This is a genomic window from Rhodoferax saidenbachensis (genome assembly GCF_001955715.1).
Classification (GTDB): Bacteria; Pseudomonadota; Gammaproteobacteria; order Burkholderiales; family Burkholderiaceae_C; genus Allorhodoferax; species Allorhodoferax saidenbachensis.
The window spans coordinates 2663202-2778544 of the sequence record NZ_CP019239.1; the positions used below are offsets into that span (position 1 = coordinate 2663202).

The following is a 115343-nucleotide window of genomic DNA, read 5'->3' on the forward strand; positions in this document are numbered from 1 at the left end:
GCCCCACCACACGTGACACACAGATGCAAATGCGCTGGTTCTGCTGCTTCTCGTGGGTGCTCAAAAACACGTCGCGGTGGTCAATCTCACCCTCCACCGCCAACACGTCCATCGCGCAAAGGCCGCACTCGCCGCGCCGGCAATTGGACAGGGCCTGCACACCGGCCATCTCAATCGCATCCAGCAGGCTGCAATCGGCGGCCACGGTAATGTCTATCTGCTGGCGCGGTATCTGCACCTGAAACGCCTGTGGCGCGAGCCGTCCGCTGCTGCCAAAGGTCTCAAAACGCAGGTCGGCCACGGGTCGGTTGGCCTGTGCCCAGGCTTGGCGCGCGGCATCCAGCATGGAGACCGGGCCGCAACACATCAGTTGCGCACCAGCGGGCAAGGCGGCAATCTCGCTGGCAAAGTCAATACGCTCCCCATGCGCGGACACGTGGGTCTGCAGGCGCTCGCCCAGAGCCTCGCGAAGCGCCTCAACATAGGCCAGCTCTTCGTCCGAGCGCGCGGCCAGCAGCATGCGCACCTGGGCACCCCGCTGCGCCAGGGTCTGCGCCATGCGCACCAGAGCCGTCACGCCCACACCACCGGCCACCAACAGGTAGGCGGGCGCTTGCAGGCTCAGCGGAAAATCGTTGCGCGGCTCACCCACACGCAGGCGGTCGCCCACGGCCAGCTGCCACATCGCCATCGATCCTCCTCGGCCCTGCTCCAGGCGTTTGACGGCAATGCAGCAGGTCTGGCCTTCAGGTGCGCTCACCAGCGAATAGGTGCGGGTTTGCGGCCGGCCGTTCACCAGCAGCTGCACCGGCAGGTGGGCGCCGGGACCGTGGGCAGGTGAAGACACCGGGGCTGGCGCCTCCAGCGCCAGGGTGAACTCGCGCACCGTGGGTGTGATGTCGCGGTACGACTGAACGCGGGCGTCTGCCCAATACAGATTGGTCGCCATGGCCTTATCGCCCTCCCACGTCGCTGCGCTTGCGGATCAGGCGCACACCGGGCATCTGGTCCAGGCGCTGGCTTTGCACCGCCTCACGCAGATTGCGCTGGGCGATGCGCGAGTGTTCGCGCATCAGGCTTTCGGCCCGCGTACCCTCGCGCCGCTCAATCGCGTCCAGCACCTGCCAGTGCTGGTCCTGCGCCACGATCAGCATGTCGCGCGCTTTGGGGCTGTTGGCCTGCACCACGACAAAACCCGAGGGCGAGGCGAAAGGCAGGCTGCACACACGCTCCAGTTCCCGCGCAATGACCGAGCTGTCGGCCATTTCACTGAGCAGGGTATGGAAGCGTGCATTCAGGTCCACATACTGCGAAAACGACTCGTCGTCGAGCGCACTCTGGCCCAGCACCGCATCGATGGCACGCAGGCACTCGCGGGCCTCGCTCACGACCACCGGCGCCGCGCCGCGCTCGGCCGCCATGCGCGCGGACAGACCCTCCAGCGTGCCGCGCAATTCAATCGCCTCGGACACATCCCGCTCCGAAAACGTCTTGACGGCATAACCGCCGTTGGGCAGCGCGTCCAGCAAACCTTCCTGCTCCAGCCGCATCAGTGCGGCGCGGATGGGGGTACGGGAGAAGCCCAGCTTTTCCACAATCGACAGCTCGGCAATGCGCGTTCCGCCGGGCAAGTCACCCGCCAGAATCATCTCGCGCAGACGCAACAGGGCCTGCACCTGTACGCTGGATTGGCCTGTAGCCCCCGCCTCTATTGCGGGAGCAGCTATAAGTTTGGTAGCAATTGCCATTGATCTTCTTTCTGACTCAGGCCACGGAACGGATGGGAATCACGCCCGATGCAGCGGCTTTCCCGCTCTGCTCACGCGCCACCAGCCCGTCGATCAGGCGGCGCGCCCACATGGAACCCGCGTCGATGCCGAGGTTGTAGAAGGCGTAGTCGGGCCGTTCGTCAATGGCCTTTTGTTGCGCTTCGAGCACCAGCTCATCCTCGCGGAAGATGTTGGCCACGCCTTCGCGCAGCTTGTGCGTCAGGGCCTGTTCTCCCAGACAGTAGTTGCGCGCAAAGGCCCAGAAGTACAGGCAGGTGCCATCCGTCTCGGGCGTGATGGTGTTGAGCACAAAGCCGTTCACGCCACGCTGGCGCTGGCTCAAGGAGGCATCACCCTGGTTGCCGCCGGGCGGGATGGCGCCGGTGCCGGCCTCCGCCACCCCCACGTCAATGGTCACGGTGCACGGCGCTTCAAACCGGATGATCTGCCAGCGGTCCACCGGGCCTTCGTAACCCAGCGCATGTTTGATCTGGCCCGCCCAGAACGGTGGCGCGTCGATGTTGTCCATCCAGCGTGTCACGGTGGCGGTGCGGTCACCATGGGTGGCCACAAACGGCGCTTCGGCCACGGCGCGCTGGCCGATGCTGGAGCCGTGCACAAAGGTTTCGTGGGTCAGGTCCATCAGGTTGTCCACCACCAGGCGGTAGTCGCACTGCACACGGATCATCTTGCCGTCCCCCGCCCAGGCGGGGTCGTCGTTCCAGTGCAGGTCCGGCACCAGTGCGGGGTCTGCCTTGGCCGGGTCGCCCGGCCAGATCCAGACGAAGCGGTGCTTTTCAATGACCGGGTAGCTGCGCACACAGGCGCTGGGGTTGATGGTTTCCTGGCTCGGCATATGCGTACAGCGCCCCTGAGCGTTGTAGACCAGCCCGTGGTAACCGCAGGTGACTTCGTCCCCATCGAGATGCCCCAGCGAGAGCGGCATCAGGCGGTGCCAGCAGGCGTCTTCGAGCGCCGCCACTGTGCCGTTGAGCTGGCGGTACAGCACCAGCTTCTGGTTGCAGATGGTGCGCGGCATCAGGCTGCGGGCCACTTCCACATCGTAGGCAGCGGCATACCACGCGTTCAAGGGGAAAGAAGAGTTTTGGGTTTTCATGGATACACAATGTATACATAAATGCCAAATTTCTCAACAAAAATAGCCTTTCAGACTTTCTATCTGGTATTCCTGTATTCAATAACCCGACTTAAACCTGCCTTAACATCACACCAAGAACAACCCTACAGGAGACCTTCATGACCCGGTTACCCGCCCATTACGACCACGTCGGCAGCTTTTTGCGTCCCAAGTACCTGCTGGACGCGCGTGAACAAAAGGCCCAGGGCACCATCAGCGCCGAGCAACTGCGTCTGGTGGAAGACAAGGCGATTGCCGAGATCGTGAAATTCCAGGAAGACGTGGGCCTCAAGAGCATCACCGACGGCGAGTTCCGCCGCACTTACTTCCACATCGACTTTCTGGAGCAGATCGGCGGCGTCAAGACGGACATCCCCGTCACCATCATCCGCCCCGATGGCACACAAGAACTCGCGCCACCCGTGATGCGCGTGATCGACAAGGTGCGCCACGTCAAGGACATCCAGCTCGCCGACTTCCAGTACCTCAAGTCGCAGGTCAGCGCGGGCAACACGCCCAAAGTCACCATCCCCTCCCCCACCATGCTGCACTTCCGCGGTGGCCGTGCCGGCATCAGCCGTGAGGCTTACCCCGAGCTGGACCCGGCGTTCTACGACGACGTGGCCAAGGCTTATGGCGACGAATTGCGCAGCCTGGCCGCTGCCGGCTGCACCTACGTGCAAATGGACGACACCAACCTGGCCTACTTGTGCGACGAGAAGATGCGCGAAGCCGCCCGCCAGCGCGGTGATGATCCCAACGAGCTGCCCCACCGTTATGCGGCGTTCATCAACAAGGTGGTCGCCCAGAAGCCCGCAGGCATGTTGCTGGGCATGCACCTGTGCCGCGGCAACTTCAAGAGCACCCACGCCGCCAGCGGCAACTACGAACCCGTGGCCGAAGCCCTGCTCAAGGAAATGAACCTCGACGCCTACTTCATGGAATACGACGATGACCGCAGCGGCGACTTCAAACCTTTGCGTTTCCTGCCCAAGGGCAAAACCGTGGTGCTGGGCCTGGTGACCACCAAGTTTGGCGCCATGGAAAGCAAGGACGACCTGAAGCGCCGTATCGACGAAGCCGCCCGTTACGCGCCCATGGACCAACTGGCCCTGTCACCCCAGTGCGGTTTTTCCAGCACGGTGCATGGCAATGACATCGCCGTGGAAGCCCAGCGCGACAAACTGCGCCTGGTGGTGGAAACAGCACGGGAAGTCTGGGGCGACTGAACCCCACGCTGACCAACAAAAAAGGGGCCTCGGCCCCTTTTTTGTTGTGGCTGCTGCCGCAAGCGGCAATCAGCGTGGCTCTTGTGGCGCCTGAGGTGCAGCCGGAGCGGCCTTGGTGCTCATGCGTCCGGTACCGTTGTTCACAGTCCATGGGATGCTGGCAGTCTTGTTCAGGGTCTGGTCGGCCTTGGTGAACAGCGCGTGCCAGAAGAAGCCCGCCTGAATGGAAATCACCGAGAACAGCAGGTAACTCTGAGAACTCGACGCCAGCCACAGGTTGTAGGTAGGCAAAAAGACAAACGGAGAAACCATCAGCGGGATCAGGATGCGTGGCACCTGCATCGCATCCAGCCCCTTGCCCTGGTTGAACAGGTCCCAGTAGTAATTGGTGAACATGCCCAGCACCATCCAGCAGGCCAGATGCCATGCAAACACGATGCCGTGGTTGCGCACCAGCAGCGTGATCCAAGGGGCAGAAGCGTCATCTGCGTTCACGATCAACACCATGAACACGCCGGTGGCGATAAACACCACGAGGTAAATGAACATCAGGAATTTGAGAGCTCTGGACATGGTTTCCCCGGGTGAAGTGGCGGTGCGAATGGATTGCGCGCTATCTTACCGGTGAAAAGGGGCGCTCGGAGCGTTCCTTTTCGGGTGGATCGGGCTGTTTCACGCCGGGTTGGGCTTGCCTACGATGAGGGGTTGGATGTTTTGGGATGTCGGGGTGTGCGCCCGACAGCGCACTCACTTTCTTTGCTTCGCCAAAGAAAGTAAGCAAAGAAAGGCGAGCCGGATTCGTCGGCCCTTCGCTTCGCTACGGGCACGCTGCGTTGCTCGGTTTGTGCGGGGTCTGGCTCGAACTCGCTTCGCTCAAACAATCGCCAGCCCTAGTCCGCCCAAACCTGCGCTACTCGCCTCCTCATTACGGCGCAAACCAAGTAGCCGAAGACCAAACACCCGGGTACCAAATACCGAACTTCGTCCGCGCTACGCGCGGACGGGTATTCATCTCGCTTGGCCGAGCGCAGCGATGGCACGTGAATCGCCCCAGTCCCTTCTGTATGCGCCGAGGAGCGCAGTGGTCAGTGGATCTGGGCTGGCGATTGTTTGAGCCCAAAGGGCGAGTTCGAGCCAGACCCCACTGAACCCGAGCACCGCAGGTTGCCCGCAGTGCAGCGGAGGGTCGCAGACAGTAGGTCGCCTTTCTTTTGGTGACTTTTCTTTGGCGAAGCAAAGAAAAGTTACTGCGCTGTCGGGCGCATATCCCGACACGCCAAGCAAGAAAAAACGCCCCTCAAACACCAACCATCAAATCAACGGAACACCAGTCTTAGCCTGCAACTCATCCCGAGTCACTCCAGGCGCCAACTCCACCAATTTCAACCCCTCAGCCGTCACATCCATCACAGCCAGGTCCGTGATGATGCGGTCCACCACACCCACGCCAGTCAGCGGCAAGGTGCAAGTCGGCAATATCTTCAGATCTTCGGTGCCGTCCTTCTTCTTGGCCACGTGTTCCATCAGCACGATCACGCGTTTGACGCCGGCCACCAGGTCCATCGCCCCGCCCATGCCCTTGACCATCTTGCCGGGGATCATCCAGTTCGCCAGATCGCCCTTGGCACTGACTTGCATGGCGCCCAGGATGGACAGGTTGATCTTGCCGCCGCGGATCATCGCAAAGCTTTCGTGGCTGCCAAAAATACTGGAGCCCTTGATCGTGGTCACGGTTTGCTTGCCGGCGTTGATGAGGTCGGCGTCCACTTCGTCTTCGGTGGGAAACGGGCCAATGCCCAGCATGCCGTTCTCGCTCTGCAGCCAGACTTCCTTGGTCGTTGGCACGTGGTTGGCCACCAGCGTGGGGATGCCAATGCCCAGATTCACGTAAAAACCGTCTTCGAGTTCTTGTGCAGCGCGCGCTGCCATTTGGTCTTGTGTCCAGGCCATGATCAGACTCCCGCTTTCTCAGAAATAGTACGTTTCTCAATGCGCTTTTCGGGCTTGGCATTGAGCACGATGCGGTGCACATAAATGCCGGGCAGGTGCACCTGGTCCGGCGGAATGTCACCGGTCTCGACGATCTCTTCGACTTCCACCACGGTGATCTTGCCCGCCATCGCCACCGCCGGATTGAAATTCCGCGCGGTGAAGCGAAACTGCAGGTTGCCAGACTTGTCAGCACGGTGCGCCTTGACCAGCGCCACATCGGGCACCAGCGCGCGTTCCATCACATAAGTCTCGCCGTCAAACTCGCGCAGTTCCTTGCCCTCGGCCACCATGGTGCCCACACCGGTCTTGGTGAAAAAGGCCGGAATGCCAGCGCCGCCAGCACGCAGCTTCTCGGCGAGCGTGCCCTGCGGGGTGAATTCCAGCTGCAGTTCGCCTGCCAGGTACTGGCGCTCAAATTCCTTGTTCTCCCCTACGTAGGAAGAAATCATCTTCTTGATCTGGCGGGTTTCCAGCAACTTGCCCAGGCCGAAACCGTCGACACCGGCGTTGTTGGAGATGGCCGTCAGGTCCTTGACGCCACTTTCTTTCAGCGCGTCGATCAACGCTTCGGGAATGCCGCACAGGCCGAAGCCGCCCACGGCCAGCAACTGGCCGTCTTTCACGATGCCTTCAAGCGCCTTTGCGGCGCTGGGATAGATTTTGTTCACTGCCGTGTCTCCAATAATGAAATCAGTGACCGTACGATACTACGTAACCATATACGTAGTTCTTCGTAAAGCCCAACCCTAGTACTCCGTTGCCCCCATGGACATCGATTACCGCCTCGCTTTCGATATGGCCCCCGTGGGCCTGGCCCTGTCGCGCAACCGCGCCATCATCGACTGCAACCAGCGCCTGTGCGACATGTTTGGCGTGGAGCGCGAGCAGCTGATTGGCGAATCCTTCCAGGTGCTTTACCCCAGTGCCGACGAATACGAACGCACCGGCGCGCGTATCAGCCCCATCCTGAACCGCGACGGAACCTACGCCGACGACCGCATCATGAAGCGGGTGGACGGCCAATACAAGGGCGAAACTTTCTGGTGCCACGTGACCGGCCGCGCCCTGAACCGCGACGCGCCGCACGAGGCTGGCATCTGGAGCTTTGAGGACCTCAGCGCGCGCCGCCCGGTGCAAGCCGAGCTGACCGCGCGCGAGCGCGAGGTCGCAGCCCACCTGATGCAGGGTCTCACCTCCAAACAGATTGGCAAAACCCTGACCATCAGCCACCGCACCGTAGAGATTTATCGGGCCCGGTTGATGCGCAAGTACAAAGCCAGCACCACCGCCGATCTGGTGCACCGGCTGACTGCGGGTTGAGTCGGGCCTGAGCACGCTATCAGGGTTCACCCTGCGCTGGCATACACGATTGTTCAAAGGAAGGAAGTCCTTTAGACTGCAAAAACACAAATGCAGGGGGAGCTTCGTTCATGTCAGCAGTCTGGACGCCTCCAACGTCTGCTGTTACCCCATCGGTAGAGCCCGAGGTGGTAGCGGCACATGTTGCTGTGCGATATCAATTGTTATGGCTTGCGGCAGGGGTCACGCTGGTGTCTGGCTGCCTGCTGGCATTGACACTGGCTCACCTGCGGACCGAGGCCATCACATCCGGCAGCCGACTGACTGAATCGCTGGCCAAGGTGATTGAAGAGCAAACCACCCGCACCTTCCAGTCCACCGAACAAACCCTGCAGCTCACTGCCCTGCGCCTGGCCCAACTGGAGCTCTCGGGCAGACTGAACGAAGACTCGGCACGCCAGCTTCTGCGCCAGGAACTCCAATCCCTTCCCTTCGCGCGGATTGTCTGGGTGACCGATGCCAAAGGGCGGCTGATCTATGACACCAATGTGGGCAACATCGGTGCCGACCTTTCCGCCACCGAGTATTTCAGGGAGCTGCAAGCCCGGCCGCAAACGCCTTTCCTGATCGGTACACCGGCCAAAAGCCGCCTGGATGGCAAATGGCTGATACCCGTGGCACTGCCGCTGAAAACTGCAGACGGTCGCTTCAAGGGCACGCTGGCCACGGCGGTCGATCCCCTCTATTTCGACGCCTTGTGGAAAACCATTGACTTGCGCACTGATGGTGCGGTGACCCTGTTTCGCCGCGACGGTGTGCTGATGATGCGCAGCCCGTTTGATGACTCCACCATGGGCAAGCGTTACCCCAATGCCGTGTTATTCAAGGACATGCTGCCCCGCAGTCCCGCGGGCAGCTTTCAGAGTGTCAGCTCGATCGATGGCATCGCCCGCATGTTTGCCTACCGGAGCCTGTCCGCACAGCCCGAGTTTGTGGCCGTGGTCGGTTTGTCCTACGACGTACTGCTGAAACCATGGCGCGATCTCGCCGCGCTGGCAGCCGCCATCTGGCTGGTGGCTGCGGCATGCGGCACCTTGATGTGCCTGTTTCTAGCACGGGCCTGGCGGCGGCAAGTCGCGGCACAAACTGAAGCCGGGCGGCTGGCACACCGCCTGCGGCTGGCCACCGATGCGGCCTCCGTGGGCATCTGGGATTGGGACATTGCCCGCACCGACCAGTGGTACGCCAGCCCCACCTACTTCACCATGCTGGGCTACGACCCGGAAGAGGGTTTTGCCGACCGCCAGCAGTGGATCGAACGCCTGCACCCGGAGGACCGCGAAGCCGTGAATGCCCGCATCCAGGCCGTCCTGGCCGGTGCCGACCTGCCCTATGAATACGAAGCCCGCCTGCGCCACGCAGATGGCCGCTACCGCTGGGTCAGAGTGGTCGGGCGGGTACTGGCGCGTGATGCAGAGGGCAAAGCCATACGCCTGATGGGTGTGCGGCTGGACATCACCGCGCAAAAGCAGTCCGAGGAGAAACTGCGCCAGAGCGAGCAGAGCCTGTCCATCACCCTGAACTCCATCGGCGACGCCGTCATTGCCACCGATACGGCAGGCCACATAGTGCGCATGAACCCGACCGCGGAACGCCTGACGGGATGGCCCCTATCGGAGGCCACAGGCAAACCGCTGACCGAAGTGTTTCGCATCATCAACGCGCAGACACGCGCGCCTTCGCTCAACCCGGTGCAGTTGGTCATTGAAAAAGGCGAAGTCGTCGGGCTGGCCAACCACACGGCGCTGCTGGCGCGCGATGGCCCGGAGTACCAGATCTTCGACAGCGCAGCGCCCATCCGTGATGCGGGCGGCCAAATCGTGGGCGTGGTGCTGGTCTTCAGCGATGTCACCGAACAATACCGGGTGCGCGAAGCCCTCGCCACCAATGTGGAGCTGCTGGAGCGCATCGGCGAACTGGCCAAGGTCGGCGGCTGGGACCGTGATCTGCGCACCATGCAATCGTTCTGGTCTGCAGAGACCTGCCGGATCCACGACCTGGACCCGTCGACCACCCCCAGCCAGGACGAGGCCATCTCCTTTTATGCGCCCGAAGCCCGCCCCACCATCGCCGCGGCCGTACAGGCAGCCATTGACGACGGCACCGCCTGGGACCTGGAGCTGCCCGTGATCACCGCCAAGGGCCGGCACATCTGGGTCCGAACCCAGGGCTTCCCGGTGATGGAAGACGGACGTGCCGTCAAGCTGGTGGGTGCATTCCACGACATCACCGAACACCGGATGGCGCAGATCGCCGTGCGGCAAAGCGATAGCCGTTACCGCACGCTGTTTGAATACGCCCCCGACGGCATCGTGATTGCCGATAGCCAAAGCTACTACCTGGATGCCAATGACAGCATCTGCCGCATGCTGGGTTACACCCGCGAAGAGCTGATCGGACTGCACGCTTCTGACATTGTGATGCCCACGGAAGTCCCGTATATCGGGGCGGCGCTGCAGGCTATACAGACCGCGCCTGACTACCACCGTGAGTGGCAGTTCCGACGCAAGGACGGCAGCACCTTCCCTGCTGAAGTGATCGCCACCGGCATGCCCGACGGCAACCTGATGGCGATGATCCGCGACGTCACCGACCGCAAGCAGGCAGAAAACGCCCTGCGCGAATCGGCCCTGCACACGCAGTCCATCCTGGACAACATGGTGGATGGCGTCATCACCCTCAATGCGCAGGGAGAAGTCGCATCCTTCAACCAGGCCGCCTGCAGCATCTTTGGCTATACGCCGGAAGAAGTCATCGGCCGCTCCGCCACCCTGTTCCTGAGCGGCCCGGACCAGGACAACGCCCCCAACCAGCTCGCCGACCAGTTTGCCGACATCGCACAGGGCCGGTCCATCGTGGCGCGCGAGCTGGAAGTCTGGCGCAAGGACGGCAGCCTGTTCCCGATCCACCTGTCCATGTCGCGCGTGTCCCGCGACGGGCAGGCCACGCTGATTGCCATCGTGCGCGACATCACGCAGCAGCGCCAGGACGAGGAGGAAATCCGCCGTCTGGCCTTTTACGACTCGCTCACCGGTCTGCCCAACCGCCGCCTGCTGATGGAGCGGCTCAAGCAGGCCATAGTCACCTCGCACCGCACCGGCAAACACGGCGCGCTGATGTTCCTGGACCTGGACCACTTCAAGCTGCTCAACGACACCCAGGGCCATGACGTGGGCGACCTGCTGCTGCGCCAGGTGGCGCTGCGGCTGCAGGCCTGCGTGCGTGACGGTGACAGTGTGGCCCGCCTGGGCGGTGATGAATTTGTGATCCTGCTGGAAGCGCTGAGCACGCAGCCCCATGAGGCGGCCACCCAGGCCGAGGTCATCGCCACCAAACTGCTGGACATTTTTCATGTGACGTTCAATCTCAACGGCTACCGTTACGACAGCACCCCCAGCATTGGCATCGTAGTGTTCTCGGGCAACGCGGAAACCATGGACGACCTGCTCAAGAAGGCAGACCTCGCCATGTACCAAGGCAAGTCGGCTGGCCGCAACACGGCGCGCTTTTTTGACCCCGCCATGCAGGCCGCAGTCGCCGCGCATGAGGCGCTGGAGAAAGACCTGCGACGCGGCCTCCTGAACCAGGAGTTTGTGCTGCACTACCAGATCCAGGTCAACCGGCAGGGGGAGCCCATCGGCGCCGAAGCCCTGGTACGCTGGAACCACGCCGAAAAAGGCCTGATCACGCCCTACCACTTCATCGCGCTGGCCGAACAGACCGGACTGATCCTGCCGCTGGGGCAGTGGGTTCTGGTGACTGCCTGCAGCCAACTGGTGATATGGGCGGCCGACCCGCGCACCGCAGCGTGGACGCTGGCCGTGAACGTCAGTGCCTCGCAGTTTGCACAGGCCGACTTCGTTGCCAACGTGGCGTATGCGCTGCAGGCCACCGGCGCCAACCCGCAGCGGCTCAAGCTGGAGCTGACCGAGAGCCTGTTGGTGCACGACGTGGAAGACGTCATCGTGAAAATGACAGCGATCAAGGCCTTTGGTGTGGGCTTCTCGCTGGACGACTTTGGCACCGGTTATTCATCCCTCTCCTACCTCAAGCGCCTGCCGCTGGACCAGCTCAAGATCGACCAGTCCTTTGTGCGCGACCTGATGACCGACGCCAGCGATGCCGTCATCGCCCGTACCATCCTGGCGCTGGGGCACAGCCTGGGCCTGACCGTGATCGCCGAAGGGGTGGAAACTGCGGGCCAGCGCGATTTTCTGGCCGACATGGGCTGCGATGCGTTCCAGGGCTATTTCTTTGGGCGCCCCGCTGCGGCCGACACGCTGGGCTAAGCCGCGACACAGGGTTCCCGCAGGCGCATCGGCTGCAAGATCTCTGCAACCGTACTTAAATCAAACGATTGATTTAAATCGTACAATCCGCGCTTCATGCCAAAAACGCCAAGCACTTCTCCAACAGCCAAGCCCCTGCGGAGTGACGGGCAGGAGGCACGCAACCGCCTGCTGGATGCGGCGCTGACACTGTTCGCAGACAAGGGCTTCGCCAAGACCTCCACCCGCGAAATCGCGCAGGCGGCGCAGGCCAACATCGCCTCCATCAGTTATTACTTCGGTGACAAGGACGGCCTGTACCGTGCGGTGTTCGCGGACCCGCGCTATAACCCGCCGTTTGCACCGCCTGACGACAATGCGGCGCCGCTGGACATCCGCAGCACCCTGACCCTCATGTTGCGCACCTTCGTAGAACCCCTCAAGACCGGGCAGCAAATTCGCCAGTGCATGAAGCTGCACTTTCGCGAAATGATCGAACCCACCGGTATGTGGCAGGCCGAGATCGACGACAACATCAAGCCCGCCCACGAGGCGTTGGTGCTCGCGCTATGCCGCCATCTGGGCGTCAAGAAGCCTGACGACGACATGCACCACCTGGCCTTCGACATTGCAGGCCTGGGCGTGATGCTGCATGTGGGCATCGATGTGATTCAGGCCATCCGCCCGGCGCTGCTCGGCTCCGCCACCGCACTGGACCGGTACCACGCGCGCATGGTGGACAGCGCCATGGCGCTGGTCGAAGCGGAAGCCCGCCGCCGCGCCCCCCAACCCACGCCCGCCCCCTCTTCTTCCCCTTCCAAACGCAAGACCCAAAAATGAAGACTCCCCTCCGAACTGCCTCAGCCCTGGCCGCCGCGCTGGCGCTCTCGGCTTGCTCTTCCTTGCTTCCGCCCACCAAAGTGGACGCCCCGGCCGCAGCCCAGTGGTACGCGCCGCTGCCGCACGATGGCACCGTGGTGTCGCTGGCGCAGTGGTGGCAGCAACAAGGGGATCCTTTGCTGGTCGAGCTGATTACCGCGGCGGAAGCGGTGAGCCCTTCGGTCTCGCAGTCGCTCTCACGGATTGCGCAGGCGCGCGCCAACCAGGCCACCGCCCGCTCGGCCCTGCTGCCCCAGGTCAATGCGCAACTGGGCGCGAGCCGCGGTGTGAGCCAGCCCGACTACCCCGTCATCACCACCCAGACCCTGGGCCTGCAAGCGGGCTGGGAGCTGGACCTGGTGGGTGCCAACCGCGCCGTGAGCAAGGCCGCGCAGGCGCAGGTCGAGAGCAACCAGGCCCAGTGGCATGACGCGCGGGTACTGGTGGCGGCAGAAGTGGCCAACCTGTACTACAGCCTGTCCACCTGCCAGCAACTACTGGACGTGGCCAAAGCCGACAGCAGCTCGCGCCAGGAAACCGCACGTTTGAGCGAGATCAACGCCAAAGTCGGCTTTGTGGCGCCCTCGGTGGCTGCGCTGGCACGTGCCAGTGCCGCAGACGCCAACAGCCGCGTCACCCAGCAGTCCGCCCAGTGCGACATCAACACCAAGGGCCTGGTCGCGCTGACCGCTATCCCCGAGCCACAATTGAAAGAAAAACTGGCTGCAACCCGCATGCAGCCTGCGCAAGCAGCTTCTTTTTCTGTAGCAAGTGTGCCTGCCCAGGTGATTTCCCAGCGCCCCGATGTGTTCAGTGCCGAGCGCGATGTGATGGTGGCCAGCGCCCAGGTCGGCAGCGCCATTGCCCAGCGGCTGCCGCGCCTCTCCCTGTCGGGTTCTATTGGTGCCATGCGCATCAACACCGCGGGCGTGGAGCAAAGCGGCTCCACCTGGTCCTTCGGCCCGCTGGCGCTGAGTCTGCCCATCTTTGACGCCGGCCAGCGCGCCGCCGCAGTGGAATCGGCACGTGCCGCCTACCAGACCGCCGTCGTGGCGTACCAGGGCAAGGTGCGCCAGGCCGTGCGCGAAGTGGAAGAAGCGCTGGTCACCCTGCAAAGCACCGAGGCCCGCCGCGCAGATGCCACCGTGGCCACCCAAGGCTACGCCGAATCGCTGGCCGCCACCCAGACCCGCTATGGCCAAGGACTGGCCAACCTGGTGGAGCTGGAAGACGCCCGCCGCAGCGCGCTGGCGGCCCAAACAGCCCAGCTCAACCTGCAACTGGAACGCAACCGCGCCTGGGTGGCGCTGTACCGCGCCCTGGGCGGAGGCTGGACAGCACCCGACGCCACGTCTACTGGTGGCCAGACGGCGCCGCAATCCTGAATTCCAACTCCATTCGTCGAATCTCATTTCTTAAAGAGCACGCACCATGAACCCTCTCACCAATGGCCTGACGCAGCGTCTGAAGCAACTCCGCCCCCTCACCCTGTCGCTCATTGCTGCCGGCGTACTGGCCGTGGGCGGCCTGGGGCTGATCGCCACCCAATCGCGCGCTGCGGACGGCGGCAAACCCGCGGCCACCGCCAAGCCCGCGCTTACCGTGTCGGTGGCGCAGGCCAAGCCCCGCTCGCTGCCTATCGCCATCTCTGCCAACGGCAGCGTCACGGCCTGGCAGGAAGCCAGCGTGGGCGCAGAAGCCAATGGCTTGCGCGTTGCAGAATTGCACGCCGCCATTGGTGACCGGGTGCAGCGCGGCCAACTGCTGGCCAGCTTTGCGGCCGAGAGTGTGCAAGCCGACGTCGCACTCGCGCGCGCCAGCGTCGCTGAGGCCACAGCCAACGCGGCAGAAGCCACCGCCAATGCCGACCGCGCCCGCGCCGTGCAAGGCACCGGTGCTTTAAGTGCACAACAAATCAACCAGTACCTGACCACCGAGCTGGCGGCCAAGGCGCGGGTCGACTCCGCAAAGGCGCAGCTCGATACCCAACTGCTGCGGCTCAAACACACCCGACTGGAAGCGCCTGACAACGGCATCATCTCTGCGCGCACTGCCACCGTGGGTTCGGTCATCGGTGCAGGCACCGAGATGTTCAAGCTGATCCGCAATGGCCGTCTGGAGTGGCGCGCAGAAGTCACCTCGACCGAACTGGGGCGCATCACCAACGGCACACCCGTTGTGGTGACCGCACCGGGCGGCGCACAAATGAAAGGCAAGGTACGCATGGTTGCGCCCACGGTGGATGCGGCGACCCGCAACGGCCTGGTCTATGTCGATCTGAGCGGGCCCGTGACCGGCGCCAACGCCGCCACCGGTGCCTTCAAGCCGGGCATGTTTGCGCGTGGCGAGTTTGAACTGGGCAGCTCCGGGGCCTTGACGGTGGCAAATACCGCTGTGGTGGTGCGTGACGGTTTCAGCTACGTCTACCGCATCGCGGCCGACAACCGTGTCTCGCAGATCAAGGTGCAAACCGGCCGCACGCTGGGCGACCAGATCGAGCTGCTGGGCGGTGTGAAACCTGAGGACAGGCTGGTCGCCAGCGGTGCCAGCTTCCTCAGTGAAGGCGATCTGGTGAAAGTCGTGGATTCCAAGCCAAATGTGCCTTCAGCCCCCGCCAATCCTGCGCAGCCAGCTACTAAATAAGGAGCAAGGAACATGAGCCCCCACATTCACATGCGTTCATTGCCCCCCGAGGGGGCGCCTGTCGCCCTTGAGGCGGCTCGGCGGGAGACAGTATGAATGTCTCCGCCTGGTCCATTAAAAACCCCATCCCCGCCGTCATGCTGTTTGTGCTGCTGACGCTGGCGGGGATCATGTCCTTCAAGGCCATGAAGGTGCAGCAGTTCCCGGATCTGGAACTGCCCACCGTTTCGGTATCGGCCAGCCTGCCGGGCGCCGCGCCGGCCCAACTGGAAACCGAAGTCGCCCGCAAACTGGAGAACGCGATTGCGCCGCTGCAGGGCCTGAAGAACATCTACACCAATGTGTCGGACGGCCTGGTCACGGTGACCGCCGAGTTCCGCCTGGAAAAATCCACGCAGGAAGCCGTGGACGATGTGCGCAGCGCCATCCAGCAGGTGCGCAGCGATTTGCCCAGCGATTTGCGCGACCCCATCGTCAGCAAGATCAACCTGTCAGGCGCACCGATTCTGGCCTTCACTATCCGCTCCGGACAGATGGACGACGAAGCGCTGAGCTGGTTCGTCGACAACACCATCTCGCGCGCGCTCTTGGGTGTGCGCGGTGTGGGCTCGGTAGTGCGCGTCGGCGGCGTCACCCGCGAAGTGCAGGTCGCGCTGGACCCGCTCAAGCTGCAAAGCCTGGGTGCCACGGCGGCTGACGTGTCACGCCAGCTCAAGCAGGTGCAGACCGAAAGCGCCGGTGGCCGTGCCGACCTGGGTGGCTCCGAGCAACCCATGCGCACGCTGGCCACCGTCGCCACCGTGGACGAACTGTCCCGGCTGGAACTGAGCTTGAGCAATGGCAAACGTGTGCGCCTGGATGAGATTGCCAGTGTCAAGGACACGGTGGCCGAGCAGCGCAGCTTTGCCTCGCTCAACGGCAAACCCGTGGTCGGATTTGAGATCACCCGCAGCAAGGGCGCCAGCGAAGTGGAAGTGGGCGCCGCGGTGCAAATTGCGCTGGATGCCCTCAAGGCCCAGCACCCTGATCTGGAGCTGACCCAGGCGTTTGACTTTGTGACGCCGGTGCAGGAGGAGTTCGACGCATCCATGACCATGCTGTACGAAGGTGCTGTGTTGGCCGTGATCGTGGTGTGGTTCTTCCTGCGCAGCTGGCGTGCGACGCTGGTGTCTGCGGTGGCGCTTCCGCTGTCGGCCATTCCCGCGTTCATCGGCATGAACTACATGGGCTTCACCACCAACATCGTGACACTGCTGGCACTCTCCTTGGTCATCGGTATTCTGGTGGACGACGCGATTGTGGAAGTGGAAAACATCGAGCGCCACCTGCGCATGGGCAAAACACCCTACCAGGCCGCCATGGAAGCGGCCGATGAAATCGGCCTGGCCGTGATCGCCACCACGTTTGCGTTGATCGCCGTGTTTTTGCCCACCGCCTTCATGAGTGGTGTGGTTGGCAAGTTCTTCAAGCAGTTTGGCTGGACCGCAGTGTTCGCGGTGTTTGCATCCTTGGTGGTGGCACGGGTGCTCACGCCCATGATGGCGGCCTACATCATGAAGCCGTCCACCCATGTGCACGAGGAGCCGATATGGATGCCCGTGTACCTGCGCATCACACGCTGGACGCTGAGCCACCGCTGGATCACCGTATCGGCTGCCGTGGCTTTCTTCGTTGGCTCGCTGTTTCTGGTGCCCCTGATCCCCACCGGTTTCATTCCGCCCGATGACAACTCGCAAACCCAGGTCTATCTGGAGCTGCCGCCGGGAACCACCATCACGCAGACCCGTGCGGCCGCAGAGCGTGCACGCGAAATGATTGGCAAGGTTGACCACGTGGAGAGCGTCTACACCACGGTCGGTGGCGGTGCCGTCGGCTCCGATCCGTTTGCGGGCGGTGCCACCACCGATGTGCGCAAGGCCACACTCACGGTGCTGTTGGCAGAGCGCGGCAAGCGCCCGCGCAAGCAGGTGATTGAAAGCCAGATGCGCACAGCCCTGTCGGAATTGCCAGGCGCGCGCTTCAAGGTCGGTCTGGGCGGTTCGGGTGAGAAATACCAGCTTGCCCTCAAGGGCGAAGACCCCGCGGTGTTGGCGCAAGCCGCCGCCGCGGTAGAGAAAGACCTGCGCAAGATTCCGGGCCTGGGCAACATTTCATCGAGTGCCAGCCTGACACGCGCCGAGATCGCCATTCGCCCGGACTTCGCCAAGGCGGCCGACCTGGGTGTGACCAGCGCCGCGATTGCAGAAACCCTGCGCATCGCCACCCTGGGCGACTACGACTCCGCGCTGGCCAAGCTCAACCTGAGCCAGCGCCAGGTGCCCATCGTGGTGAAGCTGGCGACCGATGCGCGCCAGGACCTCGAAGTGCTGGGACGCCTGATGGTGCCCGGTGTCAAAGGCCCGGTGATGCTGAGCCAGGTGGCCACGTTTGAAATGTCGGGCGGGCCTGCGGTGGTGAGCCGCCTGAACCGCGTGCGCAATGTCAACTTCGAAGTGGAGTTGTCCGGCGTGCCGCTGGGCGAAGTGACCGAGGCCGTGGCCAAGCTGCCCAGCATCGTGAACCTGCCCGCTGGTGTGCAACAACTGGAGATTGGCGACGCCGAAGTACAGGGCGAAATGGTCGCCGGATTTGGCATGGCCATGCTGACCGGCGTGCTGTGTATCTACATCGTGCTGGTGCTGCTATTCAAGGACTTCCTGCACCCGATCTCCATCATTCCGGCGGTCATTCTGTCGTTCGGCGGCGCCTTCATGGGCTTGCTGGTCACCGGCAAGATGCTGTCCATGCCGTCCTTCATCGGGCTGGTGATGCTGATCGGTGTGTCGACCAAGAACTCGATTCTGCTGGTGGAGTACGCCATCATGGCGCGCCGCGAACACGGCCTGAACCGCTTTGACGCGCTGATGGATGCCTGCCACAAACGTGCACGCCCCATCATCATGACCACCATCGCCATGGTGGCGGGCATGCTGCCGCTGGTGATTGGCCTGGGCCACGCCGACAACAGCTTCCGCGCACCCATGGCCGCGGCGGTGATTGGCGGTTTGATCACCTCCACCATCCTGAGTTTGCTGGTGACACCGAGCTTCTTCACCATCGTGGATGACATCGAACACTTTGTGGGGCGCATCAAACGCAAGGTCTTGCGCCAGCAGCCCGCCTGAGCCCCCCCCCGTGGACTTGCCCATGGGGGTGGCTGAAAAGGCCAAGTAATACCGTTTTGCCAAAACGGTTGATAGCCAGGGTGTGGACGGTCGCTCAAGAAAGGCGCATAAATGTCGATAGCAAAAGGGACTAACCCACCTTTTACGACACCATGCACCCCACCGACGACCTGTCCCGCCCTGTCCGGCTCGGCGCACTGAGCATGGCCAAGGTCATGCGTGCGCTGATGGACGGGCCCTGCAGCATCCAGGAACTCAAGGTCATCAGCGGGTTGAGCATCAACACCCTGCACGAGTACATGCGGGCCCTGCGCAAAGAGGGGGTGGCCCACATTGGCGCCTGGGAAAAGGACGCCACCGGCCGCGACAGCCTGCGTGTCTACAAGCTGGGCAACGACAAGGACGCCCCGCGCAGCAAGAAATCCAAGGCCGAGGTCGCCCGCGACTGCCGCAAACGCAAGCAGGACGCCCAGCTCACCCAATCCTTCGCGGTCATCCACCCCACGCCCGTGCACCACCACAACAAGCCCCTGCGGCACGCCAGCGCGCACAACCAGCTCGAGCCCGCACTGCCCTGAGCGGCAAATGGTGTCCAATGCAGGCATGGACACCCAAGACACTCTGGAACACCGCATCACCGAGCTGGAAATCAAGTCCAGCTACCAAGAGGACCTGATCGACAAGCTCGACCAGGTCATCATCCGCCAGCAACAGCAGATCGACCAACTGGTAGAAGCACTGGTGAAGTTGCGGGATCAGCGGCCCGAATCCGCTCCAGGCACCAGCAACTTGCGCGACGAGTTACCGCCGCACTATTGAGCCGCCTGCAAATCCAGACACGCCTGGCTGACAAACTCGCGCAGTAGGCGCAGCGCCGGGGTCAGTTGCCGCCGGTCCGGCAGCACCATGTACAGCGGCACGGGCTCGGTCTGCCATTCGGTGCACAGCGCCACCAGCCGGCCCGCCTTCAAATCCTGCGCCACATCCAGCCACGCCTTGTAGGCCACGCCGCGCCCGGCTATGGCCCAGCGGCGCACCACATCCCCATCGTTGGTGACATGGCCACCACCCACGCTGATAGCCTCTTCCTTGCCATCGCGAAAGAAGCTCCAGCGGTCATTCACCTCGCCACCCAGCATGAAGCACAGGCAGTCGTGTTGCGTTAAATCGCCAGGTTTCTGAGGCACACCGCGCTGCGCCAGATAGGCGGGTGACGCGCACAGCACGCGCCGGTTGTTGGGTGCCACCGGCAGCGCCACCAGGCTGCTATCCGGCGGCTCGCCGTGGCGAAAGGCAGCGTCCACCGGCTCGCTGTACATATTCGCCAGACGGTCCGAGAGTTGCAGCCGAAAGCGCACTTGCGGGTGCAGCGCCTGAAACGCATCCAGCCAGGGCAGCAGCACATTGCGCCCCATGTCGGACGATGCGGCCAGCCGCAGCACGCCCTGCACCTGCGTGCGCCCGGTGGCCAGCGCGTGCTGGCCCTCCTGCAGTGTGGCCAATGCCGAGCGGCAATGCTCCAGAAACACCGCGCCTTCGGGCGTCAGGCGCAGGCTGCGCGTGGAGCGCACCAGCAGGCTGGCACCCAGCTCTGCCTCCAGCCGTTTGAGCGCCGCGCTGGCCGCCGCGGGTGTGATGTCCAGTGCCCGCGCGGTGGCCGACAGGCTGCCCGAATCCACGGTGCGGACAAAGATGTCCAGATCTTGCAATGCCTTCATCTTCAAATTTTATTTGAATATAGGTTCAATCGGTAGACTATTTCTCTTTATGACGATGGGCGAGATGATTCAGCCATCTCTTCAAACCTTCAAGGAAATCACCATGAAAGCCATCGGTTACCAACGCCCCCAAGCCATTGCTGAAGCCACCGCGCTGCAAGACATCACCCTGCCCGACCCGGTCGCATTGGGCCATGACCTGCTGGTCGAAGTGCGCGCCATCTCAGTCAATCCGGTAGACACCAAAGTCCGCGCCAGTGCCGCGCCGGCCGAGGGCCAGACCCACAAGGTGCTGGGTTATGACGCGGCAGGCGTCGTGCGCGCTGTCGGGCCGGAGGTCACGCTGTTCAAGGCCGGTGACCGCGTCTACTACGCCGGTGCCATCCAACGCCCAGGCACCAACAGCGAACTGCACCTGGTGGACGAGCGCATCGTCGGCCACATGCCCGCCAGCCTGGACTTTGCGCAGGCTGCCGCGCTGCCGCTGACGACCATCACCGCGTGGGAGTTGTTGTTTGACCGCTTGGGCATCTTGCCGGGCAAGAAGCCCAATCCACAAACCCTGTTGGTCATTGGCGCCGCAGGTGGCGTCGGCTCCATCCTGGTGCAATTGGCGCGCAGGCTCACCGCGCTGACCATCATTGCCACTGCGTCACGACCTGAAACGCAAGCCTGGGTCAAAGAACTGGGCGCCCACCATGTGATCGACCACAGCCTGCCGCTGCAAACCGAACTGGCGCGCATCGGTATTCCGCAGGTCGACAACATCGTCAGCCTGACGCACACCGCAGACCGGCTCACGCAAATCGTGGAAGCGCTGGCACCGCAAGGCAAGTTTGGCCTGATTGACGACATGCCCTCGCTGGACGTGATGCCCTTCAAACGCAAGGCCGCGTCCGTGCACTGGGAGATGATGTTTGCCCGCCCCATGTTCAACACGCCCGACATGATCGCCCAGCACCATTTATTGAACGAAGTGGCGCAGATGGTCGACGCGGGCCTGATCCGCACCACGCTGGCCGAACGCTTTGGCAGCATCAACGCCGACAACCTGAAGCGCGCCCACGCGCTGGTCGAATCCGGCACGGCGCGGGGCAAGGTGGTGCTGGAAGGTTGGGCTTGATTCGCCTAAATTGCTATTGAATCAATAGCTGCTTGCGCATATTCCACAAGGGCTGGAGGCCGATTTCTTATAAATTTCGGCCCTAGCCGCGTGCGTAGGTCACACCGCCGTCCACCACCAACGTGGAGCCCACCACATAGTCTCCCGCGCGCGAGGCCAGGAAAATGGCGGCACCCGCCATGTCCTCCTTCGTGCCGATGCGCCCGGATGGGATGTGCGTCGAAATCTCCTCGGCGTGGTCGCGTGCGTCCTTGTTCATGTCGGACGCAAAAGCGCCCGGTGCAATCGCCGACACCACGATGTTGTCCTTCACCAACCGCAGCGCCATGCGCCGTGTCAGATGGATCAGACCGGCCTTGCTGGCCGCATACGAGTACGTCTCTTGCGGGTTCACCGACACACCGTCGATGGAGGCGATGTTGATCACCTTGGCCGCGTGGGCCTTGCCGGCCTTTTGCAGGTGACCGTGCAGCGCCTGCGTCAGGAAAAACGGTGTCTTGAGGTTCAGGTCCACCACCTTGTCCCAGCCACTCTCGGGAAAGTCGTCAAACGGTGCACCCCAGGCCGCACCGGCGTTGTTGACCAGAATGTCCAAAGAGCTTTCATGCTGGGAATACGCCGCCACCAGCGCCTGCGCGCCTTCCACCGTCGACACATCAGCAGGCAACGAAACACAGGGGCCCAGCGCCGCCAGCTCAATCGCCGTCTGGTCACAGGCCATGGCCTTGCGCGCGCTGATATAGACGCGCGCGCCCTGGGCCAGAAAGCCCTCGGCAATCATGCGTCCAATGCCGCGCGATCCGCCAGTAATGAGTGCGGTACGGCCTTTGAGTGAAAACAGATCGTTCATGTGTTGTTGCCAAATCTGGCTTGCGGGTTGAGATGCTGGCAAGCTTAGGGGTGAAGCATCCGAAGGGGCGTCACCTAAGTGCCATGGAAGTACCGCCGGTAGCAGAATATGGCCAAGACATATATGGAGGCGTCCAACAAAAAAGCCGAGTCCAACACTCCAGTAGGCCTGTGCAAAGGACCTCCCCAAACCTGTAGTCTCAATTATTAGATCTCTTATGCACTCAATCGATCAAGCCATAGAAGGTTATAAAAAATCCCTCTGCAAGGAAGTAGACATACTCTCTCTCATTGACAGAAATCCAACCGCGCATAAATGGAAAGTCACATATCAGTGCCTATGTTTGCGAGAAACTGTTGCATGGCGCTTTGTAGACATCCTGGGCCAATCATGGATCCTCCACCAACGTGAAAAATCACTAGGGTCAAGAATTCTTCTTCGAAGCGCAATTGAAACTCTTGCAATGCTAATTTTTCTCAATCGACTAACTGAGGATGTCGTCTCGAGAACAATTTCATTCAAAGATTTCTTGGAAAAGGTGATAAATCTCTTTGCAGGATCACGAGATGGCACGACCGATCAAAAGGCCATGAACATTATTACGGTGCTTGAAAAATGCGAAAAAAATCATGCCGGTATTAAGCAGATTTACTCTTGGCTTTCAGAAAGCGCTCACCCGAACTATGAGGGAATGCGACTGTCGTACTCCAGCACTGATCCCGAAAAGAAACTGACAACATTTAGCAACAAAACTAACAATATGTACGCCAAGATGCAACAGGATGGTCTTCTCATGGTGATGGGAATATTCGAGCATGAATACGCAAGATGGCAAGGGCACTTCGAAAAGCTAGAAACATGGCTTGTCGAAAATGAAAAAGAACTTGAACAGTTCAAGGCCCCGTCGAACTAAACCCTACGCCAAACGGCTCTAAACGCCACATGCACTTTTCAACAACTTGGTTTCACCAATAAACACCATTGTTATCAACGATCTTTGATAGTTTTAAGGGTCAGTTTTCGGTTCACCGCAGATAACTAAACCTGCCCACCCACCACCTCATTCGCCGTGCGAAACGCCTCGACCGACGCAGGCACGCCGCAATAGATGGCTGCGTGCAGCAGCACTTCCTGAATCTCTGCCGCCGTGGCGCCATTGTTCAGCGCACCGCGCACATGGCCCTTGAGCTCGTTTTGTTTGCCGAGCGCCGTGAGCATGGCGACCGTGATCAGGCTGCGGGTTTTCAAGTCCAGCCCCGGGCGCTGCCAGGTGTCGCCCCAAGCGGCACGGTTGATGTGATCTTGAATGGGCTGGGTAAAGGGAGTGGTATTGGCTTGGGCGGCTTCGACAAACGCTTCGCCCATCACCTGCTTGCGGGTGGCCAGACCGGTCTCGCTGGCCTTTGAAAAGGAATCCATGTCGGTATCTCCCAAAAGAAGGCCCCGAGCATAGCGCCCAGCCCAGCGACGAGAGGATGAAGTGCCGATCCCGCGTCTGCGAGACGCCGCCACACAGCGGCCTATGCAGTGCATTTTTAGCAAATTTTTATGCCCGTCGCGCAACTCCCTACCCTATTTTTATCCTGGGATGCGTTCAATCCATGTACTGCAAATTGCAGTGCACCCATGGACCTTGAACTTCAATGCAACCTGCTTTTCAAATCCGTTCGCTGACTCCTGACGACCCCATGCAGGACCTCACATCCATGTTGCACCGTGCTTTCTCGCCCATGGGCAGGAGTGGCATCGGCTGCACCAGCTACAACCAGTCCGAGGAAATGACCCGACAGCGTGCTGCAGTCGGCGAATGCTTTGTGGCCGTTGTCGATGGTCGGATAGTGGGGACGGTCACCCTTCAGAGTTCGGGACGCCGCAGCGATTGCCGCTGGTACCGACAACCCCACGTCACCAGCCTGCACCAGTTTGCCGTGGACCCTGCTTACCAAGGGACAGGCATCGGCAAGGGCATGTTGTCGCATGCGATGGAATGGGCACGCGAGCACCACTTTGAAGAACTCGCCCTGGACACGCCGCTACCGGCCAAGCACCTGATTCAGTTCTACGAGGCACAAGGCTTCCGCCAGGTCGAATTGGTTCAGTTCTCCGGACGCGCCTATGTGAGCTGCGTATTGAGTTTGGCCTTGCCAATGCAACACCTGTCGGAACGTCGTCACCACCATCCAGCGCCAGCCGCTAAGCAGCCATTGTTTGGAACGATGGTTTGACGACGTCCTATGCAAAACCCGATCTGCTTTACAGGTCGAAGCGGTCCAGGTTCATGACCTTGGTCCACGCAGCGACAAAGTCTTTGACCAGCTTCTCCTTGCCATCCGCGCTGGCATAGACCTCGGCATAGGCGCGCAACACCGCGTTGGAGCCGAAGACCAGGTCGGCGCGTGTGCCGGTGTATTTCACCGCGCCGGTCTTGCGGTCCTTGCCATGGAACACTTCGCCGGTACCGTCCGCGGCTTTCCACTCGGTGCCCATGTCCAGCAGATTGACGAAAAAGTCGTTGGACAACGCGCCCACCTTGTCGGTGAATACGCCGTGCTTGCCGCCATCGGCATTCGCACCCAACACGCGCAGGCCGCCGACCAGTGCGGTCAGCTCGGGGGCAGTCAGGGTCAGCAACTGGGCGCGGTCCAGCAACAGCGCTTCCGTTGCAGCGCCGATAGCGCCCTTCTTATAGTTGCGGAAGCCGTCGGCTGCTGGCTCAATCACCGCAAAGGACTCGACATCGGTCTGGGTCTGGGTGGCATCGACACGGCCCGCAGCAAACGGCACGCTCACGTTGACGCCGGCCGCCTTGGCGGCCTGCTCCACACCGACCACACCAGCCAGCACTATCACATCGGCCAGCGACAGCTTGCCTGCAATGCCTTGCAGTTTGGACAGCGCCTTGACTGCGATCTTGTTGACTTCCCAGTCCTTCTGCGGTGCCAGCGCCAGGCGCGCGCCGTTGGCACCGCCGCGCTTGTCGCCACCGCGGAAAGTGGAAGCCGAGGCCCAGGCCACCGACACCAGCTCGGACACGCTAAGGCCCGATGCAGCGATCTTGGCTTTGGCATCCGCAATGTCGGCCGCTGTGGGCTGGAGCGTGGCCGCAGGCAGCGGGTCTTGCCAGATCAGATCTTCCTTCGGCACTTCGGGGCCGAGGTAGCGGGCCTTGGGGCCCATGTCGCGGTGGGTCAGCTTGAACCAGGCGCGGGCAAAGGCTTCGGCGAAGGATTGCGGGTCGTCGTGGAACTTCTTGGAGATCGCGCCGAACGCGGGGTCGAAGCGCAGCGTCAGGTCGGTGGTCAACATGGTTGGCTTGTGGAACTTGCCGGGCACATGCGCGTCGGGGATGATGTCCGGCGCGTTCTTGGCAACCCATTGCTTGGCACCCGCAGGCGAATGCGTCAGTTCCCACTCGAACTTGAACAGGTTCTCGAAGAAGTTGTTGCCCCACTGCGCCGGGGTCGTGGTCCAGGTCACTTCCAGGCCGCTCGATACGGTGTCTTTGCCGTGGCCGCTGCCAAAGCTGCTGTTCCAGCCCAGGCCTTGGGCTTCGATGCCTGCGCCTTCGGGTTCTGCGCCTTTGTGTGACTCGGGTGCGGCGCCGTGCGCCTTGCCGAAGGTGTGGCCGCCGGCGATCAGCGCGACGATTTCTTCATCGTCCATCGCCATGCGGTAGAAGGTCGTGCGGATGTCTTTGGCGGCGGCCATGTAGTCGCCGCTGGCGTTGGGGCCTTCGGGGTTCACGTAGATCAGTCCCATGTGGGTGGCGGCCAGGTTCTTGTCCAGGTCACCCTCGCCCTTGTTGCGGTCAAACGAAGTGCCGTTGGGGGTGCTGAAGCGCTTGTCGGCGGCCAGCCAAGATGTCTCTGCACCCCAGTTCACATCCATATCGGGTTCCCACACGTCTTCACGCCCCCCGGCAAAACCGAAGGTGCGAAAGCCCATGGACTCCAGCGCCACGTTGCCAGCCAGGATGAACAGGTCGGCCCAGGAAATCTTCTGGCCATATTTTTGTTTGATAGGCCACAGCAGGCGGCGCGATTTGTCGATGTTGACGTTGTCAGGCCAGGAGTTCAGCGGCGCAAAACGCTGTTGCCCGCGCCCGCCACCGCCACGACCATCGAGCGTGCGGTAGGTGCCAGCGCTGTGCCAGGCCATGCGAACCATTTGCGGACCGTAGTGGCCGAAGTCGGCGGGCCACCAGTCCTGGCTGTCGGTCATCAGTTTGACCAGATCGGCCTTCAGCGCGGCGTAGTCGAGCTTCTTGAATTCTTCGGCGTAGTTGAATGCTTCGCCCAGTGGGTTGGATTTGCTGGAGTGTTGGTTCAACAAATCCACGCGTAACTGGTTCGGCCACCAGTCTTTGTTGGTGGTGCCGCCACCGGCTGCGTGGTGAAAGGGGCATTTGGCTTCGCTTGACATGGCTTATCTCCTTGGGTTGTTGGTGATGAACTGACCGGGCCAGTGTAGATTTTGATCATCTATCGATCAAGATAGTTTTATTAATGAAATCTATAGGCAAAGCCAATGCCCAAGGCCGAACCTAACGCGGCCTTACGATATCACCAGGAGACACCATGACAAACCCAACACCTTTGCCACAGCCCCGCTACCCCCAGCCCGACCTCAATACGCTGCCCGAAGACATACGCACCAAGATTCTGGAAGTGCAGGAAAAATCCGGCTTTGTGCCCAATGTGTTTCTGGCGTTTGCACGGCGCCCGGCCGAATGGCGCGCGTTCTTTGCCTACCACGATGCGCTGATGCTGCGCACCGAGAGCAGTCTGACCAAAGGCGAGCGCGAGATGATCATCACGACCACCAGCGCGGCCAACAGCTGCCTCTATTGCGTGGTGGCCCACGGCGCGATCTTGCGTATTTACGAGAAGAAGCCTTTGGTCGCCGACCAGGTCGCGGTGAACTACCGCAAGGCCGACATCACCCCGCGCCAGCGCGCGATGCTGGACTTTGCGATGAAGGTCTGTCTGCACAGCGCCACGGTGGAAGACGCCGACTTTGACGCGCTGCACGCCCACGGTTTTGACGACGAAGACATCTGGGACATCGCTGGCATCACCGCGTTCTTTGGCCTCTCCAACCGCATGGCCAATGTGACCAGCATGATGCCCAACCCCGAGTTCTACTTGCTGGGCCGTGTGCCCAAAGCCAAGTAGGTCACCCCGTGCGGCGCACTTCCATCAGTCTGCTGCTGGCCGCCACCCTGGCGGGCTGCGCCAGTGCGCCCAACGCCCTGCAGTACGCCGTGCCGGCTCAACCCGAGGGCGCCAGCGGCATCACCGCCAAACCCGGCTGGGCCACACGCACCTATGCCGTCGCGGCCGCCAACCCGCTGGCCACCGACGCCGGGCAGCAGGTGCTGCGTGCCGGTGGCAGCGCGGTGGACGCTGCCATTGCGGTGCAGATGGTGCTGGCGCTGGTGGAGCCGCAAAGTAGCGGCTTGGGCGGCGGCGCCTTCCTGCTGCACTTTGATGGCCAACGCACCCAGGCGTTTGATGGCCGCGAAACCGCGCCCGCCCAGGCCACCCCGCAGTTGTTTCTGGATGCCAGCGGCCAGCCGATGAAGTTTTCCGAGGCTGTCGTCGGCGGCCGCTCCGTGGGCGTGCCCGGCGCCGTGGCCATGCTGGCGCTGGCGCACCGGCAACACGGTCGCCTGCCGTGGGCGCAGCTCTTCACACCGGCCACCACGCTGGCCACGCAAGGCTTTGCTGTGAGCCCACGCATGGCCACGCTATTGGAGTCCGAGCAGGCATTAAAGAAAGACCCGGTGGCGGCCGCCTATTTCTATGACGCGGCGGGCAAGCCCTGGCCTGCGGGCCATGTGCTGCGCAACCCCGAGCTGGCCGCTGTGCTGCAACGCATTGCCAACGAAGGCCCCAGCGCGCTGCTGCAAGGCGACGTGGCCCGCACCATCGCCGCCAAGGTGCAGGGCCACGCAACCAACCCCGGCACGCTCAGCACGCAGGACCTTGCTGCTTACCAACCGCGGGTGCGCGAACCGCTGTGTTTTGACTACCGCGTGCAAACCCGGGACTACCGCATTTGCGGCATGCCGCCACCCAGCTCAGGCGCGATTGCGATAGGGCAAATCCTCGGCCTGCTGAACAACACACCTGCTGCCAGCCTGCCGTTGGCGCAGGGCTTGCCGACAGAACATTGGCTGCACCTCTATACCGAAGCCTCGCGCCTGGCATTTGCCGACCGCGCGCAGTACGTGGCGGACCCCGCCTTTGTGGCGGCACCCGGCGGCAGTTGGCAAAGCATGCTGGCGCCCGGTTACCTGGCCGCACGCGCCAAGGCCATGGACACCAGCCTGACCGGAAAAGCCATGAAAGACGTGCCGCCCGGCCAGCCGGGTGCGGTTCGGGTCAGCTACGCGCCGATGCCGGACCAATTGGAGTACGGCACCTCCCACATCTCGGTGGTCGACGCCTATGGGAACGCGCTGGCCATGACCACCACGATCGAAGACGCCTGGGGCTCGCGCCAGATGGTGAACCGCGGTGTTGGCCTCTCGGGCGGCTTTTTGCTGAACAACCAGCTCACCGATTTCAGCTTCAGCCCGACCGGCGCCGACGGAAAACCCGTGGCCAACCGCGTCGAGCCTGGCAAGCGGCCACGCTCCAGCATGGCGCCCACGCTGGTGTTTGACAAAGCCACCGGCCAACTTGTCCTGAGCGGTGGCAGCCCGGGCGGAGCGCTCATCATCCACTTCACAGCCAAGACGCTGTACGGTGTGTTGCACTGGGGGCTGAATACGCAGCAGGCTATCGATCTGCCCAACTTTGCATCTCTAGGTGGCCCCATGCTGCTGGAAGAAAAGCGCTTTGACGCCGCCACAGTGCAAGCCCTGCAGGCGCGTGGCCATACGGTGGTGAAAACCGCCCTGCCCAGCGGGCTGCAGGCCATCCAGCGCACGACCACCGGTTGGTTTGGTGGCGCCGACCCGCGGCGCGAAGGTGTGGTGCTGGGGGACTAAACCCAGGGTTTACAACACTACTGTCCGGTAAATTTTGCCCCGTTTTCAGAAGAGTTCAACCTGCGATTTCAGCTCTTCGAAACTGTCGTCCTTGATAGCGTTGTCTACCATCTGAGCCAAAGAGATCTTCTCAAACATGTTGACCTCCACCAGATGCAAGAAGTTACGCAGTGACAGGTCAGTATGTAGTCCGTGGTGTGCGACCAAAGCTATCAAATAGGTACACACTGCAATCCATATCTGTGATCTCACCGCGTTCAATGAATTGCCAAAGAAGTGTTGGATGTTCAGGTTCTGCTTGAGCCATTTGAAGAACAGCTCAATCTGCCAGCGCTGCTTGTAGATGGCTGCGATGGTGAGGGCGGATAGGTCTAGACGGTTGGTTAGAAAGACGAGTTCCAAACAACTCACTGCATCGTAGAAACGTACCCGGCGCAAAGGCTCAGGGTAGCCTTTCTTGGAGCGCTCCCCCGTCAGCACAATGGTTTGATCCGAGTACACGCCGGTTTGCACATCAGCCGCGTGGGCTTCACTGCAGATGAAGCTCAAATTGTCTTTGGCGCGCACCACAAAGCTGCACTCCCGTTGCACCAAGCGGTGCAACCTTGCAAAGTCCACGTAGCCGCGATCCAGCACGACGATAGAGCCCTTGGGCAGACTCAATGCATCCAATTGCCCCGAGTCGCCGACTTTGCCGGTGGTGATCGATAGCATCACTGGAATGGCACCCCGCAGGTCGATCACCGTATGGGCCTTGATTCCCGCTTTGGTGGACCGAAAGTCAGCCCAGGGAAACAGTTTCAGACACAAGTCGATGGTGGTGGAGTCCATGGCATACAGTGGCTCCTTGAGGCCCAAGCCGATGTCATGGTCTTTGTACAAATCCAACGCGGTTTCGATCAGGCGTTGCCCCAGTGCTTCGAACAAATGCGAGTCACGCCGCTCGTTGGCATCGGCCAATGTGGAGCGTGATACACGCTGACGCAGGCCGCAGTGGTAAAGCTTGGAGCTTTGCGAGTTCAGGCACACGATCAGGTCGCGCAAGCCTTCCCTGCGAGTGAACTGCGCGTAGGCCATGCAAATGAATTGGCTCCAGGCAGTGAAATCCCGTGTCCAGCGGTTGGCTTGGTACCTATCAACGAGGTGTTCAAAGTGGCTAAACGGTACGACGGCCAGCAATTGCGCGAATACCGTGCGACCAGCGTTCATGACGTAAACCTCGAAAAATGAGGTCACGATATGCCCACGGGCAAAAATCGGATTTCAAATCGCCGGAATCCAAAAAGCTCTTGAAACCCGCATCCAGCTTAGGTTTGAACTGCCCTGATGCAAAATTTACCGGACACTAGTGGGTTTACAAGCCAAATTAGCCTGTAGCCCTTGTGGAATGTGCGCGAGCAGCTATATAAGTAATAGCAAATCCAGCATAGCCCTCAATTCCGCGCCGGGCCGCCCCAAGCGGAATTAGCCCCCTTGGGGGGCAGCGACCCGCTCACGCATCTGCGGTCGCAGATGCGCTCACGTTGTGGCAAATACGCCCGGCACGGCCCAAAAGCCGTGCATGGGCGGAGCGTGGGGGCCACGTTCTTACAATTCACCTATGGCCATCCCCCAAACCTTCATCCAGGAACTGATCGCACGGGCGGACGTGGTGGAGATCGTGGGCCGTTATGTGCAGCTCAAAAAGGGCGGCGCCAACTTCATGGGCCTGTGCCCGTTCCACGGCGAAAAGTCACCCTCGTTCTCGGTCAGCCCGGCTAAACAGTTCTACCACTGCTTCGGCTGCGGCAAGAACGGCAACGCCATCAGCTTCCTGATGGAACACGCGGGCATGACCTTCATCGAAGCGGTAAAAGACCTGGCCGGCCAGTACGGCATGGTGGTGCCCGAAGAAGAAGGCTCACCCGAAGACCGCGCCCGCGCGCTCGCGCAGCGGCAAAGGCAAAACACGCTGACCGACGTGCTGGAGAAGGCGGGCGAGGCCTACCGCAAACAATTGAAGGATTCCCCCCGGGCCATCGACTACCTCAAGGGCCGTGGCCTCTCGGGCGAAGTAGCCAAACAGTTTGGCCTGGGTTACGCCCCCGAAGGCTGGCGCAGCCTGGCCAGTGTGTTCCCACAGTACGACGATCCACTCCTAGTCGAGAGCGGCCTGGTGATCTCGAATGCAGAGGAAGGCAACGACGAAAAGCGCTACGACCGCTTCCGCGACCGCGTGATGTTCCCCATCCGCAATATCAAGGGCGAGTGCATAGGTTTCGGCGGCCGCGTGCTGGGCGACGAAAAGCCCAAATACCTGAACTCCCCGGAAACCCCGGTGTTCAGCAAAGGCCGCGAGTTGTACGGCCTGTTCGAGGCCCGCAACGCGCTGCGCGAACAGGGTTATGTGCTGGTCACCGAGGGTTATATGGACGTGGTGGCGCTGGCGCAACTGGGCTTTCCCAACGCGGTGGCCACGCTGGGCACGGCCTGCACGGCCGACCATGTGCACAAGTTGTTCCGCTTTACGGATTCGGTGGTGTTCAGCTTTGACGGCGACGCTGCTGGCCAACGCGCCGCCCGCAAGGCGCTGGACGCCGCCCTGCCCTACGCCACCGATGTGCGCAGTATCAAGTTCCTGTTCCTGCCCACCGAACACGACCCCGACAGCTTTATCCGCGCCCACGGCAAAGAGGCCTTCGCACGTTATGTGGGCGAAGCCACGCCGCTGAGCCGTTTTCTGGTGGAGTCGGCTCGCGAAGGCTGCGACCTCAACACCGCCGAAGGTCGCGCCCGCATGGCCAGCAACGCCAAGCCGCTATGGAGCCTGCTGCCCGACGGCGCGCTCAAGCTGCAACTGATCGGTGAACTCGCCACCCAGATTCAATTGCCCAGCCAGGAGCTGGCCGTGTTGTGGGCCAACAGCGGCACCCCGCACCGTCCCGCCCCCCACCGTGACCGTGACGATTGGCAAGCCGATCCCGATGGCGATTACGGCACCACTTCCAGCGTGCAAAGCCACCCCCTGGATGGCGAAGGCACCAGCACCTGGAAAGGAAAACGGGAATGGAAAGGCAAGGGCAAGTGGGAGGGCAAAGGCAAATGGGATAGTCAACGCCCCAGCCGCCCACCGCTGCGCGGCCCACTGGCCAGCCGCGCCGACCACGCCACCCGCATCCTGCTGGGCCACGCCGCACTGTGGGAAGCCTTATCCGGTGAAGACCATGGCCTGTTGTGCGAGTTGCCCGAGCCCCATGGCCCACTCATGGTTTGGCTGGAAGCCCAGTTACACGAACACGGCCCATTGCCCTGGGAAGCCCTGCGCGCCGGGCTGGAAGAGCACGAAGCGCAAGGCCTGGCCCTGCGCCTGATGTCCGACACGGGCGTACCAGTGGAGCCCACCGACGAGTCTGCGGCCGAGCTGCGCGACCTGCTCAACCGCATGCTGATAGAGCGTATCAAGGAGCAAGAGACCCAGGCGATTGAGGACTCCAAGGCCGACCCCAGCGCCCTGCAACGCTACCGCGAACTGCAGGCCCGTCGCCGGGAACTGGAAAAATTGCAAATCGACGGTATAATCCAAGGTTGATTCGGCAAGAGCGACAGCAGCACCTCCGGGCCAGGCCAAACGATGACACTGATCACGACCGGCCACCTTACCGCAAGGACTGCACTCCAAATGATCGCCCTCTCATCTTGCCATTGGGGAATCTGATTCCCTGCCCTGCTAACTACACCCGTCGCGCACGCGATGTAGGAGGCGCCTGTTCTGTCCGTGTGTTTTTTTGATGTCCTGAGGTGATCAATTGCCTGCTCAAAAACCTGCCAAGCCTGTCCAGTCCGCCGCCAAATCTGCCGCCAAGCCCGACAAGAAAGCCAAACCCGTGCCCGCATCCAAAGCCCCTGTCGCGAAATCCAAAGCCCAGCAATTGCAGGAAGCCGCTGACGCCCTGCTTGCCGCAAGTGCCACGGCAAAAAAGAAACCGGGCCGCCCGCCCAAAGCCGCTGCCGCTGAATCCAGCGCACCGGCCAAGACCGGCGCCAAGCGCGGCCGCAAGCCCAAGGCCGGTGCCGAACCCTCCGGTGACGACATGGACATGTCGGACATTGAAGCCGACCTGGTTGGCGAACCGGTGGCAGCCACTGGAGAAAAAGTCAAACCCCTGCGCATGAAGATCAGCAAGGCGAAAGAACGCGCCTTGATGAAGGAATTCGGTCTGGACGAGACCGTGCTGTCCGAAGAAGACATGGCCAAGCGCCGTGCGCGCCTCAAGGCCCTGATCACGCTGGGCAAGACCCGTGGCTACCTGACGCACGGCGAAATCTCCGATCACTTGCCCGACAAGCTGGTCGACGCGGAAACGCTGGAAGTCGTGATCTCCATGTTGAACGACATGGGTGTCGCTGTTTACGAGCAGACCCCTGACGCAGAAACCCTGCTGCTGAACAACAACGTTTCCACTGCCGCGACGGTGGAAGAAGCGGAAGAAGAAGCCGAAGCCGCCCTGTCCACCGTTGACAGCGAGTTCGGCCGCACGACGGACCCTGTGCGCATGTACATGCGCGAAATGGGTACGGTTGAGTTGCTGACCCGCGAAGGCGAAATTGAAATCGCCAAGCGCATTGAAGGCGGCCTGATGGCGATGATGGAGGCGATCTCCGCCTCCCCTGCCACCATCGCCGAGATCCTGCGCCTGGGCGAAGAAATCCGCGAAGGCAAGGTCGTCATCACCACCATCGTGGACGGCTTCTCCAACCCCAACGAGGCCGACGACTATGTGGCCGAAGAAGATTTCGACGAATTCGACGAAGCCGACGATGACGACGGCAAAGGCGGCTCCAAGGCACTGACCAAGAAGCTCGAAGAGCTGAAGAAACAGGCACTGGAGCGCTTCGACAAGATGCGCGAACTCTTCGAGAAGGTACACAAGGTCTACGACAAGGAAGGCTACGGCACGCCCGCCTACGTGAAGGCCCAGAAGGCCCTGAGCGAAGAGCTGATGACCATTCGTTTCACCGCCAAGGCGATTGAAAAACTATGCGACATGGTGCGCGCCCAAGTGGACGACGTGCGCAAGAAAGAGCGTGAGCTGCGCCGCATCATTGTGGACAAGTGCGGCTACCCGCAAGAACACTTCATCGCTGACTTCAGCGGTCGCGACAAGAACGGCAACAAGATCGCCTCCAACCTGCTGAACCTCAAGTGGATTGAAAAGCAGGCCGCTGCCGGCAAGCCCTGGAGCGCGATCATGGCGCGCAACATTCCCCCCGTGCAGGACCTGCAGCAAAAGCTGACCGACCTGCAAGCCCGGGTGGTGGTGCCACTGGACCAACTCAAGGACATCAACAAGTTCATGAACGCGGGCGAATACGCATCGCGCGCGGCCAAGAAGGAAATGATCGAGGCCAACTTGCGCCTGGTGATTTCCATCGCCAAGAAGTACACCAACCGCGGTCTGCAGTTCCTGGATCTGATCCAGGAAGGCAACATTGGTTTGATGAAGGCCGTGGACAAGTTTGAATACCGCCGCGGCTACAAGTTCTCGACTTACGCCACCTGGTGGATTCGCCAGGCCATCACCCGCTCCATCGCGGACCAGGCGCGCACCATCCGTATCCCGGTGCACATGATCGAAACCATCAACAAGATGAATCGCATCAGCCGCCAACACTTGCAAGAGTTTGGTTTTGAACCCGATGCTTCCGTGCTCGCCGCGAAGATGGAGATTCCGGAAGACAAGATCCGCAAGATCATGAAGATCGCCAAAGAGCCGATCTCCATGGAAACACCAATTGGTGACGATGACGACAGCCACCTGGGCGACTTCATCGAAGACAGCGCCAACACCGCGCCTATGGAAGCCGCGATGCAGGCTGGTCTGCGCGACGTGGTCAAGGACATCCTCGACAGCCTGACGCCCCGCGAAGCCAAGGTGCTGCGCATGCGTTTCGGTATCGAGATGACGTCGGACCACACGCTGGAAGAAGTGGGCAAGCAGTTTGACGTGACGCGTGAGCGCATCCGCCAGATCGAAGCCAAGGCGCTGCGCAAGTTGAAGCACCCCAGCCGCTCGGACAAGCTGCGCAGCTTCACCGACACGCTGTAAGCCTGAAAACCCAAGCAAAATAGCGCCCCAAGCCGCATACAGCGTGCGCAGGGCGCTATTTTTTTGATAGTGAATCATCAAGCATGGCTACGGAACACACTTACAAACTCGCTGGCGTCATGGGCTGGCCGGTCTCGCACTCGCGTTCGCCGCTGATCCACAACCATTGGATTGCCGAGCATGGTTTGCGCGGCGCCTATGTGCTGCTGCCGGTGCAACCCGACAAACTGGCCGTGGCCTTGCGTGGTCTGTCGGCCCTGGGCTTTGCCGGCTGCAACCTGACCATTCCGCACAAGGTGGCCGCCATGCCACTGGTCGACCACCTGGAGCCCCTAGCGCAGCGCATTGGTGCCGTCAACACGATCGTGGTGGGACCGGACGGTGCCCTGACCGGGCGCAACACAGACGCCTACGGCTTTGTGCAAAGCCTGCTGGATGCCAAACCGGACTGGCGCGCCGATGCCGGCCCGGCTGTGGTGCTCGGTGCAGGCGGCGCCGCACGTGCAGTATTAGCCGGATTGATCGATGGCGGCGCGCGCTCCATTCGCCTGTGCAACCGCAGTTGGGACAAGGCACATGACCTCGCGCAGGAGTTTGGCTCCGCCATCGTGCACGCCGTGCCATGGGCCGACCGCCACAACGCGCTGGATGGTGCAGCCCTCTTGGTCAACACCACCAGCCAGGGCATGCAGGGTGAGTCCGCACTGGACCTGTCGCTGGACCGTTTGCCGGCGGAGGCGCTGGTGTCCGACATCATTTACGTACCGCTGGAAACGCCACTGCTCGCGGCAGCACGGCAACGTGGCAACGCTACGGTCAACGGATTGGGGATGTTGCTGAACCAAGCCCGCCCGGCATTTGAAGCCTGGTTTGGTATGCGCCCCGACGTCACCCCGGCCTTGCTGGCCCAGGTGCAGGCGACGCTTTAGCGCCTGTACAAGCCGCCTGTTTAAGCGACCTGTTTGGCGGCGCGTGCGCCGACAAACCCAAAGGCGAACTGCAGCACTTCTTCCAGCGAGAGTTCAATCGCCTGGCGCTCCTGCTCGGTCAGGTAAAACATCATGTCCACGTCATGGCGCACATAACGTGCGGGCAAGCGGTTGAGCGCAACACAGGCCACATCGGCGAGCATGTCGGCCGTGAAACTAGGATGAGCCCGCGCACGGCCTGCCACTTCTTCGAAAACGAGACGTTCGTAGTAGTTGTGAACCTGCTCGAAATTAAACACCATGAGAGTCTCCAAAATGCGGGGCAAAGCGCCAAACCACTCGGCCCGCGCAGCCGTTCGACCTTAGCACCACTGCCGTAGGCTGACAAGTAGCCAACAACCATCAGACTTGCCGCTATGCGGCCGATCCGGCTTCTCAATAGACCCGCAAACAGAGGGCCGACGCCATGTGGACCGCAACAACCGTCTGCCGCGATTTGCGAAAACGCCGAAAAAGCGAGGATTCTGACCCGGTAAAACCAAAAGTCGCTTGACGCAATCTGTGAAGGTATTGCAGGATATCCGTCTGCAGAATTGTGTGTGATTACAGATTCATAGGCATTCTTAGCTATGAAACTTGTAGCAGCCAGAAAACTGCGATATAGTTTCCCCCTGAATCAACATGCTGCGCAATTTCCCGTTTCGGACTTCAAAAACCACACGGTAGGCCGGCCAAAACCGCATCGAGGAGAGGTAATTTAATGAGTGCAAAAGAATCGGTCGCTATTGGCCAGTTGTTGGGACTGTTGGAATCCCGCTACGCAATCCGTGTTTTGTGGGCCTTGCGTGACGGACATGCACAAACCTTCCGCCTCCTCCAGGACAGCGTGGGCGGCATCACCCCCAACACCCTCAACACCCGTATCAAGGAACTGCGCGAAGCCGGCCTGCTGACCCACGGTGGCGAAGGTTATGCAGTGACTGCAGCAGGTGCTGACCTGCTCAAACGACTCGGTGACCTACAGGCATTTGCTAGCAAATGGGCTGCCAGCCAGTCCAAGAAGACCAAGTAATTTCCCTCGCTGGAGCACAAGGCTCCACGGCAAAACAAAGACAGGCTGGACCTGTCTTTTTTGTCTGCGGCATAATTTCGGGTTTTCCGGTTGTAGCGCAATACCAACGTGCGCAAGCAGCTACTAATTTCATAGCAAAAAGGCCTCATATGACAACCACTCCCAGCGGACTGCAGTACGAAGACACTTTGGAAGGCTCCGGCCCCGTGGCCACCAAGGGCCAAAGCGTCACCGTGCACTACACCGGATGGCTCTACAACGATGGCGTGCAAGGCGCCAAGTTCGACTCCAGCAAGGACCGCAATGATCCGTTCGTGTTCAGCCTGGGCGCTGGCATGGTGATCCGCGGCTGGGACGAAGGCGTGGCTGGCATGAAAGTGGGCGGCGCGCGCACCCTGATCATTCCCGCCGCCCTAGGCTACGGCTCACGTGGCGCAGGCGGCGTGATCCCGCCCAATGCCACCCTGAAATTTGACGTGGAACTGCTGGGCGTTTCGGGCTAAACCCCGCTTGCCCCCTTGACTTGGTGTTTCTGGCCCCCATCTGCGGTGCCAGAAACCGCAACTTCTCATTTTTTCCATGTCTGACAACCACTCCACTCCCCCCTCCTCTGCCGCGGCCGCCAGCTACCAAAGCACCGAAGATTTGGCCGCATCCCAGAGCCAGCACGAAATCGATCCGCTGGTCCACGCCCAGGCCGAACTGGCCACCTTGCAAGCCAAGAGCAGCGAATTGGCAGACCAGTATCTGCGCGCCAAGGCCGAGGCTGAAAACGCCCGCCGCCGCGCCGACGATGAAATTTCCAAGGCCCGCAAGTTCGCGCTGGAAAGCTTCGCCGAAAGCCTGCTGCCCGTGGCTGACAGCCTGGAAGCCGGCCTGGTGATCAAGGACGCCACCGTCGAGCAAATCCGCGAAGGTGCCCAAGCCACCCTGCGCCAACTGGTCGCTGCGCTGGAACGCAACAAAGTGGTCGCCATCAACCCGGCCGCTGGCACCAAGTTCGACCCGCACCAGCACCAGGCGATCAGCGTGGTGCCTTCCGAGCAGGAAGCCAACACGGTGGTCAGCGTGTTGCAAAAGGGCTATTCCATCGCGGAGCGCGTGTTGCGCCCTGCGCTGGTCACCGTTTCCGCCCCCAAATAACCGGCAAACCAATACCAATTGGGCGATTTGGGCCTGAATTGACCCCAATCGCCCCGTGGGCTCTTGAAACTGTCTCAGCAGCCCACACGTTCATCACATCTGAATTTCAATAACTTTGCGGGACAGGCTTTTAGCGCCGTCCCCAACTGACCAAAAGCAGGAGTAAATCATGGGAAGAATCATCGGCATTGACTTGGGCACCACCAACAGTTGCGTGGCCATCATGGAGGGCAACACCCCCAAAGTCATCGAAAACGCGGAAGGCGCACGCACCACCCCGTCCATCATCGCCTACCAGGAAGATGGCGAAGTGCTGGTTGGCGCATCCGCCAAGCGTCAGTCGGTGACCAACCCCAAAAACACCCTGTACGCGGTGAAGCGCCTGATCGGTCGCAAGTTCTCTGAAAAAGAAGTGCAAAAGGACATCGACCTGATGCCTTACACCATTGCCGCCGCCGACAACGGCGACGCCTGGGTGGAAGTGCGCGGCAACCGCATGGCGCCACAACAGGTTAGCGCCGATATTCTGCGCAAGATGAAGAAGACGGCGGAAGACTACCTCGGCGAAGAAGTGACGGACGCCGTGATCACGGTTCCCGCCTACTTCAACGATGCCCAACGCCAAGCCACCAAGGACGCTGGCCGTATCGCCGGTCTGGACGTCAAGCGCATCATCAACGAACCCACCGCGGCCGCGCTGGCTTTCGGTCTGGACAAGAACGAAAAGGGCGACCGCAAGATCGCCGTGTACGACTTGGGTGGCGGCACGTTTGACGTGTCCATCATCGAAATCGCCGATGTCGATGGCGAGAAGCAATTCGAAGTGCTGTCCACCAACGGCGACACCTTCCTGGGCGGCGAAGACTTTGACCAACGCGTCATCGACTTCATCATCTCCGAGTTCAAGAAAGAGCAAGGCGTAGACCTGTCCAAGGACGTGTTGGCCCTGCAACGTCTGAAAGAAGCCGCTGAAAAGGCCAAGATCGAACTGTCCTCCAGCGCGCAGACCGATATCAACCTGCCCTACGTGACAGCCGATGCCTCTGGTCCCAAGCACCTGAACATCAAGCTCACCCGCGCCAAGCTGGAAAGCCTGGTCGAAGAACTGATCGAACGCACGATTGCCCCTTGCCGCATCGCCATGAAGGATGCTGGCGTCAGCGCCTCCGACATCCATGATGTGATCCTGGTCGGCGGCATGACCCGTATGCCCAAGGTGCAAGAGAAGGTCAAGGAACTGTTCGGCAAGGAACCCCGCAAGGACGTGAACCCTGACGAAGCCGTCGCCGTGGGCGCCGCGATCCAGGGCCAGGTACTGGCCGGTGACCGCAAGGACGTGCTGCTGCTGGACGTGACCCCTCTGTCCCTGGGTATCGAAACCCTGGGTGGTGTCATGACCAAGATGATCACCAAGAACACGACCATCCCGACCAAGTTTGCACAGACGTTCTCGACTGCGGACGACAACCAGCCTGCCGTGACCATCAAGGTATTCCAGGGCGAGCGCGAAATCGCCGCCGTGAACAAGATGCTGGGCGAGTTCAACCTCGAAGGTATCCCACCCGCAGCACGTGGCACGCCGCAAATTGAAGTGTCGTTTGACATTGACGCCAACGGCATCCTGCACGTCGGCGCCAAGGACAAGGGCACCGGCAAGGAAAACAAGATCACCATCAAGGCCAACTCCGGTCTGTCGGAAGCAGAAATCCAGCAAATGGTGAAAGACGCCGAGCTGAACGCTGCCGACGACAAGAAAAAACTGGAACTGGTACAAGCCAAGAACCAGGCCGATGCCGCGGTGCACAGTGTCAAGAAGAGCCTGACCGAGTACGGCGACAAGCTGGATGCAGGCGAGAAAGACAAGATCGAAGCCGCCATCAAGGACCTGGAAGACGCACTCAAGAGCGACGACAAGGCCGCCATTGAAACCAAGAACGAAGCGCTGATGACCGCCAGCCAGAAGCTGGGCGAGAAGATGTACGCCGACGAACAGGCCAAGCAGGCTGCTGCAGGCCAGGCCCCCGAAGCCGAAGCGACCAGCCAGGCCGGTGGCGATGCACAAGCAGCCCGCCCCCACGATGACAACGTGGTCGACGCAGAAGTCAAGGAAGTCAAGAAGGGCTAAACACGAAAGGTCATCGGCAGCGGTGACCGATCACACGCGCGCCGCGTTGGACGCCCACTTGGCGCCTAACGCGGCTTTTGTGTTGTAACCAGGCGCAGAGAGAACATGGCCAAACGAGACTATTACGAAATCCTGGGCGTTGCCAAAAACGCGTCCGAGGAAGATATCAAAAAGGCCTATCGCAAGTTGGCGATGAAGCACCACCCGGACCGCAACCAGGGTGATGCGTCCAAGGCCGCAGAAGAGAAATTCAAGGAAGGCAAAGAAGCCTACGAAATGCTGTCGGACGCGCAAAAGCGCGCCGCCTACGACCAATACGGCCACGCCGGTGTGGACCCGAACCGCGGCGGTGGCCCGGGCGCAGAAGGTTTTGGCGGATTCGCCGAGGCCTTTGGCGACATTTTTGGCGACATGTTTGGCCAGCAGCGCGGACGCGCTGGTGCGGGTGGCCGTCAGGTTTACCGCGGCTCCGACCTGAGCTACGCCATGGAGATCACGCTGGAAGAAGCGGCACATGGCAAAGACGCCCAGATCCGCATCCCAAGCTGGGATTCCTGCGATACCTGCAAGGGCAGCGGCGCCAAGCCCGGCACCCAGGTCAAGACCTGCGGCACCTGCAATGGCGCAGGCCAGGTCCAGATGCGCCAGGGCTTTTTCAGCGTGCAACAAACCTGCCCCACCTGCCGCGGTGCCGGCAAGGTCATCCCTGAACCCTGCGTGGCCTGCAGCGGCCAAGGCAAGATCAAGCGCCAGAAAACGCTGGAAGTCAAAATCCCCGCCGGTATCGACGGTGGCATGCGTATCCGCAGCGCTGGCAATGGTGAGCCCGGCACCAATGGTGGCCCGGCTGGCGATTTGTATATCGAGATCCGTCTCAAGAAACACGATATCTTCGAGCGCGATGGCGATGACTTGCATTGCTCGGTGCCCATCAGCATGGTGAGTGCCGCGCTGGGCGGCGAGATCGACGTGCCCACGCTGGCCGGCAAAGCGGCCATCGACATTCCTGAAGGCACACAAAACGGCAAACAGTTCCGCCTGCGCGGCAAAGGCATCAAGGGCGTGCGCTCCAGCTACCCTGGCGACCTGTACTGCCACATCGCCGTGGAGACGCCGGTCAAGCTCAGCGAACACCAGCGCCGCCTGCTCAAGGAACTGGACGAGTCATTCAAGAAGGGCGGCAGCAAACATTCACCTTCGGGTGACAGCTGGACCGACCGGTTGAAGAACCTGTTTAGCTGACGCGCACAGCACTCTCTCCGCACCGATGCCGCCCGGTCCGCAAGGATCTGGCGGCATCGGTGTTTCTGGCCCTTGCCCCGCGAAAACCCCTAGTGCGATGTCCCTGCCGGGCAGCAGAAACCAGAGGATGGAACCCTATACTTTGTGGCATTACCATCAGGAGATTCGCATGACCCGATTCACCCGCCTGGCCAGCGCCACGCTGGCTTTGTTCGCACTGCAAGCCTACGCGCTGACACCGTCCGAACAAATCATGGAGCAATTCATCGATGCCAAGGACGGCAGCGTCATCACGCTTCCCGAAGGCCGGTTTGAATTCACCCAGACCCTGTCGATTTCGGCCAACAACGTGACCATCAAAGGCGCAGGCGCTGACAAGACCATCCTGTCCTTCAAGGGCCAGAACACCGGCAACGGCATTGATGCCACCGGCAAGAAGCTCACGTTCGAAGGCTTCGCCATCATCGACTCCAAGGCCGACGGACTCAAGATCCAGAACTGCGAAGACCTGCTGATCCGCAGCCTGTCGGTGGACTGGACGGGTCCGCCCAAGGAAACCAATGGCGGCTACGGCGTGTACCCCGTGGCCTGCAAACGCATCCTGGTGGAAAAGTCCTACATTCGCGGGGCTTCGGACTCGGGCCTGTACGTCGGCCAGTCGGAAGATGTGGTGCTGCGCAACAACCGCATCACTGAAAACGTGGCTGGCATCGAGATTGAGAACTGCCTGCGCGCCGACGTGTACGACAACGAGGCCTATGGCAACACCGGCGGCATTCTGGTGTTCTCCATGCCCGACCTGCCGGTGATCCAGAATGGCGTGGGAACGCGCATTTTCCGCAACAAGATTACCGGCAACAACACCGCCAATTTTGCGCCCAAGGGCAATATCGTGGGCCTGGTGCCTGCCGGTACCGGCGTCATGATTCTGGCCAACCGCGACGTGGAAATTTTCAACAATACGATTGAAGACAACCAGACCGCCAGCGTCATCGTGACCAGCTTCTATGCCTCCGAGCGCCCCATCAAGGACCCCACCTATGAAGCCCAGGCACGCAACACCTTCATCCATGACAACGTGATGCGCAATTCCGGCGCCAAGCCGTCCGGCATGATCAACGAAATCAAGGATGGCGCAGGTTGGGCCGGCGTCAAGCTCGACCCCATGCCCCAGGTGCTGCACGACGGCATCAAGGCCGGCAAGATCAAGGACATCGCCGAACTCAAGCTGTGCATGAAGAACAACACGATTGAGTCCCCCGCCGTGGCTTTTGCAAACCTGGATCTGGAAAACGCCGGTCTGTTCAAGGCGCTGTTCCGCTTCTGGAAACCTCGCGCTTATGCCGCTGTGCCCGCCGAACACGACTGCAGCCTGCCGCCGCTGCCTGCTGTCACAGCGGTTGTCGCTGCGAAATAATCCAAACTGCCAAGGCCCATTGATTCCATGCAAGTATTGAAGACATGGACCAGCGCCTTGGCGCTGGTCTGGGCCGGGGCCTGCCTGGCCGCCAGCCCATTGCCGGACCAGCTCGACGCGTATGGCGTGCTCAAAAGCGATGGCAAGACACTCACGCTGTCGGGTAACACCATGGTCTATGGGCTGGCCTCGCCGCTGTTCACGGATTACGCCCTCAAGTTCCGCACCATCACCCTGCCCGCAGGCGCCAAGCTGGGCTACAAGGCCGATGCTGTGGTGGACCTGCCCATCGGCACCATCATCAGCAAGACCTTCTATTACGCCAAAGATCCCAAGACCCCAGGCGGTTGGCTCAAAAGCCCGGCACGCCTGACCGGTGAGTCGATTGACCTCTCCGCCTACCAACTGGTGGAGACCCGCATCCTCAAACGCGACACCGACGGTAGCTGGCAGGCCAATACCTACATCTGGAACGACACCCAGACCAGCGCCGCGCTGCGCCGAATTGGCCTCACGGTCAACGGCACGCTGCGCGACCCAGCCACCGGAGAGAGCACACCGCTGCAATACAACGTACCCAATGCCCGCCAGTGCCAGACCTGCCATGCGGTGGACGCCACGGTAGGCCAGGTCGGTATTGAGCCGATTGGCCCCAAGGGCCGCTTCCTGAACCTGGAGTATGGCTACACCGCAGGCAAGCTCAACCAGCTCGTGCGCCTGGGCCAAATTGGCACCTGGGACAACCTTCCGGCTGACCTGGCCGCTTTGCCCCGCAATGTGGCCTACGCCGACGCACAAACCGGAACGCTCGAAGCCCGCGCCCGCGCCTATGCCGAAATCAACTGCGCACACTGCCATAACAAACTGGGTGATGCGCGCCAGTCGGGCTTGTTCCTGACGCTGGACGCTACCGGCAGCCATCTGGGCGTGTGCAAGCAGCATGCAGCCGCCGGTTCAGGTGGCGCCAACCTGACCTTTGACATCGTGCCCGGCAAGCCCGACAAGTCCCTGCTGGTCACCCGCATGGAAGCCACCACCGGCCAGGCCATGATGCCGCGCATGGGCCGCAGCCTGGTGGACAAGGAAGGCGTGCAACTGCTGCGCCAATGGGTTACTGCCATGAACGGCAACTGTGATGTGAGGTAGTAGAGGCGACGCTCAACGAGTACCACCGTTCGGACTGAGCTTGTCGAAGTCCTCAACAATTGCTTGGTTTGCAAGCGCTGCGTTTTGCCCTTCGTCAAGCTCAGGACAGGCCAGACTCAACGCGAACGGATTTCTTCAGCAGAGCCATAAAGCATATGAAAGCTGACAAGGCAAAATAGCGCCATGTGCCCTGCTCCCGCATCTTCTGCCACTTTTCCTGCGAAATTTCTCACCGCAGCTTTTTACAAGTTTGTCGAGCTGCCTGACTATCAGGCGCGCAAGCCCGCCCTGCTGGCATTTTGTGAGGCACACCACGTCAAGGGCATGATCCTGTTGGCCCAGGAAGGCATCAACAGCACGATTGCCGGCGCCCCCGACGACGTACACGCCGTGCTCGCCTATCTGCGCAGCGATCCGCTTCTGGCTGACTTGCAGCACAAGGAATCCTGGTCCGACAAGGCGCCCTTCTACCGCATGAAGGTACGGCTCAAAAAAGAGATCGTCACCCTCAATGTGCCCGGTATCAGCCCCACACACATGGCCGGCACCTACGTGAAACCAGCCGACTGGAATGCCCTGATCAGTGACCCGGATGTCGTGGTGGTGGACACACGCAATGACTACGAGGTGGAGATCGGGACATTCAAAGGCGCAGTCGATCCGCGCATCAAGAGTTTTTCCGAGTTGCCAGAATGGGTCGCCCACTACGGGCCACTGCATGCGGGCGCCGACCCACAGAAAAAACCCAAGGTCGCCATGTTCTGCACCGGCGGCATACGCTGCGAAAAATCCACCGCCTATATGCGTGCGCAAGGGTATGAAGAGGTCTACCACCTGGAAGGCGGCATCCTCAAATACCTGGAAACCGTGCCACCGGAAAACAGCCTGTGGCAAGGCGAATGTTTTGTGTTCGACGAACGCGTCTCCGTGGGCCATGGCCTGGTGCCGGGCCACCACGGCCTGTGCCGCGCCTGCCGCCAGCCGCTGGAAGACGGTGCCACGGATTCCCCCCTGTTTGAGGCCGGTGTGAGCTGCCCACGCTGCCACGCGCACACCAGTGAGACACAAAAGAACAGCGCCCGCGAACGCCAGCGCCAATGGGAACTGGCCAAGGAGCGCGCGCAAGTGCACATTGGCGCCACACTGCCCAAACCCATACCCCATGATGCCGACAAAGCACAACCCCGTTCGGGCTGAGCCTGTCGAAGCCCCTGCGTCAAGCTCAGGACAGGCTCTTCATCAAGCGCAGGGCGAACGGGGGCTGTATCCCATCCTCTATTCCTTCCGCCGTTGCCCGTATGCCATGCGCGCCCGCTTGGCACTCGCCGCCAGTGGCCAGGTGTGTGTGCTGCGCGAGATCGCTCTGGCACGCAAGCCCGCCGAGATGCTGGCAGCATCCCCCAAAGGCACCGTACCAGTACTGGTGCTGGCCGATGGCACGGTCATCGAGCAGAGCCTGGACATCATGCGGTGGGCACTGCACCGACACGATCCGCACGCCTGGCTCCCCGAAGGCGAAGGCACCCTCGCGGAGGCTCTGCAATGGATTGCCACCTGCGACGGCCCCTTCAAAGTAAACCTGGACCGTTACAAATACCCGAGCCGCTACGCACTGGAAAACGGTGCAGCAGACCGTGATCAGGGGGCTGCCTTCCTCGCTCAACTGGAGTCCAAGTTGGCAATCCAGCCCTTTCTGACAGGAACACATTTCGGTTTCACAGATGCTGCCATCGCGCCCTTTGTGCGCCAGTTCGCGCACACGGATACCGGCTGGTTTGCTGCTCAGCCCTGGCCCGCCCTGCAAGACTGGTTACAGGCATTCGAGGCATCGCCGCTTTTTGCGGCAGTCATGCACAAACAACCCGAATGGGTGGCAGGCAATCCCGACGGCCTGTTTGCGCCGCAAATTCGCAGCCTGCCGCTGCAAACGTTGTAAGAACGCATCCAGTTACAAGTTGTCACTATTAATCTGCAGCAGTTACACACTGCAGCACCCGCCTGGCCACCCGAGTCACCGGTGTGTAGCACGGGCTGTGCGATCATCAAAGCCTGCCTTTCCGTTGGACACCATACCGCTGTCAGTGAACGCTGATCAAGCGGTTTTCATAATATTTTGATGAACGCCATACCGTCACCTGCTGAACCGCTGTCCGGCCCCCAGTCGCGCGCGCTGGCGCAGCGTCTGGTGCGGGCGATGGTGGGCAAGACGCTGACCTTTTTTGCCGACCACCAGGTAGCGTTTCTCAAGCAAGTCCGCGCGCAATTGCTGGACCGGGCCGACGGCAAGCCCTCCCTGTTGCAGGGCCAGCACCTGCGCTCTGCAGCTGTGCTGCTGGACCGGCAGGCCGATGCGTTTCTGCGCGGCTTTGGCCAAACCCTGCAGCAGTGCGTGAACGAAGAGGTGCGAGCCGCCTTTCCGCAACTGGAGAACCTCTCCGCCCAGACCACCGCCAAGAGCGATGACCTGGACGGTTTGACCCTGAGCCTGATCGATGTAGACGAGGTGCACCGCATCCTGCTGTTGGACCGCATCTCCCAGCCCTTCAACGCGGTGTACGAGGCCAGCCTCACGCCGCTGTCGCAGCGCCTGTCCGTGTTATTTGCGGCAGACAGCGCATCGCTGTCCAGCAACCCTTTTCGCCCGGCCATTTTTCTCAAGGCCTTCATGAACGCCTGGGTCGAAGGCAAGTTCGACGAAGAGGCCACCGAAGACCTGATGCAAACGCTGGTGCCCGAGCACAGCATTGACCTGGCCCCCTTGTACAAAGACCTGCTGGCTGTGCTGGCGATGGCGGGCGTGCAAGCCCGCACCGAGCAGCACCGCATCCGTAAAGCGCCCAACTCTTCCATGGCCCCGCTTTCCAGCAAGCCGGCGCCCCTGGAAAGCCAGCCCGCCCCTCTGTCGCGCAACGACTCGGGCTATGCATCCCTGCAGTCACAGGCACCGCAATCCGCTTGGGGCGGCCTGGCACCTGTGGGCCGCACCATCGCCGCGCAGGTTGCCACACAGGCACGCGCCTTCCTGCAGCGACTGGGCGTAGGCATTGGCGGCAGCTCTGCCAACGCATCCCGCGCCATGCCTTTGGGCGACGACGCGGGTTACGCACCAGACGCACAGCCCGCTGCCGTGCAACAGGCAGCCGACCCGGTCTTCCTGAACTACCTGCAAAACATCCAGGACGGCACTGACGCGTCGTCCGCCTACCAGTTCTCGGACGACGAGAACATCCACAACCACAACGTGTTGCGCCAGATGCGCGACCGCGAAGAGGTGCGCAACGCACCCGAGCTAGACCGTGGCACGGTGGACGCGCTGGCTGAAGTATTCGACTACGTGTTTGCCGATTTGGCCATTCCGCTGCAGATGAAGATGGTGATTGGCCGCCTGCAGATCCCGGTGCTCAAGGCGGCCATGATCGACCGCGACTTCTTTTTGTCGGGTGACCATCCGGCGCGCAAGTTGGTCGACACACTGGCCTCGGCGTCCGTCGCCTGGGCCCCGGAAAAAGGCGAGAACGACCCGCTCTACGTGCGTATTGAACACACGGTGCAGCGCGTCCTCAAGGAGTTTGAAGACGACCTGGACCTGTTCAGCAACCTGCTGGTGGAGTTCAGCGAGTTCCTGTTCGAGACCGAGCAGCAGGTCGAGCGGCAGATCGAGCCCGTCGCCACACAGGAGCGCAATGTCGAGTCGCTGGCCGATGCCCGCGCCCAGGCCGACGAGGCCATCCACGCACGCATCAGCGCTCTGCCAGCCGGTTTGACGCTGGCACCATTTCTCACGCCCTTCCTGACCACACAATGGCGCGAGGTAGTCGCCCTGGCCCTGCTGCGCAAAGACACCGAGCACGGCGCGGGGGACGCTGCGCTCAAAACCATGGACGCGCTGATCTGGAGCACCCAGCCCAAAACCACGGCCGAAGACCGCCGCCAACTGGTGGACGTGTTGCCGGAGATGATCCGCAACCTGAACGCCGGGCTGGACGACATGGCCTGGGACGGCGACCCGCGCGCCAAGTTCACACGCCGACTGATCAACACCCACATGCTGGCCATCCGCATGAAGGCCCCGGCGCCCCAGGACAGCCAGGCCGCTTCACTGGAAGAAGCCGAGAGCAAACAGGCCATCACCGCGCTGGACGAACGCCGTGCCAGCAAGCTGGCCTTCGGCATCGATGCCTTTGACGAAGCTGCCCACCAGTTGGCGCGTGGGCTCTGGTTTGAGATCAGCGAAGCACCCGCTGCCGCCTACCGCTGCAAGCTCAGTTGGGTCAGCCCCATGCGCACCCGTTTCCTGTTTACCAACCGTGAAGGGCACGACGCCTTTGTGCGCTCCGAACGCGAAGTGGCCGCCATGCTGCGCATGGGCACGCTGCAGCAACTGGACCAGGCGCCCATCATCTCGCGCGCGCTGGACAAACTCATGGCCGACAGCGAAGGGCAGAACCAGCTCGCCGCCTGACACCTCCCCCGAGGCAAATTGCTATTATTTCAATAGCTGTTTGCGCACACCCCATAAGGGCTGGAGGCCTAAAAGACTTAAATTCCCGGGCTACCAGCGTTCCATGTAGGGGCGCAGGTCCAGCTCAAACGTCCACGCGTCGCGCGGCTGGTTGTGCAAATACCAGTAGTTCTCCGCAATGTGCTCGGGGTTCAGGATGCCGTCCTGGTCCTTGAGTGCGTAACGCTCGGGGAACGAGGTGCGGATGAAATCAGTGTCGATGGCACCGTCCACCACTACGTGCGCCACGTGGATGTTCTTCGGCCCCAGCTCGCGCGCCATGCTTTGCGCCAGCGCACGCAGCGCATGTTTGGCACCGGCAAAGGCCGCAAAGTGGGATGCACCGCGCAGTGCCGCTGTCGCGCCGGTGAACAGAATCGTGCCGCGCTCCCGCTTCACCATGCGCCGGGCCGCCTGCTGCGCGTTCAGGAAACCGCTCAAGCAAGCCATCTCCCAGATCTTGAAGTACTTGCGCGCCGTCTCGTCAAGGATGCTGCAGGGCACGTTGGCGCCGATGTTGAACACCAGCACCTCGATGGGGCCATGCTCGGCTTCGATCTGCTCGAACAAGGCCGCAACGTCTTCCTCCTTGCGCGCATCGCTGGCGTAGCCAAAGGCCTGACCGCCCTCAGCGCGGATGCTGTCCACCAGCGGTTGCAGCTTGTCGGCCGAGCGGCGCGTCACGCAGGCAATAAAGCCCTCTTTCGCAAAGCGCTTGGCAATCGCGCCACCGGTGGAATCGCCCGCGCCAATAACCAGCGCGACTTTGGGTTGGGATGAAGTGGAAGACATGGATGCTCCTTAAGAAGAGGTGGGCGCACTGGCGCCCTTGCGTTCGGCCTTGTCGATAAAGCGCCGGCTGGCCGCCAGAATTTCCTTGCGCGTGCGCTCGCTCTCCACCGCACGTGCCAGCACCACGGCACCCACACACTGGGCAATCAGCGCCCACGCCGCATCGGCGTCACCGGTGCGCGCGCTCCAGCTCTTTTGCGTGCGCTTGAGAGCAGCCTCCACCGTGCTGCGCACCTCGGGGCCCGCGCGCGCAATCTCTGCACCCAGTACCGGCAGCGCGCAGCCCACATCAGGGTTCATCGCGTGGAAGCTGCTCAGGTAATCGCGCACGCACTTGGCCACATGGTTGTCCGGCGCATCCTTGTCACCCGCCAGCATGCTGCTGCTGTTCTCCATCTCCTCAGCGACCAGCGCCTCAAACAGCGCCTGCTTGGACGGGAAGTGGCTGTAAAACGCCCCACCCGTGAGGCCAATGGACGCCATCAGTGCATCCACGCCGGTGCTGGCAAAGCCGCCCTTCTTCGCAATCGCACGGCTGCTGTCCAGCAGCTTCTGGCGCGTCTCGTTCTTGTGGGTACTGGCGTAGCGCATGCGGGGACTCCGGGATTTCCATATTGACAGGCCAGACTCTATTACATAACGTACGTTTAGTAAACGACCATTTATTGATGGAGACAGACATGGCCAAAACCGCAGAGTTCTTTTTGGATGTAGGCAGCCCCGCCACTTATCTGGCATGGACGCAACTACCAGCCTTGTGCGCGCAGACCGGCGCCACACTGGTCTACAAGCCCATGCTGCTAGGCGGCGTGTTCCAGGCCACCGGCAATGCATCACCCGCCACGGTACCCGCAAAAGGCAGTTACATGACCGACGACCTGGGCCGCTTTGCCAAACGCTACGGCGTGCCGTTTGTGATGAACCCGCACTTCCCCATCAACACACTGCAACTGATGCGCGGTGTCATTGGCATTCAGTTGCGTGAGCCTGCGCGTTTGGATGCGTTTTTGAAATCGGTGTTTGAAGCACTGTGGGTGAAAGCGGCCAACCTGAACGACCCAGCCACTGTGGCAGCCACGCTGGCGGCGGCAGGGTTCGACCCAGCGCAGGTGTTTGCACTGGTGAATGATCCGGAGATCAAGGCCGCGCTGAAGACCAATACCGAAGAGGCCGTGTCACGCGGGGTGTTTGGCGCACCCACAGTGTTTGTGAATGGCACGATGTTTTTTGGGCAGGATCGGCTGGATTTTGTGCGGGAAGCGCTGGCCTAAGTCGCGTGGGCATGGAGTCACCATGCCCACCGTAGCAACTTACGCCAGTTGCAACCGCACCCTTGCCGCCGCGTATTCACGCTTCAGCTGCGCCACATAGTCAGCAGTAGGCTGCACCTTGGTGATGGCGCCGATGCCCTGGCCGCAGCCCCAGATTTCTTTCCAGGCCTTGGCGGAGCTGCCGCCGAAGTTCATCTTGCTCGGGTCGCTCTCGGGCAACGCGGCAGGGTCCAGGCCCGCGGCGCGGATGCTGGGGGCCAGGTAGTTGCCGTGGACGCCGGTGAACAGGTTGCTGTAGACGATCTCGTCGGAGTCGTTGTCCACGATGGCCTGTTTGTAACCGTCCACCGCGCGCGCTTCGTCGGTGGCGATGAAGGCGGAGCCGATGTAGGCGAAGTCGGCGCCCATGGCTTGGGCGGACAGCACAGCGTCACCGGTGGAGATGGCGCCAGACAATGCGACCGGGCCGTCAAACCACTGGCGAATTTCCTGCACCAGCGCAAACGGGCTCTTCACGCCCGCGTGGCCACCTGCACCGGCAGCCACAGCGATCAGGCCGTCGGCGCCCTTCTCGATGGCCTTGTGTGCGTGTTTGTTGTTGATGATGTCGTGCAGCACCACGCCGCCGTAGCTGTGCGCTGCGGCGTTGATCTCTTCACGTGCGCCCAGGCTGGTGATGATGATGGGTACCTTGTACTTCACACACATCGCCATGTCGTGTTCCAGCCGGTCATTGCTCTTGTGCACGATCTGGTTGATCGCAAATGGCGCGGCGGGCTTGTCGGGGTTGGCCTTATTCCAGGCAGCCAAACCTTCGGTGATCTCGATCAGCCACTCTTCCAGTTGCTCGGCCGGGCGCGCATTGAGCGCGGGCATGGAGCCGACCACACCGGCAATGCACTGCGCGATCACCAGCTTGGGGTTGCTGATGATGAACAGCGGTGAGCCGATCACGGGGAAAGGCAGATGGGCGAGTGCGCCGGGGAGTCTGGACATGCTGTCTCCTGTAAAAATTTATAAGAAAAGTGCCTGTAGCCCCCGCACAGATTGCGCGAGCAGCTACTAATTCAATAGCAAATGCGGAATACCGTTCGGGTTGAACCGCCTGTCCTGCAGGGGCTGCGTTTCGACAAGCTCAACGCGAACGGGTGTATTCAGCATTGCCTCAGAACGATTCGAGCGCCAGTGCGGTGACGCACTCCGCGCCTTCCACAATGCTGTCACGCGTGCCGGGGATTTTGGCCAAATGGTGGTCCGCATAAAAACGCGCGGTGGTGATCTTGGCCTGCATAAACGCAGCGTCATTGCCCGCGGCCAATTGCTCTTGTGCCACCAACAGCGAACGCGCCATCTGCCAGCCGGCCATCAGGTTGCCGGTAAGCATCAGGTAGGGCACGCTGCCCGCGAACACAGCGTTCGGGCTGGCCTTGGTGTTGCCGGCAACGAAGTTCACCACGTCAACAAACGCTTCGCGCGCAGCCTTCAGGCGTTTGGCCATGGCCAGCGCGTGGGGCGTGCCGCTCTTGGCCAGCTCTGCTTCGGTGGCTTCGATCTGCGCTGCCAGCGCCTTGCCGGTTGCGCCACCGTCGCGCGAGGTCTTGCGACCGACCAGGTCGTTGGCCTGGATGGCGGTGGTGCCTTCGTAGATGGTCAGAATCTTGGCGTCGCGGTAGTACTGGGCCACACCGGTTTCCTCGATAAAGCCCATACCGCCATGCACCTGCACCGCGAGCGAGGTGACTTCCAGGCTCATCTCGGTGCTGTAGCCCTTGACCAGTGGCACCATGAATTCGTAGAAGGTCTGGTTGTCTTTGCGCACCTGCGCATCGGGGTGGTGGTGCGCGGCGTCATAGGCGCTGGCGGCCACACTGGCCAAGGCACGGCAGCCTTCGATGTAGGAACGCATGGTCATCAGCATGCGTTTGACATCGGGGTGGTGGATGATGGGCGCGCTCGCCGCAATCGATCCGTCCACCGGGCGGCTCTGGACACGGTCCTTGGAGAACTGCACGGCCTTTTGGTACGCGCGCTCGGCAATCGCAATACCCTGCACGCCCACGCCGTAACGCGCGGCGTTCATCATGATGAACATGTACTCCAGGCCTCGGTTTTCCTGGCCCACGAGGTAACCAATCGCGCCACCGTGGTCGCCGTACTGCAGCACCGCGGTCGGGCTGGCCTTGATGCCCATCTTGTGTTCGATGGAGACGCAGTGCACATCGTTGCGGGCGCCCAAGCTTCCATCCTTGTTGACCATGAACTTGGGGACCACAAACAGGCTGATGCCCTTCACGCCTTCGGGCGCGCCCTGCACGCGGGCCAGCACCAGATGGACGATGTTCTCGGCCATGTCGTGCTCACCCCAGGTGATGAAAATCTTGGTGCCAAACACCTTGTAGGTGCCGTCGGGCAGTGGCTCGGCGCGGCTGCGCACCATGGCCAGATCGCTGCCCGCCTGTGGCTCCGTCAGGTTCATCGTGCCGGTCCACTTGCCGCTGACCAGGTTTTCGAGGTACGTGGCCTTGAGTTCGTCGGAGCCTGCGGTCAGCAGCGCTTCAATCGCGCCATCGCTCAACAGCGGGCACAGCGCAAAGCTCAGGTTGGCGGAGTTTTGCATTTCGCCGCAGACCGAACCAATGGTCTTGGGCAAGCCCTGGCCGCCAAAGTCCACCGGGTGCTGCAGGCCTTGCCAACCGCCTTCGGTGAACAACTTGAATGCCTCTTTGAAGCCCTTGGTGGCCGTGACCACACCGTCTTTCCAACTGGAGGGGTTGATGTCACCTTCGCGGTTCAGTGGGTCGAGTACGCCTTCGTTGAACTTGGCCGCCTCTTCCAGCACCGCCTGCGCCGTGTCCAGACCGGCGTCTTCAAAACCGGGGATCTTGGCGATTTCTGCGATGTTGGCCAGGTGTTCGATGTTGAACAACATGTCCTTGACGGGGGCTTTGTAACTCATGGGTAACTCCTAGAAAGACAAAAAAAGGGCACCATCAGTTGGTGCCCCCACGCTCCACCGCTGCGCGGCTCGCTGCCCCCCAAGGGGGCGAATTCCGCTTGGGGCGGCCCGGCGCGGAATTGTGTCCCTTATCGATGGCGGCTTAGAGTGCCGCAACCAGTTCGGGCACAGCCACAAACAAGTCGGCCACCAGGCCGTAGTCAGCCACCGAGAAGATCGGTGCTTCTTCGTCCTTGTTGATCGCCACGATGACCTTGCTGTCCTTCATGCCGGCCAAATGCTGGATGGCGCCGCTGATACCAGCGGCAATGTACAGCTGGGGCGCAACGATCTTGCCGGTCTGGCCCACTTGCCAGTCGTTGGGCGCGTAACCCGCGTCGACCGCAGCGCGCGATGCGCCTAGGGCCGCACCGAGCTTGTCGGCCAGCGGGGTCATGACTTCCATGAACTTCTCGCTGGAACCCAGGGCACGGCCACCGGACACGATGATCTTGGCAGCAGTCAGTTCGGGGCGGTCGTTCTTGGCGATTTCGGACCCCAGGAAAGTGACCTTGGCGTTGGCAGCCACAGCCGTACCGGTTTCCACTGCAGCAGAACCACCCGTGGCAGCCGCGGGATCGAAGCCCGTGGTACGCACGGTCAACACCTTCACGGCGTCGGTCGCTTGCACGGTGGCAATCGCGTTACCGGCGTAGATGGGGCGCTCAAACGTGTCGCTGCTGATGACCTTGGTCACGTCGGACAGTTGGCCCACGTCCAGCTTGGCGGCCACGCGCGGCGCAATGTTCTTGCCAGAGGCGGTAGCGGGGAAAACCAGGTGGCTGTAGGCCGAGGCGATGGCCAGCACTTGGGCTGCCACGTTTTCTGCCAGACCATGGGCCAGACCCGCGTCTTCCACGTGGATGACTTTGGACACGCCCGCGATTTGTGCGGCAGCGGCTGCCGCAGCACCCGCGTTGTGGCCAGCGACCAGCACGTGCACATCAACACCGGCTTGTGCGGCAGCGGTCACGGTGTTGAGGGTAGCACCCTTGATGGATGCGTTATCGTGTTCGGCAATTACCAGTGCAGTCATTTAGATCACCTTCGCTTCGGTCTTGAGTTTGGCGACCAGCGTGGCCACATCGGGCACCTTGATACCGGCGCTGCGTTTTGGAGGCTCAGACACCTTGAGTGTCTTGATGCGTGGAGCGACATCGACGCCGAGGTCTTCGGGCTTGAAGATGTCGAGCTGCTTCTTCTTCGCCTTCATGATGTTGGGCAAGGTCACGTAGCGTGGCTCGTTCAGACGCAGATCGGTCGTGATGATGGCGGGCAATGTCACCGACAAAGTTTCCAGGCCACCGTCCACTTCGCGTGTCACATGGGCTTTGCCGTCAGCGACTTCCACCTTGGAAGCGAACGTGGCTTGCGGCAGATCGCTCAGCGCAGCCAGCATCTGGCCGGTCTGGTTGCAATCGTCGTCAATGGCTTGTTTGCCCAGGATCACCAGGCCGGGTTGTTCCTTGTCGAACAGCGCCTTGAGCAGCTTGGCCACAGCCAGGGGTTGCAGTTCTTCGGTGGTCTCGACCAGGATGGCGCGGTCGGCGCCGATGGCCATCGCGGTACGCAGGGTTTCCTGGCACTGGGCCACGCCGCAGGAGACGGCAATCACTTCGGTGACCACGCCCTTTTCCTTCAAACGCACGGCTTCTTCCACCGCGATTTCGTCAAAGGGATTCATGCTCATTTTGACGTTGGCGATATCTACACCCGTGCCGTCCGACTTGACTCGAACCTTCACGTTGTAGTCCACCACACGTTTCACGGGTACCAGGACTTTCATTGCTGCCGCTCCAAGAGTAATAAATGGGGTCTGTCTACTTGACGTACACGTCAACTCGCCGATTCTATGCCGCGATGCCCGCCCCCACCGGTTCCCGGCGGGACAGTTCCATCAAGTTCAAAAAAGAACGACCGTGCTTTTTTATGATTATAACTGCAAGAAAACACCACATTCACGTCTACGCAAGCAGATCTGTGGTTCCTTCAGCGCGTCATTGCGGGCGTGGCAGATGGGCCAGTAGCCACTGCTCCACCGCAGCTGGTTCATTCACCGTGCGCAGCGCCTGGTAGGCCACTTCGGCCTGCGGGTAACTGCGCCGTAAAAAGTTCAACCACTGCTTCAGCCGCCCAGCCTGCTGGCGCTTCTCCAGCCCGGTGCATACCAAGTGCCAAAAATCGTGCAGCAGTGGCACCAAGGTCTGCCATGTCACCGCCTCGTCCTGAACGCCCGTTGCAGCCCCGCGGATGGCAAGCGCCAGCCCCGGGTCGGTCACCATGCCGCGGCCCACCATCAGGTCGTCGCAACCGGACAGGGCGCGGCAACGCTGTGCGTCCTGCACGTTCCAGATTTCGCCATTGGCCACCACCGGAATACGCACTGCTGCGCGGATGTCGGCAATCCGTTCCCAGTACGCAGGCGGACGGTAGGCATCGGCCTTGGTGCGGGCATGCACGACCAACTCGTCCGCCCCGCCCTCGGCAATGGCCAGTGCACATTCCACGGCCCGACTGTCGTCGTTAAACCCCAGGCGCATCTTGGCCGAGACCGGCATGTGGGCGGGCACGGCACGGCGCACGGCACTCACGATGTCGGTCAACAACTCCGGCACTTCGAGCAACGCGGCCCCACCACCGTGGCGGTTCACCACCTTGGCCGGGCAGCCAAAGTTGAGGTCGATGCCGTCCGACCCCAGTGCCGCCAGCTTGGCAGCGTTCTCAGCCAAACACGTGGGATCGGAGCCCAGCAATTGCGCCCGCACCGGTGTGCCGGCAAAAGTGCGACCGCCATTCAGCAACTCGGGCACGATGCGAATAAAAGCGCGGTCAGGCAGCAGTGTGTTGGTCACGCGAATAAATTCGGAAACACAACGGTCTATCCCGCCCACACGCGTGAGGATGTCGCGCAGCACAAAGTCCAGCAGGCCCTCCATGGGCGCGAGAAGAATGGCCATAAATCGCAGCTTTAACGCTGGTGCACAACCCGCTGCGGGTAGGGGATGTCGATCTGGTGCTGGCGCAGCGCCGCCAGAATGGCCAGATTCACCTCCGAGCGCAGATTGCCCTGCCCTTTTTCGGGGTCCACGATCCAGTAGCCCACGGTGAACTCCAGCCCGTCTGCACCAAAGTTCGAGAGTGCGACGGAAGGTGCAGGGGTACGCAGCACGCGCTCTTGATCGAGTGCCGCCTGCAACAAGAGACGCATGACCAGTTCAACGTCGCTGTCATACCCTACCGACACCACGGTGCTCTGGGAGATTTTGGAGTCGGCCAGAGACAGGTTTTCTACCCGGTTGGTGATCAGCATTTCGTTGGGAACAATGGACTCGCGCCCGGTCACTGAGCGCACCACGGTGTAGCGGGCATTGATCTCCGTAATCACACCTTCAAAGTTGTCGACGCGCACGTTGTCACCGATACGCATGCTGCGCTCGGCCAGGATGACAAAACCACTGACGTAATTGGCAGCAAGCTTCTGCAGACCAAAGCCGATACCGACCCCCACGGCACCGCCCAGCACCGACAAGGCTGTCAGGTCAATCCCCACCGCGGAGAGCGCCAGCATCAGGCCGACAAACATCAGCAGCGCACGCGTCGCATTGCTCACGGCCTTGCGCAGGGACAACTCGCCTCCGGTGGCCGAACGCAACAACCGCGTCTCCAGTGCCGCAGAAATCCACAGCGTGAGAATCAGCACGGCAGCCGCCGTGAGCAGGCCTTCAATCAGGTTGCGCACCGACAGCGTGGTGCCGCCCACCTTCCAGGTCACCAGATCCAGTTCATTGAGGATGACTGGCAACAGGCCACTGACCCACAGCACCATGGCCAGCCAGGCCACCCAGGAGATGCTGGTTTCCATGAGTCGCACCCAGGGCGCTTCGTTAAAAGCCACCTGCAACACCTTGACCCCGACGCGGATGACCACCAGGGCCACCAGCACGGGAATGGCGATCTGGAACACCGCCACATGCAGGCGGCTCTCCAGCAGCGCGCGCGCCACATAACCCAGACACAACAACAGCAACGGAAACAGCACACCATCCACATTGCGCTTGCCAAACAGGATGGAACGTTCGTCCTTGAGCGTCAAGGCACGACGCGCCACCGCGACCAGTCCCAAGGCCAGAGCCACACAGGCCGCAAGAACCAGCAGCTCTATCAATACCGTGGGCTGGGTGAAGGCGGATAACCAGCCCTCGAAATCGTCAATCGGTTGGGATCCAATACGTTGTTGCGGGCTTGCCATCAGAGTTCTGCCAATACGCGCACATGCGCTTCCACACTGCGGGCCAGTGCATCCAGGTTGTAGCCGCCCTCCAGACAGGACACGATGCGCCCTTGGGAGTGGCGGCGGGCTACGTCTTTGATTTGCTGGGTGATCCAGGCGTAATCGCTCTCCACCAGCCCCATCTGGCCCAGGTCATCTTCGCGGTGGGCGTCAAAACCGGCACTCACAAAAATCATTTCCGGACGGTAGGCCTCCAGGCGCGGCATCCAGTGGGTGCTGACCAGCTCGCGGATGGCGGCGCCCTTGGTATAGGCCGGTACCGGCACGTTCACCAGATTGCTGGCCCGCGAATGGGAGCCGCCTTCGGGGTAAAACGGGTGCTGAAAAAAGCTGACCATCAGGATGCGCTGGTCACCGGCCACGATGTCTTCCGTGCCATTGCCATGGTGCACATCGAAGTCGACAATCGCCACGCGCTTGAGGCCGTGGCGCTCCAGCGCATAACGCGCCGCAATCGCCACGTTGTTGAAAAAACAAAACCCCATGGCCTTGTCGCGGCAAGCATGGTGCCCCGGTGGTCGCACGGCACAAAAAGCGTTTTCCAACTCACCCGCCATCACCGCATCGGTGGCAGCCAGCGCTGCGCCCGCAGAACGCAGAGCGGCGTCCCACGTGTGCACATTGATACAGGTGTCCGGGTCTATCTGGGCGTGTTGCGGGCCACCTGCGGCGATGTCTTCGCGCAAGCTGTCTGTCAGACCCCGCAGCGAGGCCACATGCATGCGGCCGTGGGCCAGTTCCAGGTCGGCAATGGGCGCGGGTGGCGCCTCGCGGCGATCCAGGGCATCGCCTACACCACTGATGAGCAAACGGTCATCAATGGCGTCCAAACGCTGGGGGCATTCGGGATGCCCATCGCCCATATCGTGCTTGCGGCAATCGCTGTGGCTAAAGTATCCGGTCTTGTTCACCAATACGCTCTTGATTCTGTATTTTCGGTTAACGTCATGCCATGGATGCACAACACAAGCTTAAATCAATCACAGACCAGCTTAACACGGTGATCGTCGGCAAGCCGGCCCAGATTCAGGACTGCGTGGCCTGCCTGCTGGCCGGCGGCCACCTGCTGATTGACGACGTGCCGGGTGTGGGGAAAACCACGCTGGCCCACGCCTTGGCCCGCACGTTTGGTCTGCAGTTCTCGCGCGTGCAGTTCACCTCGGATCTGATGCCCAGCGATCTTTCGGGCGTGTCCATTTACGAGCGTGGCAAAGAGGCCTTTGTGTTCCACCCCGGCCCCATCTTTGCCCAGGTCCTGCTGGCCGACGAAATCAACCGCGCCAGCCCCAAAACCCAAAGCGCCTTGCTGGAAGCCATGGAAGAAAAGCAGGTCACGGTGGAGGGCGAAACCCGCGCCCTGCCCCAGCCCTTTTTTGTGATTGCCACGCAAAACCCGCTGGACCAGATTGGCACCTACGCGCTGCCCGAATCGCAGTTGGACCGTTTTCTGATGCGCATCTCGCTGGGCTACCCTGACCGCGCCGCCGAGCGCGCACTGCTGTCGGGTGAAGACCGTCGCGACGTGGTGGACAAGCTGCCCAGCCTGCTGACGCTGGACGAACTGCACACCTTGCAGCGCCTGGTACTCGCCGTGCACACGGCCGACCCGTTGCTGAACTACGTGCAGGACCTGATTGCCGCCACGCGTTCGGGCCAGTGGTTCATGCAGGGGCTGTCGCCCCGTGCCGGCATTGCCGTCATCCGCGCGGCCAAGGCGCAGGCGCTGTTGAGCGGGCGCGACTATGTGGCCCCTGACGATGTACAGGCCATCTTGCCGCAGGCCGTAGCGCACCGCATGGTCCCCGTGGGTAACTCGGGTCGTGGTGCGGAGGAACAGGTGCGCGCCATGCTGGCCGCTGTGCCTTTGCCATGAATACCGCGACCGTTCGCCCTGCGCCTGTCGAAGGGTTTGCACTGCATCAGGCTTCGGCAGACTCAGCGCGAACGGACAAAGAGGCGGGGCAAACCACAAGGGCTTGGCTTCACCCCATAAGGTATGTGCGCGGGCGCATCCAGCGCTTCTGGAACAGCCGGTTAACACCGCGCGACAGCACCACCCTGACCCAGCGCAACGTCTACATCCTTCCCACACGGCCGGGCTGGATGATGGCGCTGACACTGTTGGTGCTGCTGGTGGCCAGCATCAACTACCAGCTCAACCTGGGCTATGTGCTGACCTTTTTGCTGACCGGCAGCGCCGTGATCGGCATGCACGTGTGCCACGGCACGCTGCGCGGCATTACTATGAATTTGGTAGCGCCTGACGCACAGTTCGTGGGCTCTAGCGTGCCGATTTCCATTAATTTGGTGAGCGACCGCAAGTCCATCCGTTATGGCATTGGCCTGGCCGTCTGGGGTAATGAACACTGGAGCTGGACCGACGTGCCCGCTCAGGGTAGTGCCAAGGTGCACGTCAGTTTTACGCCCACACACCGCGGCCTGCACCCTTTGCCCACACTGACCGCCGAAACCCGCTTTCCGCTGGGCACCTTCCGTGTCTGGACCGTATGGCGCCCCGCCGCCCAGGCACTGGTCTACCCGGCGCCCGAGGCACACCCGCCGCCCTTGCCGCCCGGTGAACCCCGAGCGGGTGGCGCCAGCACCGTACAGCGGCATGACACCGGCGAGTTTGACGGTGTGCGTGCCTACCGGCGCGGTGACCCGCTCAAGCTGGTGGTCTGGAAAAAAGTCGCCAAGGCCGATGAACTGGTCAGCCGCGACGCACAGCAGGTACAGCGCCTGGAACTGTGGCTGGACCTGAACCACACCGGCCTGGCCGGTGGCACACAAGCCTCACTGGAAGCGCGCCTGTCCCGCCTGTGCGCCTGGGTGCTGCTGGCCGAGAAGCAGGGCCTGCGCTACGGAATGCGTCTGGGTGGGCGGGACATCGCGCCCGACAGCGGTGAGGCGCACAAGAGAAACTGCCTGCAAGCCTTGGCCATTTACTAGACACCTTTTATGAGCACCCTATTTCTACTGAACGCGGAAGTACGCTTCGCGCAGGAGCGGCTGGCCGTGTTGACACCGCGTGACAGGCAGGGCCTGGCAGGTCGCATCGGCGTGGTTCAAACCGATGGCAACGTCGTGAGCAAACCGACGGTCTATTTTCCTGCCGACGGTAACAAGCCGGAGTTGCGCCTGTTCCGCGTAGATCCCCGCCAACTGGAGCTGGTGAATAACCCGCCGGTCAGCCAAAGCGCGGACACCGCACCCCGCCTTGACGATCCCTCCCCGGCCCCTGACGGCACCCCTGCGGCGGATGGCGGTGACAATCTTTCCCAAAGCGACCTGGACAACTTTTTTGACTAAACGCCTGCTGGCAGCATTCCCATGTTCAGCCGATTGACCTCCCTGCCCCGCGAAGCACGCGATACCCTGTTTTTGCTGGGTGTGATTGCGTGGACCATTGCGCCGCAGGTGGGCAACCTGCCGCTGTGGTGCAGTGCCATGGCCGCAGGCATCTTGCTGTGGCGTGGCTGGATTGCGGTGCGCAACCAGCCCCTGCCGTCGCGCTGGTGGCTGATGGTCCTGCTGGTGCTGGCCACGGCGGGCACCGCCTTCACCTACAAGACCATTATGGGGCGTGACGCGGGTGTGACGTTCATCGTCGTACTGCTGGCACTCAAGACGCTGGAGATGCGCGCACGGCGCGATGCGTTTGTGATCTTCTTTCTCGGTTTTTTCACGCTGCTCTCCAACTTCTTTTTCTCGCAAAGCCTGCTGACCGCCGCATGTATGTTGGTGGCGCTGCTGGGCCTGCTCACCGCGCTGGTCAATGCGCACATGCCCGTCGGTCGGCCGCCCTTGATGCAAGCCGCCAAAACAGCCGGCTGGATGGCGCTGCTGGGGGCACCCATCATGGCAGTGCTGTTTGTGTTGTTCCCGCGCATTGCGCCGCTGTGGGGCCTGCCGGGCGACGCCATGAGTGGGCGCAGCGGCCTGTCCGCCAGCATGCAGGTGGGCACCATTGCCAGCCTGGCGCTGGACGACAGCATTGCCATGCGCGTACGTTTTGACGGACCGCCGCCCCTGCAACCCGACCTGTATTTCCGCGGCCCCGTGCTCTCCAGTTTTGACGGGCGCGAGTGGCGCCCGCTACGCTCCAACCTGCCTGCGCGCTACCAGTTGCAGCCTGAGGTGCAGGTGCTGGGCGCCCCCGTGAAATACCAGGTCACCCTGGCCGCCAACAACCGCCCCTGGCTGCTGGTGCTGGACGCCACGCCCACCAAACCCGAGGTCGTGGGCTACACCCCCACCATGACGCCAGACCTGCAATGGTTGTCCGACCGTCCCATCGCCGACCTGGTGCGTTACAGCGCCACCAGCTACCCGCAATTCCGCCACGGCCCCCAACGGCTCGCGGTGGGCCTGCAGGACTATCTGGACTTGCCAGCGGGCTTCAACCCGCGCACCAAGCAACTGGCAACGGACATGCGCAGTTCCCCCGCGCTGGCGCGCGCCGACACACCGGCCCTGGTCAATGCTGTGATGGAACGCCTGCGCACCGGTGGTTACGAATACACGCTGGAGCCGGGTGTTTATGGCACCCACACGGCTGACGAATTCTGGTTTGACCGCAAGCTGGGTTTTTGCGAACACATTGCCTCCAGCTTTGTGCTTTTGATGCGCGCCCTGGACGTGCCCGCACGCATCGTCACCGGTTACCAGGGCGGCCAGGTCAACAGCGTGGACGGTTTCTGGACCGTGCGCCAGAGTGACGCCCATGCCTGGGCCGAGGTCTGGGTAGCGGGCCAGGGCTGGGTGCGGGTGGACCCGACCTCGGCCGTGTCCCCTGCGCGCACCGGATCATTCACCCGGCTGCAGGCACCGCAAAACGTATTCACCCAGGCGCTCAACACCGTGAGCCCGGGCTTTGCCATCAACCTGCGCGCCATGTGGGAGGCCGCCAACAACCGCTGGAACCAGTGGGTGCTGAATTACTCGCAAGCCAAACAGCTGGACCTGCTGCGCAACCTGGGTTTTGAGACACCCAGCTGGGAAGACCTGAGTTATGTGTTGATCGCCATCATCGTGGCAGTGAGCCTGCTGGCCGCCGCGTGGACGCTGTGGGAGCGCCACCGCCAGGACCCCTGGCTGCGCCTGTTGCACCAGGCCGCTGCGCGGCTGCACCAGGCGGGTCTGGCCGTCACGCCCAACACCCCGCCGCGCCAGATGGCGGCGTTGTTGCAGGCACAGGCCGATACCGACAACGCGGGTACAGCGGAAGTACATAGGTGGTTGTTGCAGCTCGAAGCCTGGCGCTACAGCGCCGCGCCGCACGCCACACTGGGTACACTGCAGCGCGAATTCCGGCGGTTGCGCTGGCCCGAACGTCTGTCTGCTTCCTAAGCTATTCCGTGAATCCTTTTGCCTCTTTTTTTGCTACTTTTTTGATAGCTTCCTGCGCAACAAGTACCTGGGCTACAGCCCAAAAACACCCTAAAAAGCACCGCGCACCCCCTCTTGTGGCCATCACCGGCCCGCTGTACGCCACGCGCCCCGAGGTGATGCAACTGGCCGACACCATCGCCGAACGCCGTCTGCTGGACCCCGACTGGGTACGCCACGCCCTGGCCCACGCGCGCTACATGCCAGCCATTGCCCGCGCCATCACGCCGCCGCCCGTGGGCACGGTCAAAAACTGGGCGGTGTACCGCAGCCGTTTTATCGACCAGGTGCGTATCAAGGCCGGCGTGAAGTTCTGGCTGGCCAACCAGGAAACGCTGGCGCGTGCAGAGCGCGAAACCGGTGTCCCTGCCGCCATCATCGTGGGCATCGTCGGTGTGGAAACCATTTACGGCCAGCAGACCGGCGGCTACCGCGTGATCGACGCGCTTTGCACGCTGGCCTTTGACTTCCCCAAGGAACACCCACGCGCCAAAGACCGCTCTGCCTTTTTCCGCGCCGAGCTGGAGTCTTACCTGTCACTGACCCAGCGCACCGGCACCGACCCGCTGGCCCTGCGCGGCAGCTACGCCGGGGCCATGGGCCTGCCGCAGTTCATGCCGTCGAGCTGGGACAAATACGCGGTGGACTTTGATGGAGATGGCCGCATCGACCTGTTCCACAGCCCGGCCGACGTGATCGGCTCGGTCGCCAATTACTTCCGCGCCTTCCGCTGGCAGCCCGGCATGCCCACGCATTACCCCGTGGGTTTTGACGCCGCGAAACTCGACAAGGCCGCACTGCTCGCCCCCGACATCCTGCCGACCTTCACCACCGCCACCTTTGCCGCCAAAGGCGCGGTACTGCAGGGTGCGGCACTGAACCACACTGGCCCGCTGGCGCTGGTGGAGTTGCAAAACGGCGAGGCCGAGCCGCTGTACATCGCAGGCACCGAAAACTTCTACGCCATCACACGTTACAACTGGAGCAGCTACTACGCGCTGGCCGTCATTGAGCTGGGTGAGGCCGTTGCCGCCGCCATCGCAGCGACAGAGCGTGGGGGCACCAACTTACCGCCGGGCCGCCCCAAGGGAAGTTAGCCCCCTTGGGGGGCAGCGACCCAGCGCAGCGGTGGAGCTTGGGGCAGCAACTTCCCATGCCAAAATAAGCCATGGCCACTGCACCTTCTTCTGCCGCTACCACCCTGGACCGTTCGGACGAGGGCGCCACTGCGGCGCTGTACCGCGCTGCGATCGGTCCCGTCAATGCCGACTACTACGCGCCACGCTTCGCCCAGTTTGAAGCGGCCGACCATGCGGGCGCAAGCTGGAACTCTGCGGCCTGCCTGTGCACCCTGAACTGGATGGTGTTCCGGCAGTTGTGGAGTGCCGCGCTGGTCTATGTGGGTGCGCTGGTCGGCGGTGCCCTGCTGGTGTTTGGCATTGGCCGCCTGGTGCTGCAGTTCTCGCAGGAAACCGAATGGGGCCTGCTGGCCGGTTTTGTGGCAGCAGCGTTTTTGCTGCCCGGCCTGTACGGCAACGCGATCTTCCACGCCCAAACCCGCAAACGCATGGCCGCAGCTCTGGCCGCCAACACCACACTGCCCGAAGCCGTGTCCATGCTGAGCCGCCAGGCCAGCACACGCCGGCGTTTTATCTGGCTCGCGCTGGCCAACCTGGCCGTCGTGGGCGCCGCTGCGGCCGCGTACACCCTGCTACCCAACGTGGCGAACCTGGGCATCGTCCCCGACCAGCCCGCAGATGCCCGCAATGTCGCAGTCGGTCGCACCACCGATGCTGCGTCCGGCCCAGCACTCGCCGCCTCTGCAGCGGCACCCGCGGCTTCGGCACCGGTTGCCGCAGCGTCTGCCCCAGTGGCAGCAGCCAGCGCGGTAACGACTGGGCCTGCCTCGGCCCCCGCCGCCGCAGCAGCAGCTTTGCAAGCGGCCTCAGCGCCATTGGTAGTCGCTTCTGCACCCCTAGCCGCCAAGGCTGCAACACCGGCCATCACCCCACCTGCCAAGCCTGTCGCTTCGGCACCGCGCGTAACCACAACGCCAGCCCCAACACCTTCGGCCGCCGCAGCCAAACCGGCCAAAGCGCAGCCTGCACCTGCCACGGCCACCGTCGCGCCCAAAAAACCGCTGGCCGCACAACGTTACTTCATCAATGTGGGCCTCTTCGCCGAGGAGACCAATGCGCGCAATGCACACACCAAGCTGCTGGACGCGGGCTTGGTGGCGTTCACCGAAGAGATGAAAACGCCCAAGGGCAAACGCATTCGTGTGCGCGTGGGACCGTTTGAGGCTATTGGTGATGCGGATGCTGCGGCAGAGCGTATTCGTGGGCTTGGGTTGGACGCAGAGTTGTTCCAACGCTAGCGCTCAGACCACTGCATGGCCGAAGATCAGGCTTTTGCTGGTGAGAGGGTTTGAGGTTTTGGCATGTCGGGATATGCGCCCGACAGCGCACTCACTTTTCTTGCTTCGCCAAGAAAAGTAAGCAAAAGAAGGCGAGCCGGATTCGTCGGCCCTTCGCTTCGCTACGGGCACGCTGCGTTGCTCGGTTTGGGCGGGGTCTGGCTCGAACTCGCCTTCGGCTCAAACAATCGCCAGCCCTGATCCGCCCAAACCTGCGCTACTCGCCTCCTCATTACGGCACCAGCCAAGTAACCGAAGACCAAATACCAACTTCGTCCGCGCTACGCGCGGACGGGTATTCATCTCATTTGGCCGAGCGTAGCGATGGCCTGTAATTCGCCCTAATCCCTTCTGGCTGCGCCGAGGAGCGCAGGGTTCAGTGGATCAGGGCTGGCGATTGTCTGAGCGCAGCGAGTTCGAGCCAGACCCCACTGAACCCGAGCACCGCAGGTTGCCCCGAAGCGCAGCGTAGGGGTCGCAGACAGTAGGGTCGCCTTTCTTTTGGTGACTTTTCTTTGGCGAAGCAAAGAAAAGTTACTGCGCTGTCGGGCGCACATCCCGACACGCCAAAAAAGAAGTAACGCCCCAAGAAGGAAACGAAAAAAGACTCAGGTCACCGGAACCAAAAATTCCCGGCTGATATGCGCACCCAGATCATTCACCCGATCCAAAAACTGCGTGAGGTAAGCGTGCAAGCCAGTAGCCAAAATCTCATCAATCCGGCCAAACTTCAAATCCGCCCGCAGCTTGCCCGCACGACGCAAGGTCTCGCTGGACGGATCCCCCGCCACCAGCGCCAGATTGGCCACCACCTCGTTCAAACTGGCATGCAGCGAACGCGGCATGTCGGGCCGCAGGATCAGCAGCTCGGCCACCCGCTCCGGTTTGATCACGTCACGGTAGACCTTGCGGTACACCTCGAAACCCGAGACGCTGCGCAAAATCGCGCTCCAGTGGTAGAAGTCGTACTCTTGGTCCTTCTCGCTGGCAGTGCCAAAGAAGTCGCTCTGCACGGCGTGGAACTTCACATCCACCAGACGCGCCGTGTTGTCGGAGCGTTCCAGGAATGTGCCCATGCGCATGAAGTACAGGGCTTCGTCCATCAGCATGGTGCCGACGGTCACGCCGCGTGACAGGTGCGAGCGGAACTTCACCCACTCGAAAAACTGCGCCGGGTCCTGTTCGAATTCCTTGCTCTTGACCATGCGTTTGACTTCCAGCCAGGTCTGGTTTTGCGTTTCCCAGACTTCGGTGGTCAACGTGCCGCGCACAGCGCGGGCGTTCTCACGCGCGGCGCTCAGGCAGGAGAGGATGGAAGATGGATTGCTCTCATCCTTGACCATGAAATCCATGACTTCACGGGCCTGGATTTCACCGTATTTTTCCTTGTAGGTGTAGAGCAGTTCGCTGATGGACAGCAGGCCCTGCCAGCCCACCTGGGCAACGGCTTCGGACTGCGGCAGCAAAGAGGTCTGGTAGTTCACGTCCAGCATGCGCGCGGTGTTCTCCGCGCGCTCGGTGTAGCGGGACATCCAGAAGAGGTGGTCAGCGGTGCGTGACAACATGGTGGCTGGCCTTTCTCAAGCGGACTGGGTTTGGGACTGCGAAGCGGATGAAGCAGGTGCGGCAGCGGGCGCGGAATCGTCTTCCAGAATCCAGGTGTCTTTGGTGCCGCCACCTTGCGATGAGTTGACCACCAGCGAACCGTCTTTGAGCGCGACACGGGTCAGGCCACCGGGCACCATCTGCACGGTCTTGCCCGACAACACGTAGGGACGCAAATCGATGTGGCGCGGCGCAATGCCGCTTTCCACAAATGTCGGGCAACTCGACAGGCTCAGCGTGGGCTGGGCGATGTAACCACTGGGGTTGGCCAGCACGGCCTTGCGGAAGTCTTCAATCTCGGCCTTGGTGGCGGCCGGGCCCACCAGCATGCCGTAACCACCGGCACCGTGCACCTCCTTGACCACCAGGTCTTTCAGATTCGCCAGGGTGTAGGCCAGGTCATCCTTGTTACGGCACATGTAAGTCGGCACGTTGTTCAGGATGGGTTTCTCTCCGAGGTAGAACTCGATCATCTTGGGGACATAGGGGTAGATGGACTTGTCGTCCGCCACACCGGTACCCACAGCGTTGCAGATGGTCACATTACCGGCGCGGTAGGCGTCCAGCAGGCCCGCGCAACCCAATGTGGAGGTGGGGCGGAACACCGTGGGGTCCAGAAAATCGTCGTCCACACGGCGGTAGATCACGTCCACCCGCATGGGGCCGCGCGTGGTGCGCATGTAGACGAACTTGTCTTTCACAAACAGGTCCTGCCCTTCGACCAGTTCCACGCCCATTTGCTGCGCGAGGAAGGCGTGCTCAAAGTACGCGCTGTTGTACATGCCGGGGGTCAACACCACCACAGTCGGGTCGGCAATGGTGTCGGGGCTGCTCTGGCGCAGCGTTTCCAGCAACAAGTCGGGGTAGTGGGCAATCGGCGCGACGCGGTGCGCGCTGAACAGGTCGGGGAACAACCGCATCATCATCTTGCGGTCTTCCAGCATGTAGCTCACACCGCTGGGCACACGCAGGTTGTCTTCGAGCACGTAGTACTCACCGTTGCCCTGGGCATCCGGCGCGCGCACGATGTCGATACCGCTGATGTGGGAGTAAATCTGGTGCGGCACATCCACACCGACCATCTCTGGACGGAACTGCGCGTTGTTTTCGATCTGCTCACGCGGCACCACACCGGCTTTGATGATTTCCTGGTCGTGGTAGACGTCGTGGATAAAGCGGTTCAGCGCGGTGACGCGCTGCACCAGGCCCTTTTCCATGCTGGACCACTCGTGGGCCGGGATGATGCGGGGGATCAGGTCAAAGGGAATGAGGCGCTCGGTGCCCGCGCCCTCTTCGTCTTTCTCGCCGTACACGGCGAAGGTGATGCCCACGCGGCGGAAGATCATCTCGGCTTCTTCGCGGCGCTTGGCCATCATGTCGCCGGGCTGTCGGGCCAGCCATTCGTCGTAGATCTTGTAGTGGTCTCGTATCTGCGCCCCCTTGGTAAAAAACTCGTAGGGGAGCTGGGTGTACATCTCGTCGAATTTCCGCATAAGAACCTCTCTGAACACTCTCTAAGCAATCTTTAGACCAGCTAGAGCCCGCTCACACGACTTTCTGCCAGTGCGAACCGACCTTGTTTTTTGCACCACTATGGCACACGATGGTGCCAATACCGCTGCGAGCTTTCCCGCGTACATGCCACATTTTGGGGATTCCACGACTGCCAACGCATGGCACCACAATGGGGCGAGTCATGCACCACGATGCTCCGCTCCTGGTAGCGCTGCAAAACGGACGCCGCTGGATGCCCAAAGCGATTGCGGTAGCCCGATTGCATCAGAGCGAACTGCGGCGCCACCGCATCCAGAAACGCCGCGCTGCTGGAGGTCTTGCTGCCATGGTGTGGAACCAACAGTACGTCACTGTGGAGCAGATCCGCACTGTCGGCAATCAGACGCGCCTCCTGGGCCTGTTCGATATCTCCCACCAACAGCGCCGTATGTGCCCCGCTGGAAATGCGCAGAACACACGACAGGGCATTGGGTTTGCCCTGGCGGTCGTAATCCTCAGCACGCGGATGTACCACCGCGAAGTCCACCCCATCCCAGCGCCACTGCTGTCCGGCCACACAACGCTGCGCGGGCCGCAGCACCTGCAATGGGTGTTCCGGTTCGATGGAACTCAACAACGTGGCCTGCGGTTGCATGGCCAACACCGCCTGCGCGCCACCTACATGGTCAGCATCGCGGTGGCTCAGCACCAGCGTGTCCAGCCGTGTGTGCAGCGCCTGCAACAGCGGCACCAACACGCGGTGACCGGCGTCACTCTCCAGGCTGTAGCGCGGCCCGGCGTCATACAGCAGCGCATGGTGGGCCGTACGCACCAGCACCGCATTGCCCTGCCCCACATCGGCGGCCAGCAGTTCAAACTGACCTTCTGGGGGCAACGGCGCCTGCCACAAAAACACCGGCAACAGCAGCGGCAAGCCCAGCAGCCGCATGGGCCACGACCACGGAAAGACCAGCGCCATGCCTCCGAGCACACCGGCCACACCCAGCCACAGCGGCGGCATCGCCACTGACAGTGCCGCCCAGGGGAACGCAGCCAGCCATTGCAGACCCGCCAGCAGCAAGCCCACAGCGCCCGCTGCCACATCCCACAGGCCGGGCACCAACACACCGAAGAGTGCCAACGGCGTCACCACCAGCGTGACCCAGGGAATGGCGAACGCATTGGCCAGCAAACCCACAATGGAAACCTGCCCGAACAACAGCAACGTCAATGGCGCCAGAGCCAGCGTAATGACCCACTGCTCCCGGAATATGGCCCCCACGCTTGCCACTGCGTGTGCTGCGCTGCCCCCCAGGGGGGCTAATTTCCCTTGGGGCGGCCCAGCGGAAAATTCCGAAACAAATCGGCCTCCAGCCCTTGTGGAATGTGCGCGACCAGCTCCTGAATCTGTAGCAAATAACACACCCACCGCCACAAAACTGAGCCAGAAACCCGGCTGCAGCAAGGCCCACGGATCCAGCGCCACCACCACCGCGCAGGCCAGCATCCACACCTGCGGCCAGGGCCAGCGCGCGCCGCTCAGGCGCAGGGCGGCGATGGTCGCCAGCATCACACAGGTGCGCTGGGCCGGCACACCCCAACCCGCAAACGCCGAATAGGCGATGGCCAGCAAAACGCCACCCGCCAGCGCGGCACTGGACGCGGGCCACCATCGGCAAAGGCGGCCCGAGCGTCGCCACAACCAGCCCAGCACCAGCGCGGCCGCCCAGGCGAACATCGTGATATGGACGCCCGAAATAGACATCAAATGGGCGACCCCGGTAGCGCGGAACACATCCCAATCCACCCGGTCAATCGCGTTCTGGTCCCCCACCACCAGCGCCGCAATCAGGCCGGCATACTGGCGCGGCGTGATCTGGGCCAGGATCTGGTCACGTACCGTCTGGCGCACTAGCGACACCGGATGCCGCCAGGTCTGCCCCAGGCGTTGTGGTGCGGGGTCGTTGGCACCGGCGCGCACATAGGCCGTGGCCTGCACGCCCTGTTCCCACAGCCACAGCTCGTAGTCAAACCCGTGCGGATTGCGGCTGCCATGCGGCGCCTTGAGCCGCAGCGTCATGCGCCAGCGCTCACCGGCCTGCACCACGTCGGGCACACGCTGCAGCCCCGCCAACTCGGTCCCTGTGGGGTAGACACCGGCGTACCAACCCACATCGATGCGCGGCGGCACGGCTATGGGCTGGCCATCCAGCGCCGCAGATTCCACGCGCAGGCGAAAGCGCAGCCCGGCCTCGTTGCGCTGGGGCATGTCGGTCACCACACCGGTGACCACCAGGTCGCGCCCCTCCAGCGCCGGGTCCAGTGCGTGCTGCAAGAAAGCCGATGCCCGCAAACCCGTGGCACCCCAGCCCAGTACCAACGCAGCCACCACGAGCAACGCGGTATTTGCTATTTTTTTAGTAGCTGCTTGCGCAAGCAGGATAAGGGCTAAAGCCACAAACAGTGCATAAACTCCCCAGTGCCACAGGGCGGACTGCTGCAACTGCAGCGCCGTGCCCGCCAGAAGTCCCGCCAGGGCCAGAAACAGGGTCTGCCCTCGAAGCGACGGGAAATGTGCAAGGCCATGCATGCGGTCATGCTAACCCGGCACGGATGGCAAACCCGGGATGGCGCGGCTTTTGCTTTATCCTGTCGAAGAGCCTGCCTACGATCTATACGGGGTCACGTTGATGCGCAATCGGGATGAGTTGTCCGCCAAGACCACGCCGCATGGGCTCATGCCCATGCAAGGGGTTTGGTGGGCAAATCGCCCGATTTCGCATCAACCCGAACGGCAAGTGCCTTTTCGGGCAGTCTGCGGCGTTGCAAAGCCTTGCCGGGCACCAGCCCGACTGCGTTTTGCGCCTTGCAGCCCATCCCGAAAAGGCACTTGCGTGGCCCCGTATAGACCGTAGGAAGGCTCTCAACACTCAGAGAGCATCCATGTCCATTCACGCCGCGCTGAACCACGTCACCCACTACAAGTACGACCGCCCGGTCAACCTGGGGCCGCAGGTGATCCGCCTGCGCCCTGCCCCCCACTGCCGCAGCAAGGTGCTGTCGTACTCACTGAAGATCGAGCCCGCCACCCACTTCGTCAACTGGCAGCAGGACCCGTTTGCCAACTACCAGGCGCGCCTGGTGTTCCCCGAGAAAACCACCGAATTCAAGGTCACGGTCGACCTGGTGGTGGACATGGCGGTCTACAACCCGTTCGACTTTTTCCTGGAGCCCGAGGCCGAAGAATTCCCCTTCGCCTACAAAGCCGAGCTCAAGGAAGAGCTCACCCCCTACCTGGCCGCTGACCCGCTGACACCGCTGGTCAAGTCCTACCTCGACAAGATAGACCGCACCAAACGCCGCAGCGTCATCTTCCTGGTCGATCTGAATGCGATGGTGCACCAATCGGTGGACTACACCATCCGCATGGAACCCGGCGTGCAAACGCCGGAGCAAACGCTGGCGCTGGGCTCCGGCTCCTGCCGCGACTCGGCCTGGCTGCTGGTGCAACTGCTGCGCAACTGCGGCCTGGCCGCGCGTTTTGTCTCCGGCTACCTGATCCAGTTGAAGCCCGACGTCAAATCACTCGACGGCCCCAGCGGCACCGAAGTCGACTTCACCGACCTGCACGCCTGGTGCGAGGTCTACCTGCCCGGCGCCGGCTGGATCGGGCTGGACGCCACCTCGGGCCTCTTGGCCGGCGAAGGCCACATCCCGCTGGCCTGCACACCCCAACCCTCGGGCGCGGCGCCCATTGAAGGCGGCGTGGACGAAAGCGAAGTGGAGTTCGAGCACTTGATGGCGGTCACCCGCATCTACGAATCTCCACGCGTCACCAAACCCTACACACCGGAACAGTGGGCCGATGTGATGGCACTGGGCGAAGCCGTCGACAAGGAATTGAATGCGGGCGACGTGCGCCTCACCATGGGCGGTGAACCCACCTTTGTGGCCGTGGGCGACCGCGAGGCCGCCGAGTGGAACACCGACGCACTGGGCCCGACCAAACGCGGCTTTGCCACCGAGCTGGTGCACAAGCTGCGCGAAGAATATGGCCAGGGCGGCTTCCTGCATTTTGGCCAGGGCAAGTGGTACCCCGGCGAGCAGTTGCCACGCTGGGCACTCAACATCTACTGGCGCACCGACAAACAAAAGGTCTGGAACGACCCCACACTGTTTGCCGACGAACGCGTGCCCACGCACTACACCAGCGAAGACGCTGGCCGCTTCATCCGCACGCTGGCGGGCAAGCTGGGCGTGACCGACAAATACATCCAGACCGCCTACGAAGACACCTGGTACTACCTGTGGCGCGAGCGCCGCCTGCCGGTGAATGTGGACCCATTCAACTCCAAACTCGACGACGAGATGGAGCGTGCCCGCCTGCGCCGTGTCTTCACGCAAAAGCTGGATGCGGCCATTGGTTATGTGTTGCCGGTCAAGCCCACCGAAGGCCCTGCCCTGGCCGGACCGGCGTGGACCACCGGCCCCTGGTTCTTCCGCGACGAACGCATGTACCTCATGCCCGGCGATTCGCCCATGGGCCTGCGCCTGCCCCTGGATTCGTTGCCCTGGGTCAGCGAAGGCGACTACCCGTATCTGATCGAACAGGACCCGTCCGCACCACGTGGCCCGCTGCCCTCGCACGGCAGCATGGCTGCGCGTTATGCGCCTGGCGCACAGGTCCGCCCGGGTACCGTGCTGGACAGTGGTGCGCCCTACCTCTCGGGCACCGGGCCACGGCCCGAGGCCACGCGCAAATTCCAGCAATCGATTGGCCCCGCCATCAGCCGCGTCGCCGCCAACGCCCAGAGCGTGGACCAGGCGGAACCGGCTGACTTTGCCCGCGTACCTGCGAAGAACGAGTCTGCGCACTGGATCACCCGAACCGCGTTGTGTGTGGAAGTGCGCGACCCGCGCCGCGCCAGCGGCCCCAAGGCCGAAGCCGTGGGCGTGGCGTCCGGCGTGATCTACGTCTTCATGCCGCCGCTGGAAAAACTGGAGGACTACCTGGACCTGCTGGCCGCCGTGGAAGCCACCGCAGCCGAACTCAAAGTGGAGATCGTGCTGGAGGGCTACCCGCCGCCACGCGACCCACGTTTGAAACTGCTGCAGGTCACACCCGACCCCGGTGTGATCGAAGTCAACATCCACCCGGTGACCAACTGGAAAGAACTGGTCTACAACACCGAGTTTTTGTACAACGCCGCGTTCGAATCGCGCCTCTCGGCCGAGAAGTTCATGACCGACGGCCGCCACACCGGCACCGGCGGTGGCAACCACTTTGTGATGGGCGGCGCCACACCGGCCGACAGCCCGTTCCTGCGCCGACCCGAGATGCTGGCCAGCCTGCTGCTGTTCTGGCATAACCACCCGTCCCTGAGCTATTTGTTCAGTGGCATGTTTGTCGGCCCAACCAGCCAGGCGCCGCGTGTGGACGAAGCCCGCAACGACCAACTGTACGAGCTGGAAATTGCGATTGAGCAGATTTACAAAAACCGCGAGATCTATGGCCAGAGCATGCCGCCGTGGCTGGTGGACCGCACGCTGCGCAACATCCTGATCGACGCGACCGGCAACACCCACCGCAGCGAGTTTTCCATCGACAAGATGTACTCGCCCGACTCGGCCACCGGCCGCCTGGGCCTGCTGGAGCTGCGCGCGTTCGAGATGCCGCCGCACCCGCACATGAGCAGCGTGCAGCAGCTCCTGCTGCGCGCCCTGGTCGCGCGGTTCTGGAAGGCACCGTACAAGGCGCCCGCCACCCGCTGGGGCACCGAGCTGCACGACCGCTTCATGTTGCCCACCTTCATCAAGCAGGACTTTGACGATGTGATCGCGGAGATGAATATGGCGGGCTATGCGTTTGACGCGAGCTGGTTTGCGCCGCACTACGAGTTCCGCTTCCCCATCGTCGGTTCGGTGCAAACCGCAGGCATGGAACTCACGCTGCGCAATGCGCTGGAGCCCTGGCACGTGATGGGCGAAGAAGGCACAGCAGGCGGCACCGCGCGTTATGTGGATTCGTCGCTGGAGCGCATGGAAGTGCGTGTCACCGGCATGAACGAAAGCCGCTACGTGATCACCTGCAATGGTCAGGCCCTGCCCATGCAAAACACCGGCACGGTGGGCGAATTTGTCGCCGCAGTGCGCTACAAGGCCTGGAACCCGCCGAGCAGCCTGCACCCCAGCATCGGCGTGCATGCGCCGCTGGTGTTTGACGTGGTCGACACCTGGGTCAAGCGCTCTCTGGGTGGCTGCCAGTACTTTGTGGCCCACCCCGGTGGACTCAGCTACGAGACCTTCCCGGTCAATTCCTACGAGGCCGAAAGCCGCCGCCTGTCCCGCTTTTCTGCCATGGGGCACACCCCCGGCAAGCTGCTGGTGCCGCCAGCCACCATCAACGTGGCGGGCAGCAAGGAGTTTCCTTTCACACGGGACCTGCGCCGACGTTAATTTTTCACGCTATCACACTGCCTGCGGATCAAGAATCACCCATTTGGGGGATAGACACGGAGCCTCGGGAGGCGTACCTTCAGCACTACGGTATTTTTCTAGAACTGAAAGCTGCGGGCGCAGAGGAACGGGGTGCGGAACATGTTTAATTTATCCAAACGGGGAGCGGTCGACTCCCGGCTCCCCGCCACCGACAGTGTGAGCCCCAGTGCCGCCAACTCCAGCAGAGGCGGCACCGATATCGAACGCGAACTGGTGCGCGTGGCCTTCAAGGACACCCTGCGTGCCACTGGCGTACCGGCCGACTGGCTGAGCTGTGAAGTGCGTTTGGTGGCCGACCGCGGCATGGCCGAACGCATGCAGGTGCATTTGGTCATGCAGCAGTGGAGCGGGCACTTGCTGCGTTATGCCGTGGCGTTCCAGACCCAGTTGCGCCAGTGCCTGGACCGCTACGAACCTTCTGTCGACCACGGCCAGTACGAATGGGTATGGCGATTCTCCGCGGACTGCGCCAGCCCCTTCCCCACCATGCCCGCGCCCGAAGAATGGGCCAAGAAGCTCGAAGCCAGCAAGACCCAAAAACCGCCTGAGCTTTTTGAGCGCCGCAAAGCCCCCCGCACTGCGGCCGCCCCCGGGCCATCCAAGCCCGGCGTGGTCAACCCCGCAACGACCGCCAAGCCAGATCTGCGGGACGTTTTCTCCCACTTGTAAGCGCCCGCACTGCGTGGCAGTGCAGCTTCCCTTCGCAGGGAGAGGCGGTCAGGCCTGTGCCTGTTGAGGCACCGACGGCGTCAGCACCGGCCCCGTGCCACTGAAGCGGTCCAGCGCCAGGTAAATCACCGGCGTGATGAACAACGTGATGGCCTGGGAGAACACCAGACCACCCACCACTGCCAGCCCCAGCGGCTGGCGCAACTCGGCGCCGGCCCCAATACCCAAAGCGATGGGCAAGGCGCCCATGAGAGCGGCCATGGTGGTCATCATGATGGGGCGGAAGCGCAAGATGCAGGCCTCACGGATGGCCACCTCCGGACTCATGCCCTGGTGGCGTTGCGCATCGAGCGCAAAGTCAATCATCATGATGGCGTTCTTTTTCACGATACCGATCAGCAGCACGATGCCAATGGTCGCGATCAGCGTCAGGTCTTGCCCAAACAACATCAACGTGATCAGCGCCCCCACCGCTGCCGAAGGCAGACCGGCCAGGATGGTGATGGGGTGGATATAACTCTCGTACAACACGCCCAGCAACACATAAATGACCAGCAGCGCCGCCGCAATCAGGATGGCCTGGCTGCCCTGTGAGCTTTTGAATACCGCGGCATCACCACCGTAGCTGCTGATGATGGATGCGGGCATCTGGATGGCCTCGCGCGCTGCATCGATCTTTGCAGTCGCGTCACCCAGCGCCACACCGGGTGCCAGATTGAACGACACGGTGACCGCCTGCAACTGGCCCACGTGGTTGATCGAGGTGGCGCCCACCGTGCGCTCCACCGTGGTGAAACTAGACAAGGGCACCAAAGAACCAGTGGAAGCGCGCACATAGATGCCGCCCAGAGCACTTTCGTCCTGCTTGGCTTCGGGCCGCACTTCCATAATGACCTGGTAACTGTCGGTGGGCAGGTAGATCGTGGACACCTGGCGCTCACCAAACGCGCTGTACAGCGCGGTGCGGATGTTGTCTACCGATACGCCCAGGCTATTGGCACGGTCGCGGTCGATCTTGAGCTGCGCCTGCAGGCCGCGCAATTGCGAATCGCTGGTCACATCGCGGAACATGGCGTCGCCGCGCAATTTATCCTGCAGCTTGGCCGCCCAACTGCTCAGCTCATCAGCCTGCACACTTTGCAGGATGTACTGGAACTGCGCCTTGCTTTGCCGCCCGCCAAGTTGCAGATTCTGGATGGGGCGCATGAACACACTGATACCCGCCACATCGCGCAACTTGCGGCGCAAGCCCTCCACCACCTGCTTCATGGGCTGGCGTGTGCCGGAAGGCTTGAGGCTGATGAACATACGCCCGGAACTCTGGGCACCGTTGCCACCATTGAAGGAGCTCACGGCGGCCACATTCGGGTCGTTGCGGATGATTTCTGCCGCACGTTCCTGCAAGCGCACCATCTGGGGGAAAGAGGTGTCTTCGCTGGCTTCGGTGGTGACCTGGATTTGCCCCAGGTCTTCTTCGGGAAAAAAGCCTTTGGGAATCACCATGACGAGCAACGCGGTGGCCACAAAGGTAGCGGCAGCCACCCCCAGAACGATCTTGCGGTGGGACAGTGCCTTGTCCAGCACCCGGGTGTAACCGGCCAGCAACGCATCAAAGCCGCGCTCAAAACCACGCACCACTTTGCCCGGCGGCTTCTTATGGGACTCGTCGCTCAGGAAGCGGCTGGCCAACATGGGCACCAGGGTCAGTGAGACAAAGGCCGACACCACAATGGACAGGCCCACCACCACGGCAAACTCGTGGAACAACAAACCGATCACACCCGGCATGAAGAAGATCGGGATGAACACCGCGATCAGCGAGATGGAAATCGAGACGATGGTGAACCCTACCTCCCGTGCGCCGCGCAATGCGGCCTGGAACGGCTCTTCACCGCGCTCCACATGGCGGATGATGTTTTCCAGCACCACAATGGCATCGTCCACCACCAGGCCCACCGCCAGTGTCAGGCCGAGCAGGGAAATATTGTCCAGGCTGTACGAGAACCCCCACAGCAGCGCCACCGCCCCCATCAGCGAAATGGGCAAGGACAGTGCAGGAATGACCGTGGCCACAAAGCGGCGCAGGAACAGAAAGATCACCAGCACCACCAAAATGATGGTGCCAATCAGGGTCAGGGAGACATCGTGCAGGGCTTCGCGCACCGAGATGGACCGGTCGTTCACCGGCGTCATCGTCACAGACTGCGGCATCTGGCTTTGCAACTGGGGCAAGGCCGCGCGGATGGCGTCCACCACGCGCACCGTATTGGCACCGGGTTGGCGCAGGATGGCGACAGTGATGGAGTTTTCACCGTTGAAAGTAGCCCAGCTCTTGAGATTTTCAATGCTGTCTTCCACCTTGGCCACATCGCGCAAGCGCACCGGGTTGCCGCCGCGGTTGCTGACAATCAGGTCGGCAAACTCGGCCGCGTTGCGCAGTTGCCGGTTGGCCTGCAGCACCAGGGTCTGGCGCGGTCCTTCGAGGGTTCCCACCGGCGTATTGACGTTGGCGGCACGCAGGGCCGCGCTCAGTTCGTCCAGACCGATATTGCGCACTGCCAGCGCTTCGGGCTGCACCTGCACCCGCACCGCGTAACGCTTGGAGCCAAAAATATTGACCTGGGCCACACCGTCCACGGTGGACAGTGTGGGCGTAATCAGGTGCTCGGCGTAGTCCTGCAAATCCGACGGGGCCAGCGACGGCGAGCGCAGCGAGATCAGCAGTACCGGCGCATCTGCAGGATTGACCTTGCGGTAGGACGGCGGCGACGTCATGTCTTGCGGCAACGAGCGCTGCACGCGCAACAAGGCGGCTTGTACGTCGACCGCCACCGCGTCAATGCTGCGGCCTTCTTCGAACTCCAATGTCAGGGACGTGCTGCCCAGTGTGCTGGTAGAGCTGATGGTCTTGAGACCGGGCACGGTCTGAAACTGCTTTTCCAGTGGCAGCGCCACGGAGCTGGCCATGGTCTCGGGGTTCGCGCCAGGCAGCGAGGCGGAGACATTGATGATGGGTGTGTCGTAGCTGGGCAATGCCGCGACCGGAATACTCTGGAACCCGATAATCCCCGCCAGCACGATGGCCAGGTTGAGCAACACCGTCATCACAGGACGGCGGATAAAGAGTTCCGAGAAGTTCATGGTGTGCCTGCCTTGGCGGGTTTGGCAGCGTCTGCCGCTGCGGACTTGGATTCCGCCTTGCCGTCTGGCCGGGACTCTTTGGCCCGCTCGACGATGGGGCTGTTGGGTCGCACATTCTGCTTGCCGTCCAGCACGACGGCCTCGCCCGGCTTGACACCGGTCACGGCCGCGTCATTGCCTTGTGCATAGACCAGCTTGATCGGGCGCGCGACGGCCTTACCGTCTTCCTTGACATACACAATCGTGCCGCGTGCCGTCTGGATAAGGGACGCCTGGGGCACCACCACCGCATCCTTGAGGGTACTCACGGTTTGCGTCACTTCCACGAACGCACCGGGCCACAGTTTTCCGTCCTTGTTGTCAAACACGGCCTTGGCCTTGACGGCGCCCGAACTGGGGTCGACCGCGTTGTCGACAAACTGCAGCCGGCCCTTGAACGTGCCTCCGCCATCGGCCAAAGCGGCGCTGACAGAGGCGCCACCGTCTTTCAGGGCCGCCAGCGCATCCTGCAGGTCGCGCTGCGGAATGCTGAAGGCAACGCCCATGGGGTCGAGTTGGGTGATGGTGACCAATGCGGTCTGGTTGGCCTGGATGGCGCTGCCAGCAGACACATTGACCGCGCCGGCCCGTCCGGAGTTGGGGGCGGTGACCCGGGAGTAGGACAGTGCCACACGGGCCGCATCAATCGCAGCCTGGTCCGCCGCAATGGTGGCGGAAATTGACTCGACCTGGGCTTGGGCCGTGTCCACGGCGCCTTGGGAGATGAAGTTCTGCGAGAACAACTGTTGCGCCCGGGCGAATTGGCGCTGTGCATCGGCCAGGGTCGCGTTGTCCTTGGCCAACTGGGCCCGCGCCTTGGCGGCATTGGCTTCGTCGGTACGGGCATCCAGTGTGAACAACAACTCACCGGACTTGACGAACTGGCCTTCGCGGATATGCACCTTGCTCACGGTACTGGTGACCTGGGCGCGCACATCCACGCTCGTGAGAGGTGTGACCGTGCCAGAGGCCTTGAGCACCACCACGAAGTCACGCTGCTGGGCGGGTACCAGGCTCACGGTCACTGCAGTCTGGGGCGCTGTCGGGGCGCTTGCAGCAGCGGCCGGGGCCTGCGAAGCTGCTTTTTCGGAACAGCCAGCCAGCAACACCACAATGGCGCTGCAGGCCACACCCAAGGATAAAAGTCCTGTCTTCATATCTGCCTAAAGTCTTTGGAGGGGAGCGTGCCAGGCACAAGATTTGTGCGGCCTGGCCCAATCATATGATGACATCCGGCGAAAAAGAGTTCCTGCCGTTGTCTGCGTGTGTGAAGGCCCGGTAAAGGGACAGGCAGGCTGGCATACTCTGCACCAGTGAAAGACGCCAACGAATCCCCCACCGCTGCAGCGACACGCAAACCCTCCGAAGTGCTGAGCAGCGCCTCGGACTGTATCGCCAGCACCGGCCACTACGATGAATTGCGTGGCCGTGCCAGCAACAGCGGTGCACAAGCCCCCTCATCCGCCTCCGAATCCGCTATCAATTCTGTAGCTGATTGCGCAGATTTCACGGGGGCTTGGGGCCAATTTTTTGCCCATGTGGAGGCGCAGACCCGGGCCGACCTGGACCAGCGCAGTGCCAGCCTGCAGCGGCAGATCCGTGACAACGGCGTGACTTACAACGTGTACGCCGACGAGGAAGGGCCGCAGCGCCCTTGGTCGCTGGACCTTTTCCCCCTGATCATCGACGCACCGAGCTGGCAGCAGATCGAGGTCGGCGTGCAGCAGCGCATGCGTTTGCTGGAGGCCGTGATGACCGACGTCTACGGCCCGCAAAGCTTCATGGCCCAGGGCCTGCTGCCACCGGCCCTGGTACAGGGCCACCCCGGCTACCTGCGCCCCATGCACGGCGTCAAACCCGTGGGCGGTACCCATTTGCATGTGGCGTCATTTGACCTGGCCCGCGGGCCGGACGGCAACTGGTGGGTGGTCGGCCAGCGCTGCCAGGCCCCGTCCGGCCTCGGCTACCTGCTGGAAAACCGGCTGGCAGTGTCGCGCCAGTTCCCGCAGGCCTTCCAGCACCTCAAAGTGCAGCGCCTGGCGGGCACCTACCGCGCGCTGATGGACAGCCTCAAGGCCATGAGTCCGCTGGGCAAAGACGCCCATATCGCCCTTCTGACGCCTGGCCCCTATAACGAAACCTATTTCGAACACGCTTACCTCGCGCGTTACTTGGGCCTGAGCCTGGTCGAAGGCAGTGACCTCATCGTGCGCGACGAGCGTCTGTTCCTCAAAACCCTGCGTGGCCTGGTGCCCGTGCACGGCCTGCTCAAACGCGTGGACGACCAGTACCTGGACCCACTGGAGTTGCGCCCCGACTCGACGCTGGGCGTGCCCGGTCTGTTGCAGGCCATCCGTGCAGGCAATGTGCTGGTGGCCAACGCACCCGGTTCGGCCTTTCTGGAGTCACCCGCACTGCTGGGCTTTTTGCCGGCGCTGGCGCGCCATGTGCTGCAGGAAGAACTGCTGCTGCCGGCCCTGCCCACCTGGTGGTGCGGTGAACGCAGCGCCATGCAGGAAGCCTTGCCGCTGCTGGGCGAACGCGCGATCAAGCCCACCTACCCCGGCTCACCCATCCACGGCAGTTTCGACGCCGTGCTGGGCCATACGCTGGACCAGACCGAGCTGGATGCCTGGGCTGGGCGCATCATGCGCCAGAGTGAAGACCATACCGTGCAGGCCTACCTGCCCCTGTCGCAACTGCCCACCTGGCAAACCACCACCACGGGCGACACGGACACGGCCCACGGCCACATGGTGGCGCGCTCGGTGCTGCTGCGCGTTTTCGCCGTGTCGGACGGCACCCACCCAGCCACTGGCCAACCCCGCTGGCGCATCCTGCCAGGCGGCCTGGCCCGGGTGGCGGGCGCCAGTGCAGACATTGCCTCCATGCAGCGCGGTGGGAGCAGTGCGGATGTCTGGGCATTGACCCAAGGCGAGATAGACACCACCACCCTGCTGCCCCAGGCGCTGACACCGGCCACGCTGGCACAACACAAACGACTGGTCACCAGCCGGGCCGCCGAAAACCTGTATTGGCTGGGCCGCTACACCGAGCGGGCAGAAAACTCGATCCGCCTGGCCCGCCTGACGCTGGAAGCCCTGGGTGGAGAAGACCAGACGTCGCCCCCGTTGCTGCAATGGCTCAGCAAAATGGCGGTGGCCAACACCCTAGTGCTACCGGGCGTGCCCTCTGCCCTGCAGGCACGCCGGGTGTTTGAGCGCTCCCTGATTTCCAGCCTGGGCGCCACCGACGGCGCCACCAGCGTGGGCTACAACCTGCGCGCGCTCAAAATGGCCGGCGCCACTGTGCGCGAGCGCCTGTCGCAGGAACACTGGAGCGTCATCGTGCGCGCCGAGGAAGAACTGTTTGCCCGCTGCGCACGGCTGACGTTGCACGGAGAATATGCGTCGACCGAAGCCTTGCGCGTGCTCAAGTCCGCCAGCGACCATCTCGCCGCCATCACTGGCGCGCAGACCGACCGCATGACACGCGACGATGGCTGGCGCCTGCTGAGTATTGGCCGCCATGTGGAGCGACTCAACTTCCTGGCTGCCGCTCTGGCACGCGGCTTTGAGGCCGGTGCGGTGCACAGCGAGGGCGGCTTTGAAGCCCTGCTGGGTCTGTTTGACAGCACCATCACTTTCCACGCCCAGTACCAGCAAAGCCGCGACGTGGCCGCCATGGTGAACCTGCTGGTGCTGGACCGCGACAACCCGCGGTCGCTGGCCTGGGTGGCACACACCCTGCGCGGACGCCTGGCCAAGCTGGCGGGCATGGCCACCGGCGTGCTCAGCCCGCTGTCCCTGCGCGTACCCGACCCCGATGGATGGGAACTGGCCGAGCTGTGCGAAACCACCACAACCAGCACGGAGCCCCCCGCACTGATGGAACTGCTGGACGCTTTGGGCCATGCCGCCTACGCCGTATCGGATGACATCAGCACCACCTATTTCACCCACTCGGGTGAAACGAAAACCAGCGTGGGGACCTGATGCTGCTGCAGATTACGCACGAAACGCACTACCGCTACCAGCCCGCGGTAGAGACCGCGCAACACGTGGCCTATCTGCAGCCTAATACCCACGACGGGCAGAACCTGTTGAGCCACAGCCTGCACATCAGCCCGCAGCCCGCACAACAGCGCGACATGCCCGATGTGTATGGCAACACCCGTTGCTTCTTTTCGCTGCAGGTACCGCATGAAGAATTGACCGTGGTGGCGCACAGCCTGGTCTCTACGCGGGCACACAGTCTGCCCGCCAGTGCCATGCCGTGGGAGCAGCAGCGCGAGAGCTTCCGTTACCAGGCAGGCAGCCCTTTTGATTCGGCGGCGGAGTTTGTCTTTGCCTCGCCCTTTGTGCCGCGCCACGCCGAGTTTGCCGCCTATGCGCGCCCCAGCTTTCTGGCCGGAGCCAGTGTGCTCGATGTCACAACCAGCCTGATGGAGCGTATCCACACCGACTTCACGTATGAGAGCCAAAGCACCGAGGTCAACACCCCGGCGCTGGAGGCCCTGGCCATGCGCCGCGGTGTGTGCCAGGACTTTGCCCACATCATGCTGGCCTGCATGCGCACGCTGGGCCTGCCCGCACGGTATGTCAGCGGCTACCTGCTGACCGAACCGGCACCCGGTACCCAGAAGCTGGTGGGCAGCGACGCATCACACGCCTGGGTCAGCGTCTACGTGGCCGATTTTCCGCAGGGCGGGCGCTGGTGCGACTTTGACCCCACCAACAACCGCTGGGGTTGGTATGCGCCGGGTGTGGACTATGTCACCGTGGCCACCGGTCGCGATTTTGGCGACGTATCGCCGCTGCGTGGCGTGATCCACGGCGGCGCCAGCCACACTCTCACGGTGGGTGTCACGGTATCGGCCATCGGAGACAATCCCGCCGGTGACGCGCCAGGCATGCAGGTGCAAAACCAGACACAGACACAAACCTCCTCTGCCCTGGGGCAGAGCCAGTCACAAACCCAGGGTACGTCCCATTGAACAAGGAAACACCATGAGCATTTACGACACACTCGCCGAACTCAACATCACCCTGCCCCCGGTCGCGGTACCGGCTGCCGCCTATGTGCCTTTTGTGCAGACCGGCAATCTGGTTTTTCTGAGCGGCCACATTGCAAAAAAAGACGGCAAACCCTGGGTCGGTCAGTTGGGCAAAAACACCACCACCGAAGAAGGCAAGGCCGCCGCACGCGCGATTGCCATTGACCTGATGGGCACCCTGCACGCCGCCGTGGGCGACCTGAACCGCGTGACGCGCATCGTCAAACTGATGTCGCTGGTCAACTCCACGGGTGACTTCACCGAACAGCACCTGGTGACCAATGGCGCCAGTGAACTGATAGGTCAGGTGTTTGGCACCAAAGGCGCCCATGCCCGCAGCGCCTTTGGTGTGGCACAAATCCCCATGGGTGCCTGTGTCGAAATTGAAATGATTGTCGAAGTCGCCTGAATATAAAAAGGGCGCCCCAGGCGCCCTTTTTATTGGACGCGGCCTCTAGGCGAGGGACAAGGCCCGCGACGACGTCCCATGGCCACCACTGGCCACCTTGAACACAGCCACGGCCTGTTTCATGCGGTCGGCCTGTTCGCGCAGGCTCTCCGCCGCCGCCGCACTCTCTTCCACCAGCGCTGCGTTTTGTTGCGTCATCTGGTCCAGTTGGCCGATGGCCTGGTTCACTTCGGCAATGCCCGTGCTTTGCTCCGAAGACGCCGCGGTGATCGCGCTGATGACCTCCACGACCCGGCGCACCGACTGGACAATCTCCTGCATGGTGGAGCCGGCATCGCTGACGAGCCGGGTGCCCGACTCGACCTTGCTCACCGAAGTGCCAATCAGGCCCTTGATCTCCTTCGCCGCTTCCGCGCTGCGTTGCGCCAGGCTGCGCACTTCAGAGGCCACCACGGCAAAACCGCGCCCCTGTTCACCCGCGCGGGCAGCTTCGACTGCCGCGTTCAGGGCCAGGATATTCGTCTGGAAGGCGATGCCGTCAATGACACCGATGATGTCTGCGATCTTCTTACTGCTGGCATCGATTTCCTGCATGGTGGTGATGACCTCGGTGACCACCGATCCGCCGCGCTCGGCGACGCTGGAGGCGCTGTCAGCCAGCGTGCTGGCCTGGCGTGCGTTGTCCGCGCTTTGTTGTACCGCCTGGGTCAGGCTTCCCATGCTCGATGCGGTGGTTTGCAGGTTGCTGGAAGTCTGCTCGGTGCGCTGCGCAAGGTCGTTGTTGCCAGTGGCGATCTCCGCGCTGGCCGTGGCAATGCTGTCGGTGCTGCTGCGCACCTGGGACACCATGGCGCCGAGCGAGCGGTTCATGGCGGCCAGCGAACGCATGAGGTCGCCAAACTCGTCGGCACGGGACTCGTCCACATCGGCACTCAGATCGCCCTGCGCAATGCGCGAGGCCAGGCCATTGGCCTGCAGCAACGGCTGCTTGATCGCGCGAATCAGAAAGGCCGCACCCGCAAAAATAGCCGCCACCAGCGCCATCAGGCCCACGGCAGAGGCCAATGCCAACTGGCCACTCTGTGCATCAAAGTCTGCGCGCAGGGCGTCATTGGCACGCTCCTGGCTGTCCACGAATTCCTGGTGCGCCTTTTGCACCGCCAGCACGGCCGGGCGGTACTGGGCTTCCATGAAACTGGTGAGCTCGCCTGGTTTGCCCGTCACCTTGAGCAGGGCCGTCTGGCCGCTGAGCTCCTGTACCTTTTGCCGCAGCCCGGCAATTTTGGCCAGTTGTGCGGTGTCCTGCTCCGAGAGGCCCATGCTTTCCAGGTTTTTTTGCAGCTCGGCAATGCGCGCAAGGCTGTCGGAAATTTCGGTCTTGAAGGCGTTGACCACACCCGGATCAATGGACACCACCACGGCATAAGAACGGGTGGCATTCACTTCGGACAGCGCAGCCCATTGGTTGGCGGTCTTGATGCGCGCCAACATGGCCGTATTCGCAGTGGCGAACGCGGCGCGGTATTGACGGGACTGGAGGGCGCTGTACCCCAAAATCAACGCCATGATGAGCACCATTGCCACCATGGCCAGCCATAGCTTGGTAGCCAGGCGCAACCTGTCAAAACGCATTCCAACTCCTCATTAATTAATTTTTAATTAAATCATGTGACATGGTCTTCCATGAACCGGGTAAACGCGCATACCGTGTGTTTTGGGCAGTGCCGTGTGGCACCGATGGCGACAACAAAAAAGGCGCCCTCGGGCGCCTTTTTTTCGTCAGCGAATGCTTCTTCAGCCGTGGCCCAAGGCTGGTGTTGCGCCGTGACCGCCGCCTGCCACCTTGAACACGGCCACGGCCTGCTTCATGCGGTCGGCCTGCTCACGCAGGCTTTCTGCAGCAGCCGCACTCTCTTCCACCAGCGCCGCATTTTGTTGGGTCATCTGGTCCAGATCGCCAATGGCGGTGTTGACCCCCGCAATGCCGGAACTTTGCTCGCTGGCTGCGGCGGTGATCTCGGAAATCACGTCCACCACGCGCTGCACCGACTGCACGATCTCTTCCATCGTGGCACCCGCATCGGTCACCAGTTGGGTACCCGATTCGACCTTGGCCACCGAGGTGCTGATCAAGCCCTTGATCTCCCGGGCGGCTTCGGCGCTGCGTCCGGCCAGGCTGCGCACCTCGCTGGCAACCACGGCAAAACCCCGTCCCTGCTCACCGGCACGCGCCGCTTCGACAGCCGCGTTCAACGCCAGGATATTGGTCTGAAAGGCAATGCCGTCGATCACGCTGATGATGTCGGCAATCTTCTTGCTGCTGGCGTCAATTTCCTGCATCGTGGTCACGACTTGCGTCACCACCGTACCGCCGCGCTGCGCGACCGTGGATGCACTGGCCGCCAACGTACTGGCTTGCCGTGCGTTGTCTGCGCTGTGCTGCACCATGCCGGTGAGGGAATCCATATTGGAAGCCGCCGCCTGCAGGTTGCTGGAAGTTTGTTCTGTGCGCTGTGCCAGGTCGTTGTTACCGGTGGCAATTTCCGCACTCGCGATGGCGATGCTGTCCGTACTCTGGCGCACCTGAGACACCATGCGGCTCAATGAACCATTCATGTCTGCGAGGGAGCGCAGCAGCATGCCAAATTCGTCGTGCCGTTCGGTGTGCACTTCCGAGCTGAGGTCGCCCTGGGCAATGCGCGCGGCCAGTTCATTGGCCTGCGCCAGTGGCTCACGGATGGAGCGCACCAGCCATGCCGTGCCCAGGAAAATGATGGACACAATCACCGCCAAGCCGACCAAAATACCGTACGTGTTGGCCATGCGCCGGGCCTCTGTATCCACCTGAATGTCCAGCGCACGCTGCTGCTGCATCTTGATCATTTCCTTCTGGGCAGCCAGATAGCTACCCATGGCCGGCAGGTAGGTTCCGTTCATCATCTTCATGGCCTCATCGGCCTTGCCATCGGTCTTCATCAGGCGCACCTTGTCCCGCGTCTCGATCACGGTCTTGCGCAGGGCGGCGATCTTCTGCAATTGGGCCTTGTCCGCCTCGGTGAGCGGCATGGCATCCATCTTCTTTTGCAGCTCGGAGATCTGGTTGCTGGTGGCCGTAACCGCATCCTTGAAGGCCGCCGTGACACCGGGCTCGCCACTCAGAATGATGGCCTGGTTGCGTGCCGCATTGGTCTCCGTCATGCCATTCCACTCGGTGGTGATTTGCACCATCTCTGTGGCCAGGCTCTGGGCCACGCGCCCTTCACCCAGGATGCTGGCGCTGCGGACCAGTCCAACCACGGCCACGGAGACGATACCCAAGATAACCAGAACAATGAAAATCCACAGCTTGGTAGACGTGTTGATGCTTTTGAATCCCATACGAATGTCTCCTATTTATCAGCTGTACGTCGCTGTTATTTTTTCAAAGCTTATGGGGTTTATCGTACACCGATGCTTTGTCAGGAACCATAAGTTTGGACACGCTGGTTGGCCACCGCATCCAACTGGTCTTGCGCTACCCGGTGGGGCGCAATTTCAGCCAGCGGGAGCAATACAAAGGCCCGCTCCCGCATGCGCGGATGCGGTACATCCAACGTGGCACTGGCGATGCGGGCATCACCATAGAGCAACAGGTCCAGATCGAGCGTGCGCGGTGCATTGCGATAAGGGCGCTCACGGCCCGCGCCCAGCTCAATGGCCTGCAACGCAGAGAGTAAATCGGGCGCTGTCAGACGCGTCTGTATTTCTACGACGGCGTTGACATAGTCGGGGCCACCAGCATCCACCGGGGCGCTGGAATAGAGGGACGACTGAAGCGTGAGCGCCACACCATCCATATCGGCAATCGCATCAATGGCGGTAGCCACGGTCGACGCCGCTGAGCCGAGGTTGGCCCCCAGGCCGATATACGCGGTAACCAGTTCCCGCATGGACTAAGGCATGTTCACGCGCATCAGGCGCCAGTGTCTGCGCCGCCGCCCTCGCCGGTATTGCCAGCGCCCTGGTCCGTGCCCTTGGCCGCACCCGAACGGCGGCGACGCCGGCGTTTACGGGGCGGGTTGTGGCCGTCTTCATCGGTTGCGCCTTGTGCATCGCGCTCTTGCACATCTGCACCGGGGTCCGCATCGGCTTGCACCGACTTCTTGGGGGCCCCCTCTTTGGCGGGAGCGCGCTGCACCCGGGGTGCCGGCTTGCGTTGCTGCTGCTCGGCACGCACCTGGTCTACCAGGTCCTGGCGCAGGCTGTCGTCGGCCATGCTGAATTCCTGCCACCAGTCGGCAAGCACTTCATCTACCTCGCCAATATCGGCGCGCAAGCGCATGAAGTCAAACGCCGCACGGAAACGTGCCTGCTCCACCAGGCCAAACGGCGTGCTGCCCACGCGCTTCTCGAAACGAGGCTGCATGACCCAGATTTCGCGCATGTCACTGGCCAGCTTGCCGCCGCCAGACACGTCACCAATACGCGCATGGAACACATCGTCAATCGCATCCATCAGTGCGGGATGGCCGTGTTGGCGGTCTGCCATGCGGCGGGCCCAGCCGTCGCGCACGTCGGCCCACAACACGCAGGCCAGCAGGAAGCTCGGCGCTACGGGTTTTCCTTCGCCCACGCGGCGGTCAGTGTCTTTCAGTGCCGCGCTGACAAACGGTTGTTCGGCACGCTCCACCACCACATCCAGCAGCGGATAGATGCCGCGCGACATGCCCAGCTTCTTCAGTTGTTCGATGGATGCCAGCGCATGGCCGGTCTGCAGCAGCTTGAGCATTTCGTCGAACAGGCGGCTTTGTGGCACGTCGTGCAACAAGGACTGCGATTTGATCAGCGGCGCAGCCGTCTTGGCGTCCATCTTGAAACCCAGGGGGCTCAGCTTGGCAGAAAAACGGATGGCACGGATGATGCGCACCGGGTCTTCACGGTAACGCGTGGCAGCGTCGCCAATCATGCGCAAGGTGCGGCTCTTCGCATCCTTCAGACCGTTGTGGTAATCGACCACGATTTGTGTCTCGGGGTCGTAGTACATCGCGTTGATGGTGAAGTCGCGGCGCACCGCATCTTCTTCCTGCGGGCCCCAGACGTTGTCGCGCAGCACACGGCCGGTGCTGTCCACAGCGTGTTTCATGCCGGCGAGTTCGCTTTTGCTGGTTTTCTCGTTGCCCGCTACCTGTTCGGCCGCGGCGTTGTCCAGGTAGGCACGGAAGGTGGAGACTTCAATCACTTCGTGCTCACGACCGCGGCCATAGACCACGTGCACGATGCGGAAGCGCCGGCCGATGATGAAGGCGCGCCGGAACAAGCCCTTGACCTGCTCGGGTGTGGCATTGGTGGCCACGTCAAAGTCCTTGGGACGCAGGCCGACCAGCAGGTCACGCACCGCACCACCCACGATGTACGCCTCAAAACCCGCTTGTTTGAGGGTGTGCACCACGTTGCTGGCGCGCTCATCCACCAGGGCAGGGTCAATGCCGTGTGAGGATGCAGGCACTTCCACGCGTTTGCCGAATTGCGGCTTTTTGGAAGCGGAGGACGCACTGGCAGATTTGCCTAGCAGTTTGTCGATAAATTTCTTGATCAAGTGAGTTGTCCTAGGGGAATCGGTTCGCGAATCAGGCGAAAAGGTCGAGTATGCGCCATCCCCGCTCCTGCGCCAGGGCGCGCAGAGTGGCATCGGGGTTGGTCGCGACGGGGGTGTTGGCCCGCTCCAGCAGCGGCAGGTCGTTCATGGAATCGGAGTAGAAAGTGGTGTGTACCGTGCCCCAGTCCAGGCCGCGCTGCTGCAGCCATTGCGCCACCCGCACCACCTTGCCTTCGCGGAAGGACGGCACACCCGCAATGGTGCCGGTGTACCAGCCGGTACCGCCAGGCGCAGTATCGCGCTCCAGTTCAATCGCAATCAGCTCCTGCACCCCAAGCGCCGTCGCGATGGGGCGGGTCACAAACTCGTTGGTAGCGGTCACCACGACCACCAGGTCGCCCGCCTTTTGGTGCGCCTGCACCAGCTCCAGCGCCTGGGATTGGATGCCTTTTAGCACTGTATCCCTCATGAAGTCTGCGTGAGCAGCTATGGAATCCGTAGCACCGTGGCGCACGATGGCGGCGGTGGCGAAGCGCACATAGGCGTGCACATCGAGGGTACCGGCCTTGTAGTGGGCGTAAAACGCGTCGTTTTGGCGCTTGAATTCATTCGCATCGGTCCAGCCGCGGGCTGTGGTGAATTCGCCCCAGGCGTAGTCCGAATCAAACGGGATCAGCGTGTGATCCAGGTCGAAGAGTGCAATTCTTTGCAATGTCATTGGTTTTCCAGCATCGATTTGATCAGCGGGATGGTGATGGCGCGCTGGGTTTGCAAGGCGTAACCGTCCATCAACTCCAGCAGCTCCATGAGGCTGCCCAAGTCGCGGCTGAAACGGGTGAGCATGAAGTCCATGACCTCATCGCTCAAAAACACGCCGCGTGCGTCCGCCGCCTGGCGCAACACCGCACGGCGTTCGGGTTCACTCAGCGCCTGCAGGCTGAACACATGGCCCCAGCCCAGGCGGGTGCGCAGGTCATCGCGCAGTTTCAGTTCCACCGGCGCAAACTCGCCTGCCGCCAGCACCGGGCGCTGGTGGGTCTGCGCGTTGACAAACCAGTTGAAGGCCATGTGCTGCTGCTCGGAGGTGTACAGATGCACATCGTCCATCAGCACCGCTGCCCAGCCCTCGTCAAACTCGACGGGCTCCAATACCGAGGCATCCATCCACCCCACTCGGGCACCCTGCTCGCGCAAGGCCTCGCGCGCCGCCTTGAGCAAGTGGCTCTTGCCGCTACCGCCGGAGCCCCAGAAATAGGTGGGCACGGGCGAACGCGTATGGGACCCAGCCTTGGCGCCAATCCAGAGTTCCAGATGTTTAAGCGCTGCTTCATTGGGCCCGGCGCAGAAGTTCGCCACCGTCGGCCCGGCAGACAAACCAATGTCCAGGGCGATCTGTTGCATTGCCAAGGTCTTATCCTAAGTACAAGCGACTGGCTAAATAGCTGGCACGGATGCGGCGAATCGCCACCAGCAGCACGGCGCTGACCGGCAAGGCCACCAGCACCCCCACAAATCCAAACAACTGGCCAAACGCCAGCAAGGCAAAAATCACCGCCAGCGGGTGCAGGCCGATGCGCTCTCCCACGAGGCGTGGCGTCAAATAGAGGCTTTCAATCAGTTGGCCCAGGCCGTACACCACGGCCACCATGACCAGCGGGTAAACCACACCGGTGCTGGAAAACTCCAGCAAACCGGCAAAAGTAGCCAGCACCAGCCCCACACCAAAGCCCAGGTAAGGCACAAAAATCGCCAGGCCCGTGAAGATACCAATCGGCAGCGCCAGATCCAGCCCAAACAGGGCCAGTCCCACGCTGTAGCCCACGGCCAGCGTCAGCATGACCAGCAACTGCCCACGCAGGTACTGGCCCAGCACGGCATCCGCTTCCGCGAGAAAACTGTCCGTACCCGCCCGCATGCGGGGCGGAATGAAGTTGCGCACCTGGGCCACAAAGCGGTCCCAGTCCATTAGCAGGTAAAACAAGGCCACGGGTATCAAGATGGCATTGCCAATGATGGCAAAGGCCACACTGCCGCCCAGCTTGACCGAGGCCAGCACCGAGCCCACGGCGTCTTCCACATTGGCGTTGAGGTACTTCATGACAAAGCCCTTGATGCTGGTCACGTCCAGCGAGATGTGGATGCCCCACTGCGCCAGCCAGGGTTTGAGCGTGCCGTTGATGCTGTCCAGCAGCACCGGCAACTGCTCACGCATCAGCGGCAGTTCCTTGGCAAAAATGGGCACGATCAGCAGCAACACACCCAGCAGCGCCACCACAAACAGCAGCTCCACCAGCACAACTGCCACCAGACGCGGGATACGCCCCCGCCCCGCATCGTCCAGCCAGTCCACCAGCGGTGTCAGCGCATAGGCCAGCACCGAGGCCACCACAAACGGTGCCAGCACCGGGGCCAACAGCCACAACACGCCGACCAGCAGCAATGCGATGAGCGCCCAGGCGATGAATCTTTTTTGGGTGGGGGTGAATTGCATGTGTGGGGATCGATCTTTAAACGCAGTTTTAGCGAAGACTAACAATTGTCCAAGGGACTTGTTACGTCGAAGCTAAAGCAAAGCTTCAGCGGAGACTAACAACTAACCGGAGGGTTTGTTAAGTCGAAGCTAAAATCTGGGCAAATTCTATAGGGCTCGGTCCATCAGACCGCCCAATCCACGCTTCATGACCCAATCTTCCTCCTCCACTCCCCTGTCCTACAAAGACGCTGGCGTTGACATCGTCGCCGGTGACGCCCTGGTCGAGCGCATCAAGCCGCTGGCCAAAAAGACCATGCGCGAAGGTGTTTTGGCCGGTATTGGCGGCTTTGGCGCGCTGTTTGAGGTCCCCAAGCGCTACAAGGAACCCGTTTTGGTGAGTGGTACCGACGGCGTGGGCACCAAGCTCAAGCTGGCTTTTGAGTGGAATATGCACGACACCGTGGGCATCGACCTGGTGGCCATGAGCGTGAACGACGTGCTGGTGCAAGGCGCCGAACCCCTGTTCTTCCTGGACTACTTTGCCTGCGGCAAGCTGGACGTGGACACCGCCGCAGCGGTCGTGGGCGGCATTGCCAAGGGCTGCGAACTCTCCGGTTGCGCACTGATTGGCGGCGAAACCGCCGAAATGCCGGGCATGTACCCCGCGGGCGAATACGACCTGGCCGGTTTTTGCGTCGGCGCGGTCGAAAAATCCAAAATCCTGACCGGTGCTGACGTGAAACCTGGCGATGTGGTGCTGGGCCTGGCCTCCAGCGGCGTGCATTCCAATGGCTTCAGCCTGGTGCGCAAATGCATCGAACGCGCAGGCGCTTCCGCGCCCGCCACGCTGGACGGCAAACCGTTCAAGCAGGCGCTGATGGAGCCCACCCGCCTGTATGTGCTCAATGTGCTGGTCGCGCTGGCAAAACACCCGATCAAGGCCCTGGCCCACATCACCGGCGGCGGTCTGCTGGAGAACATTCCGCGTGTGTTGCCCGAAGGCACGGCCGCCCATTTGAAGAAGGGCAGCTGGCCGCAGACCGAACTTTTCGCGTGGCTGCAACAGACCGCCGGCATCGACGACATCGAGATGAACCGCACCTTCAACAACGGCATCGGCATGGTTGTGGTGGTGGATGCGGCCCACGCCGAAGCCACCGCCGCCACCCTGCGCGCCGCTGGTGAAAAGGTCTACACGATTGGTGCCATTGCGGCCCAAGGCACGGGCGCTTCCGTCATCGTCGCCTGAACTTTGCCGCCCACCGGGGCTTTGATTCCGGCACAGCGACTCGACTTGCCCTGAGGGTTTGCTAGTAAATTTATAGCTGCCCACGCACGTATTTACTGGACTTTTGGCACTTTTTGTTCCAAACTTTGTCCTCTATTGGCTATACGGAGCGCGCAATGCCGATCATTGCAGTGATCAATCGCAAGGGTGGAAGTGGCAAAAGCACCATGGCCACGCACTTGGCTGCGTGGCTGGCTCGCCAGGGGCTGGCTGTCATGCTGGGCGATGTAGACCGCCAACAATCCACGCGCGCCTGGCTCAAGCGGCGTGACGCAAAACTGCCTGGCATCGTTCCCTGGGCCATAGACCAGAAAAACGTACTCAAGGTCCCTCCGGGCGTCACCCACGTGGTGCTGGATACCCCGGGCGGCATGCACGGGTTTGAGTTAGCCAAAGTCGTCATGTCTGCCGACGCCGTGGTCATGCCGGTGTGCAATTCCATGTTTGACCGCGAATCCGCTGCTGCGTGCCACGCCGAACTGCTGGCCCTGCCCCGGGTGGCCTCGGGGCGCTGCAAGCTGGGCATTGTGGGCATGCGTGTCGACGCCCGCACCAAGGCAGCAGAATCCTTGCGGGAATGGGCGCTGGGGCTGAATGTGCCGTTTCTGGGTGTGCTGCGCGAGACCCAGCAATACGTCAAAAGCCTGGACAACGGCCTGACCATGTTCGACCTGCCAGGCCAGGCCCACAGCGGCGACCTGCTGCAGTGGGACCCGATACTGGAATGGCTCAGCCCGATTGTGAAAGTGACCCACGCGCCCCAGACACGCCCGGCGCCCCCCCCCGAACCCATCAAACCTGTGGCGGAAGTGGAAGCCCCCGCCCAGCGCATGAACGCGACGCGGGCAGCGAGCCTGATGCCCGCTCAGGAAGGACTGGTACACGGCAACCTCTATGCGTTTGCCCGCCCCGGGCCACTCGCAACCACAGACGCTGCATCGCGCCCCACGAATGGCGCCGAGCGCGCGGGAGTGCCCCAGTTCCTGCTGCGTCAGTAGCGCGGCGACAACTTAGCCTTTTTGTCGGCGCAGGGCATCCACCTGGTCGGCAATCGCATCCACGTCCACCAGATTGTCGGCATGGGTGAGGTAACACTCCAAATCTGCGAGGGCCTCGCTGGCGTGGCCCAATTCGGCGTGGGCCAGCCCCCGGTCACGGTACTCGGACCAGGATTCCGGCAATAACACCACCAGACGCTCCTGCACCGCTAGCAAACGCTGCCAGTCTTGCTGGTGTTTGTAGATCTCTTTGAGGTTGCGCAGCATGCGGGCGATGATTTCACGCGATGGTGCCGGCTGCAGGTACAAAGCCAGCGGCGCCTCAAATTCGTCCACCAGACCGCTGCGACGTCGGTACGGATCCAGCATTTCAGACAGTTCTTCACGGCTGAAGGACTTGCCCGTCAGGGGGTCGATCACCGCCTGGCCCATGGGCAAATTCACCTTGATCAGGAAATGGCCCGGAAAACCAATGCCCTGCACCGACAAGCCCAAGCCTTGCGCCAGTTCGATCCACAACACGGCCAATGAAATGGGAATGCCGCGGCGCGTACGCAGCAGCACATGGACAAAGCTGTTGTCCGGATCGTAGTAGTCGTTGACGTTGCCGCCAAAACCCAGGTCATTGAAAAAGAACTGGTTGAGCACCCGGAATTTCTGCAGGGGCCCAGCATCGGCCGGCAGGCGGCGACGCACCCGCGCCAGCAACTGGTCCACATCGGCCAGCACGGTCTGCACATCCAATTCCGGGTATTCGTCCTGGGCCAGGCTCAAGGCAGCTTCAAACAGCGCGAACTCCGTATCACGCTCCACCAGGGCCGCAAAGTAATCCAGCGGCGTGGGCACATCAAATGAGAGATGCATTGCAGACCTCGCTTTCGCTTACCGTCGCAAAAACTGCCGCGGGTTCAGGCCCGCGGCCCATATGGCGCCGAGGTACACCCCGGCAGCCCCCACCAGCACCAGCGCCATCAGGCCGATGCGCTTGAAGCTCTCGGCGCGCAGGCCTATCCATGAAAACTCCTGCGCCGCCCACAGCAGGTAGATCACCAACAACGCGCTGCCAGCCAGCACCTGTAGCGCAAAGATGCCCCAACCCGGACGTGGCCGGTAACTCTTGCGCGATAGCAGCCCCAGGAGCAGCCACGTCGCATTGATCAGCGCGCCCAGACCAATCGACAGGGTCAGCGCAGCGTGCTGGAAATACGGTACCAGCAGGTAATTCAGAATCTGGGTGATCACCAGCACGGCAATGGCAATACGCACCGGCGTGCGCGTGTCCTGGTTGGCGAAATATCCGGGTGCCAGCACCTTGATGGCCACAATGCCCACCAGCCCCACGCCCCAGCCCATCAGCGCCGTGGTGGTCTGTTGCACATCAAACGCACTGAAAGCACCGTAGTGGTAAAGCGTTGCCACCAGCGGCTGGGCAAAAGCCAGCAGTGCCACCGCGCTGGGCACGGCCAGCACCACCACCAAACGCAGGCCCCAATCCAGCATGTCGGAATACTGCGCGGTGTCGTTCTTGGCCCGCGCCGCCGCTAGCCGCGGCATCAGCACCACACCCAGCGCAACGCCCAGCATGGCGGTGGGGAACTCCATCAGTCGGTCGGAATAGGTGATCCAGCTCACACTGCCGGGCGCCAGGTGCGAGGCAATCTGGGTGTTGATCAGCATGGACAACTGCGCCACCCCCACGCCCAGCAAGGCCGGCAGCATCAGGTGCACCACCCGCTTGGTCGCCGGGTCCGCCCAAGCCAGGCGTACCTGGCTCCAGCGAAGGCTGATGCGTGGCAGCAGACCCAGGCTGCGCAGTACCGGAATTTGCACACCCAGTTGCAGAATCCCGCCGCCCAGCACGCCGGCAGACATGGCATAAATAGGCTCCACACCCCGCCCTGCCAGCCAGGGGGCCAGCAGCCAGGCCGCCAGGATCATGGACACATTGAGCAACACCGGCGTGGCCGCCGGCACCGCAAACCGTTTCCAGGTGTTCAAAATACCCGCCGACAGCGCCACCATGGACATGAAGCCGATGTAGGGGAACATCCAGCGTGTCATCGACGTGGCGGCCGCAAACCCGTCCTGGCGCAACCCGCTGGCCATGGCCAGCACCAGCCAGGGCGCAGCCAGCACGCCCACGACGCTGGCCAGCACCAGCACCCAGGCCAGCACCGTCGCCACGTGGTTGATGACCTGCCGGGTCGCCTCTTCGCCGTCCTGCTCCTTGCTGGCTGCCAGCGCCGGGATAAAGGCCTGGCTGAAAGCCCCCTCGGCAAAGAAACGGCGAAACAGGTTGGGAATGCGAAACGCCACGTTGAAGGCGTCGGTCATGGCACTGGCACCAAAGGTGGCGGCGACCAGCAGTTCGCGGACCAGGCCGGTGATACGGGATACCAGGGTCCACAGGGATACGGTAGAGGCAGATTTAAGAAGGCTCACCGGGCAAGTGTAGCCCCCACGCGTGCATGTTGCCCCCACGCTCCGCCGCTGCGCGGGTCGCTGCCCCCCCAAGGGGGCTAACCCGCCTTGGGGCGGCCCGGCGGCGGGTTGCTCTCACGCGCACATCTTGGCCAATTTGCTCGGTCAGGTGCCAAATGGTACAATCGCGGGCTTTGCTGACAACATCCTACGACACAAGGAAAACATACTATGGCATCTACCAAACCCAAGAAAAAGAACCCACGCCTCGCGTCGGGCCGTAAACGCGTCCGTCAGGACATCAAGATCAACGCTGCAAACACCTCTTTGCGTTCCAAGTACCGTACTGCGGTCAAGAACGTTGAGAAGGCAGTTCTGGCTGGTGACAAGACCAAAGCCGCAGAACTGTTTGCGAAGATGCAAGCTGTTGTCGACACCGTCGCCGACAAGGGCATCTTCCACAAGAACAAGGCCGCTCGCGACAAGAGCCGTCTGGCATCCAAGGTGAAGACCTTGGCTCTCGCCGCCTAATTTTTAGGCAAATCGCACAGATCCTCCGGGATCTGCCGTTTGTAACGGGTGCGCTGTCAGCAAAGCAAAAAAGCCGTCTTAGGACGGCTTTTTTGTTGCCCGCTCACTTTGCAAGGTCAGGCGCTGGTGTCCAGCAAGGTCCCCGCCATCTTGTCGCTGGTCTTGAAAACCTGCAGGTTGATCGCGTAGGCATTTTTGGCCTGTAACTGGTTGACCATGTCGGCCTCCAGCGCCGCGCCTTCGATTTCGGCCTTGGTCAGGCTGGTGGTGACACCGCCACCGACCTGCTCCTTTTGCTCCACTTCCTGGCGTTTGAAGCCCTTGGTGTTGACGTTGGCCACATTGTGTGCGGCTGAGTCCAACTGGGTCTGCGCCGCGTTGATACCAGAGAGTGCTGTGGAAGCGATAGTGTTCATGGGAAACCCCGCCTGGGTGGAGGATGTCAGCATTGAATCACAAAGCGCCGTCCAGAGGAATCCCCCAGGACCGGCCAGGGCTTCAGCCCCTTTCGGAGCGCTCTGGCGGTACGGGGCGGGTCTCGCTGACCTGCAATTCGTTGTCTTTGGCGAAATTCAGGCAAAAGTCCCAGGCCATCACATCGTGGTCACGCAGGTCGCGGTGGATGATCACGCACTTGACCTGCCCGATCGAGGTGGGCACACACCAGGGCGAATAGCCCAGATGGCTGCCGGGCTGCGGGCCACCGGGTCGAAACGGACTCATCACCCCCGCCAAACGCTCCGCCCAGTCGCTGGGGCGAAAGGTCTTGCCCTGCGCAGTAACGCCCAGGATATAGAGTTCTTTGGAAGCGGTGGAAACCATGGATTGGATGAAGGCGGTGAGCTGTTTGCGACAGCGTTAGAGGTGCTGCACCGCACAAGAATTCTACCCTCCTCCGCTGTCTGCGAAATGACAGCCCCACGCCGCCCGGGCGCATCACTGTGATGAGAAATGAGCACCCAAGGCCCCTGTGCGATGCGCCTAAAATCAGGCTTCAACGGCCCAACCTGCCTTTGTTCATGTTGGGCCGCCTTGTTTTTGAGTCAAACCACGGAGCCTTGCCATGCCTTCCGCCACACCATCTTCACCCCACGTGATGAACACCTACGGCCGCCTGCCCATTGCCCTTTCGCATGGCCAGGGTTGCCGCGTGTGGGACACCAATGGCCGCGAGTACCTGGACGCACTGGGTGGCATTGCCGTCAACACCGTGGGCCACAACCACCCCAAGCTGGTGCCCGCGCTGCAGGACCAGCTCACCAAGCTGATCCACACCTCCAACTACTACCACGTGCCGCACCAGGAAGTGCTGGCCCGCCTGCTGGTGGAGCGTTCCGGCCTGACCAATGTGTTCTTCTGCTCCACCGGCCTGGAAGCCAACGAAGCCGCACTGAAACTGGCGCGCAAGTTTGGCCACGACAAAGGCATTGAGCGCCCCGAGATCGTGGTCTACGAAAAAGCCTTCCATGGCCGCAGCATTGCCACGCTCAGCGCCACCGGCAACCCCAAGGTCCAGGCCGGTTTTGGCCCGCTGGTGGAAGGTTTTATCCGCGTGCCGGTCAACAACCTGGCCGCACTCAAAGCCGCCACCGAAGGCAATCCCAATGTGGTCGCGGTGTTCATGGAAGCCATCCAGGGCGAAGGCGGCGTCAACCCCATGCACATGGACTACCTGCGCGACGTGCGCGCCCTGTGCGATACACGTGACTGGCTCTTGATGATTGACGAAGTGCAGTGCGGCATGGGCCGCACAGGCAAGTGGTTTGCGCACCAGTGGGCCGGTATCAAGCCCGACGTCATGCCCCTGGCCAAAGGCCTGGGATCGGGCGTGCCGGTCGGTGCGGTGGTGGTCGGGCCGCGTGCAGCCAACATCTTCCAGCCTGGCAACCACGGCTCAACCTTTGGCGGCAACCCGCTGGCCATGCGCGCCGGTGTGGAAACCATCCGCATCATGGAAGAAGAAGGCCTGCTGGAAAACGCCGAGAAGGTGGGTGCCTACCTGAAGGCCAGCCTGGAAACCGCGCTGGCAGCCGAGATTGCCAATGGCGGCGTGAAGGAAATCCGGGGACTGGGCCTGATGCTGGGTATTGATCTGGCCAAACCCTGCGGTGCGCTGGTGCAGCGTGCGGTGGACGCCGGCCTGCTGATCAGCGTGACCGCCGACACCGTGGTCCGCCTGGTGCCACCGCTGATTCTGAGCCGTGCCGAGGCCGACGAGATTGTGACCATCCTGTGCCCGCTGATCTCTGCCCTGCTCAAGGAGGCTGCATGAGCGCCGCCCGGCCGCCCGAAGGCGCTCGCACCGCAGCCCCTCGGGGCGAAGGTTCTTCTGTTCACGCAGCTGTCCCCAGCACCCTGCCCCTGGGTGCACCGCCGGTGCGGCATTACCTGCAGTTTGCGGACTTCAAGACCGAGGAGTACCACTACCTGCTGGAGCGCGCCGCGCTGATCAAGAAGAAATTCAAAACCTTCGAAAAACACCACCCGCTGGTAGACCGCACGCTGGCCATGATTTTCGAGAAGGCTTCCACACGCACGCGTGTGAGTTTTGAAGCCGGCATGTACCAGTTGGGCGGCAGTGTGGTGCACCTGACCACGGGCGACAGCCAGTTGGGCCGCGCCGAGCCGATCGAGGACAGCGCCAAGGTCATCAGCCGCATGACCGACATCGTGATGATCCGCACCTACGAGCAGACCAAGCTGGAGGCCTTTGCCGCCAACTCGCGTGTGCCTGTCATCAACGGCCTGACCAACGAGTTCCACCCCTGCCAGATCCTGGCCGACATCTTCACCTACATCGAGCACCGTGGCCCGATCACGGGCAAGACCGTGGCCTGGGTGGGCGATGGCAACAACATGGCCAACACCTGGCTGCAGGCCGCAGCCCTGCTGGGTTTCCACCTGCGCGTGAGCACCCCCAGCGGCTACGAAGTCAATGAAAAAACGGCCGCGCGCCCAGACAGCATGGGCGTAGGCAGCTATCAAACCTATAGCAAACCGATGGATGCGTGCCGCGGTGCCGACCTCGTTACCACCGATGTCTGGACCAGCATGGGCTACGAGGCCGAAAACGAAGTGCGCCGCAAAGCCTTTGCCGCCTGGTGTGTGAACCGCGAGATGATGGCCGTCGCCGCACCCGATGCCCTTTTCATGCACTGCCTGCCCGCCCACCGCGGTGAAGAGGTGGAGGCCGAAGTCATCGACGGACCGCAGAGCGTGGTCTGGGACGAGGCAGAAAACAGAATGCATGTGCAAAAGGCACTCATGGAGTACCTTTTGCTGGGCAAGCTGTAGGCGACTTGCTGCGTCCCGTTTCGCAATTTCGTTCAATACAAAACACTGACGCGCAGCAACACTCCAAACCTTGACCAACAAGGATGGAGTTTGCAATGCCTGCAGTGTGGATATCGATGGCTCTGTTTGCCCTGGCCGGGGCCATTTCACCGGGACCGGTGAATGTGATCGCGTCCAGCCAGGGCGCCCGACATGGATTCTTGCGCGCCCTGCCCCATGTGGCGGGCGCCAGCCTCAGCTACTGCGCCGTGGTGTTGCTCATGGGCGGCGGCATGCAGTGGTTGCTGCAGACTTGGCCCGCACTGACCACTGCCACGCAGTACGCAGGTGCGCTGTACCTGCTCTACCTGGCTTTCAAAATTGCGCGCGCTCCCACGCAGACCCAGTACACCCCCGATGCAGCCACACCGGGAACGCACTGGCAACACGGCGCTTTGCAAGGCGCACTCACCCAAGGACTCAACCCCAAGGCCTGGTTGGTGGCGCTGTCGGGTGTCAGCCTGTTTGTGCCGGCGGGTGCGGAAGCCGGCACCACGCTCTGGCTGTTCTGCGCCATCTCCGGGGTGGTCTGTTTCGGCTCCGTGGCCTGCTGGGCGGCGCTGGGCACGCTGATCCGCCAGTGGCTACAGCCAATCCACCACCAGCGCCTGTTCAACCGCGTGATGGCCGGCCTGTTGGTACTCACGGTGCTGGACATGGTGGACTTGCTCTGAGGGTTTCGATTTACCATCCGGACATGCCTGCCAGCCCGCATACCTTCACGCGCTACGCCAGCCTGCCGCACCTGGAGCTGCGCACCACCATACAGGCCAGCGACAGCTACCAGACCCACACACACGCCGAGTACTCGCTGGGCTGCATTGATGCGGGCGCGGCCACCTACCTCCATGGCGCACACGCCGTGCCCCTGCGTCCCGGCATGACGGTGATGATGGAACCCGGACTGGCCCATGCCTGCAACCCTGTCCCGCAACAGCCCTGGTCCTACCGCATGCTGTATGTGGACGCGTTGTGGGTGCACCAAAGTTTTCTGCCGTTTGATGCGCAAGCCACACCCCGGCAGTTGGCGCTGGCACGCCACCACAGTGACGATGCCGCCCTCTTTGGTGCGCTGACCGAACTCTTCGACACTCTGGTAGGCACGCCAGATCCACTGCAGGTAGACGAGCAGTTGCTTCAATTTTTAGAGCAGCATGTGCTGGTTCCACGCGGGCTGGAGCCCGAAAATACTTCAAACCAGCAGGGCCTGGCCCGGGTACGCGACCTGCTGCATGCGCGCGTGGAGCAGCCCCTGGCGTTGGCCGAACTGGCAGTCGCCAGCGGGCTCGACGGCTTTGCGCTGATCCGCAAATTCAAGCAGGCCTACGGCCAAACGCCACACGCCTACCAGATCGACCTGCGGCTCAACCTGGCCAAGCAGTTGCTCAAGCAAGGTGCCGCCCTGGCCGATGTGGCGCACCAGTTGGGCTTTGCCGACCAAGCGCACTTTCAGCGCCAGTTCAAAAAGCGCCACGCCACCACGCCCAAAAACTACCAGGGCGACCATCGCCCCGCATCGTCCCGTGGCTGACTCTGCCTGCACCAGCTGCGGCGCCTGCTGCGCCAGTTTCCGGGTTGATTTTTCGGTACACGAAAGCGACGACATGGGCGGCCATGTGCCTTCGGGGCTGACGGTGGACGTGAACAGCAGCCTGTGCCGCATGCGCGGTACCGACCACAGTCCACCCCGCTGCGCAGCCCTGACAGGCAAAGTAGGTGGCACCATCGCCTGCGGCATTTACGAATGGCGCCCCTCGCCCTGCCGCGAGTTTGAGGAAGGCAGCGATGCCTGCCAGCGCGCCCGCAGCAGGCATGGGCTGCCGGCACTGGGCTGAACCGCCTCAGTCCAGTGGCACTGGCAGATCGGCCATCTGCCCCTTGAATTCCTGCAGCGAGAAATGCGACTGCACCTGGCGTACACCGGGCAGGCGGTGCAGCTTGCGCTGCAGCAGCTCGGAGTAATGGTCCAGATCACGCGCCACCAAGCCCACCAGAAAATCCGCCTGCCCCGAAATCGCGTGGAATTGCACCACCTCGGGTATTTCCGACACCGCCTGCACAAATGCCTGCGACGAGGTTTCATTCTGGTGGTCAATGCCAATCAGCACAAAGGCCAGCACGCTATAGCCCAGCGCACGCCGGTCCAGCGCCGCGTGGTAGCCCTTGATGGTTCCCGCATCCTCCAGTTGCTTCACGCGCCGCCATGTCGGCGACTGCGACAAATTGGCCATCTGCGCCAGTTCACCCGAGGTGAGCCGGGCGTTGTCCTGCAAGGCCCGCAGAAGCAGGCGGTCGGCCTTATCGCTGAGTTGCTGCATTATTTTTCCAATTTTTCCCTCATAGAGACTAATTTAGTCCATTTTCATTATTTCAAAGATTAGATATCAACACTTTTTGAATCCCAACACATAATTAATCAAACCACTTATCCCCTGACCATATGGCCACCTCCCCCCTCTCCCTGAACGACTGCCGCGCACGCGACGCTGCAGACCCCCTGCGCTCCCTGCGCGACCTGTTCACGATTCCCAAGGAGCTCATTTACCTGGACGGCAACTCCCTGGGCGTCATGCCCAAAGCCGCCACCGCACGCGCTGCGGAAGTGGTGGCGCAGGAATGGGGCCAGGGCCTGATCCGCTCCTGGAACACCGCGGGTTGGGTCAACCTGCCGCACAAGCTGGGCAACCAAGTGGCCCGCCTGATCGGCGCGGGCGACGGTGAAGTGGTCGTCACCGACACCACCTCCATCAACCTCTACAAGGCCCTGAGCGCCGCGCTGAGCATTACCAAAGAAGACGCACCCCAGCGCCGTGTGGTGGTCAGCGAACGCAACAACTTCCCCACCGACCTGTACATCGCACAAAGCCTGTGCAACCAGCACGGCTACACGCTGAAGCTGGTAGAGCCTGAAGAGGTGTCCGCCAGCATCAACGCCGATCTGGCGGTGCTGATGCTCACCCATGTGAACTACCGCACCGGTGCCATGCACGACATGGCCGCCGTCACCGCCGCCGTCCACAAGGCGGGCGGGCTGATGGTGTGGGACCTGGCACACAGTGCGGGCGCAGTACCCGTGGGTCTGCGCGATGCGGATGCCGACTTTGCTGTGGGTTGCAGCTACAAATACCTCAATGGCGGTCCCGGTGCGCCAGCCTTTGTCTGGGTGCACCCGCGCCACACCGACCGTTGCTGGCAGCCGCTTTCGGGATGGTTTGGCCACTCCGCCCCTTTCGCCTTCACGCCCGACTACCAACCGGCCGGTGGTATCACGCGTTACCTGTGCGGCACACAACCTGTGGTGAGCCTGTCGCTGCTGGAGTGCGGCCTCGACTGTTTTGCCGCAGCAGAAAAGCTGGGTGGCATGGGGGCCTTGCGTACCAAGTCACTCGCACTGACCGACCTCTACATCCAGCTCGTGGAAGAGCGCTGCCAGGGCTTTGGCCTGGGGCTGGCCACACCGCGTAACCATGCACAACGCGGCTCGCAGGTCTGCCTGACACGTGAACACGATGCCGGTGGTGACTTGGGTTCTGGCGCTTTTGCCATCGTCCAGGCGCTGATCGCACGCGGCGTGATTGGCGACTTCCGCGCCGGTGACGGCGGTATCCATAAGGACATCCTGCGCTTTGGTTTCACACCCTTGTACGTGGGGTATGAAGATGTGTGGAATGCGGTGGAACACCTGCGCCAGGTGCTGGAAACCGAAGAGTGGAAGAAGCCCGAGTTCAACCAAAAACACGCGGTGACCTGATATGAGCGACCCCACTTCCGGCTGCCCCATGCACGCAACATCCTCACCCGCAGCGGGCGAGGCCATCGTCGCCGAAGAGAAAGCCCAGCTCGATTTCAGCAAGAGCATGAGCTACGGCGACTACCTGCAGATTGACACTATCCTGTCGGCGCAAAAACCGCTTTCGCCCACGCACGACGAACTGCTGTTCATCATCCAGCACCAAACCAGCGAGTTGTGGATGAAGCTGATGCTGCATGAGCTCAACGCTGCCATCGCCAACATCGCAAATGACCAGTTGGCCCCGGCGTTCAAGATGCTGGCGCGCGTCAGCAAGATCATGGAGCAGTTGGTGCACGCATGGGACGTGCTGGCCACCATGACGCCACCCGAGTACACCGCCATGCGGCCGTACCTGGGGCAAAGCAGCGGCTTTCAGAGCTTCCAGTACCGCTGCATCGAGTTCGCACTCGGCAACAAAAATGCCGCCATGCTCAAACCCCACGCCCATGCGCCCGAACGCCTGGCCATGGTGCAGGCGGCTTACGAAGCACCGTCGCTGTATGACGAAGCGCTCAAACTGCTCGCGCGCCGCGGCATTGCAGTTCCTGCCAGCCATCTGCAACGCGACTGGACCCAACCCTACGTGGCTAACCCCGAAGTGGAAGCCGCATGGCTACAGGTCTACCGCGCGCCCGAATCGAACTGGGACCTGTACCAACTCGCCGAAGAGCTGACCGACCTAGAAGACGCCTTCCGCCTCTGGCGCTTCCGCCATGTCACCACCGTGGAGCGCGTGATTGGTTTCAAGCGCGGCACCGGTGGCACCGGCGGTGTGAGCTACCTGCGCAAGATGCTGGACGTGGTGCTGTTCCCCGAGATCTGGACGCTGCGCACGGCTTTGTAGCCCTGTCATGGGGTTGAAGTACGATGCGACCGCTTAGGAGGCTTTGTGGCGCGCATCAAACCAACCCGTTTCGAATTTCAGCCCGTACAACTGGTACGGCCCTGCGAAATCGTGGCCTACCGGATTACGGAAGCCATCAGCGCCGGTGACGTGCGGGTGGGCGAGCGGCTGCCTTCAGAACAGGACTTTTCGGCCCAACTAGGCGTCAGCCGCCCGACCTTGCGGGAGGCCATCAAGCTCCTGGTGCAGGCCGGTATTGTGGAGGTGGTGCCCGGCTCTTCAGGCGGCATCTTTGTCACCAGTGAACAGATTCCGTCCGATCTTTCCGGTGTGCCTCTGCTGGACCTGCCGCTTGACGAATTGGAAAACACCCTCGAAGCACGCCGCCTGTTTGAACCCCACATTGCACGCCTGGCCGCGATGTACGGCACCCCTTCCGACTTTGAACGCATGCGCAGCGCGGTCAACCTCAGCGCAGAGACGGTCAAACGGTTCCGCGGCCGCAAGATCACCAACGAAGGCGCGCAACTCATGACGCTGGCCAGCACGCGATTCAATGTCGCCGTGGCGCGGGCCACGCAAAACCCCATGCTGGTCAAAATGATGGACGTCATGTTGCGGCGCATTGAAATGGTGCGCATGTTGGCGCTGCGCGAGCTGCCTGACATTTCCGTTTCCACCCAGACGCTGGCGTCGTCACTGACCGCCATCGAGAGCGGTGACCCCCAGCAAATCGACCAGGCCACTGCCGACCGGATTGGCGTGCTGGAAGCAGCCTGGGAACGCGCGACCGGCAAGCGCCTGCGCCGCCGCGCTCTGACGCAGGTGGCAGGGGCCAAGAGCAACATCCTGGGTGCAGCACCAGCGCCACGCAAGGCCGCCGGCAAAAAAGCCAGCTAGCCTCCACAGCTCGCTTGCACTTCGCGCCCCAAACTGGGGAGGCTGGCGCACGTGCGTTGTGGCCATCGTAGATTTTTTTACACGAACCCAAAAATAGTATTGACAGTATTCATATAACGGCAAATAATTTATTAAGTTCAGTATATTTTTATACCAAACTTAGTTTTTTAAATTCTGGCCGCGGCCTTGGTAGGTGCCTATGAATACTGACGAGTTCGAACTGTTTGACCTGCGCGTTGAAGTCGTTTCGCCGACGGACAAAAAAATCCAGTGCAACGCCAAGGTCGGCGACTGGTTTGAAGTCCGGGGCGAAATGCTGCATTTCCCCGAAGGCCAAGGTTTCTCAATGTACTCGCTTGCAGCCTTGTTGCCGCTGCTGCCTGCCAAACAGCGGCCAACCCATCCCAACGACTGGATGAGCACCGATGCAGAAGTAGCCTGCCCCGACCCGCACTGCCCAACCCGCTTTCGCATTACACGCATCGGCAAACGCACTTTCCGCCATGCAGACACCACCGCAGTACCGCTGCCCGAAACCCCTACTCCATGAACATCACTTCACCCGCAACACACACCGTGGAAACCATTGAACTGACACGCGGCTACCGCATACCCCGCATCATCCGCGGCGGCTGGCAACTGGCCGGCGACCATGGTGAAGTAAACCGCGAACGCGCGCTGACCGACATGGCTGCGTTTGTTGCAGTCGGCCTGAACACGGTGGACGGTGCAGACATTTACACCGGCGTCGAAGCCATGTACGGCGAGTTCAATGCACGCCAACGTGTAGCCAACACAAGTCGGTTGCAAGTGCACACCAAATTCGTGCCCGACTATGGTGACTTGGCCCACGTCGATGAAGCGTATGTCCGCCGCATCGTGACGCGTTCCTTGCAGCGCTTGCAGGTTGAACAACTCGACTTGGTGCAGTTCCACTGGTGGGATTACCAGACCGGTGATTTTGTCGCTGTGGCCCAGACCCTGAACACGCTGCGCAAGGAAGGCCTTATCGCTCACCTGGGTGGTACCAACTTCGACACGGCGTCCACACAAGCCATGCTGCAGGCAGACGTGCCACTGGTCAGCATGCAGGTGCAGTACTCGCTGCTCGACCGGCGTCCCGCGCACACACTCGCGGGTCTGGGTGCGCGCCATGGCATGCATCTGCTGTGCTACGGCACGCTGGCCGGTGGCTTCCTGTCGGAGCGCTGGTTGAACCAGAGTGAACCCAACACGGACCTCGGCAATCGCTCACTCGTGAAATACAAACTCATCATTGAAGAGTTCGGAGGTTGGGCTGCATTTCAGACATTGCTGCGTGCACTCAAATCCATTGCAGACCGGCATGGTGTGAGCATTTCCACCGTCGCCACGCGCTGGGTACTCGATCAACCGGCAGTGGCTGCTGCCATCGTCGGTGCGCGTTATGGCGACCACATTGGCGACGCACTGAATGTTTTCACATTGAAGCTGGACTCTGCGGATCACGCATTGTTAGGCCCCATTCTTGCTACATCACCAGGGCCTGGTGGAGACACCTACAGCCTGGAACGTGACAAGACCGGTCCCCATGGCCGGATCATGAAATACGACTTGAATAAAACCTGACCCCCCTTTGACTTAACCACCGGAGAAATGACCATGCGCCTGCTTCTTACCTCGACAGCCCTCGCGATGTTGACACTCGCTGCCTCGCCCAACGCGTCGGCCCAAACACCCTCCTGCACCAACACGGTTGGCATGGTGGTTTCACTCACCGGAGCTGCGGGTCGTTATGGACAAGCTGCCAGCAAATCCGTGGAGCTGGCATTCAACGAACTGAACAAAGCAGCCGGTGCCCAAGGCATTGCCGGATGCAAACTCGCATTTGATCTGCGCGACGCACAAAGCCAGGGCTCCGTGGCGGTAGACCAGGCGCGCCAACTGGTCGACCTGAAGAAGGTACCTGCCATCATTGGCGGCATCATCAGCTCGGTGTCGGTACCCATGGTGACATCGGTCACAGCACCTGCCGGTGTCGTGCAAATTTCCCCCGCATCTTCCACACCATCACTGACAACTTTGGCTGTTGAAGGCAAAACCAAAGGCTGGTTCTTCCGCACCATCACCAGCGATGCACTGCAAGGCACCGCCGCCGCCAAGTACGCACTGGACCAGGGCATGACGACCCTGTCCATCATCCACGTCAACAATGATTTTGGCGTGAACATGGTGAACGAATTCCGCCGTGCCTACCTGGGCCTGGGCGGCAAGATTATTGACGTCACACCCTACAACCCCGAGCAATCGTCGTACAACGCAGAAGTCACCAAGACCATCAAGAACGAGCCACCCGCGCTGTACTTCATTGGTTACCCCGGCGACGGCACCACCATCGTGCGCACCTGGATTCAGCAAGGCGGCACCAAACGCATCCTGCTCAATGACGGCATGAACGCCGCCGACTTCATCAAGGGTGTTGGCCCGCAATACCTGACCGAGGCCTTTGGTACCTCCTCCGGCACCACGACCACTCCATCCACCGAATACTTCGCCAAGGCCTACCCCGCCATGAGCGGTGGTTTTGATGCAGGCGCACCCGCTGCAGACCGCGCATTTGATGCAGCCGCCATTCTGGGGCTGGCTATCGCACAAGCAGGCAAATTCGAATCCGCAGCCATTCGTGATGCGATTCGCAAAGTCACAGAGCCAGGTGGTGAAGTGGTCTACGCAAGCCCCCAAGGTTTTGCCCGTGCATTGCAGTTGATCAAGGACAAGAAACCCGTGCGTTACGTGGGCGTCATTGGTGCTGTTCAGTTTGACAAGAACGGCGACATCGCAGGCCCTTTCCGCACTTGGCGCATCACCAAGGGTGAAGTCACCACGGTAGGCCAGATCTCGACCGAAGACGTGCAAGCGATTCAAGTCAAACTGACCAAATGAGCAAGACTGTTCCAACCTCTGGCGCGCTCCGCCCCGAGCGCGCCATGCTGGCCCCTGGCCTGGAGATATCGCGCATCGTGACCGGCCTCTGGCAAGTGGCCGACATGGAGCGCAGTGGCACGCTGCTGGACCCGCAAGCGGGTGCAGCAGCGATGAAGGCCTATGCCAGCGCCGGTTTCGATACCTTTGACATGGCGGACCACTACGGTTCATCCGAAGTCATCACCGGAACACTGCTGAAGTCGCCCGACGGCGCAGGCGTGCGGGCTTTCACCAAATGGTGCCCGCCCCCGGGCCCCATGACGGCTGAGGTGGTGCGCACCGGCGTGCAACGCGCGCTGGACCGCATGCAGACCGATTGCATCGACCTGATGCAATTCCACTGGTGGACCTTTGAAGACCCGCGCTACCTCGACGCCATGCAAGAGCTGGCCAAGCTGCGCGAAGAAGGGCTCATTGCCCACCTCGGTCTGGCCAACTTTGACACCGCGCACCTGCGGCTGCTACTGAGCGAAGGCATTCCCATCGCCAGCAACCAGGTCTGCATGTCCTTGCTGGACCGGCGTGGCAACGAAGCCATGGCCACGCTGTGTCAGGAACGCGGCGTCAAGCTGCTGGCCTACGGCGTGTTGAGCGGCGGCTTCCTGAGCGACCGCTGGGTCGGCGCTGCCGAGCCAGCCGCCGTTAACGACTGGAGCAAGATGAAGTACCAACGCTTCATCCACGCCGTCGGTGGCTGGGAAGCGCTGCAAGGCGTGCTGCGTGCAGCGCAGCAGATCGGGCGCAAACATGGCGTGTCCGTGTCGAATGTCGCCACGCGCTGGGTGCTGGAGCAACCCGCCGTGGCGGCGGTGATTCTCGGCGCACGACTCGGCGAATCGGAACACCGTGCCGACAACCTCAAGCTGTTCAACTTCGCGCTGGACGCAGATGACTACACCGTGTTGTCCAAGTCCTTTGCCAACACCCAACGCCTCAACGGCGATTGCGGTGACGAATACCGCCGCCCTCCGTTCCTGACCGCCTCGGGCGACCTGAGCCACCACCTGGACGCCGTGCCACCGCTGTGGCCACGCCAACCGGTGGCCGGCAAACCCGACCGCTGGTATGTGGACACCGGCAGCGTGTGGGAACCCCTGGCGGGTTATGCACGCGCGGTGCGTGATGGCAACCGCATCATGGTGTCAGGCACCACCGCCACACACGGCAGTGGTCGCGTGATTGGCAAGGGTGATGCAGCGGTGCAAGCCAGCTACATCATCGACAAAATCATCGCCAGCATCAAAGCCCTGGGCGGGCAAGTGGAAGACGTGGTGCGCACCCGCATCTACCTCACCAACGCCAACGACTGGCAGGCCGTGAGCACGGTGCACGGCAGCTACTTTGGAAACATCCGCCCCGCCAACACCATGCTGCAGGTTGCCGCACTGATTGGTGACGGGTATCTGGTCGAAATAGAAGCCGAGGCCATTGTTCATGACACCCACTGAACCCCTGCTGGTGGTGGACCGCATTGCCAAGAACTTTGGCGGCCACCAGGCAGTGGACAACGTCTCCTTCCAACTGGCCGCCGGTGCCATCGGCGGGCTGATAGGCCCCAATGGGGCCGGCAAGACCACCCTGTTCAACTGCCTGGCAGGCTTCCTGAAGCCCACCTCGGGCTCCATCACGCTCGGTGGGCAAGCCATCGCAGGGCGCGGCGCCTACGCGGTGTTCCAGGCAGGCCTGGGACGCACCTTTCAGATACCGCGCCCCTTCCCTGAAATGAGTGTGCTCGATAACGTCATGGTGGCCCCCTCAGGCCAATTGGGTGAGCGCTTCTGGGCCAACTGGCTGCAACCGGCGCGTGTGCGCGAGCAGGAACGCAAGACGCTGGAGGCCGCACGGTATTGGCTCGATTTTGTTGGCCTGACCGCATTGGCAGACCAGCCTGCGCGCATCCTGTCGGGTGGTCAGCGCAAGCTGCTGGACCTGGCGCGCGTGATGGTGACCCAGCCCAAGCTGGTGTTGCTCGATGAGCCCGGTGCCGGTGTCAACCCGGCGCTGCTGGACCAGATTGTCGACAAGGTGGCCACGCTCAACGCACAAGGCGTGACCTTCCTGATCATCGAACACAACATGGACCTCGTGGCCTCGCTGTGCAACCCCGTGATGGTCATGGCGCAAGGTGCATTGATCATGTCCGGCCAGGCCGACACCGTACTCAAGGACCCGCAGGTGATTGAAGCTTATCTGGGGACCACCGCATGACGACCACCCTACCCGCACTGCAGGTCGAATCCCTGGAAGCCGGCTACGAGCCCGGCCTGTCCATCGTTCGCGGTGCCTCATTGACCGTTCAGACGGGCGAAATCGTGGCCGTGCTGGGCCCCAACGGCGCCGGCAAATCCTCTTTCGTCAAAGCCGTCGCCGGACTGGTGCCCATCACCGGTGGGCGCAACCTGCTCTTCGGTCGCGACATCACGAAAACGCCCGCACACCGCATGGTGTTCGAAGGCCTGGCCTTTGTGCCGCAAACCGAAAACGTCTTCGTGAACCTCAGCGTGGGTGAAAACCTGGAACTCGCCGCCGCCCTGATGAAGGCCGACCGCCGCGAACGGCTGGACCCCATCTACGCCATGTTCCCGGACCTGGCACGCCAACAGAAATTTCTGGCCGGTCAACTCTCGGGCGGACAGCGCCAGATGCTGGCCGTGGCCCGCGCACTCATCGCGCGCCCGCAGCTCCTGATCCTGGACGAACCCTCGGCCGGCCTCAGCCCCAAACTGGTGGAGCAGGTCTTCGCCAAATTGCGTGAAGTGCGCGACAGCGGCATCACCGTGCTGCTGGTGGAGCAAAACGTCAAGGCCGCTCTGGCCCTGGCCGACCGCGCCGCGATTCTGGTCGAAGGGCGCGAACGCATTGTGGGCACCAGCGCCGAACTGCTGGACGACGAACGCATCGCCGCGCTCTACCTCGGCCGCCACACCGGCAAACAAGCGGCAAAGGAAACAACGTAATGCTACAAATCATTGCCGACGGATTGATCATCGGCTCCGTGATCGCACTCGGAGCCATCGGTCTGAGCATGACCCTGTCAATCGTGCGCTTCTCCAACTTCAGCCATGGCGAACTGCTCGGCTGGGGTGCCTACCTGGCGCTGGTGGCCTCCACCACGCTGACCGCCATCAACAGCCAATGGGCCGAGCCGCTGGGGCCGTTTTCCTTTGGCTGGTCGCTGCTGGCCGCTGTGGTCGTCGCGGCCGTGCTGACCGCGCTCATGGCGCTGCTGATGGACACCATCCTGTTCAAGCGGCTGCGCAAACAAGGCACGATCACCCTGGTCATCGCCAGCTTTGGCGCAGCGCTGGTGCTGCGCAACCTGCTGCTGTTTTGGCAAGGTGGAGTGCCGCAGTATTTTTCGGAGAACCTGCAAATCGCCATCGCCGTGTTGCCCCGCTCCATCGCGGGCGGCTTGCGGTTTACGCCCGATCAACTTTTCATCCTGGTGCTGGCACTGGTCACCGTGACCGGGCTGCATCTTTTCCTGCGCCTCAGCACGCTGGGTCGCTCCATGCGTGCGGCCTCCATCAACCCCGGTCTGGCACGTGTGGCCGGTATTGACCCCGAGCGCATCCTGCGCGCCACCTGGCTCATTGGCGGCGGGCTCGCGGCACTGGCGGGCGTGTTTGCCGGCATCACCGCGCAACTGCGGCCCAACATGGGTGTGGAGTTGCTGCTGCCCCTGTTTGCGGCCGTGATTCTGGGCGGCATTGGCTCTATCTGGGGCGCCGTGTTGGGCGGGCTGATCGTCGGGCTGGCCGAGAGCGTGGCCGTGACGGTGATAGGTGCTGAGTACCGCAGTGCGGCGGCGTTCATGGTCCTCATCGCCATCCTGATGGTCAAGCCCAATGGCATTTTCGGGGAGAAAAACTGATGGAAAACTTCACGGGCTGGCTGTCCTACGCCAGCTTCTTCCTGGTCTTCGCATCGGCCTACGCCATCATCACGCTGGGCCTGAATCTGCAGTGGGGCTTCACCGGTCTTTTTAATGTCGGCGTGGCCGGTTTTGTGGCCATTGGTGCCTACACCTCGGCCCTGGTCACCACGCCTGCAGCGGCAGACCGCATGGCGGGCTTCGGCTGGCCAGTAGCGGTGGGCATGGTCTGCGCCATGCTGGCCACGGGTCTGGTCGGTCTGGTGGTCGGCGCCCTGGCGCTGCGGTTGCGGCACGACTATCTGGCCATCACCACCTTCGGCATTGCCGTCACCATCCAGGTCATCGCCAACAACGCCACTCCCCTCACCGGCGGCCCGTTCGGTGTGCAGTTCATCCCCAAGCCCATGCAGGCCTGGCTGGGCACCGGCCTGGGCTGGACGATGGCCTACCTGGCGCTGTGCCTGACCCTGCTGGCGCTGGTGTACTGGGCGCTCCAGAGCCTGGCCCACAGCCCCTGGGGCCGCGTGCTGCGTGCCATCCGCGAGGACGAAGACGCGGCAGCCTCGCTGGGCAAACGTGCCTTTGTGTTCCGCCTGCAAAGTTTTGTGATCGGCAGCATGCTGATGGGCCTGGGCGGCGCGTTGTACGCACACTTCGTCGGCTTCATCGCACCCGAGGACTTTTTGCCCATCCTGACCTTCCAGCTCTGGGCCATGCTGATCGTGGGCGGCTCCGGCAACAACCGCGGCGCCATCCTCGGGGCCTTCGTGGTCTGGTTCTTCTGGACTACGGCCGGCAGCGTGATGCGAGAGCTGATCCCGCAAGCCCACCAGGCCCGCGCTGCGGCGCTGCAAGTGGTGCTGATTGGCGCGTTGATTGCACTCATGCTGGTGCTGCGCCCACGGGGCATCTTGGGGGAGAAACTGGCCGTCAGCCGGTAGTTTTATGACGAAATAGGCCTCTAGCCCTTATGGAATGTGCGCAAGCAGCTATTGATTTAATAGCAATTAGGTAACAAACTGCGCACCCCACGCCGCCCTACCGTTATTCAGGGGCGGCGTTTTGTTTTCAGGTGCTGTGCAGGATGAAGTGCGCGCGGCGGTGGCGGATACGCCAGCCTTCCGGCGTGTGTTCCAGCGTGTCGATGAACTCGCCCACCTGTGCCATGGCATCGGTCGGGCGGCCTTTGGGCGTGTGGGCCGCACTGTGCCGGCCTGACCACAGCAGCACCTTGCAGCGCGACTGGGCCGTGTCGGTGGCCTCGTCCAGCGCCACCGTGTGGTTGCTGATCAGGTGTTGCGTCAGGCGGTCCGGGTCACGCGCGGCGTAGGCCTGCGCAATGGCCGCCCTGCCCTGCAACACGCTGCCATCGGGGCGCACCAGTTCGCCGTCTTCCAGAAAGAGCGCGGCAAAACCCGCCGCGTCACCGCTGTCCACCGCATCGGCCGTGCGCAACACCAGGTCGCGGCATTCGGCCTCTGCGGCCAGTTGG

97 protein-coding genes (2 of these 97 cut by a window edge) are annotated in these 115343 nt (G+C 62.0%); 58 read left to right on the top strand and 39 right to left on the bottom strand.

The window, feature by feature from the left end; genetic code table 11:
- The 3 genes in view from RS694_RS12755 to RS694_RS12765 are tightly spaced (at most 16 nt apart) and all read right to left on the bottom strand, a layout consistent with a single transcriptional unit that may run on beyond the window.
- On the bottom strand, positions 1-949 hold the 5' portion of the coding sequence (locus RS694_RS12755) for a PDR/VanB family oxidoreductase (RefSeq protein WP_029708330.1). The gene continues 53 nt to the left of window position 1, outside the view; 949 of the gene's 1002 nt are visible here — the first part of the coding sequence; the start codon lies at positions 947-949; its stop codon lies off the left edge, out of view.
- A 4-nt stretch (positions 950-953) separates the two neighbouring features.
- On the bottom strand, positions 954-1748 hold the full coding sequence (locus tag RS694_RS12760; RefSeq protein WP_029708329.1) for a GntR family transcriptional regulator: 795 nt from the start codon (positions 1746-1748) through the stop codon (positions 954-956).
- Positions 1749-1764: 16 nt separating this feature from the next.
- Positions 1765-2886, bottom strand: a complete 1122-nt coding sequence (locus RS694_RS12765) for an aromatic ring-hydroxylating dioxygenase subunit alpha (RefSeq protein WP_029708328.1) — start codon at positions 2884-2886, stop codon at positions 1765-1767.
- A gap of 140 nt (positions 2887-3026) precedes the next feature.
- Between RS694_RS12765 and RS694_RS12770 the strand changes: the two genes are divergently transcribed.
- Positions 3027-4136, top strand: coding sequence for a 5-methyltetrahydropteroyltriglutamate--homocysteine S-methyltransferase (locus tag RS694_RS12770; protein WP_029708327.1), 1110 nt, complete (start codon positions 3027-3029; stop codon positions 4134-4136).
- 69 nt (positions 4137-4205) lie between these two features.
- Here the strand turns inward: RS694_RS12770 and RS694_RS12775 are convergent, their stop codons facing one another.
- From RS694_RS12775 to RS694_RS12785, 3 genes are all read right to left on the bottom strand, one after another.
- Positions 4206-4709, bottom strand: coding sequence for a hypothetical protein (locus RS694_RS12775; protein WP_152528846.1), 504 nt, complete (start codon positions 4707-4709; stop codon positions 4206-4208).
- 738 nt (positions 4710-5447) lie between these two features.
- Entirely contained in the window at positions 5448-6086 is a 639-nt protein-coding gene (locus RS694_RS12780) for a 3-oxoacid CoA-transferase subunit B (RefSeq protein ID WP_029708325.1), read from the bottom strand.
- Positions 6087-6088: 2 nt separating this feature from the next.
- Complete coding sequence (locus tag RS694_RS12785) at positions 6089-6796, bottom strand: CoA transferase subunit A (RefSeq protein ID WP_029708324.1); 708 nt, start codon at positions 6794-6796, stop codon at positions 6089-6091.
- Between the two features lie 97 nt (positions 6797-6893).
- Here RS694_RS12785 and RS694_RS12790 point away from each other — a divergent pair, with 97 nt between their 5' ends.
- The 8 genes from RS694_RS12790 (at position 6894) to RS694_RS12825 (ending at position 19260) form a co-directional block, all read left to right on the top strand.
- Positions 6894-7448: a PAS and helix-turn-helix domain-containing protein gene (locus RS694_RS12790; RefSeq protein WP_029708323.1), complete on the top strand. Its 555-nt coding sequence runs from the start codon at positions 6894-6896 to the stop codon at positions 7446-7448.
- 110 nt (positions 7449-7558) lie between these two features.
- The gene (locus RS694_RS12795; RefSeq protein WP_081708658.1) at positions 7559-11776 is read left to right on the top strand and encodes a PAS domain S-box protein; all 4218 of its coding nucleotides are present in this window, start codon (positions 7559-7561) and stop codon (positions 11774-11776) included.
- A 96-nt stretch (positions 11777-11872) separates the two neighbouring features.
- A complete protein-coding gene (locus tag RS694_RS12800) occupies positions 11873-12595 on the top strand; it encodes a CerR family C-terminal domain-containing protein (RefSeq protein WP_076069661.1) in 723 nt (240 codons plus the stop codon).
- Positions 12592-14019 carry an efflux transporter outer membrane subunit gene (locus RS694_RS12805; protein WP_029707278.1) on the top strand — a complete coding sequence of 476 codons (1428 nt, stop codon included), beginning with the start codon at positions 12592-12594 and terminating at the stop codon, positions 14017-14019. The genes RS694_RS12800 and RS694_RS12805 overlap by 4 nt, the downstream gene beginning before the upstream one ends.
- 46 nt (positions 14020-14065) lie before the next feature.
- Positions 14066-15277 (top strand): efflux RND transporter periplasmic adaptor subunit, encoded by a 1212-nt coding sequence (locus RS694_RS12810; protein WP_029707277.1) that lies wholly within the window; start codon positions 14066-14068, stop codon positions 15275-15277.
- 92 nt (positions 15278-15369) lie between these two features.
- A complete protein-coding gene (locus RS694_RS12815) occupies positions 15370-18441 on the top strand; it encodes an efflux RND transporter permease subunit (protein WP_029707276.1) in 3072 nt (1023 codons plus the stop codon).
- A 152-nt stretch (positions 18442-18593) separates the two neighbouring features.
- Positions 18594-19019, top strand: a complete 426-nt coding sequence (locus tag RS694_RS12820) for a winged helix-turn-helix domain-containing protein (RefSeq protein WP_029707275.1) — start codon at positions 18594-18596, stop codon at positions 19017-19019.
- Positions 19020-19026: 7 nt separating this feature from the next.
- Positions 19027-19260 (top strand): SlyX family protein, encoded by a 234-nt coding sequence (locus RS694_RS12825; protein ID WP_241463969.1) that lies wholly within the window; start codon positions 19027-19029, stop codon positions 19258-19260.
- Here RS694_RS12825 and RS694_RS12830 read toward each other — a convergent pair.
- The gene (locus tag RS694_RS12830) at positions 19254-20159 is read right to left on the bottom strand and encodes a LysR family transcriptional regulator (RefSeq protein WP_029707273.1); all 906 of its coding nucleotides are present in this window, start codon (positions 20157-20159) and stop codon (positions 19254-19256) included. The genes RS694_RS12825 and RS694_RS12830 overlap by 7 nt on opposite strands.
- A 103-nt stretch (positions 20160-20262) precedes the next feature.
- Between RS694_RS12830 and RS694_RS12835 the strand changes: the two genes are divergently transcribed.
- On the top strand, positions 20263-21282 hold the full coding sequence (locus RS694_RS12835) for a zinc-binding alcohol dehydrogenase family protein (protein WP_029707272.1): 1020 nt from the start codon (positions 20263-20265) through the stop codon (positions 21280-21282).
- An 82-nt stretch (positions 21283-21364) separates the two neighbouring features.
- On the opposite strand, the gene RS694_RS12840 is transcribed toward RS694_RS12835, so the two are convergent.
- Positions 21365-22132, bottom strand: coding sequence for an SDR family oxidoreductase (locus tag RS694_RS12840; protein WP_029707270.1), 768 nt, complete (start codon positions 22130-22132; stop codon positions 21365-21367).
- Between the two features lie 217 nt (positions 22133-22349).
- Here RS694_RS12840 and RS694_RS20520 point away from each other — a divergent pair, with 217 nt between their 5' ends.
- Entirely contained in the window at positions 22350-23045 is a 696-nt protein-coding gene (locus RS694_RS20520) for a hypothetical protein (RefSeq protein WP_029707268.1), read from the top strand.
- 125 nt (positions 23046-23170) lie between these two features.
- Here the strand turns inward: RS694_RS20520 and RS694_RS12850 are convergent, their stop codons facing one another.
- Complete coding sequence (locus RS694_RS12850) at positions 23171-23551, bottom strand: carboxymuconolactone decarboxylase family protein (RefSeq protein ID WP_029707267.1); 381 nt, start codon at positions 23549-23551, stop codon at positions 23171-23173.
- 224 nt (positions 23552-23775) lie between these two features.
- On the opposite strand from RS694_RS12850, the gene RS694_RS12855 reads away from it, so the two are divergent.
- A complete protein-coding gene (locus RS694_RS12855) occupies positions 23776-24357 on the top strand; it encodes a GNAT family N-acetyltransferase (RefSeq protein ID WP_051391839.1) in 582 nt (193 codons plus the stop codon).
- 28 nt (positions 24358-24385) lie between these two features.
- Here the strand turns inward: RS694_RS12855 and katG are convergent, their stop codons facing one another.
- Positions 24386-26554: a catalase/peroxidase HPI gene (gene katG / locus RS694_RS12860; RefSeq protein ID WP_029707265.1), complete on the bottom strand. Its 2169-nt coding sequence runs from the start codon at positions 26552-26554 to the stop codon at positions 24386-24388.
- Between the two features lie 155 nt (positions 26555-26709).
- On the opposite strand from katG, the gene RS694_RS12865 reads away from it, so the two are divergent.
- Together RS694_RS12865 and ggt are read left to right on the top strand one after the other, a co-directional pair.
- Complete coding sequence (locus tag RS694_RS12865; RefSeq protein ID WP_029707264.1) at positions 26710-27306, top strand: peroxidase-related enzyme; 597 nt, start codon at positions 26710-26712, stop codon at positions 27304-27306.
- A gap of 8 nt (positions 27307-27314) precedes the next feature.
- Positions 27315-29129: a gamma-glutamyltransferase gene (gene ggt, locus RS694_RS12870; RefSeq protein WP_029707263.1), complete on the top strand. Its 1815-nt coding sequence runs from the start codon at positions 27315-27317 to the stop codon at positions 29127-29129.
- A 45-nt stretch (positions 29130-29174) separates the two neighbouring features.
- Here ggt and RS694_RS12875 read toward each other — a convergent pair whose 3' ends face one another.
- A complete protein-coding gene (locus RS694_RS12875) occupies positions 29175-30338 on the bottom strand; it encodes an IS4 family transposase (RefSeq protein WP_029707262.1) in 1164 nt (387 codons plus the stop codon).
- A gap of 391 nt (positions 30339-30729) precedes the next feature.
- Here RS694_RS12875 and dnaG point away from each other — a divergent pair, with 391 nt between their 5' ends.
- The 3 genes from dnaG to RS694_RS12890 all read left to right on the top strand — a co-directional run bounded on the left by dnaG (position 30730) and on the right by RS694_RS12890 (position 36144).
- Positions 30730-32697 (top strand): DNA primase, encoded by a 1968-nt coding sequence (gene dnaG / locus RS694_RS12880; protein WP_029707261.1) that lies wholly within the window; start codon positions 30730-30732, stop codon positions 32695-32697.
- A 217-nt stretch (positions 32698-32914) separates the two neighbouring features.
- Positions 32915-35215, top strand: a complete 2301-nt coding sequence (gene rpoD / locus RS694_RS12885; protein ID WP_029707260.1) for an RNA polymerase sigma factor RpoD — start codon at positions 32915-32917, stop codon at positions 35213-35215.
- An 83-nt stretch (positions 35216-35298) separates the two neighbouring features.
- Positions 35299-36144, top strand: a complete 846-nt coding sequence (locus tag RS694_RS12890) for a shikimate dehydrogenase (RefSeq protein ID WP_076069664.1) — start codon at positions 35299-35301, stop codon at positions 36142-36144.
- Between the two features lie 20 nt (positions 36145-36164).
- Here RS694_RS12890 and RS694_RS12895 read toward each other — a convergent pair whose 3' ends face one another.
- The gene (locus RS694_RS12895; protein ID WP_029707258.1) at positions 36165-36446 is read right to left on the bottom strand and encodes a late competence development ComFB family protein; all 282 of its coding nucleotides are present in this window, start codon (positions 36444-36446) and stop codon (positions 36165-36167) included.
- Positions 36447-36904: 458 nt separating this feature from the next.
- On the opposite strand from RS694_RS12895, the gene RS694_RS12900 reads away from it, so the two are divergent.
- From RS694_RS12900 to RS694_RS12945, 10 genes are all read left to right on the top strand, one after another.
- The gene (locus tag RS694_RS12900; RefSeq protein ID WP_029707257.1) at positions 36905-37216 is read left to right on the top strand and encodes a winged helix-turn-helix transcriptional regulator; all 312 of its coding nucleotides are present in this window, start codon (positions 36905-36907) and stop codon (positions 37214-37216) included.
- Between the two features lie 149 nt (positions 37217-37365).
- Positions 37366-37719: an FKBP-type peptidyl-prolyl cis-trans isomerase gene (locus RS694_RS12905; RefSeq protein ID WP_029707256.1), complete on the top strand. Its 354-nt coding sequence runs from the start codon at positions 37366-37368 to the stop codon at positions 37717-37719.
- Between the two features lie 76 nt (positions 37720-37795).
- Positions 37796-38359: a nucleotide exchange factor GrpE gene (gene grpE, locus RS694_RS12910; RefSeq protein WP_029707255.1), complete on the top strand. Its 564-nt coding sequence runs from the start codon at positions 37796-37798 to the stop codon at positions 38357-38359.
- Between the two features lie 169 nt (positions 38360-38528).
- On the top strand, positions 38529-40484 hold the full coding sequence (gene dnaK / locus RS694_RS12915; protein WP_029707254.1) for a molecular chaperone DnaK: 1956 nt from the start codon (positions 38529-38531) through the stop codon (positions 40482-40484).
- A gap of 105 nt (positions 40485-40589) precedes the next feature.
- Complete coding sequence (gene dnaJ / locus RS694_RS12920; RefSeq protein ID WP_029707253.1) at positions 40590-41726, top strand: molecular chaperone DnaJ; 1137 nt, start codon at positions 40590-40592, stop codon at positions 41724-41726.
- Positions 41727-41895: 169 nt separating this feature from the next.
- Positions 41896-43143, top strand: a complete 1248-nt coding sequence (locus RS694_RS12925) for a parallel beta-helix domain-containing protein (protein WP_051391838.1) — start codon at positions 41896-41898, stop codon at positions 43141-43143.
- Positions 43144-43170: 27 nt separating this feature from the next.
- Positions 43171-44289: an SO2930 family diheme c-type cytochrome gene (locus RS694_RS12930; protein WP_037247119.1), complete on the top strand. Its 1119-nt coding sequence runs from the start codon at positions 43171-43173 to the stop codon at positions 44287-44289.
- A gap of 183 nt (positions 44290-44472) precedes the next feature.
- Complete coding sequence (gene trhO, locus RS694_RS12935; RefSeq protein ID WP_051391837.1) at positions 44473-45486, top strand: oxygen-dependent tRNA uridine(34) hydroxylase TrhO; 1014 nt, start codon at positions 44473-44475, stop codon at positions 45484-45486.
- A gap of 106 nt (positions 45487-45592) precedes the next feature.
- Positions 45593-46225 carry a glutathione S-transferase gene (locus RS694_RS12940; protein WP_051391836.1) on the top strand — a complete coding sequence of 211 codons (633 nt, stop codon included), beginning with the start codon at positions 45593-45595 and terminating at the stop codon, positions 46223-46225.
- 180 nt (positions 46226-46405) lie between these two features.
- Positions 46406-48751 carry a DUF1631 family protein gene (locus tag RS694_RS12945; RefSeq protein WP_029707248.1) on the top strand — a complete coding sequence of 782 codons (2346 nt, stop codon included), beginning with the start codon at positions 46406-46408 and terminating at the stop codon, positions 48749-48751.
- Between the two features lie 90 nt (positions 48752-48841).
- Here RS694_RS12945 and RS694_RS12950 read toward each other — a convergent pair whose 3' ends face one another.
- Entirely contained in the window at positions 48842-49582 is a 741-nt protein-coding gene (locus tag RS694_RS12950) for an SDR family oxidoreductase (RefSeq protein ID WP_029707247.1), read from the bottom strand.
- 9 nt (positions 49583-49591) lie between these two features.
- Positions 49592-50173 (bottom strand): TetR/AcrR family transcriptional regulator, encoded by a 582-nt coding sequence (locus RS694_RS12955; protein ID WP_029707246.1) that lies wholly within the window; start codon positions 50171-50173, stop codon positions 49592-49594.
- A gap of 89 nt (positions 50174-50262) precedes the next feature.
- Between RS694_RS12955 and RS694_RS12960 the strand changes: the two genes are divergently transcribed.
- On the top strand, positions 50263-50853 hold the full coding sequence (locus tag RS694_RS12960; RefSeq protein ID WP_029707245.1) for a 2-hydroxychromene-2-carboxylate isomerase: 591 nt from the start codon (positions 50263-50265) through the stop codon (positions 50851-50853).
- Between the two features lie 39 nt (positions 50854-50892).
- On the opposite strand, the gene RS694_RS12965 is transcribed toward RS694_RS12960, so the two are convergent.
- From RS694_RS12965 to RS694_RS12995, 7 genes are all read right to left on the bottom strand, one after another.
- Positions 50893-51849, bottom strand: a complete 957-nt coding sequence (locus RS694_RS12965; protein ID WP_029707244.1) for an NAD(P)H-dependent flavin oxidoreductase — start codon at positions 51847-51849, stop codon at positions 50893-50895.
- 169 nt (positions 51850-52018) lie between these two features.
- Positions 52019-53809: an acyl-CoA dehydrogenase gene (locus tag RS694_RS12970; RefSeq protein ID WP_029707243.1), complete on the bottom strand. Its 1791-nt coding sequence runs from the start codon at positions 53807-53809 to the stop codon at positions 52019-52021.
- A 142-nt stretch (positions 53810-53951) separates the two neighbouring features.
- Positions 53952-54884 (bottom strand): electron transfer flavoprotein subunit alpha/FixB family protein, encoded by a 933-nt coding sequence (locus tag RS694_RS12975; protein WP_029707242.1) that lies wholly within the window; start codon positions 54882-54884, stop codon positions 53952-53954.
- Positions 54885-55634 carry an electron transfer flavoprotein subunit beta/FixA family protein gene (locus RS694_RS12980; protein WP_029707241.1) on the bottom strand — a complete coding sequence of 250 codons (750 nt, stop codon included), beginning with the start codon at positions 55632-55634 and terminating at the stop codon, positions 54885-54887. It abuts the gene before it with no gap.
- 211 nt (positions 55635-55845) lie between these two features.
- Positions 55846-56805, bottom strand: coding sequence for a tRNA dihydrouridine synthase (locus RS694_RS12985; protein WP_029707240.1), 960 nt, complete (start codon positions 56803-56805; stop codon positions 55846-55848).
- Positions 56806-56816: 11 nt separating this feature from the next.
- A complete protein-coding gene (locus RS694_RS12990; RefSeq protein WP_051391835.1) occupies positions 56817-58097 on the bottom strand; it encodes a mechanosensitive ion channel family protein in 1281 nt (426 codons plus the stop codon).
- Positions 58097-59050 carry a histone deacetylase family protein gene (locus RS694_RS12995; RefSeq protein ID WP_029707238.1) on the bottom strand — a complete coding sequence of 318 codons (954 nt, stop codon included), beginning with the start codon at positions 59048-59050 and terminating at the stop codon, positions 58097-58099. Before RS694_RS12995 ends, RS694_RS12990 begins: the two co-directional genes overlap by 1 nt.
- A 41-nt stretch (positions 59051-59091) precedes the next feature.
- Between RS694_RS12995 and RS694_RS13000 the strand changes: the two genes are divergently transcribed.
- From RS694_RS13000 to RS694_RS13025, 6 genes are all read left to right on the top strand, one after another.
- Entirely contained in the window at positions 59092-60012 is a 921-nt protein-coding gene (locus RS694_RS13000; RefSeq protein ID WP_029707237.1) for an AAA family ATPase, read from the top strand.
- A complete protein-coding gene (locus RS694_RS13005) occupies positions 60009-61088 on the top strand; it encodes a DUF58 domain-containing protein (RefSeq protein WP_051391834.1) in 1080 nt (359 codons plus the stop codon). The genes RS694_RS13000 and RS694_RS13005 overlap by 4 nt, the downstream gene beginning before the upstream one ends.
- 9 nt (positions 61089-61097) lie before the next feature.
- On the top strand, positions 61098-61448 hold the full coding sequence (locus RS694_RS13010; RefSeq protein WP_029707235.1) for a hypothetical protein: 351 nt from the start codon (positions 61098-61100) through the stop codon (positions 61446-61448).
- A gap of 21 nt (positions 61449-61469) precedes the next feature.
- Positions 61470-63488: a transglutaminase TgpA family protein gene (locus tag RS694_RS13015; protein ID WP_029707234.1), complete on the top strand. Its 2019-nt coding sequence runs from the start codon at positions 61470-61472 to the stop codon at positions 63486-63488.
- Between the two features lie 116 nt (positions 63489-63604).
- Positions 63605-64624: a lytic murein transglycosylase B gene (gene mltB / locus RS694_RS13020; protein WP_420805929.1), complete on the top strand. Its 1020-nt coding sequence runs from the start codon at positions 63605-63607 to the stop codon at positions 64622-64624.
- Positions 64625-64695: 71 nt separating this feature from the next.
- Complete coding sequence (locus tag RS694_RS13025) at positions 64696-65904, top strand: SPOR domain-containing protein (RefSeq protein ID WP_029707232.1); 1209 nt, start codon at positions 64696-64698, stop codon at positions 65902-65904.
- Between the two features lie 647 nt (positions 65905-66551).
- Here the strand turns inward: RS694_RS13025 and RS694_RS13030 are convergent.
- From RS694_RS13030 to RS694_RS13040, 3 genes are all read right to left on the bottom strand, one after another.
- Positions 66552-67508 carry an alpha-E domain-containing protein gene (locus RS694_RS13030; RefSeq protein ID WP_029707231.1) on the bottom strand — a complete coding sequence of 319 codons (957 nt, stop codon included), beginning with the start codon at positions 67506-67508 and terminating at the stop codon, positions 66552-66554.
- Between the two features lie 15 nt (positions 67509-67523).
- Complete coding sequence (locus RS694_RS13035) at positions 67524-69041, bottom strand: circularly permuted type 2 ATP-grasp protein (RefSeq protein ID WP_029707230.1); 1518 nt, start codon at positions 69039-69041, stop codon at positions 67524-67526.
- A 98-nt stretch (positions 69042-69139) separates the two neighbouring features.
- Positions 69140-71632 (bottom strand): DNA internalization-related competence protein ComEC/Rec2, encoded by a 2493-nt coding sequence (locus tag RS694_RS13040; RefSeq protein ID WP_051391832.1) that lies wholly within the window; start codon positions 71630-71632, stop codon positions 69140-69142.
- A 353-nt stretch (positions 71633-71985) separates the two neighbouring features.
- Here RS694_RS13040 and RS694_RS13045 point away from each other — a divergent pair, with 353 nt between their 5' ends.
- Positions 71986-75498 carry a transglutaminase family protein gene (locus RS694_RS13045; RefSeq protein WP_029707228.1) on the top strand — a complete coding sequence of 1171 codons (3513 nt, stop codon included), beginning with the start codon at positions 71986-71988 and terminating at the stop codon, positions 75496-75498.
- A 141-nt stretch (positions 75499-75639) separates the two neighbouring features.
- A complete protein-coding gene (locus tag RS694_RS13050) occupies positions 75640-76209 on the top strand; it encodes a hypothetical protein (RefSeq protein ID WP_037247116.1) in 570 nt (189 codons plus the stop codon).
- A gap of 48 nt (positions 76210-76257) precedes the next feature.
- Here the strand turns inward: RS694_RS13050 and RS694_RS13055 are convergent, their stop codons facing one another.
- A complete protein-coding gene (locus tag RS694_RS13055; RefSeq protein ID WP_029707226.1) occupies positions 76258-79350 on the bottom strand; it encodes an efflux RND transporter permease subunit in 3093 nt (1030 codons plus the stop codon).
- On the bottom strand, positions 79347-80546 hold the full coding sequence (locus tag RS694_RS13060; protein WP_081708606.1) for an efflux RND transporter periplasmic adaptor subunit: 1200 nt from the start codon (positions 80544-80546) through the stop codon (positions 79347-79349). The genes RS694_RS13055 and RS694_RS13060 overlap by 4 nt, the downstream gene beginning before the upstream one ends.
- 156 nt (positions 80547-80702) lie before the next feature.
- On the opposite strand from RS694_RS13060, the gene RS694_RS13065 reads away from it, so the two are divergent.
- From RS694_RS13065 to RS694_RS13075, 3 genes are read left to right on the top strand one after another with little or no spacing between them, the layout of a single operon-like run.
- Entirely contained in the window at positions 80703-83384 is a 2682-nt protein-coding gene (locus tag RS694_RS13065) for a circularly permuted type 2 ATP-grasp protein (RefSeq protein ID WP_037247113.1), read from the top strand.
- The gene (locus RS694_RS13070) at positions 83384-84385 is read left to right on the top strand and encodes a transglutaminase family protein (protein ID WP_029707223.1); all 1002 of its coding nucleotides are present in this window, start codon (positions 83384-83386) and stop codon (positions 84383-84385) included. The genes RS694_RS13065 and RS694_RS13070 overlap by 1 nt, the downstream gene beginning before the upstream one ends.
- Before the next feature lie 13 nt (positions 84386-84398).
- Positions 84399-84854, top strand: coding sequence for a RidA family protein (locus RS694_RS13075; RefSeq protein WP_029707222.1), 456 nt, complete (start codon positions 84399-84401; stop codon positions 84852-84854).
- Between the two features lie 45 nt (positions 84855-84899).
- Here RS694_RS13075 and RS694_RS21030 read toward each other — a convergent pair whose 3' ends face one another.
- From RS694_RS21030 to RS694_RS13110, 7 genes are all read right to left on the bottom strand, one after another.
- The gene (locus RS694_RS21030; RefSeq protein ID WP_029707221.1) at positions 84900-86486 is read right to left on the bottom strand and encodes a methyl-accepting chemotaxis protein; all 1587 of its coding nucleotides are present in this window, start codon (positions 86484-86486) and stop codon (positions 84900-84902) included.
- A 162-nt stretch (positions 86487-86648) separates the two neighbouring features.
- A complete protein-coding gene (locus RS694_RS13085; RefSeq protein ID WP_051391830.1) occupies positions 86649-88232 on the bottom strand; it encodes a methyl-accepting chemotaxis protein in 1584 nt (527 codons plus the stop codon).
- Positions 88233-88312: 80 nt separating this feature from the next.
- Positions 88313-88783: a 2-amino-4-hydroxy-6-hydroxymethyldihydropteridine diphosphokinase gene (gene folK / locus RS694_RS13090; RefSeq protein ID WP_029707219.1), complete on the bottom strand. Its 471-nt coding sequence runs from the start codon at positions 88781-88783 to the stop codon at positions 88313-88315.
- Between the two features lie 23 nt (positions 88784-88806).
- Entirely contained in the window at positions 88807-90429 is a 1623-nt protein-coding gene (gene pcnB, locus RS694_RS13095) for a polynucleotide adenylyltransferase PcnB (protein ID WP_029707218.1), read from the bottom strand.
- Positions 90430-90460: 31 nt separating this feature from the next.
- Positions 90461-91147, bottom strand: coding sequence for a histidinol-phosphatase (locus RS694_RS13100; RefSeq protein WP_029707217.1), 687 nt, complete (start codon positions 91145-91147; stop codon positions 90461-90463).
- Positions 91144-91830 carry a DnaA regulatory inactivator Hda gene (gene hda / locus RS694_RS13105; protein WP_029707216.1) on the bottom strand — a complete coding sequence of 229 codons (687 nt, stop codon included), beginning with the start codon at positions 91828-91830 and terminating at the stop codon, positions 91144-91146. The genes RS694_RS13100 and hda overlap by 4 nt, the downstream gene beginning before the upstream one ends.
- Positions 91831-91840: 10 nt before the next feature.
- The gene (locus RS694_RS13110) at positions 91841-92920 is read right to left on the bottom strand and encodes an AI-2E family transporter (protein WP_029707215.1); all 1080 of its coding nucleotides are present in this window, start codon (positions 92918-92920) and stop codon (positions 91841-91843) included.
- A 187-nt stretch (positions 92921-93107) separates the two neighbouring features.
- On the opposite strand from RS694_RS13110, the gene purM reads away from it, so the two are divergent.
- Together purM and RS694_RS13120 are read left to right on the top strand one after the other, a co-directional pair.
- Positions 93108-94151 carry a phosphoribosylformylglycinamidine cyclo-ligase gene (gene purM, locus RS694_RS13115; RefSeq protein ID WP_029707214.1) on the top strand — a complete coding sequence of 348 codons (1044 nt, stop codon included), beginning with the start codon at positions 93108-93110 and terminating at the stop codon, positions 94149-94151.
- Positions 94152-94306: 155 nt separating this feature from the next.
- On the top strand, positions 94307-95188 hold the full coding sequence (locus RS694_RS13120) for a ParA family protein (RefSeq protein ID WP_029707213.1): 882 nt from the start codon (positions 94307-94309) through the stop codon (positions 95186-95188).
- A 12-nt stretch (positions 95189-95200) separates the two neighbouring features.
- On the opposite strand, the gene RS694_RS13125 is transcribed toward RS694_RS13120, so the two are convergent.
- Together RS694_RS13125 and murJ are read right to left on the bottom strand one after the other, a co-directional pair.
- On the bottom strand, positions 95201-96052 hold the full coding sequence (locus RS694_RS13125) for a SirB1 family protein (protein ID WP_029707212.1): 852 nt from the start codon (positions 96050-96052) through the stop codon (positions 95201-95203).
- A gap of 18 nt (positions 96053-96070) precedes the next feature.
- Complete coding sequence (murJ, locus tag RS694_RS13130; protein ID WP_029707211.1) at positions 96071-97630, bottom strand: murein biosynthesis integral membrane protein MurJ; 1560 nt, start codon at positions 97628-97630, stop codon at positions 96071-96073.
- Between the two features lie 210 nt (positions 97631-97840).
- Here murJ and rpsT point away from each other — a divergent pair, with 210 nt between their 5' ends.
- Entirely contained in the window at positions 97841-98140 is a 300-nt protein-coding gene (gene rpsT / locus RS694_RS13135; RefSeq protein WP_029707210.1) for a 30S ribosomal protein S20, read from the top strand.
- Positions 98141-98256: 116 nt separating this feature from the next.
- Here rpsT and RS694_RS13140 read toward each other — a convergent pair whose 3' ends face one another.
- Positions 98257-98556 carry a flagellar basal body protein gene (locus tag RS694_RS13140; protein WP_029707209.1) on the bottom strand — a complete coding sequence of 100 codons (300 nt, stop codon included), beginning with the start codon at positions 98554-98556 and terminating at the stop codon, positions 98257-98259.
- Between the two features lie 82 nt (positions 98557-98638).
- Entirely contained in the window at positions 98639-98962 is a 324-nt protein-coding gene (locus RS694_RS13145; protein ID WP_029707208.1) for a DUF3579 domain-containing protein, read from the bottom strand.
- 241 nt (positions 98963-99203) lie between these two features.
- Here RS694_RS13145 and RS694_RS13150 point away from each other — a divergent pair, with 241 nt between their 5' ends.
- The 5 genes from RS694_RS13150 to RS694_RS13170 all read left to right on the top strand — a co-directional run bounded on the left by RS694_RS13150 (position 99204) and on the right by RS694_RS13170 (position 103308).
- Positions 99204-100412, top strand: coding sequence for an aspartate aminotransferase family protein (locus RS694_RS13150; protein WP_029707207.1), 1209 nt, complete (start codon positions 99204-99206; stop codon positions 100410-100412).
- Positions 100413-100516: 104 nt separating this feature from the next.
- On the top strand, positions 100517-101434 hold the full coding sequence (gene argF / locus RS694_RS13155) for an ornithine carbamoyltransferase (protein WP_029707206.1): 918 nt from the start codon (positions 100517-100519) through the stop codon (positions 101432-101434).
- Positions 101435-101529: 95 nt separating this feature from the next.
- Positions 101530-102147 carry a LysE family translocator gene (locus RS694_RS13160; protein WP_029707205.1) on the top strand — a complete coding sequence of 206 codons (618 nt, stop codon included), beginning with the start codon at positions 101530-101532 and terminating at the stop codon, positions 102145-102147.
- Between the two features lie 23 nt (positions 102148-102170).
- Positions 102171-103004 (top strand): AraC family transcriptional regulator, encoded by an 834-nt coding sequence (locus tag RS694_RS13165; RefSeq protein ID WP_029707204.1) that lies wholly within the window; start codon positions 102171-102173, stop codon positions 103002-103004.
- Positions 102997-103308: a YkgJ family cysteine cluster protein gene (locus tag RS694_RS13170; RefSeq protein ID WP_029707203.1), complete on the top strand. Its 312-nt coding sequence runs from the start codon at positions 102997-102999 to the stop codon at positions 103306-103308. The genes RS694_RS13165 and RS694_RS13170 overlap by 8 nt, the downstream gene beginning before the upstream one ends.
- 6 nt (positions 103309-103314) lie before the next feature.
- Here the strand turns inward: RS694_RS13170 and RS694_RS13175 are convergent, their stop codons facing one another.
- On the bottom strand, positions 103315-103791 hold the full coding sequence (locus tag RS694_RS13175; RefSeq protein WP_029707202.1) for an Lrp/AsnC family transcriptional regulator: 477 nt from the start codon (positions 103789-103791) through the stop codon (positions 103315-103317).
- Between the two features lie 122 nt (positions 103792-103913).
- Here RS694_RS13175 and kynU point away from each other — a divergent pair, with 122 nt between their 5' ends.
- From kynU to RS694_RS13230, 11 genes are all read left to right on the top strand, one after another.
- On the top strand, positions 103914-105224 hold the full coding sequence (kynU, locus tag RS694_RS13180; protein WP_029707201.1) for a kynureninase: 1311 nt from the start codon (positions 103914-103916) through the stop codon (positions 105222-105224).
- 1 nt (position 105225) lies between these two features.
- Positions 105226-106110 (top strand): tryptophan 2,3-dioxygenase, encoded by an 885-nt coding sequence (kynA, locus tag RS694_RS13185; RefSeq protein WP_051391829.1) that lies wholly within the window; start codon positions 105226-105228, stop codon positions 106108-106110.
- Positions 106111-106155: 45 nt separating this feature from the next.
- A complete protein-coding gene (locus RS694_RS13190; RefSeq protein WP_029707199.1) occupies positions 106156-107010 on the top strand; it encodes a FadR/GntR family transcriptional regulator in 855 nt (284 codons plus the stop codon).
- A gap of 199 nt (positions 107011-107209) precedes the next feature.
- Positions 107210-107560, top strand: coding sequence for a TIGR04076 family protein (locus RS694_RS13195; protein WP_029707198.1), 351 nt, complete (start codon positions 107210-107212; stop codon positions 107558-107560).
- On the top strand, positions 107557-108618 hold the full coding sequence (locus RS694_RS13200) for an aldo/keto reductase (RefSeq protein WP_029707197.1): 1062 nt from the start codon (positions 107557-107559) through the stop codon (positions 108616-108618). The genes RS694_RS13195 and RS694_RS13200 overlap by 4 nt, the downstream gene beginning before the upstream one ends.
- A 33-nt stretch (positions 108619-108651) precedes the next feature.
- Positions 108652-109932, top strand: coding sequence for an ABC transporter substrate-binding protein (locus tag RS694_RS13205; protein WP_152528804.1), 1281 nt, complete (start codon positions 108652-108654; stop codon positions 109930-109932).
- Positions 109929-111422 carry an aldo/keto reductase gene (locus RS694_RS13210; protein ID WP_029707195.1) on the top strand — a complete coding sequence of 498 codons (1494 nt, stop codon included), beginning with the start codon at positions 109929-109931 and terminating at the stop codon, positions 111420-111422. The genes RS694_RS13205 and RS694_RS13210 overlap by 4 nt, the downstream gene beginning before the upstream one ends.
- Positions 111409-112182 carry an ABC transporter ATP-binding protein gene (locus RS694_RS13215; protein ID WP_029707194.1) on the top strand — a complete coding sequence of 258 codons (774 nt, stop codon included), beginning with the start codon at positions 111409-111411 and terminating at the stop codon, positions 112180-112182. Before RS694_RS13210 ends, RS694_RS13215 begins: the two co-directional genes overlap by 14 nt.
- A complete protein-coding gene (locus tag RS694_RS13220) occupies positions 112179-112931 on the top strand; it encodes an ABC transporter ATP-binding protein (protein ID WP_029707193.1) in 753 nt (250 codons plus the stop codon). Before RS694_RS13215 ends, RS694_RS13220 begins: the two co-directional genes overlap by 4 nt.
- Positions 112931-113848: a branched-chain amino acid ABC transporter permease gene (locus RS694_RS13225; RefSeq protein WP_029707192.1), complete on the top strand. Its 918-nt coding sequence runs from the start codon at positions 112931-112933 to the stop codon at positions 113846-113848. The genes RS694_RS13220 and RS694_RS13225 overlap by 1 nt, the downstream gene beginning before the upstream one ends.
- Entirely contained in the window at positions 113848-114792 is a 945-nt protein-coding gene (locus RS694_RS13230) for a branched-chain amino acid ABC transporter permease (protein WP_029707191.1), read from the top strand. The genes RS694_RS13225 and RS694_RS13230 overlap by 1 nt, the downstream gene beginning before the upstream one ends.
- Before the next feature lie 127 nt (positions 114793-114919).
- Here RS694_RS13230 and RS694_RS13235 read toward each other — a convergent pair whose 3' ends face one another.
- Positions 114920-115343: the 3' portion of a nuclear transport factor 2 family protein gene (locus RS694_RS13235; RefSeq protein WP_029707190.1), read on the bottom strand. Its footprint extends 14 nt past the window's final position; only the last 424 of its 438 coding nucleotides appear in the window; the start codon falls outside the window, past its right edge; the stop codon is at positions 114920-114922.

Excerpts from the sequence above, each read along its gene's own strand:
- RS694_RS12760 (WP_029708329.1), bottom strand. The coding sequence starts at position 1,748 with ATGGCAATTGCTACCAAACTTATAGCTGCTCCCGCAATAGAGGCGGGG.
- RS694_RS12765 (WP_029708328.1), bottom strand. The coding sequence starts at position 2,886 with ATGAAAACCCAAAACTCTTCTTTCCCCTTGAACGCGTGGTATGCCGCT.
- RS694_RS12770 (WP_029708327.1), top strand. The coding sequence starts at position 3,027 with ATGACCCGGTTACCCGCCCATTACGACCACGTCGGCAGCTTTTTGCGT.
- RS694_RS12775 (WP_152528846.1), bottom strand. The coding sequence starts at position 4,709 with ATGTCCAGAGCTCTCAAATTCCTGATGTTCATTTACCTCGTGGTGTTT.
- RS694_RS12780 (WP_029708325.1), bottom strand. The coding sequence starts at position 6,086 with ATGGCCTGGACACAAGACCAAATGGCAGCGCGCGCTGCACAAGAACTC.
- RS694_RS12790 (WP_029708323.1), top strand. The coding sequence starts at position 6,894 with ATGGACATCGATTACCGCCTCGCTTTCGATATGGCCCCCGTGGGCCTG.
- RS694_RS12795 (WP_081708658.1), top strand. The coding sequence starts at position 7,559 with ATGTCAGCAGTCTGGACGCCTCCAACGTCTGCTGTTACCCCATCGGTA.
- RS694_RS12800 (WP_076069661.1), top strand. The coding sequence starts at position 11,873 with ATGCCAAAAACGCCAAGCACTTCTCCAACAGCCAAGCCCCTGCGGAGT.
- RS694_RS12805 (WP_029707278.1), top strand. The coding sequence starts at position 12,592 with ATGAAGACTCCCCTCCGAACTGCCTCAGCCCTGGCCGCCGCGCTGGCG.
- RS694_RS12810 (WP_029707277.1), top strand. The coding sequence starts at position 14,066 with ATGAACCCTCTCACCAATGGCCTGACGCAGCGTCTGAAGCAACTCCGC.
- RS694_RS12815 (WP_029707276.1), top strand. The coding sequence starts at position 15,370 with ATGAATGTCTCCGCCTGGTCCATTAAAAACCCCATCCCCGCCGTCATG.
- RS694_RS12820 (WP_029707275.1), top strand. The coding sequence starts at position 18,594 with ATGCACCCCACCGACGACCTGTCCCGCCCTGTCCGGCTCGGCGCACTG.
- RS694_RS12825 (WP_241463969.1), top strand. The coding sequence starts at position 19,027 with ATGGTGTCCAATGCAGGCATGGACACCCAAGACACTCTGGAACACCGC.
- RS694_RS12830 (WP_029707273.1), bottom strand. The coding sequence starts at position 20,159 with ATGAAGGCATTGCAAGATCTGGACATCTTTGTCCGCACCGTGGATTCG.
- RS694_RS12835 (WP_029707272.1), top strand. The coding sequence starts at position 20,263 with ATGAAAGCCATCGGTTACCAACGCCCCCAAGCCATTGCTGAAGCCACC.
- RS694_RS12840 (WP_029707270.1), bottom strand. The coding sequence starts at position 22,132 with ATGAACGATCTGTTTTCACTCAAAGGCCGTACCGCACTCATTACTGGC.
- RS694_RS20520 (WP_029707268.1), top strand. The coding sequence starts at position 22,350 with ATGCACTCAATCGATCAAGCCATAGAAGGTTATAAAAAATCCCTCTGC.
- RS694_RS12850 (WP_029707267.1), bottom strand. The coding sequence starts at position 23,551 with ATGGATTCCTTTTCAAAGGCCAGCGAGACCGGTCTGGCCACCCGCAAG.
- RS694_RS12855 (WP_051391839.1), top strand. The coding sequence starts at position 23,776 with ATGCAACCTGCTTTTCAAATCCGTTCGCTGACTCCTGACGACCCCATG.
- katG (WP_029707265.1), bottom strand. The coding sequence starts at position 26,554 with ATGTCAAGCGAAGCCAAATGCCCCTTTCACCACGCAGCCGGTGGCGGC.
- RS694_RS12865 (WP_029707264.1), top strand. The coding sequence starts at position 26,710 with ATGACAAACCCAACACCTTTGCCACAGCCCCGCTACCCCCAGCCCGAC.
- RS694_RS12875 (WP_029707262.1), bottom strand. The coding sequence starts at position 30,338 with ATGAACGCTGGTCGCACGGTATTCGCGCAATTGCTGGCCGTCGTACCG.
- dnaG (WP_029707261.1), top strand. The coding sequence starts at position 30,730 with ATGGCCATCCCCCAAACCTTCATCCAGGAACTGATCGCACGGGCGGAC.
- RS694_RS12890 (WP_076069664.1), top strand. The coding sequence starts at position 35,299 with ATGGCTACGGAACACACTTACAAACTCGCTGGCGTCATGGGCTGGCCG.
- RS694_RS12895 (WP_029707258.1), bottom strand. The coding sequence starts at position 36,446 with ATGGTGTTTAATTTCGAGCAGGTTCACAACTACTACGAACGTCTCGTT.
- RS694_RS12900 (WP_029707257.1), top strand. The coding sequence starts at position 36,905 with ATGAGTGCAAAAGAATCGGTCGCTATTGGCCAGTTGTTGGGACTGTTG.
- RS694_RS12905 (WP_029707256.1), top strand. The coding sequence starts at position 37,366 with ATGACAACCACTCCCAGCGGACTGCAGTACGAAGACACTTTGGAAGGC.
- grpE (WP_029707255.1), top strand. The coding sequence starts at position 37,796 with ATGTCTGACAACCACTCCACTCCCCCCTCCTCTGCCGCGGCCGCCAGC.
- dnaK (WP_029707254.1), top strand. The coding sequence starts at position 38,529 with ATGGGAAGAATCATCGGCATTGACTTGGGCACCACCAACAGTTGCGTG.
- dnaJ (WP_029707253.1), top strand. The coding sequence starts at position 40,590 with ATGGCCAAACGAGACTATTACGAAATCCTGGGCGTTGCCAAAAACGCG.
- RS694_RS12925 (WP_051391838.1), top strand. The coding sequence starts at position 41,896 with ATGACCCGATTCACCCGCCTGGCCAGCGCCACGCTGGCTTTGTTCGCA.
- RS694_RS12930 (WP_037247119.1), top strand. The coding sequence starts at position 43,171 with ATGCAAGTATTGAAGACATGGACCAGCGCCTTGGCGCTGGTCTGGGCC.
- trhO (WP_051391837.1), top strand. The coding sequence starts at position 44,473 with ATGTGCCCTGCTCCCGCATCTTCTGCCACTTTTCCTGCGAAATTTCTC.
- RS694_RS12940 (WP_051391836.1), top strand. The coding sequence starts at position 45,593 with ATGCGCGCCCGCTTGGCACTCGCCGCCAGTGGCCAGGTGTGTGTGCTG.
- RS694_RS12945 (WP_029707248.1), top strand. The coding sequence starts at position 46,406 with ATGAACGCCATACCGTCACCTGCTGAACCGCTGTCCGGCCCCCAGTCG.
- RS694_RS12950 (WP_029707247.1), bottom strand. The coding sequence starts at position 49,582 with ATGTCTTCCACTTCATCCCAACCCAAAGTCGCGCTGGTTATTGGCGCG.
- RS694_RS12955 (WP_029707246.1), bottom strand. The coding sequence starts at position 50,173 with ATGCGCTACGCCAGTACCCACAAGAACGAGACGCGCCAGAAGCTGCTG.
- RS694_RS12960 (WP_029707245.1), top strand. The coding sequence starts at position 50,263 with ATGGCCAAAACCGCAGAGTTCTTTTTGGATGTAGGCAGCCCCGCCACT.
- RS694_RS12965 (WP_029707244.1), bottom strand. The coding sequence starts at position 51,849 with ATGTCCAGACTCCCCGGCGCACTCGCCCATCTGCCTTTCCCCGTGATC.
- RS694_RS12970 (WP_029707243.1), bottom strand. The coding sequence starts at position 53,809 with ATGAGTTACAAAGCCCCCGTCAAGGACATGTTGTTCAACATCGAACAC.
- RS694_RS12975 (WP_029707242.1), bottom strand. The coding sequence starts at position 54,884 with ATGACTGCACTGGTAATTGCCGAACACGATAACGCATCCATCAAGGGT.
- RS694_RS12980 (WP_029707241.1), bottom strand. The coding sequence starts at position 55,634 with ATGAAAGTCCTGGTACCCGTGAAACGTGTGGTGGACTACAACGTGAAG.
- RS694_RS12985 (WP_029707240.1), bottom strand. The coding sequence starts at position 56,805 with ATGGCCATTCTTCTCGCGCCCATGGAGGGCCTGCTGGACTTTGTGCTG.
- RS694_RS12990 (WP_051391835.1), bottom strand. The coding sequence starts at position 58,097 with ATGGCAAGCCCGCAACAACGTATTGGATCCCAACCGATTGACGATTTC.
- RS694_RS13000 (WP_029707237.1), top strand. The coding sequence starts at position 59,092 with ATGGATGCACAACACAAGCTTAAATCAATCACAGACCAGCTTAACACG.
- RS694_RS13005 (WP_051391834.1), top strand. The coding sequence starts at position 60,009 with ATGAATACCGCGACCGTTCGCCCTGCGCCTGTCGAAGGGTTTGCACTG.
- RS694_RS13010 (WP_029707235.1), top strand. The coding sequence starts at position 61,098 with ATGAGCACCCTATTTCTACTGAACGCGGAAGTACGCTTCGCGCAGGAG.
- RS694_RS13015 (WP_029707234.1), top strand. The coding sequence starts at position 61,470 with ATGTTCAGCCGATTGACCTCCCTGCCCCGCGAAGCACGCGATACCCTG.
- RS694_RS13025 (WP_029707232.1), top strand. The coding sequence starts at position 64,696 with ATGGCCACTGCACCTTCTTCTGCCGCTACCACCCTGGACCGTTCGGAC.
- RS694_RS13030 (WP_029707231.1), bottom strand. The coding sequence starts at position 67,508 with ATGTTGTCACGCACCGCTGACCACCTCTTCTGGATGTCCCGCTACACC.
- RS694_RS13035 (WP_029707230.1), bottom strand. The coding sequence starts at position 69,041 with ATGCGGAAATTCGACGAGATGTACACCCAGCTCCCCTACGAGTTTTTT.
- RS694_RS13040 (WP_051391832.1), bottom strand. The coding sequence starts at position 71,632 with ATGCATGGCCTTGCACATTTCCCGTCGCTTCGAGGGCAGACCCTGTTT.
- RS694_RS13045 (WP_029707228.1), top strand. The coding sequence starts at position 71,986 with ATGTCCATTCACGCCGCGCTGAACCACGTCACCCACTACAAGTACGAC.
- RS694_RS13050 (WP_037247116.1), top strand. The coding sequence starts at position 75,640 with ATGTTTAATTTATCCAAACGGGGAGCGGTCGACTCCCGGCTCCCCGCC.
- RS694_RS13055 (WP_029707226.1), bottom strand. The coding sequence starts at position 79,350 with ATGAACTTCTCGGAACTCTTTATCCGCCGTCCTGTGATGACGGTGTTG.
- RS694_RS13060 (WP_081708606.1), bottom strand. The coding sequence starts at position 80,546 with ATGAAGACAGGACTTTTATCCTTGGGTGTGGCCTGCAGCGCCATTGTG.
- RS694_RS13070 (WP_029707223.1), top strand. The coding sequence starts at position 83,384 with ATGCTGCTGCAGATTACGCACGAAACGCACTACCGCTACCAGCCCGCG.
- RS694_RS13075 (WP_029707222.1), top strand. The coding sequence starts at position 84,399 with ATGAGCATTTACGACACACTCGCCGAACTCAACATCACCCTGCCCCCG.
- RS694_RS21030 (WP_029707221.1), bottom strand. The coding sequence starts at position 86,486 with ATGCGTTTTGACAGGTTGCGCCTGGCTACCAAGCTATGGCTGGCCATG.
- RS694_RS13085 (WP_051391830.1), bottom strand. The coding sequence starts at position 88,232 with ATGGGATTCAAAAGCATCAACACGTCTACCAAGCTGTGGATTTTCATT.
- folK (WP_029707219.1), bottom strand. The coding sequence starts at position 88,783 with ATGCGGGAACTGGTTACCGCGTATATCGGCCTGGGGGCCAACCTCGGC.
- RS694_RS13100 (WP_029707217.1), bottom strand. The coding sequence starts at position 91,147 with ATGACATTGCAAAGAATTGCACTCTTCGACCTGGATCACACGCTGATC.
- hda (WP_029707216.1), bottom strand. The coding sequence starts at position 91,830 with ATGCAACAGATCGCCCTGGACATTGGTTTGTCTGCCGGGCCGACGGTG.
- RS694_RS13110 (WP_029707215.1), bottom strand. The coding sequence starts at position 92,920 with ATGCAATTCACCCCCACCCAAAAAAGATTCATCGCCTGGGCGCTCATC.
- purM (WP_029707214.1), top strand. The coding sequence starts at position 93,108 with ATGACCCAATCTTCCTCCTCCACTCCCCTGTCCTACAAAGACGCTGGC.
- RS694_RS13120 (WP_029707213.1), top strand. The coding sequence starts at position 94,307 with ATGCCGATCATTGCAGTGATCAATCGCAAGGGTGGAAGTGGCAAAAGC.
- RS694_RS13125 (WP_029707212.1), bottom strand. The coding sequence starts at position 96,052 with ATGCATCTCTCATTTGATGTGCCCACGCCGCTGGATTACTTTGCGGCC.
- rpsT (WP_029707210.1), top strand. The coding sequence starts at position 97,841 with ATGGCATCTACCAAACCCAAGAAAAAGAACCCACGCCTCGCGTCGGGC.
- RS694_RS13140 (WP_029707209.1), bottom strand. The coding sequence starts at position 98,556 with ATGAACACTATCGCTTCCACAGCACTCTCTGGTATCAACGCGGCGCAG.
- RS694_RS13145 (WP_029707208.1), bottom strand. The coding sequence starts at position 98,962 with ATGGTTTCCACCGCTTCCAAAGAACTCTATATCCTGGGCGTTACTGCG.
- RS694_RS13150 (WP_029707207.1), top strand. The coding sequence starts at position 99,204 with ATGCCTTCCGCCACACCATCTTCACCCCACGTGATGAACACCTACGGC.
- RS694_RS13160 (WP_029707205.1), top strand. The coding sequence starts at position 101,530 with ATGCCTGCAGTGTGGATATCGATGGCTCTGTTTGCCCTGGCCGGGGCC.
- RS694_RS13165 (WP_029707204.1), top strand. The coding sequence starts at position 102,171 with ATGCCTGCCAGCCCGCATACCTTCACGCGCTACGCCAGCCTGCCGCAC.
- RS694_RS13175 (WP_029707202.1), bottom strand. The coding sequence starts at position 103,791 with ATGCAGCAACTCAGCGATAAGGCCGACCGCCTGCTTCTGCGGGCCTTG.
- kynU (WP_029707201.1), top strand. The coding sequence starts at position 103,914 with ATGGCCACCTCCCCCCTCTCCCTGAACGACTGCCGCGCACGCGACGCT.
- kynA (WP_051391829.1), top strand. The coding sequence starts at position 105,226 with ATGAGCGACCCCACTTCCGGCTGCCCCATGCACGCAACATCCTCACCC.
- RS694_RS13195 (WP_029707198.1), top strand. The coding sequence starts at position 107,210 with ATGAATACTGACGAGTTCGAACTGTTTGACCTGCGCGTTGAAGTCGTT.
- RS694_RS13200 (WP_029707197.1), top strand. The coding sequence starts at position 107,557 with ATGAACATCACTTCACCCGCAACACACACCGTGGAAACCATTGAACTG.
- RS694_RS13205 (WP_152528804.1), top strand. The coding sequence starts at position 108,652 with ATGCGCCTGCTTCTTACCTCGACAGCCCTCGCGATGTTGACACTCGCT.
- RS694_RS13210 (WP_029707195.1), top strand. The coding sequence starts at position 109,929 with ATGAGCAAGACTGTTCCAACCTCTGGCGCGCTCCGCCCCGAGCGCGCC.
- RS694_RS13215 (WP_029707194.1), top strand. The coding sequence starts at position 111,409 with ATGACACCCACTGAACCCCTGCTGGTGGTGGACCGCATTGCCAAGAAC.
- RS694_RS13220 (WP_029707193.1), top strand. The coding sequence starts at position 112,179 with ATGACGACCACCCTACCCGCACTGCAGGTCGAATCCCTGGAAGCCGGC.
- RS694_RS13225 (WP_029707192.1), top strand. The coding sequence starts at position 112,931 with ATGCTACAAATCATTGCCGACGGATTGATCATCGGCTCCGTGATCGCA.
- RS694_RS13230 (WP_029707191.1), top strand. The coding sequence starts at position 113,848 with ATGGAAAACTTCACGGGCTGGCTGTCCTACGCCAGCTTCTTCCTGGTC.